The organism is Rhodococcus sp. 06-470-2 (assembly GCF_002258235.1).
Lineage (GTDB): Bacteria > Actinomycetota > Actinomycetes > Mycobacteriales > Mycobacteriaceae > Rhodococcoides.
On the sequence record NZ_NOYB01000032.1, the window covers coordinates 57,672 to 173,014 of the forward strand.

Below are 115,343 nucleotides of genomic sequence, written 5' to 3' on the forward strand. Positions count from 1 at the left end.
GGCAGGCAGCTTGGCCGGATCGAGTGCCGAGATGTTCGCGTGCTCGTCGAGCAATTGCTCGAGCCGTGAGATGTCACCGTAGCTCTCCGCACGCGCCATCGGCGGAATCAGGTGATCGACGAGAGTGGCGTGCGCGCGACGCTTGGCCTGCGTGCCCTCCCCCGGATCGTTGACGAGGAACGGGTAGATCAACGGCAGGTCGCCCAACGCCGCATCGGTTCCGCAGGAGGCGGACATACCGAGTGTCTTACCCGGCAGCCATTCCAGGTTGCCGTGCTTGCCCAGGTGGACCATGGCGTCCGCACCGAAGCCGCCGTCGGCCTCGGTGGCCGAGATCCACCGGTAGGCCGCCAGATAGTGATGGCTCGGCGGCAGGTCCGGGTCGTGATAGATCGCAACCGGCTTCTCGCCGAATCCCCGAGGTGGCTGCACCATGATCACCACGTTGCCGAATTGCATTGCTGCAATGACGATTTCACCGTTCGGATCGGCAGACCGATCGACGTAGAGATCGCCCGGCGCCGGGCCCCAGTGCTCGATCACGCCGTCGCGCAGATCTGCGGGAAGCTGCTCGAACCACCGGCCGTACTGCGCGGCCGAGATGCGAATGGGATTGCCCTCGAGCTGGGCGTCGGTGAGCCAGTTGGGATCCTGGCCGCCGCGGGCGATCAACGCGTGAATGAGTGCGTCACCGTCGCGAGCAGCCAGACCGGGCACCGAATCCGGGCCGTCGAGCGGTCCGAGGTCGTAGCCGGCGGCGCGCATGTCCGACATCAGCGCGATCGCGCTCGCCGGAGTGTCGAGACCGACGGCGTTGCCGATCCGCGCATGTTTGGTGGGATAGGCCGAGAACATCAGCGCGATGCGGCGGTCGGCAGCGGGAATATGCCGCAGCCGGGCGTGCCGGACCGCGATGCCCGCCACCCGAGCAGCACGCTCGTGGTCCGGAACGTACGTGGTCAACCCGTCGTCGTCGATCTCCTTGAACGAGAACGGAACCGTGATGAGCCGGCCGTCGAACTCCGGGACGGCGACCTGCGTGGCCACGTCCAGCGGGGAGAGTCCGTCGTCGTTCTCGGACCACGTCGCGCGAGAACTCGTCAGACACAGTCCCTGGAGGATCGGGACGTCGAGGGCAGCGAGTTCGGCGACGTCCCAGGCCTCGTCGTCCCCGCCTGCCGACGCTCCGGCCGGTTTGGTGCCTCCCGCGGCGAGAACGGTGACGATCAGGGCATCCGCCGACTTCAGCGTGTCGAGCAGGTCGGCTTCCGCGGTGCGCAGCGACGCGCAGTAGATCGGGAGCGCGGTGGCACCGGCGTTCTCGACCGCGGTGGCGAGAGCGTCGATGTAGGTGGTGTTACCGGCCAGATGTTGGGCGCGGTAGTAGAGGATGGCCACCGTCGGACCGTCGGAGCTCGCGGCGGAGTGTCGCTCGAGGTGACCCCACGTCGGGAGGTGTCGTGGGGCGTCGAAACCGTGCCCGGTCAGCAACACGGTGTCGGAGAGAAAGTTGTACAGCTGACGCAGGTTGTCGGACCCACCTTCGGCCAGATAGTTGTGCGCCTGCGCGGCGACGTTCGCGGGGACCGTCGAGATCTCCATCAGGTCGGCGTCGGGTGCCTGCTCGCCGCCGAGTACGACGACGGGCAGTCCGGTGGCGAGGACGGCGTCGATCCCCGACTCCCAGGATCGACGAGACCCCAGGATGCGCACGATGATCAGCTCTGCCGTCGCAGCCATCGCCGGTATGTCCTCGGCGAGAAGGCGAGAAGGGTTTCCCCAGGTGAAGTCGGCTCCACTGGCACGGGCACTGAGCAGATCGGTGTCCGATGTGGACAGCAGCAAGAACACGGGTAACGCCCTCCTCGGGGGTTTCGCGCCCCTGGAAATCGGTGTGTCGGTCTTCGACTCGTCGGCGAGAGGGTCTGACTCCTGCCCCGTCCCGAGGGACTGGATGGGGCGTCACAGTGGCGCGACCGTACCGGATTCTCGCCGGTTTCCTCTCGGCCTGAGCCGTGGACATCGAATGCTACCGGGGCGAGCATGGAATCGAGCCACCCGCTGCGCTTGTAGCCTGGTGACCATGAGTTCGCCAGAGAGGTCGGTGCCCGACGGCTGCCCCGGAGCGCTGACGACCCATCTGGCCGCGGACGGGCCGCTGGCACGAGTTCGGCTGCCGGGCGGAGTCGTGTCGCCGGGGCAGATGCAGGTGCTGGCGCAGGCCGCTGCAGAGCTGGGTGACGGCACATTGGAACTGACCTCGCGGGGCAACATCCAGGTGCGCGCGGTGTCGGATCCGGACGGCTTCGCGAGCAGGCTGGCCGACGCAGGATTGCTTCCGTCCTCGACGCACGAGAGGGTCCGCAACATACTCGCCTCTCCACTGTCGGGCCGGGTGGGCGGCCTCACCGATGTGCGTGCGCTGATCGGCGCGCTGGACGAAGGCCTGTGCGCACGAGCCGACCTGGCCGAACTGCCGGGGCGAACGCTCTTCGCGCTCGACGACGGCCGCGGCGACCTGTGCGGACTGGAACCGGACTTCGGTGCCTACGCCCAGCCCGACGGTTCGTTCGCTGTGCTGCTGGCGGGCCGGGACAGCGGCGTTCGCGTGGACCGCGACAAGGTCGTCTCGACGCTGCTGGACTGCGCCGGTGCCTTCGTGGAACTGCGGCAGTCCCAGTGGCGGGTGGCCGAACTGGATGACGGCCCGGCGCAGATCATCGACCGTCTCGGGCTCTCGGCCGGCCCCGCCCTGACGTTGCCCGCACCCGTGGAGGTGCCACCGATCGGATGGCTCGACCAGGACGACGGTCCGGTGGCGCTGGCCGCGGGCTTGGCCAACGGTGTTCTCGGGGCGCGGCTCGCCGAGTTCCTCGCCGCCATCGACCGTCCGTTGATCATGACGCCGTGGCGATCGCTGATCGTGTGCGACCTGGACGAGGAACCGGCCGAACAGGTCGTCCGCGTGCTCGCCCCGATGGGACTGATCTTCGACGCAGCATCTCCGTGGATTCGGGTGAGTGCGTGCACCGGATCGCCGGGGTGCGAGAAGTCGCTGGCCGACGTGCGAGCCGACCTCTCCGCGGCAGTCGATGCCCGGATGACGCCGCGCGACGAGCGGCAACACTGGTCCGGGTGCGAACGGCGTTGCGGACGGCCCAAGGGCGAGGTGACCGACGTCATCGCGACGGGAATCGGCTACCGCGTGTCCTGAGTGGGTGCCTTCACCCCAGGTGCAACCGGTTTTCTGCTGAGGGGTCCCTCTCCCCTATCGTGAAACGCATGCACGACTACGTCCGCGACGGCGCGGAGATCTATCGGCAATCGTTCGCGACGATCCGAGCCGAAGCAGATCTGTCTCGGTTCGCACCGGACGTGGCACAGGTCGTCGTGCGCATGATTCACGCGGTCGGAGAGATCGATCTGACCGAGACCATCGGCTACACCCCCGCGGTCGTGACCTCCGCTCGCGCGGCACTGAACTCCGGCGCGCCGATTCTGTGCGACGCCAACATGGTTGCCGCCGGTATCACCCGTCGTCGTCTTCCGTCCGACAACGAGGTGCTGTGCACCCTGTCCGATCCGCGGGTGCCGGAGTTGGCGAAGCGGATGGGCACCACGAGAACTGCTGCGGCGCTGGAGTTGTGGGGCGACAAGCTCGACGGTGCCGTCGTCGCGATCGGCAATGCACCGACTGCGCTCTTCCACCTGATGGAGATGCTCGCGGCCGGAGCGCCGAAGCCGGCGGCCATCGTCGGCGGCCCGGTCGGATTCATCGGGGCGGCCGAGTCGAAGGAGGACCTGATCGCTGCGGACCTCGGCGTCGAGTATCTGGTCGTTCGAGGCAGACGGGGTGGCAGTCCGATCACCGTCGCGGCCGTCAATGCCATCGCGAGCGAGCAGGAATGACCACTACCGGAAAACTGTGGGGTGTCGGCGTCGGTCCCGGCGATCCGGAGTTGTTGACGGTCAAGGCCGCTCGTGTGATCGCCGAGGCCGATGTGGTCGCTTTCCACAGTGCGCAGCACGGTCGCAGCATCTCCCGCGGACTGGCGGCCGGGTACATGCGGGACGGGCAGCTCGAGGAACATCTGGTCTATCCGGTGACCACCGAGACCACGGCGCACCCCGGCGGATATCAGGGTGCGATCGACGAGTTCTACGAATCCGCTGCCGCACGGCTGGCGTCCCATCTGGATGCGGGACGCTCCGTAGTGCTTCTCGCCGAGGGCGATCCGCTGTTCTACAGCTCCTACATGCACATGCACAAACGGTTGGCCGACCGCTTCGAGGTCGAGGTCGTGCCCGGCGTGACGTCGGTCAGTGCGGCCTCGGCCGCGCTGGCAACTCCGCTCGTGGAGCGAGACGAAGTGTTCACCGTGCTTCCCGGCACACTGCCCGCAGACGAACTCACGCGCCGACTACGCGGCACCGACGCGGCCGTGATCATGAAGCTGGGCCGGACCTACCCCACGGTGCTCGAGGCACTGGAGCGTTCCGGCCGGTTGGGTGAGGCGCGCTACGTCGAACGCGCCAGCACGCCCCAGCAGCGAGTACTCGACGCCACAGACGCCGACAACGTGCCCTACTTCTCGATGATCGTCGTGCCGAGCCCGTCCAACCGAGCCGAAACGCGCACCGGCACCGGAGAAGTGGTCGTCGTCGGCCTCGGTCCAGGCGACGACGCATGGACGACCGACGAGGTGCGCGCCGAACTGGCCGCCGCCAGCGATCTCGTGGGCTACGTCACCTACATCGATCGGGTACCTCCGAGACCCGGACAGGTTCGACACGCCAGTGACAACAAGGTCGAATCCGAACGCGCCGCCTTCGCACTCGATCTCGCCAAACAGGGTCGCCGAGTGGCCGTGGTCTCCTCCGGCGATCCGGGGGTGTTCGCGATGGCCACCGCCGTGATCGAAGTGGCAGCCGAGCAGCAGTGGAACTCGGTACCGGTACGGGTGGTGCCCGGAATGACGGCCGCCAACGCCGTCGCCAGTCGAGTGGGCGCACCGCTCGGCCACGACTATGCCGTCGTCTCCCTCTCCGACCGCCTCAAGCCCTGGGACGTCGTCGCAGCACGGCTCTCGGCGGTAGCCGGCGCCGACATGGCGATCGCAATCTACAACCCGGCCTCGAAATCACGAACGTGGCAGGTTGCGGCGATGAAAGACATTCTGCTCGAGCACCGTTCGTCGCAGACCCCCGTGGTCATCGGACGCGCAGTGGGCAGCGCGCAGGAATCCGTTCGCACCGTCACGCTCGGCGAACTCGACCCGGAGTCGATCGACATGCGGTGCCTGCTCATCATCGGATCGTCGATGACGACGGTGGTCGAGACGGGAAGCGGACCGAAAGTGTTCACCTCCCGCCGGTACCCGTCAGAGGGTGGAGCGTAGTCGATTCGTCAGCCAGTCCACGGCGGCCGCGATGTCGAACACCGTCGGTGCCGAGCCGGTGCGCGCAGGACGATCGACCACGATCACCGGAATCGATGCCGCTCGGGCAGCATCGAGCTTGGCTCGCGTCATGTCGCCGCCGCTGTTCTTGGTGATCAACAGGTCGATTCGGTTGTCCGCGAGCATCATCGCCTCGTGGTCGACGTCGAAGGGACCACGGTTCAGGTGCAGCGTCATGTGCGGCGGGACCGGGCCGGTCGGAGGGTCGATCGCTCGGACCAGAAACCACGAGTGATCGACACTCGCGAAATGATGAACACCCTGCCTGCCGGTCGTGAGGAACACCCTGCTTCCGGGGGTTATCGCCGACGCCGCGTCGGGCAGTGAGGCGACCGAGGTCCATCGATCACCCTCTCCCGCGGTCCACGGTGGCCGCGTCAGTACCAGCAGCGCGACCGACGCTTCCCGCGTGGCCTGCTCGGCGTGTGCACCGATGGTGGAGGCGAACGGATGTGTCGCGTCCACCACCACGTCGATTGCGTTGTCTCGCAGCCACACTGCAAGGGCGTCCGGACCACCGAAGCCACCGATTCGCATCCGTCCGACGGGCAGAATCGGCTCGGCAACCCGTCCGGCCAACGAGGTGATCGTCTCGATCCCCTGCACCGCGCCCAGAGCGACCACGAGTGCCCGCGACTCCGTCGTACCACCGAGAATCAGGACTCTCACCGTTCGGTCGCAGTCCATTGTTTTGTCGCACACCATTGCGTGACCGGCAGCTGCGGTCTCCACGTCGTGAACGCGCCCAACGGTTCACCGCGATAGATCTGGAACCTGCGGAGCTCTCCGCCGTACTTCGCCGCCGCGGTCAGCAACAACGAATCCGATTCTGCGGTCACCGAATTGGCGACCAGTCGTCCGCCGGCGCGCACCGCGTTCCAGCACGTCTGGAGCATGTCGGCCCCGGTCAACCCGCCACCGATGAACACCGCATCCGGCACCGAATCCGAGTCGGAGACCGCAGCGAAGCTCCCCGGGGCATCGCCGTGCACCACGAGCCCCGGAACTCCCAGGCGCAGTGCATTGGTCTCGATCTGCTCACGGCGTGCCTGCGAGCTCTCGAACGTCACCGCGCGACAGGATCGGTCGGTCCGCATCCATTCGATGGCAATGGTTCCCGAGCCGCCTCCGATGTCCCACAGCAACTCTCCGGGTGCCGGTGCCAACGCGCTGAGAGTGAGTGCTCGAACCTCCCGCTTGGTCATCTGGCCGTCTCCGGTGTACGCAGAGTCGGCGAGGCCGGGAATGCGGGTGTGGCGGGGCGCGTCGGGATCTCGGACACACAGCAGTGCAACGACATTGAGTGGGTCGACGCCCTCGAACGTCGACTCTCGGGCGATTCCGCCGACGACCCGCTCGGCCGGTCCGCCGAGCTGCTCGAGGACGGTCAGGTCACTCGATCCGAAGCCGTTGGCGCACAACACAGCCGCGATCTCGCCCGGCGTACTGCTGCCCCGGCTCAACACCAGTATCCGACGACCGTCGGCCAGCTCGGGCAACACCGTCTCGGCCGGGGTGTTCACCAGGGACACCGTCGAGGTGTCCTGTAGTGCCCAGCCCAGTCGCGCGCATGCCAGTGACACCGAGGACGGCGCCGGATGGACCCGTACGCGATCGGCACCGAACTCCCGCACCAGCGTGACCCCGATGCCATGGAACATCGGATCCCCGCTGGCCAGCACGCAGACGCGAGCACCTGCGCAGGCGTCGAGCATCGGCCGTAGATTCGGCACCAAAGGACTGGGCCACGTCCTGGTCTCGGTGCAGTGCTCTCGCACCTCCGCGATCTGGCGGGCCGAGCCGAACACCACATCGGCGTGCTCGATCGCCGTGCGGGAACCGACAGACAGTCCGTCCCAGCCATCGGCACCGATTCCGACGACCACGATCGGGTTGGGCACCGGTGCCACCATCAGCGCGGCATCCTGCGCCAGAGCCATTGCGGCAGTAGACGCATGCCGAAGAACACCGGTCGCAGAGTGCCGGGGATCCACACGGTGGCCCGACGCTTGCCCAGCGCGGTGACCACGCCGTCGGCGACCTGATCCGGTGTACTGGACATGGGCGCGGGTGTCATCCCCTCGGTCATGGAACCGATGACGAATCCCGGACGAACGAGTAGGAGATGCACCCCGCTGCCGTGCAGGGAATCGCTCAGTCCGCCGGCGAACCCGTCGAGACCGGCCTTGGCCGACCCGTACACGTAGTTGGCGCGCCGCACTCGAACTCCCGCCACCGACGAGAACACGACCAGGTCGCCGCTCCCCTGCGCTCGGAGCAACTTCGCCGCATGCGTCAGCACCGAAACCTGAGCCAGGAAGTCAGTGGTGATGACCTCGAGAGCGTGCTGAGCGTCGTTCTCGGCGCGCGATTGATCCCCGAGGATGCCGAACGCCAACACCACGATCCCGATCGGACCGTATCGCTCGGCAATCCGGCTCACGAGCTCGGCGTGGGTGTCCATCGCGTTCGCGTCGAACTCGACGGTGTGAACGGCGTCCGCACCTGCCTGCTGCACTCGTCGTTGCTGGGCATCGAGGTCACTGCTGCGCCGAGCTGCCAGTACGACGGTTCGGCCGGAGGCGAGTCGGGTAGCGACCTCGAGTCCGATCTCGCTGCGCCCACCCAACAGCAACAGCGTTCCGGCCGCGGGTTCTGCTCGTCTGCTCACGCCGACCAGTCTTGCCGATGAAATCGCATTCACTACAGTCGGGGCATGGCCGCCATTCCCGCAGACGCGACTGCCCTCGCCGACGACGCATTCGAGTTCCTTGCCGAGCGGCATCTGGCCACTCTGACGACACTGCGACCCGACGGAACCCCGCACGTGGTCGCCGTCGGGTTCACCTACGATGCCGAATCCCGCTGCGCTCGGGTCATCACCAACGACGTATCGCAGAAGGCGATCAACGCCGGCCGTGGCGCCTACGCCGCCGTCACCCAGATCGACGGCGCCCGCTGGCTGACGTTGGAGGGCCCCGCGTCGGTCCGAAACGATCGTGAATCGGTCGTCGATGCGGAGAACCGCTATGCGCAGCGCTACCGCGTACCCAGGGAGAACCCCACCCGAGTCGTCATCGAGATACAGGTCCAGCGGGTACTGGGTAGCCGTTCGCTGCTCGACCGGTAGCGGGCCGTCCCGTCGGCTTTCACCGCCAGGGAAGCACGGTCAGGTTCGGCCATTCGGTCGTCCACCGGGCAGCCTTGGCCTCGTACACGTGCCGCATCGGCAACCGCGGGTTCGGCCGCACGATTCCCGCGAAGAGATCCTCGAATCCGTGCGGTGCGTACACGACGTCCGTACCGCCCTGGTCGGTGGTGATGCCGAAGCAGCACGTCGTGGAGACGAAGTGATCGATCGCATCCTCGGTGCTTCGGTACGGTGCGATCGCAGTGCCGAAATGCTGCTCGTACCACAGGTGTACCCGCGCCTCGTTGCGTACTTCGACGTCCACACCGAGGTCGGCGAACACCGATGCCGCGCGCTCGATCACCTCGTTCTCCGATTCGTAGGACAGATCGGAGTCGTCGAAGTAGAAGAAGTCGTAGTCCCGGATACCCGCACGAAGGTCCCTACCGGCCAGGTGGTTCCAGACCGTCTGGAACAGGCCACCCGCCGTCAGGTACCACCCGGGAAGCTTCAGTTCTGGTGCACGTCGAAGTATCTCGGCGACAGCAGGATTGGATCGAACGATCGAGACGAACTCGGGCTCGCCTCGATTCGTCACGCCGGCAGGACGGCCAGGCCGTGCGGCCGCAGGTTGACCGACTCGCACCCGTCCGCGGTGACGACGACGATGTCCTCGATGCGCGCACCCCACTGTCCGCGGAAGTAGATTCCCGGCTCGATGCTGAACGCCATTCCTTCGGTCAGCGTGATGTCGTTGCCGGCAACGATGTACGGCTCCTCGTGCACCGACAGGCCGATCCCGTGCCCGGTCCGGTGCAGGAACGCCTCGCCCAGACCGGCGTCGACCAGCACGTCGCGGGCTGCCGCATCGATGGACTGCGCCGTGACGCCGGGCACCACCGCATCGACAGCTGCCTGCTGGGCCCGCTCGAGTACCGCGTACTGCTCGGCGATCTCTGCCGAGGGCTCGCCGAGACTGTAGGTGCGGGTCGAGTCGGAGTTGTATCCCGGTGCAACGGGTCCCCCGATGTCGATCACCACGATGTCGCCTGCCTCGACGACTCGATCGGAGACCTCGTGGTGCGGGTCGGCACCGTGAGGCCCGGACCCGACGATGATGAATTCCGGTGCTGTGTGGCCTTCTTCGACGATCGCGGCCGCGATGTCCGAGGCGATCTCCGCTTCCGTGCGGCCTACTCGAAGCCACTCGCCCATCCGGGCGTGCACGCGGTCGATGGCGTACCCGGCGCGGCGCAACGCGTCGATCTCGGCCGCATCCTTGACCATTCGAAGTTCGCGAAGCACGTCGGTGGCCAGCACCGGGACCGTGCCGAAGACACCCGCCAACGGCACGAAATGCAGGGCAGGCATGGCGTCGGCGACGGCTGTTCTCGTTCCGCCGGGAACTGCCGCTGCCACCAGTGCGTACGGATCCACACCGTCGACCCAGTCGACGAGCGTCAGAGACAGCTCCTGCGCCGCGGAATCACCCAGTGCGGCGAGCTCGAGCCGCGGAACCACGACCGTCGGGGTGCTGCCGTCTGCCGGAACGACCAGAGCGATGAGACGCTCGAACGAGCTGGCCTTCGATCCGATCAGGTACTGCAGATCGGGACCCGGGGTGATCAACAGGGCATCCAAGCCTGCTTCCGACGTCAGGCGAGCCGCGCGGGCGAGTCTGGACGCGTAGACATCGCTGGAGAAACGTGAGGAACTGACCGAAGAATCGACACTCATACCTTCAGGCTAATGCCGTACGGCAAGATGAGCCCCATGACCGCCCCCGGAAAGTCTCCGTTGCTGCTCCTCGACGGTGCGAGCCTGTGGTTCAGGGCCTACTACGCACTGCCCGAGTCGATTACGGCCCCCGACGGGCGACCCGTCAATGCCGTTCGCGGCTTCCTCGACATGATCTCGGCGTTGATTGCGCGCACCGAACCCAGCCGACTCGCTGTGTGCCTCGATCTCGACTGGCGCCCACAGTTCCGCGTCGACCTCGTGCCGTCCTACAAGGCGCATCGTGTTGCCGACGCTGCCCCGGAGGTCGCCGAGAGCGAAGAAGTTCCGGAGACACTGACACCACAGGTGAACATGATCATGGATGTGCTCGCCGCATTGGGGATCGCGACCGCAGGCGCAGACGGTCTCGAAGCCGACGACGTGCTGGGAACCCTGGCAGCACGCGAGCGTCAGGACCCGGTGGTCGTGGTCAGCGGGGACAGGGATCTACTTCAGGTCGCCGCGGACGAACCGAACGAGGTGCGCGTTCTGTACGTGGGACGCGGTTTGGCCAAGGCCGAATTGTTCGATCCCGCACTGGTTTCCGAGCGCTACGGTGTTCCGCTTCATCGAGCGGGTGCGGCGTACGCGGAACTCGCCCTGCTGCGCGGCGATGCCTCGGACGGCCTGCCCGGTGTCAAAGGGATCGGTGAGAAGACGGCATCGACGTTGATGCTGAACTACGAATCCGTCGCTGCGTTGCGCGCTGCGGCCCTCGACCCGGCATCGGACATGGCCAAGGGCATTCGGGCGAAGCTGGCCAATGCGAGTGAGTACCTGGACGCCGCACTTCCCGTCGTCCGAGTTGTCACCGACGCCGATGTCGTCCTGTCGAAGTCCGACGAGATTCCGGCCGAGCCCGCCGATCTCGACGCGCTGAACACACTCGCCGAAACCCTCGGTATCGAGAACGCCGTGGCCCGCCTCGTCGCTGCCATGGCGGCCACGGCCTCGACAGCCTGAACGGCCGACCGACGCGGGACTACTTGGGTAGGGAGACCTCGTAGTTGGCGTCGTCGTCGAGGAAGGTCAACGTCACCGTCTTGAACGCACCGTCGACCGTCAGGGTGCAATCGACACTGGTCTTTGCCTTGACCTCGATGTTCTGGGGGCAGGACACACCGGAGACGTCGGACGCCCCGTAGGACTCGGTGACGACCGTGCGAATGCCCTCCTCGGCGGCCGCGGTATCGAGGGTGGTCGTGCGGCCGAAGGCGAAGAACAACACCACAGCGATCACTGCGACCACGGCGACGACGACACCCGCGATGATCAGAGGCTTCTTGGACTGTGATCCGGCCTGCCCTGGCCCCTGCTGATTCGGGTATTGCTGATTCGGATACGGCTGGTTGGGATTCCAGGGCTGCTGCGGCGGCTGTCCGTACTGCCCTTGTCCGTACTGCCCACCACCGAATTGCTGTGGTGCGTAGGGGTTCTGGTAGGCCGCATCGCCCGAAGCAGGCACGCCGGCACCGGGATAGGGCGCGCCGTACTGCTGACCGGCCGGATACTGACCGGTGGGGTTCTGGCCCTGGGGGTAGCCGCCCTGCGGATTCGTGCCCTGGGGGTAGCCGCCCTGCGGATTCGTGCCCTGGGGGTAGCCGCCCTGCGCGTTCGGGGCCTGGGGGTATTGACCCTGCGGGTAGCCGGCAGATGGGTACTGGCCCTGGGGATACTGGCCCTGGGGATACTGCCCCTGCGGGTACTGGCCGCCGGGCTGCTGCGGGCTCTGCCCGTACGGCGTGGCCGGCGGCTGTCCGTACTGACCCCACGCCGACGGCGTCGGTTGATCGGCCGAGGGGCCGCCGGGTTGCGTCTCCGGCGTGTCGTTCGCGGCACCGTCCTGCTGATCGGGCTTGCGCGACCAGCTGTTGTCCGGATCGGTCGGACCGTATGGGCCGCTCATCTCGCCTCCACTGAAAATTCGGATTCGTCGGGGGTACAGTATCCCGCCCGTACGACTCTCCGCTGTACCGACCCGGCAGTCCGATTCGCTCCTGTCATGCGGCATCGACGGCGACCACACCGCGGCGCAGAGCCGCGATCGCCCGCGCCGCAGTGCGCGAGAGTTCCGGCTCCGGGGCCGCGAGCCGAACCTGATCCAATAGGTCGATCACCTGCCGACACCAGCGCACGAAGTCTCCGCCCGACAGTGCTTTGCCGTTGTCGCCCGCGGTGACGAGAGCATCGACCAACGAATGGTTCGACGCCCACTTGTAGATCGCCTTCACGAATCCCATGTCGGGCTCTCTCGTCGGCGGAAGCTTGTGCCGAACTTCGTCGGACCTCAACTCGTGCCACACCCGCACCGTCTCGGTCAGCGCGTGTCGAATCGGACCCGTCGGACCGTGCGGAGTGATATCGCCCTCCGACCTGGACTCGTAGACCACCGCCGAGACCACCGCCGCCAACTCTGCCGGAGAAAGGCCTTGCCACAGGCCGCCGCGCAGGCATTCGGCGACCAGGAGGTCGGACTCCGAATAGATCCGACTCAGCCGTGCGCCATCGTCGGTGACCTTCGGATCCTTGCCTGCCGTCACGTACCCGCGGTCGGCGAGCAACGCCAGGATACGGTCGAACGTTCGGGCGAGGGAGTTCGTCGTCGCCGATACCTTCTGGCGCATCGTTTCGGTCTCCCGAGCCAGCCGGTTGTAGCGCTCACCGGTGCGGCCGAGCTCGTCGCGATCGGGGCGCGCGTGCACCGGATGCGATCGAATGGCTCTCCGAAGCGTGGCCAGTTCCTTGTCGTCCGCTGCGGTCGATTTGCGGCGGACTCGGTCCGACGGCTGCGAGATTCCGCGTGTGACCAGGGCGGCCGCGAGATCGCGCCGGGTCTTGGCGGTGCGATGATCGACGAAGCGCGGAAGGCGCATGGTGCCCAAAGACGTTGCAGGCGAGGGGAAGTCCGCGGCCGAAAGCCGCCCGGCCCATTTGTCCTCGGTCAGTACGAGCGGCCGCGGATCGGCCCGGTCGTCATCCGCCTCCAGGACCACCGCGAGACCGCTGCGGCGACCGGTCGGCACCGAGATCACGTCGCCGCGCCGCAATGCACGGAGTGAATCGACTGCCTTGTCCCGTCGATCGGACCTGTTCTGGCGTTCGAGGGTCTTCTCACGATCCTTGAGCCGCTCACGCAGCCGCGCATACTCGAAATACTCGCCGTCGGGGCCGCCGAGGCGTGCCCCGAGCGCCTCCAACGTCTGCATGTTCTTCTCGATGCCGCGCACCATCCCGACGACGGACCGGTCGGCCTGGAACTGGGCGAAGGACCGTTCGAGCAACAGACGCGAATCGGCCGCACCGAACTGTTCGATCAGGTTGATCGACATGTTGTATGCCGGCGCGAACGAACTGCGCAGCGGGAAAGTGCGGGTCGACGCCAGACCGGCGACCTCGGTCGGCTCCGTACCGGGCTGCCACAGCACGACGGCATGCCCCTCGACATCGATACCGCGCCGCCCGGCCCGGCCGGTCAGCTGGGTGTACTCCCCCGGCGTCAACTCGGCGTGTGTCTCACCGTTGAACTTGACCAGCTTCTCGAGCACGACGGTTCGAGCAGGCATGTTGATCCCGAGAGCCAACGTCTCGGTGGCGAAGACCGCCCGGACCAGGCCCTTGACGAACAACTCCTCGACGGTATGCCGAAAGACCGGCAACATCCCGGCGTGGTGAGCGGCGAATCCACGCTCGAGCGCGTCGCGCCACTCCCAGAAGCCCAGGACCTCCAGGTCCTCGCGTGGCAGCTCCGAGGTGTGCTTCTCGACGATGTACCGAATCTCCTCGGCCTGCTCGGGCGTGGTCAGCACCAGCCGCGAACGCATGCACTGGGTCAGCGCGCCGTCACAGCCTGCGCGGCTGAAGATGAATGTGATCGCCGGGAGCAGACCTTCTTCGTCGAGTTTGGCGATCACATCGGGTCGGGCCAGTGGGCGGTTGTTCGCTCCGCTGCCGTGACCGCCACCGCGACCTCCGCCGCCTGCCCGACCGCCTCGGCCTCTGCTGTGTGGTGCATGCCAGCGGTCCAACGAGTCGAGGGACTGACGTTGTTTGACGTGTCGTACGAGTTCCCGATCGACGACGATCTTCTGACTGCCGTCCGCCGACTGGGCTCGCGTGTCGAACAGATCGAACAATCGGCGACCCACCATGATGTGCTGCGACAGGGGTACCGGGCGGTTCTCGTCGACCACGACCGAGGTGTCTCCGCGGACCGTGCTCATCCAGGCACCGAACTCCTCGGCGTTGCTCACCGTGGCCGAGAGGCTGACCAGTCGAACGTCGTCGGACAGGTGCAGGATGACCTCTTCCCACACCGCGCCTCGGAAACGGTCGGCGAGGTAGTGCACCTCGTCCATGACGACGTGCGAGAGACCTCGCAATGCGTCCGAGGATGCGTAGAGCATGTTGCGCAGCACTTCGGTCGTCATGATGACGATGGGGGCATCGGGGTTGATCGACGAGTCTCCGGTCAGCAGCCCGACCGTGTCACGCCCGTACCGCGCGGTCAGCTCGGCGAACTTCTGGTTGCTGAGCGCCTTGATCGGGGTGGTGTAGAAGCACTTGCGCCCGGCGGCGAGCGCCAGGTGCACCGCGAATTCGCCGATGACGGTCTTGCCTGCACCGGTGGGGGCGCAGACCAGAACGCCGTGACCGTTCTCGAGTGCCGTACACGCGTCCACCTGGAACCGATCGAGCGGGAAACCGAGTTCGGACGAAAAGCGTTGCAGCTGGGTGGGTCGGGGGCTCGTCCCCGTATCGACGATCGGCTCGGTCATGCGATCGACCCGACGGTTCGGCCGCGGTCAGATCGTGTCGTCGTACTGTGCCTGCACTCGGGTCGCGGTACCGAAGCCGCTGGACGGCGGTGTCGGAGCGACGGCATCCGGTGACTCGATCGAACTTGCGCCGTCGATGCGCGTTGCTTCGTCATCTGACACATCACCCCATTCGTCTCTTCTCTTGCGCAACTTACGCTTGTCGTGAATCCGCGCAATCTGCACTGCCATCTCGAAGAGCACCGTCAACGCCAAGGCCAAGGCCAGCATCGAGAAAGGGTCCTGCCCCGGAGTCGCGATGGCCGCGAAGACGAACAGCCCGAAGATGAGACCTCGACGCCACGCCTTGAGTCGCTCGTAGGTGAGTACGCCGACGAAATTCAGGGCGACGACCAGCAACGGAATCTCGAAGCTGACGCCGAAGATGATGAGGAGGTTGATCAGGAATCCGAAGTACTGGTCACCGCTGAGCGCGGTGATCTGGACGTTGTCACCGATCGAGAGCAGGAAGTGCAGGCCCTTGGCCACCACGAAGTAGGCCAGGACGGCTCCGGTGACGAACAGCGCCGCGGCTCCGGTCACGAACGAGACCGCGTATCGACGTTCGTTCGCGTACAGACCCGGGGTGATGAACGCCCAGATCTGATACAGCCAGATGGGACAGGCCAGGACGACACCGGCGGTGAACGCGACCTTGAATCGCAACAGGAACTGATCGAACGGCCCGGTCGCGAGCAGACGACACTGGTCGTCGTTGCTCAGATTCGCGCGGAGGCTCGGATCGAGCGTGCAGTAGGGACCTCGTAGGAGGTCGCCGAGGCTCTCGACGCCGAAGATGGTGTGCGAGTACCAGAAGAACCCGAAAGCAGTCGTCAGCGCGACGGCGACCAACGACCACAGGAGCCGGGTTCGCAGCTCGTACAGGTGATCGACCAACGACATCGTGCCGTCGGGATTGACTCGGCGCTTGCTACGCCGCGGATCGAACGGAATGCGCATGGTGTTCTACGGTCAGCCTTCTTCGGTCGGACGACGGCGCGGAGCCGTCACCGACAGCAGTGAACCTTCGGTGCCACCTGGCACCGAAGGTGTGCTGAGCGGCCGTGCGCTCAGGCAGACTTCGCGTCGTGCTGGGTCTCGGTGTTCGGCTGCACGACAGGCGCAGGCGAAGGCAGCTGAGCGGGAGCGGTCGGCTGCTGCGCCGTCGCGGTGTCGGCGTCGGACTTGCCGTCGTTCTGCATCTCCTTCACCTCGCTCTTGAAGATGCGCAACGACCGGCCGAGTCCGCGAGCAGCCTCGGGCAGCTTCTTGGAACCGAACAGAATGATGACGACCACCGCAACGATGGCCCAGTGCCAAGGACTGGTGAATCCCATGCGAACCTCCTACAGATCAGATGAATCGAGCGTACCCGACCGCGGGCATCGCCTCCGGCAGCAGCGGGTGTCGGTTGCCCCGTGTTCACGTCGGGACGGTGCCGTCCGCGCTGGTGGCATCGAGCTCGGCATACGCATCCAGGGCCGAGCGGGCACGATCGCGGACGGAGTTCACCAAGGATTCAGGTGCCAGTACCGTGACGCCGCCGCCGAAGCCCAAGGTCAATCGAGTCATCCACTGCAGCGTCGCGAACCTCATCGTGACCACGATGGAACCGTCGGCATCCGCGGCGACCTGCGTCATCGGGTAGTAGTCCAGAATCCAGGTGAAGGAGGGCGACACCTTCAGCCGGGCCTGCGAAAGCGAGGGATCGTCGTTGAAGATCTCGAAGGCGTCCTCGTCCTGCACCGATTCCGGAGGCGCGGCGGGTTCGTCGAGTTCGGTTGCCGAGTCGATGCGGTCGAATCGGAACAGCCGCACTCCCTCGGCGCTTCGGCACCACGCCTGGACGTAACTGTTGTCGTCGACGACGACCGTCCTGATCGGGTCCACGGTCCGTTCGGTGACGACATCCCGCGATGCGGAGTAGTAGGTCAGCTGCAGGGCATGCCGGTGACGCAGCGCAGAACGAACGGTACTCGAGACCGGTCCCTCCTCGGCACCTGCGCTGTCGTGATCCGACGAGAGCGGCACGTTGGCCGCAGCCGAGCCCGCTGCGGTCTCGATCTTCGCGATAGCGCGCTGAGCGGCGGACGGGTCGACCATGCCGGGCATGGACGTCAGGGATCGAAGCGCAACCAACAGGGCCGTCGCCTCGGTCGACGTCAGGCGCAGCGGTCGATCGATTCCGGCCGAGAACGTGACGTCGATGCTCTCCTCGGAGAACGACAGATCGATGAGATCACCCGGACCGTAACCGGGCAGACCACACATCCAGAGCTGATTGAGATCGGCCATCAACGTCGCCGTCGACACCCCCAGCTCACGCGCGGCCTCCTCGGCACTCAAGCCGGGATTGGCCATGAAGAACGGCACCATGTTGAGCAACCTGGCCAGCCGAACCGACAGTCGTGCGCTCATCGCTGGTTCTCCACGTCGGCCGCTGTCTGCAGGGTCGAGATCACGTCGGCGCGCAATTCCGCGGGTTCGAGAACCACCGCATCCGCGCCGTGACCGGCGATCAACCGCGAGACCCAATCCCAGGACCGCACGGGCACCTCGACGACCGTGCCGCTTCGGGTGCCGAGACTCTGCACGCCCACCACCGTTCCCATTCTCCGCAATTCCAGCGCCCTTCCGTCCTGCAGCCACACTCGGGCCGTGCCCGATACCGAGGACGTGCCCGCCACTCGGCGGACGATCTCCTGCAGATCGACACCGTCGGGCTTGCGGACGCTCTGCGGGGTGCCGAACGACTTGACCTCGTCGCCGATTCGGGACAGGCGAAACGTGCGGGTGTCGTCGCGGTCCACGTCGTGCCCCACCAGATACCAGCGGCCGCGAAACGTCACGACCCCCCACGGCTCGACGGTTCGGGTGGTGAACGGCTCGGTCAACGACGGGCGGTGTTGGAACCGTACCGACTTTCCGTCGTCGATCGCGGCCAGCAGGGCACCCAGGGCGGGTTCGGAGCCTCGGGTACGGGCGGGAACCGCGGTCACCGCTGCGGCGGACTCGTTCTGGTCCACCTGAATTCCGGCGGCGCGGAGTTTGAGCAACGCACTCTGTGCCGCCGAGGTCAGCTCAGGCGATTCCCACAGTTTGACCGCTACTGCGACGGCGGCCGATTCCTCGCTGGTGAGGTCGATGTCGGGAAGTTCGTAGGCATCGCGGTTGATGCGATAGCCCTCGACGCCGCCGAACCTGGTGGCGGTACCGGTTTCCAACGGGACACCGAGGTCACGCAGTTCGTTCTTGTCCCGCTCGAACATTCTGCTGAACGCTTCGTGGCTGGTGGAGTCGTCGTATCCGGCAACGCTCTCGCGGATCCACTCCGCGGTCAGGAACTGACGTGTCGACAGCAGACAGATGACCAGATTCATCAGGCGTTCGACTTTGGTGGTGGCCACGACAGTCGAGCCTAGTTGCTCACCGGTGGACGCAGCGGTAACGACCCGACTGCGTCCGGCACTACATCGACGCGATCAACCGTTCCACTCGCTCGTCGACCGATCGGAACGGGTCTTTGCAGAGCACGGTTCGCTGAGCCTGGTCGTTCAACTTCAGGTGTACCCAGTCGACGGTGAAGTCGCGACCCGCTTCCTGAGCGGCCGTGATGAATTCTCCGCGCAGCTTGGCCCTGGTGGTCTGCGGCGGCAGATCGACGGCCTCGTCGATCTGCTCGTCCTCGGTGACTCGCTTGGCCAGACCCTTGCGCTGCAGCAGATCGAACACTCCGCGGCCGCGCTTGATGTCGTGGTAGGCCAGGTCCAGCTGAGCGATCTTGGGATCGGACAGCTCCATCGAGTAACGGTCCTGGTAACGCTGGAACAGTTTGCGTTTGATGACCCAGTCGATCTCGGTGTCCACCTTCGCGAAATCCTGTGTCTCGATGGCGTCGAGCGTTCGTCCCCACAGGTCGACGACCTGCTCCACCTGAGTGTTCGGCTCGCGCGTCTTGAGATGCTCGACGGCTCGCGAGTAGTACTCGCGCTGGATATCGAGGGCGCTGGCCTGTCGTCCCCCGGCGAGTCGAACGGGGCGACGTCCGGTGAGATCGTGACTGACCTCGCGGATTGCGCGAATCGGATTGTCCAGTGCGAAATCTCGGAAGGACACGCCCGCCTCGATCATCTCGAGAACGAGGGCTGCTGTACCGACCTTGAGCATCGTCGAGGTCTCGGCCATGTTCGAGTCGCCCACGATGACGTGCAGTCGGCGGTACTTCTCGGCGTCGGCGTGCGGCTCGTCGCGCGTGTTGATGATCGGCCGCGAACGAGTGGTGGCCGAGGAGACGCCTTCCCAGATGTGCTCGGCGCGCTGCGACAGGCAGAACGTCGCAGCCTTCGGCGTCTGGAGCACCTTGCCCGCGCCACAGATCAACTGACGCGTGACCAGGAACGGCAGCAGAACGTCCGAGATTCGGGAGAACTCGCCGGCGCGTTGGACGAGGAAGTTCTCGTGGCAGCCGTAGGAGTTACCCGCCGAGTCGGTGTTGTTCTTGAACAGATAGATATCGCCGCCGATACCCTCTTCGGCCAGGCGCTGCTCGGCGTCGATCAGCAGGTCTTCCAGTACCCGCTCGCCTGCGCGGTCGTGGGTTACCAGCTGCAACAGACTGTCGCACTCGGCGGTGGCGTACTCGGGATGCGAGCCCACGTCGAGGTACAGGCGGGCTCCGTTGCGAAGAAACACATTCGAGCTGCGACCCCACGAAACGACTCGGCGGAACAGATAGCGAGCCACTTCGTCCGGACTCAGCCGTCGATGTCCGTGGAAAGTACATGTGACACCGAACTCTGTCTCGATGCCCATAATTCGTCGCTGCACACTTCGACACTACAACGCAACCCGCGGATCGATGTGTCGGAGCGCTCCGATGTCGTCCGTCCGTGAGGATGCCGTCGCACGTGCCTAGGCTGGGCGTCATGACATCCACGCGCACCCCGATCTCGACGGCCGTCCACGCGTGGGATCTGTCCCTGGTGGCACGAAGCGCCGCCCTGCGGCAGAGCAGAGCGGACGGTGGACTGCGTGCCCTGAGCAACGCCGCCGATCACGGTCGTCTGTGGCTCGGGGCGGCTGCGCTTCTCGTGGCCGCAGGTGGCCCGGCCCGACGCGGCGGCGTCCGGGGGCTGGTGGCGCTGGCCGGTGCGAGCTCCGTGGCGAACGGGCTGCTCAAACCGCTGTTCCCGCGGACTCGTCCCGATTCCGAGTCCGTTCCCGTCCTGCGTCAGGTTCTGGCTCCGCCGGTGTCGTCGTCGTTTCCCTCCGGCCACTCGGCGTCCGCGGCTGCGTTCGTCACAGCGGTGGCGATCGAATCCCCCGTCGCAGGCGTGCTGCTGGCACCCGTTGCGGCCGCGGTGTGTTACTCGAGGGTCCACGTGGGCGTGCACTGGCCGACGGACGTCATCGCCGGCGCCGCTCTCGGCTCGGCCATCGCGTTGTCCACTCGTCGGTGGTGGGCCGTGCGATCGGAAAAGCCTGCCGATCTCGGCTCCCCGGTCCAGGTCGAGCCACTGCCGGGCGGCCGGGGGCTACTGGTACTCGTCAATCCGGGGTCGGGCACCGATTCGGACGCGGTGCCCGATGCGATCCGTCGAGCACTTCCCGATGCCGATCTGTTCGTGCCGAATCCCGATCAGGACTTCAACGAGCAACTGGAGCAGCGCATTCGGAGCACGTCCCCACGTGCCCTCGGTGTCTGCGGTGGTGACGGAACCGTGGTCAGCGTCGCCGCATCCGCGGTGCGCAACGGATTACCGCTCGCAGCATTTCCGGGTGGCACCCTCAATCATTTCGCGCGCGACACCGGATTGACCGTCGTGCAGGACACCGCTGCCGCCGTGGAAGCGGGCACCGCCGAACTGGTCGACATCGCCGAGGTGTCCGTCGACGGCCGCAGTGTGTCGTTCGTCAACACCGCAACGTTCGGTGGCTACCCCGACTCGGTTCGGCTACGTCAGAAGTTGCAACGCCGAATCGGCAAATGGCCCGCGGCCGCCATCGCGATGACGCGGGTCCTGGCGGCTGCGGAACCACTGAACATCGGACTCGACGGCACCGAGCAGTCGGTCTGGATGCTCTTCGTCGGCAACGGCAATTATGTACCGGCCGACCAAGTACCCATGTCTCGCAGCAGTATTCACACCGGCACCCTCGATGTCCGGTTTCTTCCGTCCGAGCCGAAAGCGTCCAGAACCAGACTGCTGTGGGCAACGTTGACCGGCACCCTCGGGTCCTCGCCCGCCTACGTCCGTCGAGCGGTGAAGGAGTTGACCGTCGAGGTGGAGGGTGCCCCCGTTGCCCTCGCGGCCGACGGTGAAGTGGTGGGCGACGGACGAAGGTTCGAGTTCACCAGTGACAAGAACGGCCTCGCGCTCTACCGAAAGCGATAGCGCGCGAGGCCGAACGAGTGTCGGGACCATCGGTCAGGACGGCGGTGCACCTTCGGTGTCGGGTGCCGTCTCGACCGCTGCAGTCGGCGACGGCAACATGTCCTCCAGCGCAGCCCCGGCAATGCGTCTGAACGCTCGTCGCGGCCGCGCCTGGTCCAGCACCGCGACCTCGAGCGCCGACACCTCCAGAACCTTCTTCTCCGGCTCGCCGCCCGCCGCGGGCGGCGCAGTCGGGCCTGCCGTGAGTGCGTCGACGGCCACACGTACCGCGTCTGCCAGGTCCAGCCCGGCGCGGTAGGTGTCCTTCAGTGCGGCCACGATCGGCTCGGTCGTCCCGCCCATGACGACGAAATCCTGCTCGTCGACGATGGATCCGTCGTAGGTGATGCGGTAGAGCTGCGTGGCGATCGGCTCGTCCTGGTGCGACACCTCCGCGACACAGATCTCGACCTCGTACGGCTTGAGCTGCTCGGTGAAGATCGTGCCGAGTGCTTGCGCGTACGTCTTGGCGAGCGAACGGCCGGTCACGTCGCGCCGATCGTAGGTGTAGCCCTTGATATCGGCGTGCTGGATACCGGCCTTGCGCAGGTTCTCGAACTCGTTGTACTTGCCCACGGCCGCGAAGCCGATCCGGTCGTAGAGTTCGCTCACCTTGTGCAACGCGGTCGAACGGTTCTCGGCGACGAAGAGGACCCCGTCCGCATACGTCAGCACGATGACGCTGCGGCCGCGGCCGATTCCCTTGCGCGCCAACTCCGAACGATCGCGCATGATCTGTTCGGCAGATGCGTAGTACGGCATCGTCATGGTGCGCTACCCCCTTCGCTCACTTGCTGGCCGGCCCGAGTGTGGTGCTCGGCACCGCCGGAATGCGCTGCACTCTCCGTCCGCTCCGCGAGAACCGACCGAGCAGCAGCCGAAATCCTCTCGTGTGCAACGTCGTCCGCCCCGACACTGGTGATGGCAACTGCCGTCGGGTAGATCCCGCGGGTGACGTCAGGACCGCCTGTGGCCGAGTCGTCGTCGGCGGCGTCGTACAGCGATTCCACCGCTGCACGAATCGCCTCCTCCTCGGTCATTCCGGGGCGATAGAGCTTCTTGAGCGCGGACTTGGCGAACAACGATCCCGATCCCACGGCGTGGTAACCCGAACGCTCCTCGTATCGCCCGCCGACCACGTCGTAGGAGACGATGCGTCCGGCTCGATCCGGGTCCGAGATGTCGATGTCGAATCCGACCAGCAACGGGACGGCGGCGAGCCCTTGCATCGCGGCACCGAGGTTGCTTCGCACCATCGACGACAGCTTGTTGGCCTTGCCGTTGAACGTGAGCGGCACGCCTTCTATCTTCTCGTAGTGCTCGAGTTCGACGGCGAAGAGCCGAACCAGCTCGATCGCGATGCCCGCGGTTCCGGCGATACCCGCGGCGGAGTAGTCGTCGGTGACGTAGACCTTCTGCATGTCGCGGTTGGCGATCAGATTGCCCTGCGTGGCCCGCCGGTCACCCGCGATCAGAACGCCGCCTGCGTAGGTCAGTGCAACGATCGTCGTCCCGTGTGGAGCGATTCCGGACTTGTCCGAGCCGCCGTTAGCGGTGTTGGTCGCCAGATCCGCCGCGATACCGCTCTCGGGCAACAGATGAGGGGCGTGCCGACGAAGATAATCGGAGAACGACGAGCTGCTCGTCCCGAATGGGATCGCCGTTCCGTCGCCTGCCGACCGTGGGTCCGAACGATCCACCGTCACTGGCCGCCCTTCTGAACGTAGGCGCGGACGAAGTCCTCGGCGTTTTCCTCGAGCACGTCGTCGATCTCGTCGAGAAGGTCGTCGGTCTCCTCGGCCAGCTTCTCGCGTCGTTCCTGACCACCGGCTCCGGTGTCGCCGGGAACCTCATCGTCGTCGCCGCCGCCAGAGCGCCGTGTCTGCTCCTGTGCCATAGTCGCCGACCTCCTCCGTGTATCGAGAAAACAGATCTACTGCACTCTCACCGGTCGATCCGAGGTGCACCGTCGTGGATGTGCAAGTGCAACCGAACGTTCCGCCGAAAGTGCACGGACCTTTACCCTACCGACTGACCGACTCCGCCGGTCGACAAGACACCGCCTTTGGTCGGCGTCGGTCCCGGGGTGCGTCAGTTGGTGAGCTGATCGACGAGCTCCGCGGCGCTGTCGACCGACTCGAGCAGCGCACCGACGTGCGATTTGGTGCCCCGGAGCGGCTCGAGAGTCGGGATACGAACGAGGGAGTCACCGCCGAGATCGAAGATGACCGAGTCCCAGCTCGCCGCAGCGATGTCTGCCCCGAACTTGCGCAGGCACTCGCCGCGGAAGTACGCCCTCGTGTCCTCCGGCGGCGTGCCGACGGCATCGAGCACCTGCTGTTCGGTGACCAGTCGATCCATCGACCCACGAGCGACCAGCCGGTTGTACAGGCCTTTGTCCAGCCGAACATCGGAGTACTGCAGATCGACCAGATGCAGCCGCGGAGCCGACCACCCGAGCCCCTCGCGCTGGCGGAATCCCTCCAGCAGGCGCAGTTTCGCGGGCCAGTCCAGCAGATGGGCGCACTCCATCGGATCCCGCTCGAGAAGGTCGAGGACCATGGCCCACTTGTCGAGCACGTCGAGTGCGCGCGCATCGTCACTGCCCTCGGCAGCGACGAACTTGGCAACGCGCTGGTGGTAGATCCGCTGCAGCGCAAGCCCGGTCAGTTCGCGGCCGTCGGCGAGAGCGACGGCCTTGCGCAGCGTCGGATCGTGGCTGATCTGATGGACTGCGGTCACCGGCCTGGCCAGCTGCAGATCGGACAGGTCGACGCCGGCTTCGATGATGTCGAGCACGAGCGCTGTGGTGCCGACCTTGAGGTAGGTCGACATCTCGGCGAGATTGGCGTCGCCGATGATGCAGTGCAGGCGGCGATACTTGTCCGCGTCCGCGTGCGGTTCGTCGCGCGTGTTGATGATGCCGCGTTTGAGGGTGGTCTCGAGGCCCACCTCCACCTCGATGTAATCCGCCCGCTGCGAGAGCTGGAAGCCTGCTTCGTCGCCGGACTGGCCGATTCCGACGCGTCCGGACCCGGTGATGACCTGCCTCGAGGCGAAGAACGGCGACAGACCCGCGATGACCGCCGAGAACGGCGTCTCGCGCGACATCAGGTAGTTCTCGTGAGTGCCGTACGACGCGCCCTTACCGTCGACGTTGTTCTTGTACAGCTGAAGGCGCGGCGCTCCCGGGACGCTCGACGCATGGCGGGCTGCGGCTTCCATCACGCGCTCGCCTGCCTTGTCCCAGATGACTGCGTCCAGCGGGTCACGTACCTCCGGAGCCGAGTACTCGGGGTGGGCGTGATCGACGTACAGGCGAGCACCGTTGGTGAGAATCATGTTGGCTGCGCCGATCTCGTCGGCGTCGATCACCGGTGCGGGGCCACTGAAGCGTCCGAGGTCGAAGCCGCGAGCGTCACGCAGAGGCGATTCGACCTCGTAGTCCCAGCGCGTGCGCTTGGCCCGGGGAACTCCGGCGGCCGCCGCGTAGGCGAGCACTGCCTGGGTCGACGTCAGGATCGGGTTGGCGGTGGGTTCGGTGGGCGAAGAAATGCCGTACTCGACCTCGATACCGATGATGCGCTGCATGTGTCGAGCCTAGACGTCGACCGAAGAGCGCTTTCGGGGCGCGCCCTGTGCGGACGCGCCCCGAAAGTGGTGTTCGACGAAGCTACAGGTACTGGCCGGTGTTGGCCTCGGTGTCGATCGCCCGGCTCGCGCTGGCGTTCTTGCCGGTGACCAGCGTGCGAATGTAGACGATCCGCTCGCCCTTCTTGCCGGAGATTCGAGCCCAGTCGTCCGGGTTCGTGGTGTTCGGCAGGTCTTCGTTCTCGGCGAACTCGTCGACGATGGAGTCGAAGAGATGCTGAATCCGCAGACCGCTGTTTCCGGTTTCGAGTACCGACTTGATGGCGTATTTCTTCGCGCGGTCCACGATGTTCTGGATCATGGCCCCGGAGTTGAAGTCCTTGAAGTACAGAACCTCCTTGTCGCCGTTGGCATACGTCACCTCGAGGAAGCGGTTGTCGTCGCTTTCGGCGTACATGCGCTCGACGACGCGGTCGATCATCCCTCGGATGCAGGCTGCGCGGTCTCCAGCGAACTCCGCGACGTCGTCGGCGTTGACCGGTAGCGAATCGGTCAGGTACTTGGAGAAGATGTCCTGTGCCGATTCGGCGTCGGGCCGCTCGATCTTGATCTTGACGTCCAGGCGACCGGGCCGCAGGATCGCGGGGTCGATCATGTCCTCACGGTTGGAGGCACCGATCACGATGACGTTCTCCAGCCCCTCGACGCCGTCGATCTCGGCGAGCAGCTGCGGAACGACCGTCGTCTCGACGTCGGACGAGACGCCCGAACCGCGGGTTCGGAAGATCGAGTCCATCTCGTCGAAGAACACGATGACCGGGGTGCCCTCGGACGCCTTCTCCCGTGCACGCTGGAAGATCATGCGGATGTGCCGCTCGGTCTCGCCGACGAACTTGTTGAGCAGTTCGGGGCCCTTGATGTTGAGGAAGAACGACTTCGCTTCCTTGGCGTCCTGCCCGCGGGCCTCGGCGATCTTCTTGGCCAACGAATTGGCAACGGCCTTGGCGATCAACGTCTTTCCGCAACCGGGAGGGCCGTAGAGCAGCACGCCCTTGGGCGGACGCAGGGAGTACTCGCGGAACAGATCCTTGTGCAGGAACGGAAGTTCGACGGCGTCGCGAATCTGCTCGATCTGTCGCCCGAGACCACCGATGTCCTCGTATCCGACGTCCGGCACCTCTTCGAGGACCAGGTCCTCCACCTCGGCCTTGGGGACACGTTCGAAGGCGTAGCCGGCCTTGGTGTCGACGAGCAAGGAGTCGCCGGGGCGAAGTTTGCGGGACGGTTCGTCCGGGTCGATCGGACCCTCGTCGTTGACCATGTCGATCAACGGCTTGGCCAGCCACACGACTCGTTCCTCGTCGGCGTGACCGACGACGAGTGCCCTCGATCCATCGCCCAGAAGCTCACGCAGAGTGCTGATCTCGCCGACCTGGTCGAAGGTGCAGGCCTCGACGATGGTCAACGCTTCGTTCAGTCGCACCGTCTGTCCCGGTGCGAGTGAATCGGCCTCGATGTTCGGTGAACACGTCAGCCTCATCTTGCGTCCCGAGGTGAACACGTCGACCGTTCCGTCCTCGAACACGCTCAGCAGAACGCCGTAGCCGCTCGGTGGTTGGCCGAGGCGATCCACCTCCTCCCGGAGCGCGATGAGCTGCTGTCTCGCCTCTTTGAGGGTGTCCATCAGCTTCGCGTTGCGCAGAGACAGTGAATCGACGCGACCTTCGAGTTCGCGTACCTGCTCGGGGGACTCCCCCAGTTGACGGCGCAGCGAAGCAGCTTCGGCTCGCACGGCGTCCAGTTCGGCTCTGGCCGCGGCCACATCCGGATTGTCTGTTGAGCTCATGAGCGACTCCTCCCAGTGACGATCTATCAACGCTACCGGCACCGGCCCGAATGTGCGGACCGACACCACGATCGGGTCGTGTGAGCACTGCGTCTCGACCGCACCGAGCGTCGGTCGAATTCATGTTAGCCTCACCTGACCAAACAGCGGACCGACGACGGAATCAGGGGCTTCACCAGTGAAGATGCGTACTTTCTCGGTAGGTGTCGCGCTCGCGACGGCGGTGATGTCGGTAGCCGGGTGCAGCTCGGCCGATGAATCCGATCAGACCGATCACAATTCGACGTCGGCCGCCGAGAGCAGCGTTCCGGCAGCCGATGCGCCCGCCGTCGCGCCGCCGACATCCGGTGAACTCGAAGCATCTCTGCTGCAGTTGGTGGCCCCGAACGTCGACGCAGCGACGAAGGCGGCGTCGGTCGAGAACGGGCAGGCACGCCTGACCAACCTCGAAACGATGACCGCGGCCCTGGCGAACTACGGCGCGATCACGTTCGAGGTCGCCGAACCGACGGTCGAGGGCGAGACGTCGACCGCCGACGTCGCGATCGCCACCCCTCGGGGAACGGCAGCTCCGTCCCCTCAGACCTGGGTGCTGATCGATGGCGACTGGAAGCTCTCCGATGCCAGCACCTGCCGGATTCTCGCAATGGGACAGGCTCCCTGCGCCTAGACCGAGAGGTCGGAATCCTCGCCGACGCCGATCGTCAGCCCTTGCCGGATCGACGCTGCGGCTTCGGCGTGACAGTGCCCTCGGCGAGGCGTCGAACACTCACGAGGAATGCCGTGTGCCCCTGCATCCGATGCTCGGGCCGAACCGCCAGTCCCACGACGTGCCAACCGCGCACCATCGACTCCCACGAACGGGGTTCGGTCCAGCATTCCTGTGCGCGTAGGGCTTCGACGACCTTGGACAGCTGCGTCACCGTCGCGACGTAGACCAACAGCACTCCGCCCGGAACGAGAGCTTTCGATACGGCGGGCAGTGCGTCCCAGGGGGCCAGCATGTCCAGAACCACCCGATCCACCTGCTCCCCCGGTCGATCGACACCGAACCGATCCACGTCGGCCACCGTCAGGTGCCAGTTGGACGGCCGCTCGCCGAAGAACGTCTCGACGTTCTTGATCGCGTAGTCGGCATGGTCCTGGCGGATCTCGTAGGAGATGACCGTTCCTTCCGTACCCACCGCACGCAGCAGCGAGCACGTCAGAGCGCCCGATCCGGCACCGGCCTCGAGTACGCGGGCTCCGGGGAACATGTCGCCCTCGTGGACGATCTGGGCTGCATCCTTGGGGTAGATGACCTGCGCGCCACGCGGCATCGACAGCACGTAGTCGGTCAACAGCGGCCGAAGCGCGAGGTAGGGGGTGCCGTTGACGGACGTGACGACGCTGCCCTCGTCGGCCCCGAGCAGTTTGTCGTGGGTGATCCCGCCCCGGTGCGTGTGGAATTCCTTGCCCGCCTCGAGCACCACCGTGTAGTGACGGCCCTTGCCGTCGGTGAGCTGGACTCGGTCTCCGACGCGGAACGGACCGCTGCGGGCGGGTCCGGTCGGTACCGGCTCGACGGGTATCCCGTCGTCGATCGTCGTAGCGTCGTCGAGTTCGATCTCGTCGACGGTCGCGGTGACCACCTCGTCTGCACCTGGAGCCGGAACGTCGACGATCGCGTCGACCTCGGAACCGTCGCTCGCCGCGGACGCGGAATCACCGAAGGACACAGCATCACCGGACGGCACAGCGGAACCTGCTTTCGTTGCTCTGTTCGACGCCCGACCTGTTGGTCCGACACCTGGGACGACTCGACGTGCCAGACTACGGCCTTGACCGAAGATGTCGGACCAACGGCATAGTCTCGCAGTCGTGAGTATTTCCGTGTCGACGCCCATCGACTTGCCTCTACTCGACCTCGGCGACAGCGCGCGACCGCCGCTGGCGGTGCCGAGCCCCCGCAGCACGCCGGCGTTGTCGCCCTCCCGCGCAGGCGATTTCAAGCAGTGTCCTCTCCTCTACCGCTTTCGCGCGGTCGACCGCATTCCGGAGGTCTCCACCGAAGCTCAGGTCAAGGGAACTGTGGTGCATGCCGCACTGGAGGCTCTCTACGCGTTGCCTGCGCAGGACCGAGTGCCGGCGACTGCGCGCGACCTGGTGGATCCGGCGTGGGAGCGAGTGGTTGCCCAGTCGCCTGCCATCGAGTCGTTGGTTCCGGCCGACGAGCGGACGGCTTTTCTCGATCGCGCTCGGGCTCTGGTCGCCGGATACTACGAACTCGAGGACCCCACTCACTTCGAGCCCGAGTCCTGCGAACAACGGGTGGAGATCGATCTGGACGACGGCACGCCGCTTCGGGGATTCATCGATCGAATCGACGTCGCACCCAACGGCATGATTCGCGTCGTCGACTACAAAACCGGTCGGGCACCGCGGGAGTTCACCGAGTCCAAGGCGCTGTTCCAGATGAAGTTCTACGCCCTGATGATCATGCGCATGCGCGGCGTCGTTCCGGCGCAACTCAAATTGATGTATCTGGCCGACAAGCAGGAACTGACCTACGCTCCGGACGAAGACGAGCTTCGCAGGTTCGAGCGCATGCTGTCTGCGATCTGGAAAGCGATTCTGGCTGCAGGCGAGACCGGTGACTTCCGCGCCAAGAAGGGCGCACTGTGCAAGTGGTGCGACCACCAGGCCCTGTGCCCCGAGTTCGGCGGCACTCCCCCGCCGTATCCGGGTTGGCCGCAGACGGCCCAGGCTTCTGCGGTGGCCGAGCAGTGACGATTCCGAACGCCTTCTTCGTCCCCGCCGGTGTCGGCAGTGAAGGCCACGAGAGGGTCACCGCCACCGAGCACACCGTCAGCCTGTGGGCACCGACGATGCAGCACGGGGCACCGCCGTCCGCCCTGTTGGTCCGTGCACTCGAGCGCGTCGACGCGCGCGAGGACACCCGGATCAGTCGGGTGGCCGTGGACATCCTCGGACCGGTTCCGGTCGGCGACATCGAGATCCGAGCATGGACGGAGCGTCCCGGTACCAACATCGAGCTCGTCGTGGCGGAACTCTGGGCGGCCGGTGCCTCGGGAACTGCGCGCGCTGTCGCCCGGGGCAGCGCATGGCGTATGCGCACCACGCCGACGGACGACGTGGCTCACTCGGGCGATCCGGTGATGCGACCGGTGAGCGACGGTGTCGACTACACCTTCGGTGGCACCTGGTCGTCGGGTTATCTCGACGCCGTCGAGTTCAAGATCCTCACCGGACTCGGAGCCGACGGACCGGGTGAGATCTGGGCCAGGCCCACACCCGTTCTCGTGCAGGGTGAATCGATGACACCCCTGGAACGACTCTTCTCGATTGCGGACATCGCCAACGGCATCGGCGCGAAACTGCCGATCGACGAATGGACGTTCTTGAACACCGACCTGACCGTGCACGTGTTCCGAGTGCCGCAGGGTGAATGGGTAGGAGTCTCGGCGGAGACCTCCACCGGTCCCGACGGTATCGCCATGTGTGCAGGCACGCTCAGTGACGAACTGGGACCGGTCGGGCGCATCGCGCAGACGGTATTGGTTCGGCGTCGCACCTGACGAGCGACAACGATCGGGGCACCCGCGGCGCGCACGCAACGCGCGACACGACCCGTCGGCTACCCGGACTCAGAATGCTCGACAGGACCTGATGTCGGAAGCGAGGATCGCCTTGGCACCCAGCTCGGCGAGCTGATCCATGACGTTGTTGTGGACCTTGCGAGAAACCATGGCGCGCACGGCAACCCAGTTGTCGTCGACCATCGGGGCGAGGGTCGGCGATTCGATTCCCGGGGTGATCTTCACGGCCTCGTCGAGGATCGCCTTGGGGCAGTCGTAATCGAGCATCAGGTACTGCTGCGCGAAGACGACGCCCTGGACACGGGCGATGAGTTGCTTTCGTGCGGAGTCGGTGCCCGGAGCGCCTGCTCGTTCGATCAACACACCCTCCGAATCGCAGAGAGATTCGCCGAAGGCCACGAGATTGTTCTGACGCAACGAACGTCCCGACTCCACCACGTCGGCGATCGCGTCGGCCACACCGAGCTGGATGGAGATCTCGACCGCACCGTCGAGGCGGATGACCGTAGCCTCGAGTCCTCTGGCGGCCAGATCCTTACGCACCAGATTGGGATAGGACGTGGCGATGCGCAGTCCGCCCAGGTCCTCGGGTGCCCACTGCTTGCCCGCGGGTGCGGCGTAGCGGAAGGTCGATCGGCCGAACCCGAGTGCCAGCCGTTCCTCGACCGCGGCACCGGAATCGAGCGCCAGGTCGCGTCCGGTGATACCCAGATCCAATTGCCCGGATCCGACGTAGATCGCGATGTCCTTGGGGCGGAGAAAGAAGAACTCGACGCCGTTCGCCGGATCGAGAACCGTCAGGTCCTTCGAGTCGCTTCGGCGTCGGTAGCCGGCTTCACTGAGAATTTCGGCGGCGGACTCGGAGAGAGCGCCCTTGTTGGGTACGGCTACGCGCAGCATGGAGTGTCCTTGTTCGACGAGTTCGTGAGCGACAAGCGGATCGAACTCACAGATGTTTGTAGACGTCCTCGAGTTCGAGGCCTCTGCCCACCATCATCACCTGGACCCAGTAGAGAAGCTGCGAAATCTCCTCGGCGAGCGCCTCGTCGCTCTCGTGCTCGGCAGCGATCCACACTTCACCTGCTTCTTCGAGGACCTTCTTGCCCTGGAAATGAACTCCAGCGTCCAACGCTGCGACGGTGCCCGAACCCTCGGGACGGGTCTTCGAGCGATCGGTGAGCTCGGCGAACAGCGAATCGAAAGTCTTCACGACTGGATATTCTTTCACGTCGTCACTCGGGTACACGAATACGGTCGAGATTAGGGCGTTCGGCCCGACCAGGCCCGGCGAACGTCCTCGGCAGTGAGTCCGACGAGACCGTCGCGAATCGTGTATCCGGGTGCCGCCTGCACTGCGATCTCGGAGGGAACCACCAACACCGGACACCCCGCCGTGTGGGCAGAGAGCGATCCGGTGGGCGAATCCTCGACCGCAAGGCACGACGCGGCCTCGAGTCCGAGCAACGCAGCACCGCGCAGGTACGGTGCCGGGTGCGGTTTGCCTGCCTCGACCTCGTCGCCGGTGACGGTGATATCGAAGTACTCGCGGCCCAGGGTGTCCAGTGCCCGCTCGACCAAACCGCGTTCGGTGTTGGTGACCAGCCCAGTGGACAGGCCCATCTCGCGCACGAGCGCAAGGGCGTCCTTGGCACCTGGTCGCCACGGAATCCCCTCGGCGAACAGGTCTCCGACGCGGGCGGTCAGCCATTCGCGCCCCTCGGCCAGATGATCGTCGGTGACCTCCACCGAGGCGTTGGCCAGCACCTTGCTCAGCGCGTCCCGCATCGAGTTACCAAGGGTGCTCTCGCGTACTTCCGCGCTGAGTTCGGTTCCCAGGGAGCGGGAGTACTCACCGATAGCGACGTCCCAGATCTTCTCCGAGTCGAGCAGTGTGCCGTCCATGTCCCACAGGACACCGTGCAGGTGAGTTGGACTAGACATTGAAGTACTTGGCCTCCGGGTGATGAAGCACGAATGCATCGGTCGACTGTTCGGGGTGCAGCTGCAGTTCCTCGGAGAGCTTCACGCCGATCCGCTCGGGTTCGAGAAGCGCGGCGAGCTTGATGCGGTCCTCGAGATCCGGGCAGGCTCCGTAGCCGAACGAGTAACGCGCACCGCGATATTCGAGTTTGAAGAAGCCTTCGGCCTCGGTGGGATCCTCCGAGGCAACGGAATTGCCGTCGGACAGTTTCAGTTCCTCGCGTACCCGGCGATGCCAGTACTCGGCCAAGGCCTCGGTGAGCTGAACTCCGATTCCGTGGACCTCGAGGTAGTCGCGGTACGAGTCGGCAGCGAACAGCTCGTTGGCGAAGTCCGCGATGGGCTGACCCATCGTCACCAGGTTCATCGGCAGAACATCGACCTGGCCCGATTCCCGTGCAGCCGAACGCGATCGAACGAAGTCCGCGATGCACAGGAACCGGTCGCGGTGCTGACGCGGGAACGTGAACCGGAAGCGTTCGGGCGCGTCGGGTTCGGGTTCGGTGAGCACGACGACGTCGTCGCCCTCGGACACCGCCGGGAAGTATCCGTACACCAACGCCGCATGCGCGAGGATGCCGTCGGTGCTCAGGCGATCCAGCCAATAACGCAGGCGCGGTTTGCCTTCCGATTCCACCAGATCCTCGTACGTGGCGCCTTCGCCCTTACGTGCACCGCGCAGACCCCACTGCCCCAGGAACAGAGCCCGCTCGTCGAGCAGCCCCGAGTACTCCGACAGCGACACGCCCTTGACGATGCGCGTGCCCCAGAAGGGTGGCACCGGGATATCGATATCGGCAGCGACATCGGATCGCTCGGGCACGACCACCGGTGCCTCGGCGGCCTTGCGCTTCTCCGCGATTCGCTTGGAGCGCTCGTGACGTTCCTTGCGCTCGGCCGCCTTGGCCTTCGCGGCGAGTGCCTCGGGGCTGTCCGGAGCCGGACCGCCGCCACGCTTGGTGGTCATGATGGTGTCCATCAACCGAAGACCTTCGAACGCGTCTCGCGCATAGTGCACGTCGCCTTCGTAGACGTCCTGCAGATCGTTCTCGACATAGGACCGCGTCAGCGCGGCTCCGCCGAGGAGCACCGGGAATTGCTCGGCGACACCGCGCGAGTTGAGTTCGATCAGGTTGTCCTTCATGACCACCGTCGACTTCACCAGCAGCCCTGACATGCCGATCACGTCGGCGCGCTTGTCGATCGCGGCTTCCAGAATGGTCGAAATCGGTTGCTTGATACCAAGATTGACCACCTCGTAGCCGTTGTTGCTCAAGATGATGTCGACGAGGTTCTTGCCGATGTCGTGCACGTCGCCCTTGACGGTACCGAGCACGATGCGGCCCTTGCCGTCGTCGTCGGTCGCCTCCATGTGCGGCTCGAGGTACGCCACAGCAGCTTTCATCACCTCGGCGGAGGCGAGCACGAACGGCAGCTGCATCTGCCCGGAGCCGAACAGCTCACCCACGGTCTTCATCCCCGAGAGCAACGTCTCGTTGATGATCTCGAGCGGCGGCTTCTCGGTCATCGCGGTGTCGAGATCGGCGTCGAGGCCGTTGCGTTCACCGTCGACGATGCGCCGTTCGAGACGCTCGAACAGCGGCAGTCGCCCGAGTTCCTCGGCGCGGGATTCGCGAGCGGAGGCCGCGGAGACGCCCTCGAAGAGCTGCATGAGCTTCTGCAGCGGGTCGTAGCCCTCGCTGCGGCGGTCGTACACCAGATCGAGTGCCGTCTCGCGCTGCTCGTCGGGAATCTTGTTCATCGGCAAGATCTTCGACGCGTGCACGATGGCGGTATCGAGACCGGCCTGCGTGCATTCGTGCAGGAACACCGAGTTGAGCACCTGGCGTGCAGCGGGATTGAGGCCGAACGAGATGTTCGACAGCCCGAGGGTGGTGTGCACCTTCGGGTACTTCTCCTTGAGCTGCCGGATCGCCTCGATGGTCTCGATGCCGTCGCGTCGCACCTCTTCCTGGCCCGTCGAGATCGGGAAGGTGAGGGTGTCGACGATGATGTCCTCGTGGCGCAGGCCCCAGTTCTCGGTGATGTCGGTGATCAACCGGTCCGCGACACGCACCTTCCACTCGGCCGTACGTGCCTGTCCCTCTTCGTCGATGGTCAGAGCGACGACAGCGGCGCCGTGCTCCTTGACCAGACGCATGATCTTCTGGAACCGCGAGTCGGGCCCGTCGCCGTCCTCGTAGTTGACCGAGTTGACCGCGCTGCGGCCACCGAGGTGCTCCAACCCTGCTTCCAGGACGGCAGGTTCGGTGGAGTCGAGCATGATCGGCAGGGTCGACGCGGTCGCCAGGCGGCTGGCCAACGCGGCCATGTCTGCGGCACCGTCGCGACCGACGTAGTCGACGTTGAGATCGAGCATGTGGGCACCGTCGCGCGTCTGATCCTTGGCGATGTCGAGGCACTTCTCGTAGTCCTCGGCGAGCATCGCGTCGCGAAATGCCTTGGACCCGTTGGAGTTGGTGCGCTCACCGATCATCAGGATGCTCGCATCCTGTTCGAACGGAACGGCGGTGTACAGCGAGGACACGCCCGGCTCGGGTGCAGGCCGACGTTCCAGTTTCGTTGCCCCGTGGACCATGTCGGCAACCTGGCGGATGTGCTCGGGCGTGGTGCCACAGCAACCGCCGACCAGAGCCAACCCGTACTCGTTGACGAAACCGCTCAGAGCCTCGGCCAGTTCGGGGGCGGTCAGGGGGTACTCGGCACCTTTCGCGCCCAGCGTCGGCAGGCCGGCGTTGGGCATGACCGACACCGGAAGTCGTGAATGCTTGGACAGATGACGCAGGTGCTCGCTCATCTCGGCCGGACCGGTCGCACAGTTGAGCCCGATCATGTCGATACCGAGGGGTTCGAGTGCGGTCAGTGCGGCACCGATCTCGCTGCCGACGAGCATGGCGCCCGTTGTCTCGACGGTGACGTGGGTGATGATCGGGATGCGGACGCCGAGGCGGTCCATCGCATGCTGACTGCCGATGATCGCGGCTTTGACCTGCAGTAGATCCTGGCAGGTCTCGACCAGGATGGCGTCGGCACCGCCGTCGATCATGCCGAGGGCGGCCTCGGTGTAGGCGTCGCGCAGTCGGGCGAACGGAGCGTGTCCGAGGGTGGGGAGCTTGGTGCCCGGGCCCATCGAGCCCAGCACGTAGCGGCCCATTCCATCGCGGCCGGGGCCCATCTCGTCTGCGGTCTCGCGCGCGAGCCGGGTGCCCTTCTCCGCGAGTTCACGGATGCGGTCCTCGATGTCGTAGTCGGCGAGGTTCGGCAGGTTGCACCCGAAGGTGTTGGTCTCGACGGCGTCCGCGCCTGCCGCGAAGTACTCGCGGTGGATCTCCCGCAGGACGTCCGGCCGGGTGTCGTTGAGGATTTCGTTGCAGCCTTCGAGACCGATGAAGTCGTCGAGAGTCAGCTCGGCATCCTGGAGCATCGTGCCCATCGCGCCGTCGCCGATGACAACGCGACGTGAAATCGCATCGAGCAGACTGGGCTTGTGTTCAGCGGGCATCACTACAGAGTAGTGGGCACCGAAGTTACGTCGGGTCGTAGGCTGTCGTGGTGAGTCCCCGAAACCTCGATGGCCAGTCCCCGATCGACGACGGTACCGAAAATACGGACATTTCAGGTGCCGGATCGGATGTGCCTCTCGATGCTGCATTGATCGAGGCCGTCCACGACGCTGTGGCCAACGCCACAGACCCCGACGATCTCGATGATCTCGACGACGACATTCCCGAGTTGCGCTCCCCGATCCTGGTGGCTGCCTTCGAGGGGTGGAACGACGCAGGCGATGCGGCCAGCGGTGCGATCGAACATCTGGAGCTGATCTGGGACGCCAGCCCGTTGGCCGAGCTGGACTCCGAGGACTACTACGACTACCAGGTCAACCGCCCGACCGTCCGCCAGGTGGACGGCGTCACTCGCGAGATCGAGTGGCCGTCGACGCGGCTGTCGGTGTGTTCGCCTCCCGGCAGCTCACGCGATGTGGTGCTGCTGCGCGGAATCGAGCCGAACATGCGCTGGCGCAGCTTCTGCGACGACCTGCTCGAATTCGTCGAACAGCTCGGCGTCGAGACCGTGGTGATCCTGGGAGCCCTGCTGGCCGACACCCCACACACCAGGCCCGTTCCGGTGACCGGTACCGCCTACAGCACCGAGTCGGCCGAACAGTTCAACCTCGAACAGACCCGCTACGAGGGACCGACCGGAATCACCGGCGTACTGCAGGACGAGTGCGTCAAGGCCGGGGTGCCCGCGGTCTCCTTCTGGGCTGCTGTTCCCCACTACGTCTCTCAGCCGCCCAACCCCAAGGCGACCGTGGCGCTGCTGCAGCGGGTCGAGGACGTGCTCGACATCGAGGTACCTCTCGGCGAACTGCCGACCCAGGCCGAGGAATGGGAAGAGGCGGTGACCGAGATGACGAAGGAAGACGAGGAGATCAGCGAATACGTCCGCAGCCTCGAGGAGCGCGGCGACGCCGAGGTGGACATGTCCGATGCGATCGCCAAGATCGACGGCGACGCCATCGCGGCCGAGTTCGAGAAATACCTGAGGCGACGCGGTCCGGGCAACTTCGGACTCTGACCGACCGCACACGAGGGACCGGGAGCCGGTGAGGTCTTTCTGATCCCGACGTAACGTCACCGCAGCGGTGACGTCACCCCGACCCCGCAACCTCGTGGGTATGGCCAGCACACCGCGATTCCTGCACGGCATCTTCTCCTTCACCGGGAACGGTCTGGACAAGCCAGAGCTGATCGATCCCAGCCTGAGCTTCGTCGTCCCCGAGGGTGCGACTGCTCAGCCCCTGTACTTTCGCGGCGGAAACTCGAGCGACGAGCTGGTGGTCGTGACCCTGCTACGCGACGGCAGCCCGATGCGCATGTTCCCGATGGGCGCCAAGAGCGGAGTGAACATTCCGCTGCGCGTGGTCGAGGACGTGGATCCGGACACGGTGCTCGAACTGGTGATTGCCGCCCCTGCCGGAACCAGCGGAGAGGTCGTCGTCGATTTCGGTCTGGTGCTGATCTGATGACCGCAGGCAAGCAGCGACTGTTGGTGGTCGGTAACGGGATGGCCGGTGCCAGGGCCGTCGAAGAAATCATCAAACGCGACGGCAGTTCGCTGTTCGAGATCACCATGATCGGCGACGAGCCGTACGGCAACTACAACCGAATCATGCTCTCGCACGTGCTGTCCGGCGAGGCCACCGTCGACGACGAGGATCTGATCCTCAACCCGATGAGCTGGTACAGCGAGAACGGCGTCACGTTGCACGCCGGGGACCGCGCGGTCACGCTCGACCGGTTCTCCAAGACCGTCGTCTGCGAGAGCGGGCGGTCCGTCGACTACGACGTGCTGATCATCGCCACCGGCAGCAACACGTTCTTCCCGAACATGGACGGCCTGCGCGAGTCCGACGGCAGGCTGGCGCGCGGCGTGTTCGGCTTCCGCACCATCGCCGACACCAACGGCATGCTGCAGATGGCGCAGTCGCGTGACGACGTCTCGGCGGTCGTCATCGGCGGCGGACTCCTCGGACTCGAAGCCGCCTACGGCCTGCGCACGCAGGGTCTGGAGGTGAACGTGGTGCACTCCCCGGGTCACCTGATGAACCAACAGCTCGACGAGCGCGGCGGACGGGTGCTGCGCAACAAGATCGAGTCCCTCGGCGTGGGCGTGCACACCTCCAAGCGGACCACGTCGGTGTTGCGATCCGAGGACGGCGTCGTCACGGGCGTCGGGTTCAACGACGGCACCTCACTCGACGCGGACATGGTCGTGGTCACCGCGGGTATTCGTCCCAGTGTCGATTTCGCTCGCGCCGGAGGTCTGGTGATCGAACGAGGAATCGTCGTCGACGACCAATTGCGTTGCGAGGACGAGGGTTCCATCTATGCCGTGGGTGAATGCTGTCAGCATCGCGGCGAGGTCTACGGTCTCGTCGCGCCGCTGTGGGAGCAGGCCGTCGTGTTGGCCGACGTGCTCACCGGAGCCGATCCCACTGCGGCGTATCACGGTTCGCGGCTGACCACCAAGCTCAAGGTGGCCGGCGTGGACGTCGCCTCGATGGGGATCACCGCGCCCGAACGCGACGACGACGAGTTCGTCCAGTTCTACGAGCCGCGCAGTGGCACCTACAAATCGGTGATCGTCCGGAACAACAAGCTGGTCGGTGCCACCCTGCTCGGCGACATCTCCAAGGCCAACTTCCTGACGCAGGCGTTCGACGAGAAAGTGCCGTTGCCCGACGAGCGCATCAGCATGCTCTTCGACATGGGAACTCCCTCCGCGGCAACAGGAGCCGCCGAACTGGCCGACGACGTGCAGGTGTGCAACTGCAACGGTGTCACCAAGGGTGCCATCGTGGCCTGCGTGCACGCGGGCGCCAAGAACCTGAGCGACGTGACCGCGAAGACCCGTGCGGGCAAAGGGTGCGGATCCTGCAAGGGTCTGGTCCAGGACATCATCGCGTGCGCTGCGGGCGGTGCGGTCGAGGCCGATCCCACCGCCGACTGGTACGTGCCCTGCATCCCCATGACGAAGCCCGAGCTGATCGACGCCGTTCGGGCGCAGGATCTTCGGGCGGTATCCGCGGTGTTCGCGGCGCTGGCGACCGAGGGAACGGAGGACGCCGCCGCCAAGATGCCGTTGGCATCGTTGCTGCGGACGGTGTGGGGCCCGGACTGGGTCGACGAGCGCGGCGCACTGTTCATCAACGACCGCGTCCACGCCAACATCCAGCGCGACGGCACGTTCTCGGTGGTGCCGCAGATGAAGGGTGGCGTCACCACCCCGGATCAGTTGCGCAGAATCGCCGACGTCGCGGACAAGTACCACGTTCCGCTGGTCAAAGTCACCGGCGGACAGCGGATCGACCTTCTCGGCATCAAGAAGGAGGATCTACCGAAGGTGTGGGGCGATCTGGACATGCACTCCGGCTTCGCCTACGGCAAGAGCATGCGCACGGTGAAAACCTGCGTCGGCAGCGACTTCTGTCGCTTCGGCCTCGGCGACTCGACAGCCCTGGGCATCGCCCTCGAAGAGCGGTTCCAGGGCCTGGAGACCCCCGCGAAGTTGAAGCTTGCGGTCGCGGGCTGCCCGCGCAACTGCTCGGAGGCACTGTGCAAGGACTTCGGCGTCGTCTCGGTCGGCGAGGACAAATGGGAGATCTACGTCGGTGGCGCGGCAGGCGCACACATCCGCAAGGGTGATCTACTGGCCACCGTGACAGGGGCCGAGGAGGTTCTCACCGTGGCAGGCAGGTTCATCCAGCACTACCGCGAGAACGCCCAGTGGCTCGAGCGGACGTACGCATGGGTTCCCCGTCTCGGCCTGGAAGAACTGCAGGCCGTGCTGATCGACGACCGCGACGGCATCGTCGCCGGACTCGACGAGCGGGTGCAGGCATCGGTGGACGGGTACGTCGACCCCTGGCAGGACCGCGCGGCACCGAAGTCACCGGCCCAGTTCACCCCGTCGCTGCCCCTGCTTCCGCTCCCACAGGTACCGGTCCGATGAGTGTGCCGGTCGGGGCCGTGGAGGACATGACACCCGGCGAGGGACGCGCCTACGTGGTGGACGGCAAGCAGGTTGCCGTGTTCCTGCTCAGCGACGGCTCGGTGCGGGCGATGGATGCCGTGTGCCCGCACAAGGGTGGGCCACTGGCAGACGGTCAGATCGACGGATCCATAGTCGTCTGCCCACTGCATCAGTACACGTTCTCGCTCGACGACGGCACCTGCCCCAGCGGCATCGGCTCCGTGCGCACCTACCCCGCCGCAGTGGTGGACGGAAAAGTGACCGTGGAGCTGTAACCGGCACGGTTCAACGACCGAGACCCTGCGCCCCCTGGGCGTTTCACAGGCTCCACTCCTACCCCCTACCCTGTTCCAGTGAGCGATTCAGGTGAGGACGCGCGGCGGGGAGTCGCGAACGCGTTCGTGGAGGAAGATCGTCTCGGTCTGTTCTCCTTCGCCGTTGCCGAGAAGCGATCCGAGTACCTGGCCGTTCTCCGGGCATTCGACACCGCACGAGCCAACTACGTCGTCCTGCTGCACTCAGGAGACGTGGCCGACCTCATCGCACGCAGCCCGGGTCGGCACGACGCACTGACCACCCTCGACATCGCACCCCTGCTCGATCAGCTCCACGCCTGGGGTCTGCTCGAACGCAGCTACGACGGCACCCGCGCCGCGACACTCGCCGAGTACCGCAACCGTCACTTCGTCTACCAGTTCGGCCAAGCCGGCTACAAGGCCTACCGCGCGGTCGAGGACGTGCTCGGAGCCCGCTTGGACGACGCCGCGCTGTCGCGGCTGGTGCTGCCCGAGCTGCTGGCCGACATGCACGAGCTGGCCGAGGCGAACCGTCAGGCCGACGGCGATCGCATCTACCGCAAGCTCAGCCGACTCGATTCGACGCTGTCGGAGATGGCGACCCGCGCTGCCCACTTCTATCTCGTCCTCGGTGACCTCGTGCGCACCACCGAGATCACGCCGGAGTCGTTTCTGGTCCACAAGGACGCCCTGCTGACGCACATGCGTGAATTCAGCTCCGATCTGACCCGCTACGCACCGAAGCTCGCCGAGGCGATCGCACTCGTCGAGAACACTGGGATCGAGGAACTGGTCGAGCGAGCCGCGATCAGCGACGAACGAGTCTTCCTCACCGTCGCCGAACGCCGCGCCGACTGGACCGATCGCTGGGCGGGCCTGTCGCACTGGTTCGTCTCGGCCGAGTCCGAACTCAGCGAGTCCGAGCGACTCCGCGAGGGCACGATGAGCGCTATTGCCGCCGTGCTGTCGCTGCTGCGCCGCGTCACCGAAACCCGCAGGGGTGGTGTGAGCAGGGAAAGCCAACTGCGGCATCTGGCCGGCTGGTTCGCTGCCACGCCTACCGAGGACAGCGCGCACGCCCTGTTCCATGCCGTGTTCGGTCTCGGCAGACCCAGACACCTGTCGATGGTGCATCCCGACGCCGACATCATCTCCACGTCCCGATCGTGGTGGGAGGCACCGCCGGTCGAGATTTCGCGCACCCTGGCCGAGACCGGACGCACCCCCACCCCCGGCGTTCCGGGTCGGGTACAGCGCAACGACGGCGGCATCAGACGGCTCAGGGAACAGCAACTCGAATCGCAGCGATCACGAAGTGCCGCAGCGCAGTCGCTTGCGTCGACCGGAATCCACGACCGAATTCTGAACGAGCAGGAAACCGAGGTGCTGTTGAGCCTGCTCAACGCTGCGTTGACCGCGCGGGTGCGCGTGAGCGGTCGAACCTCCGACTCGTCCGGATCGGACAGCGGCGTGCGCCTGACGCTCAGCGACAGCGACCGTTCTACGATCGTGCGGACCAGCAGAGGCCGATTGCATCTGGACCGCCTCGCGCTCGAGGTCAGCGAGGTGGCACGCCGATGAGAGCTCGTGAAATCTCCACCCTCGCACTCGATTCCTACCAGCGGGCCGCCCGAGTCGCGCTGTCGAACCACCTGGTGACCACGACGTATCCCGACAGGATTGCGCTGCCTCTGCTGCGTCGATGGGCGACCGAACTGCGCGAGGACCTGCTCGAACTGTTCGGATATCGCCTCGAGGTCACCGAGACCACGGCACGTCTGTACCCGGTGATCGATCGGCTCGACGACAGCCAGCCCGCGCGAACGTCCACCGACCGAATCTTCGACCGCCGCAGATACGCGTACCTGGCACTGGCACTGGCGGCCCTCGGCCGGGCGGGCAACCAGATCACCCTCTCCGAGCTGGCCGATCATGTTGCGGCAGAAGCAAGTCAAGTAGACGGAGTAGAGCTGACGACCGACCGAGCAAGCGACCGAGACGCGTTCGTCGACGCGATCGGGTGGCTCGCCACGCGCGGAGCCATCGCGTTGGCCGACGGTGATGCGACCGGCTGGGCGAACAACCCGTCCGCAGGCGAGGCCCTCTACGACATCGACCGTCCCGTCGTCGTCGCCATGTTCCGGCCGCCCCGCGCCGTGCAGCACCTGCGATCGATTCGCGGTCTACTGGCCGGCTCGGACTCCCCGATCGATCCCGAGGATTCGGACCCGGGACAGACCGACTCCGGGCGTGAGGCAGACCCGAAGGAAACGCTGCGCGCGGTCCGCCGAGCGTTGGTCGAGCAACCGGTCGTCTATCACGACGATCTCGACCGAAACGGCCGAGCCGCCCTGGCCGCGTCGCGCACCGTTGCGGACGTCGAGTTGCTGACCGGCCTCATTGCCGAGCGTCGCGCCGAGGGAGTCGCCCTCATCGACACCTCGGGACGACTGTCGGACTACCGATTCCCCAGCACCGGAACCATCGCCCAGGTCGCACTGTTGATTGCGGGCGAGATCTCGGACCGAGTGATCGATCCGGATGCACCTGCGCTGGCAACCCATCCCCTTCCCGACGGCGACGCCCTGATCGAGCAGCTGGACGGCGCCATACCCGACGGCGGGATCTTCGGCGATCTCGCCGAATTCGGGTTCGGTTCCGATGCAACGGCATTGGAAGATGCGGACGAGAAGAAGCTGTATCCGTTGATCGAGGACAGTTGGCTGACAACGGTCGTCGACGATCTCGTCGAACGCTTCGGCCGCACCTTCGCAGCTCAGTGGCAGACCGATCGGGATGGACTGCGAGTGCGGGCGATCGCGCTGCTGCACCGACTTCGCCTGATACACAGCGTTTCCGGCGGCGTACTGGTGCTGCCGGTGATCGCGCGCTACCGCGACGTGATGGTCAGCGTGCGTGATCGAACTCCACAGGACTCACTGTTCGGCACCGAACGAACCACCGGCACCGCAGAAGCACCCAGAACCGCACAGTCCGTCAGTAACGAATCGTCCGAAGTAGAGGCCTGAGTAGATGACCGCACACTCGACACGCTTTCGGCCGACACGAGCAGGGATCGTCAACCTGTGGGACTACCGCGATCAGGAGTTCTCGTTCGCCGACGGTCGCCTGGTACTGCGCGGCCCCAACGGATCCGGCAAGACCAAGGCACTCGAAGTGCTGTTTCCCTTCGTCCTGGACGGCCGCATCGAACCACGCCGGCTCAATCCCTTTGCGGGAGAAGAACGGACGATGAAGTCCAACCTGCTCTACCGGGGGCAGGAAAGCGCGCATTCTTACGTGTGGATGGAGTTCGGCCGCGGATCTCGTGAGGATCCCGAATCGGTGACTGTCGGAATCGGAATGCGGGCGAGCCGCCACAACGACAAGGTGACCCGCTGGTACTTCGTGGCCGACGGCCGAGTGGGCGTGGACTTCTCGTTGCTGGGTTCCGACGACCGACCGTTGACGAAGAAGCAGCTCGGTGAGCAGCTGGGCACCGACGCCTTGACTGATCGCCCGGTGGACTATCGCGCCGCGATCGATGCCCGTATGTTCGGGTTGGGCGCGCAGCGATACGACCAGCTGATCAATCTCATTCTGACGCTTCGCCGCCCGCAATTGGCGAAGAACCTCGATCCCAAGGGACTCTCGCAGGCGTTGACCGACGGACTGCGTCCGTTGGACGAGCAGCTGGTACTCGAGGCTGCTCGCTCCTTCAGCGACATGGAGGAGGTGGGCCGGGCGCTCGAAGGATTGGCGCAGGCCGATCACGCCGCCAGGAACTTCGTTTCGGTGTACTCCAAATACCTTCGGGTACAGACTCGATCGGATGTCGAGCAGGTCTCGCGCCGGCTGGAGGCGGTGACTCACGCGACCACCGCACACTTCGCCGCTGCCGCCCTGAAGGACCGGCGCCTGCTGGAACGGGCGGCTGCGGAAACCCGATTCGACGAGGCCGAACGCGCACTGGATCAGGCCGTTGCGGACCGCGAGACTCTGCAGCGCTCGAGCGCCTACGAGGGCAAGCAGCAACTGGACGACCTGGCCGAATCCGCCGCGAAGCTGGAGATGTCGACCGCCCAGCAGGCCGACCGCGCCCGCAAGGCGCACGCCGAACTGGAACAGCGCACCACCGAGGCGGCGCGTGCCGATGCCGCACTCCGGGACTCCGTCGCCTCGGTTACCCGTGCCGAAGAGGAACTGCAGACCGCCGCCGAGGACGCGGGCATCGCCTGGACACCGCTGCCCGGAACAGCCCGCAGCGATCAGATCGGCACTGCTCTGCGCGGCCATGCCGAGGAACGCGACGGCGACGTGCGGGCGGTTCGCGAGGCGCTGGGAACCGTCGAGAAGGCGTCGACCGAGCGCGCCCGTGCGGAGAAGGCCGCATCGAAGGCTCGCGAGATGCTCGAGGCGGCGTCGGCTGCGGTCACCGAGGCCGAGGCGACCGTCGACCTGGAGAAGGCGCAGTTCGCGTCGGGTCTGCGGGCCTGGTGGTCGAACAATTCGGCGCTGTACTCCTCGGCGGGTATCACCTCCGCAGCGTTCGAGGCCCTCGATGCCGCGTTGGCGGGCATCGGCGACGACGATGCCCCGAGCCTGGAATCGGTGCTGGCCGACCAGACCGCAGACGCGGTCGACGCACTTCGTGCCCGCCAGGCCCAGGCGCACGTGGAAGTTTCGACCCGCACGGCCGAGCTGAACTCGCTGCGTGACGAACTGTCTCTGGTGCGGGCCGAACACGACGACGCGCCGCCGCCGTTCGCGGCACGAACCGACTCTCGCGCCGAACTCTCCGGTGCGCCTCTGTGGCAGCTGGTTCGGTTTGCCGACTCGGTCTCCCCCGCCGATGCGGCAGGGATCGAATCCGCACTGCAGGCTGCGAATCTGCTCGACGGCTGGATCCACCCGGTCGCGGACTTCCCCGTCGACTCGAGCTCGGAGCAGTATCTGTCGCCGCTGCCGGAGGCCTCGAGGCCGACCGGGACCACGCTGGCGTCCGTCCTCGAACCCGAGCCCGGCACCGCCGTATCCGAATCGCGGATCCTGGACGTCCTGAATTCGGTTGCACTGCAGCAGGATCGAGGTGCCGACTCGGGTGGTGTCGTCTCGATGAGCGTCGACGGTCGGTACCGGCAGGGGGTGCAGCAGGGCCGACACATCAAGACCGATGCCGAGTACATCGGCGCGACGGCCCGTGCACGACGCCGAGAGCAGCGGATCACCGAACTCGGTGCCGCGATCGATACCGCGACAGCCGCACTGGAGGCCGCGGCGGCCGACGAGCGAACTGCCCGCGAATCGGTACAGGCACTGGCTGCGGCGGCCAAGCAACTGCCTCGTGTCTCGGCCATCGTGAAAGCGCAACGCGCCGTCACCGCCGCCGCAGGGGCGCTGCGCACCTCGACGCAGAGTTCGGCAGCAGCGGACCGAGAGTTCGACCAGGCGATCGCAGACCTGTCCGCGAAGGAGAAGCAGCTGCGTACCGTCGCCGTGGCTCACCGCACCCCACACATCGGTCGAGACATCGATGCCCTCGCCGCGGCGATCAGGCATTTCGAGCACCAGGGCTCGGTGGTGATCCGCAAGCGCGGCGATCACACGCGCGAAGCAGAACGCGCCCGCGAAGCAACCAACCGACTCGAAGAAGCGAGTGGCCTGGCCGAGGAGCTCGCCGAGGAAGCCGCGATCGCCGACGAGAACTACCGACAGCAGGTGCAACGCCTCGAGCTACTCAGCGAGAAGCTCGGTGCCACCGCCGAACAGATCGACACCGATCTCGAGAACGCACGCGAACGCATCGAGAAGTGCCGCGCCGAGCAGCGGGCCGCACGCAAAGCGGACAAGGAAGCAGGCGAAGCGATCGGCAAGGCCGAGGGGGCCTGCAACACAGCACTGGAAAGCCTGCGCGGTGCCGTCACCGAAACCCTGGGTGACGCCGTGCGGCTCGCGCCCTACGCTCGCAAGGACCTTCTCGGCATTCTCGGCGTCCACGAGGCATACACCTGGCCGGCGAGCGACTCGGCGTGGTTGAGCGTGGAGCAGATTCTGTATCGAGTGCAGCAGGCCGAGGGTCCCGACGACGAGGTTCCGGTACTTCCGCCCGTCGTGCGCGCTCTGCATTCGGCGCTCGACGCAGCGACGGCGTCGGTGAAGGTCAGTGACTCGAGCCGAAAGTCGACCCGGACAGCCCTGACGAGTGCGCTGCAGGAGTTCGACTCGCAACTCGCTGCGTCGGGTCAGGACTATCGACTGCAGTGGGATGCGCCGGACGGTTTGACCGTCGTCCGTGTTCAGGACGAGCAGGGCTACTCGTCGGTCGGAGATTTCGCCGACCGAATAGGTGCGGCGAGAGCCGATCAGGAGTTGTTGCTGACCGAGCAGGAGCGCCGAATTCTCGAAGACGCGTTGCTGACCGGCCTGGCGCAGCAGATTCACGAGCGCACCGTCGACGCACGCGAGCTGATCGCGCAGATGTCCGCCGAGATGAAGCAGCGCCGCATGTCCTCGGGCAACACGATCGGTGTGCACTGGGTGCTCGCGGACAACCTCGACGACGGTGCCAGGGCGGTGTCCAAACTGCTCGACCGCGACGCCTCGGCGTTGAACCAGGACGATCTGGCCGCGATGCGCGCGCACTTCGCGTCGGAGATCAGGATCGCTCGCGCGGCGCATCCGGAACGGTCATACCCCGAGATCCTCTCCACGACACTGGACTATCGCCGCTGGCGCGTGTTCGCCTTCACCCTCATCAGCGGTGACGGCAACGAGGATCGTCTCACCGTCGCACGCCACAGTGCGCTCTCGGGCGGTGAGCAGTCGGTGTCGCTGCATCTGCCCCTGTTCGCCGCTGCGCACGTTATGCTCTCGTCCGCCGATCCACATTCACCTCGGCTGCTGGCGCTGGACGAGGCATTCGCCGGAGTCGACGACAACGGCCGCAGCGAATTGCTCGGCCTGAGTGTGCAATTCGATCTCGATCTGTTCATGACCGGATACGACCTGTGGATCACCTACGGTGACGTGCCCGGTTGCGCGCACTACGATCTGGCGCATTCGGCAGCCGAGAACACCGTCAGCGCAGCTCTTCTGGTGTGGGAGAACGGCGAACTGTTCGCCGAGCACGACGGCACCGACCTCGCGGCCGCACTCGGGTCACCGCTGACGCGCCGTGTGCCGACCCGAACCGAAGGTGGGCTGGAGTTTGACCGGTAACAGCGAATGGCGAGGCAGCGCCGAATTGGCTGCACTGCTCGATGCGGCACGAAAGAAGTTGGAGTCCAACTGGCTTCGCGTCGGTGGCAACATCACCGTCGACCTGAGCGAGGCCCCGGAACTGTGGCGTCTGTGCAGCGCGATCTCTCGGTCCAATTCCAGTCTGCATTCTCGGGCGCGTAGCGCCAGACTCGACCTCGAGCGGTTCGACGCGTGGCTGAGCCATCCGCTCAACGGTGGCCTCGGACTGATCGACACCCTCTCTCGGCAGGCTCCGTTGCAGGACAAGAAGCAGATCGCAGCCGACAAGGCTCGGGTTCGTGCCGAGGCACTCGATCGGGCCAGAGAGGTGCTCGGTGGCGGGACCGATCGGGAGTGGGTCGAGTACTGGATCGCCTCCTTACTCAATCAGGACGGCACTCTCGGGGGCCGCGTCGCCGTCGATGCGCTCGCGGTGGCGACACAGGTCCTGGCGCTGCTTCCGGTCGACGGGATGTCGCTGACCGAACTCGCGGAACTGGCCTGCGGTGATACGAAGGCGCTCTCGGGCGGCGGTGCCCCGAAGCTCGTCCTCGACGCTCTGTCGTTGCGCGAGAACGTGCCTCGGCCCGTCGATCCGGTGGGCATCAGGGCATTGTGGGAGACCGCGGGCGTGTCGGTCGACTCGGTGTCCAGCCGGGTGCTGGTGCTCGGCTACCGCGTCGATGAGGCCCACACGGTGGCTCGTTGGCTGAACGACGCGGCGGACGTGGGCATCCCCTTCCCCGTCACCGTGGACATGCTCTCGCGCGGCCCGCTCACCAACAGCTCGTCCACAGTGTTCGTCTGCGAGAACGTCGCCGTGCTCGCCGCCGCAGCCCGCACCCTCGGCTCGAACTGCGCGAGCCTGATCTGCACCGACGGTCAACCCTCCGCAGCGGTGCACCGGCTGCTGGCCTCCCGAGCGCCCGGCACCACGATTCGGTGGCGAGCCGACTTCGACTGGGCCGGAGTGCAGATGGTGACCCGAGCCATCTCCCGATACGACGCGGTGCCGTGGCGGATGGACGTCGATTCCTACCGACGCGCACTCGATGCACGCAATTCCGAACCGCTGAAGGGCCATCGAACGGACAGCCCGTGGGATCCGGAACTCGCTGCCGCACTGCGCGACTCGGGCCGAGCAGTCACGGAGGATCGATTGATCCCGGATCTGCTGACGGATCTGCGGCTGGGACCTGCGACCTAGTTCGGGACCAGATCAGCGCAGCGCAACCCCGAGCAGCGCATCGACCGCATCGGCGAAGGCACCGGGCGCGCCCGCATCCGATCCGCCGCGTTCGACTGCGAAACTCGCCCACGCGTCGAGCGCATCGAGAGCCTTGGGGGTGTCCAGATCGTCGGCCAGGTGCTGCCGCAACCGGTTGATCACGTCGTCGGCCGATGCAGCGCTGTCGAGCGCCGCGGCCCGACGCCACAGTGCGAGCCGAGTGTGAGCGCGTTCGAGAACCTCGTCGGACCACGGTCGATCCTGGCGGTAGTGCCCGGCGAGCAAACCGAGTCGGACAGCTGCGGGGTCGACGTTCTCGGCGCGGAGCTTGGAGACGAACACCAGATTGCCGCGGCTCTTGGACATCTTCTCGCCGTCGAGCCCGATCATCCCGGTGTGCACGTAGTGCCGGGCGAAGCGCGGATCACCGGTCGCCGCCTCGGCGTGCGCGGCCGAGAACTCGTGGTGCGGGAAGATCAGATCGCTTCCGCCGCCCTGAATGTCGAAGCCGGTACCGATGCGGTTGAGCGCGATGGCTGCGCATTCGATGTGCCACCCGGGCCGCCCCGGACCCCACGGCGACGGCCACGACGGCTCGCCCGGCCGTACTGCGCGCCAGAGCAACGCATCGAGTGGATCCCGCTTACCGACCCGATCGGGGTCGCCCCCGCGTTCGGCGAAGAACGTATCCATCGTGGCTCGGTCGTAACCGGACTCGTAGCCGAACTGCTCGGTGGCATCGGCACGGAAGTACACATCCGGGTATTGGGCGTCGTCGACGACATACGCCGCACCGGACGCGACCAGCTTCTCCACCAGTTCGACGACCTCGTCGACGGACTCGACGGCACCGATGTAGTCGCGCGGAGGGAGTACCCGGAGCGCTTCCATGTCGGCGCGGAAGAGTTCGATCTCACGGGTTCCCAGATCGCGCCAGTCCTCGCCGTCGCGGTCGGCGCGCTCGAACAGTGGATCGTCGACATCGGTGACGTTCTGCACGTAGTGCACGTCCGTGCCCGCATCCCGCCACAGCCGGTTGATCAGGTCGAACGTCAGGTACGTCGCCGCGTGCCCGAGGTGGGTGGCGTCGTACGGGGTTATTCCGCAGACGTACATCCGAGCCGTCGAACCGGGGGTGACGGGACGGACCTGGCGGTCGGCGGTGTCGAACAATCGAAGCGCTGGACCCTGTCCGGGAATTGTCGGGATCTCCGGGCTCGACCAAGAATGCATGCGGTCGAGCCTATCCGAGCCCGATCAGAAGGCGGGCCAGGGTATGGGTCTGCTCGAGCGAGGTTCCGGCATGATCGGGCGGGCGATCAACTCCTGCGCCCGGTCGAGAACCGCGACCGTTTCGGTCAGGGTGATCTTGTCGACCAATCGAGGAGCGGTGACCGTGTCGAACGTCTCGACGAACCGCACCACGTCGGTCATCAACGCATCGTCCACCGCCTGGCCCGCCCAGCCCCACAGCACCGTGCGCAACTTGTTCTCGGCGTGCAGGCAGATGCCGTGATCGACCCCGTACACGTAGCCGTCGAGACCTTCGAGCGCGTGCCCGCCCTTGCGATCGGCGTTGTTGAGGATCACGTCGAGCACCGCCATCCGCTGCAGCCGTGGATCGTCGGCGTGGATGAGCGAGATCTCCTCGCCCTCGCGGTCGTACGCCTGCAGTACCGGAATCCAGCCCGCAGGTACGAGATCGGGACGGCAGATATCGACCAGGTCGACGCGTCCCTCGGCGTGATCGTCGGGCGTGTCGATCCACTTCTGCACCATGCCGGGACCGAACGGGCCGTCGCGCAGCACCGTCGGCGGGATTACGCCCCAACCGAGGGCCTCGGAGATTTCGTACGACGCCACTTCCCGGCCCGCAAGAGTGCCGTCCGGAAAATCCCACAGCGGGACTTCCCCGCGAACCGGTTTGTACACGCACCGGACGGCCTTCTCGCCCTCGCCCGCCTCGCACACCAGCGTGGCGTTGCTGGCCGACACCACCCGACCGACGACGGTCAGGTCGCCGGTCTCCATGGTTTCGCGGCCCTCGAACGGCGGCAGTTCGACGGTCAAGACTCGTCGACCTCGGTCACCGGACCGAACGTCGCGCCGCGTCGGTAACCGTTGGTTCTGATGCAGACGTGTCCCTCGGGAGCCAACGGCTGTCCGCACAACGGGCACGGAGCACGGCCCGCCGCGATGACGCGTTCGGACCGCACCGCGAATTCGCGGGCCTGTACCGGGGTGAGGAACACCCGAACGGCATCGGGGCCCTCGTCGGTGTCGTCGAGAACGACCGATTCGTCCACCTCGACCTCGCTGACGGCCAACAGCTCCACCACGACGGCGTTGGCATCGGCGTCCCAGCCGAGCCCCATCGTGCCGACACGGAACTCGGTGTCGATCGGAGTCAGCAGCGGACTCGTGTCGACCGTATCGGCCTCCTCGGCCGGTACCTCTGCCCCGAAACGACGGTGCACCTCTTCGAGGAGAAGCCCCATCCGGTCGGCCAGTACCTGGACCTGCTGCTTCTCCAGCGCAACCGACACCACGCGGGCGTCGTGCACCGCTTGCAGGAAGAACGTTCGGTCGCCCGGTTCACCAACGGTCCCGGCAACGAAACGATCAGGGGTGCGAAAAACGTGTATGGCGCGCGGCATTGCACCTCCTAACGACTCGAACAGCTCCGCGATGCGATTCGCGGAACTTTCATTATCGGCCACGGATCGACCGTGGACGGTATTGCTTGCCCTCCAGCCTGCCACCGATCGGGGTGTCAGCGCCGAATCGGAGCTCTAGGTGCCTGCCCCACCACCGACTACCGCGTCCGAAGAGTCCGCGTTGCCCGCTTCCGGCGTGCTGGGCTCCTCGGCTTTGGGTACGAACACGCTCAGGTCGGACCCGGTGTCGTTGGTCCGCAGTACGAAGGGTCGCGTCGAGGTGTAGCGAACGACACTGATCGATGCCGGATCGGCGACGATGCGCTGGAACGAATCGAGGTGGGCACCCATCGCGTCCGACAGCACCGACTTGATGACGTCCCCGTGCGAGCACGCCACCCACAACACGTCACGGCCGTGATGGGCGGCCAGCCGGGCGTCGTGTTCGCGCACGGCCTGCACGGCCCGTTGCTGCACCGTGGCCAGTCCTTCACCCTCGGGAAACACCGCGGCCGACGGATGCTGCTGCACCACCTTCCACAGCGGCTCGGCCAGCAATTCCTTGATCGTTCGACCGGTCCACTGCCCGTAGTCGACCTCGACCAACCGGTCCTCGACCAGCGGCGTGAGCCCGAGCCTGGCAGCCAACGGCTCGACGGTCTGCTCGCACCGCAGCAGCGGCGAACGAACGATCTCCGCGACCGGCAGGTCGCCGAGACGGTCGGCGACCGCCTGCGCCTGTTCACGACCACGATCGTCGAGCTCGACTCCCGCGCTCCGACCCGCGAGCGTGCCTGCGGTGTTCGACGTCGAGCGGCCGTGCCGAAGCAAGATGACTGTCATTGCACCGAGCCTAACGACCGGGGTCTTCCGACTCCGCTCCGGAGGCCACTGTGCCGAACGACTAGGTGGCGGACACGACCCCGCCGGCCAACAGACCGAGCACCACGACACCCAGCACGATGCGGTACCCGACGAACCAGTACAGCGAGTGGTTCGCGACGAACTTGAGCAGCCAGGCGATCGAGGCGTAGCCGAGGGCAAAGGCGATGATCGTGGCCACCAGCAGCTGCGGACCCGACGCGGCCAGTCCCGAGCCGACCGGCTCGAAGGCGTCGGGCAGCGAGAAGAGACCGGAGGCCGTGACCGCCGGAATGGCGAGCAGGAACGAGAATCGCACCGCTGCCTCGCGTTCGAGTCCGAGAAACAGGCCGGCGCTGGTCGTCGCCCCGGAACGGGACACACCCGGGATCAGAGCGAGACACTGCGCCAGACCCATGACGATGCCGTCCCGGGTGGTCAACTTCTCGATCGGGCGTTCCTTCCGGCCGACCTTCTCGGCGACTGCGATGACGACGGCGAACGCGATCAACATGAACGCGATGAGGTACAGGTTTCGGGCACCGGTTCGGATCTGGTCCTTGAACAGCAGTCCGAGAACGCCGATGGGAATGGTGGCGATGATCACGTACCACCCCATGCGGTAGTCGAGCCCGCGTTCGTCCTTCTTCGTCAGACCGACGAACCACGCTTTCACGATCCTGACGATGTCTCGCCAGAAGAACAGCAGCACAGCGGCTTCGGTGCCCAGCTGGGTCACCGCGGTGAAGGAGGCACCTGCGTCCTCGTTCCAGAACACACTGGACACGATGCGCAGGTGCCCGGACGAGGAGATCGGCAGGAATTCGGTCAGGCCCTGCACCGCACCGAGGACGATCGCCTGCAGCCACGTCATGTCGATCATGCGGCGTCACCCTCCGAGATCGGTGTCGATGGACTGATCACTGTCGATGCGCGGCCGCCGGCCCGCCCCCTGAGTTCGCGATTCACGGGCACGACCGTACCCGGCGCGGCACGTACGCACCGGGCGGCGCGGCGCACTACTGTGCACTGGCGGCAGTGCAGTTCGACACCGACGATCACACGTAAAAGGACATTCGGCACATATGAAGCAGAGATCGGTCGGCACCAGCGGACTTCGAGTCTCCAGACTCGGCCTCGGCACCCTCGGATGGGGTAGCGGAACCGACGGTGACGACGCCGCGGCGCAGTTGTCGGCGTTCGCCGAGGCCGGTGGCACGCTCGTCGACACGTCTCCGGCATACGGGGACGGACGCGCGCAACGAGTGCTGGCCGAGTTGCTCGACGACGTGGTACCGCGGCACGAATTGGTGATCAGCAGCGCAGCGGGTCTCAGTTCGCGCTACGGCCGCTATCACGTGGACTGCTCGCGGCGCGGACTGCTCGGCCAACTCGACGCCACGCTGCGCGAACTGGGAACCGACTACCTCGATCTGTGGCAGGTGGCCACCTGGGACCCGATGACTCCAGTCGACGAGGTCGCCGCCACACTCGACTACGCCGTCACCAGTGGACGGGTCCGCTACACCGGAGCCCGTGGCTACCTCGGGTGGCAACTGGCGACGGCGGCAGGAGCAGCAGGCACCGGACGGATCGTGGCCACACAGGCGGAGTACTCGCTGCTGGCCCGCGGGATCGAGGACGAATTGATCCCCGCCGCAGACCACCACGGCATCGGTGTCCTCGCCGCGATTCCCCTCGCGGGCGGCGTGCTGACAGGCAAGTACCGCAGCGGAATACCGGCGGACTCACGCGGTGCCGACGAGGTGCACGCAGAGTCCGTGCTGACGTACCTGACCGACTCTGCCGTCAGCATCGTCGACGCCGCCGTCACCGCCGCCGACGGGCTGGCGACCTCTCCCCTGGTCGTCGCGCTCGCGTGGGCTCGGGACAGGCCGGGTGTGAGCAGCGCGATCGTGGGGGCTCGCGATCTGGCTCAGTTGATGGGCGCGTTGATGGCCGAGGAACTCGAGCTGCCGCCCGCGATCGCGTCGGCCTTGGACGACGTCAGCGCCTGATCGCCTGCGAACATCGGACAGGCTAACCTTCGGTGGTGACCGTCAACCGTCTCGCCGCCGTGCTCCTCGTCGCCGGACTCCTGGTCGGCTGCTCGGCGAACACCCCCGCCGCAGGACCCGCGGACTCGATCGGCCCCCGCACCGCCGTCGTCGACGATCCGAATCCGGAACCGATCGCCGACGATCCGGCCGAGGTACTGCCCGTCACCGTGACCGGATTCGACGGCGTCGCCGTCACGGTCACCGACAACAGCCGCATCGTCGCTGCCGACCAGTACGGCACGCTGGCCGAGACCGTCTTCGCGCTCGGGCTCGGTGAGAACCTCGTCGGGCGCGACACCTCGGCCGCATTTCCCGCGGCCGAGAACGTGCCCGATGTCACCCCGACCGGCCATTCTCTGAGTGCCGAGGGGATTCTGGCGCTGTCGCCGACCGTCGTCCTGACCGATACCAGCATCGGTCCACGCGCCGTGCAGGATCAGATCCGAGCCGCCGGCATTCCCGTCGTGTACTTCGATCCCACCCGCACTCTGGCAGGCGTCGCCACCCAGATCGAGGCCGTGGCGGCCGCCCTCGGTGTGCCCGACGCCGGGGCTGCCCTCGCCGAACGAACGAACGCCGAGATTTCGGCAGCGGCGAACGAGCCACCCGAGTCCACCGAACCGCCGAAGATCGCGTTTCTGTACATGCGCGGGCCTGCGATCACGATGCTCGCCGGGCCCGGCTCGGGAGCGGATGCACTGATCGAGGCTCTCGGAGCCAGGGACGCCGGTGTCGAATCGGGTCTGACCGAGCAATTCGTGCCGATCACCAGCGAAGCCCTGATCGCCGCAGCACCCGACGTGATTCTGATGATGACCAAGGGCCTGGAATCGATCGGTGGAATCGAGGGTCTGGAGCAGATCCCCGGAATCGCCCAGACCCCCGCAGGCCGAGAACGCCGGGTGGTGGACATGGACGACGGGACCATCCTCAGTTTCGGCCCGAACACCGGAAAGGTGTTGGTCGCACTGTCGAAGGCCGTGTACGACCCGGCGTCATGACGAACCGCACACTCGCCGAACGCCGCACGGGCCGAGGACGGGTTCTTGCCATTTTCGGAGCCCTGGTTGTGGCGCTGGTCGGCCTGGCGTTGATCTCGGCCGTTGTGGGGCAGGTGCCGACGACTCCGCTGGAAGTGTTGGGCAGCCTCGCGCATCGGGTGGGACTCGAGATCGGCCCGATGCCTGCACATCCCAGCGGCGAGGTGACGCTGTGGCAGGTCCGATTCCCACGGCTGACGCTGGCAATTCTCGTCGGCGCGTGTCTGGGCTGCGCGGGTGCGCTGCTCCAGGGGGTGTTCGCCAATCCACTGGCCGAGCCGGGTGTGGTCGGGGTCTCCTCGGGCGCTGCTGTCGGGGCCAGCTCGGTCATCGTGCTCGGCGGCAGCTTCGCGGGAGTGTGGAGCGTGGCGTTCGCCGCCTTCGTCGGCGGGCTCGTCACCACGGTCGCCGTGTACTTTCTCGCTCGCAACGCAGGCCGCACCGAAGTAGTGACGCTCATCCTCACCGGTGTTGCAGTCAACGCCTTCGCCGGCGGTGTCATCGCGTTCTTCACCTTCGTCGCCAGTCCCGCCGCCCGCGATCGGATCGTGTTCTGGCAACTGGGGTCGCTCGCGGGCGCAACCTGGGAGTCGGTGGCGGTGGTCGGCCCGCTCGCGCTGCTCGGAATCGGCACCTCCCTGGCGATCGCCCGCCGACTCGACCTGCTTGCGCTCGGTGAGAACGTGGCACGCCATCTGGGCGTGAACGTCGAACGACTCAGACAGTTCGCGATCGTCGTCGTCGCCCTGCTCGTTGCGTCCGGGGTGGCTTTCACCGGAATCATCCTGTTCGTGGGTCTGGTGGTTCCGCATGCCATGCGGATGGTGCTCGGCCCCGCGCATCGACTCCTCATTCCGGCCAGCGCCCTCGCCGGGGCGGTCGTGCTTCTTGCTGCAGACCTCGTGACGCGGACTCTCGTCGCGAACGTCGACCTGCCACTCGGCATGGTGACGTCGCTGGCGGGTGCCCCGTTCTTCTTCTGGCTGCTTCGCCGTACCCGGGCTCGCCAGGGGGGTTGGGCATGATGGGACGCACAGCACGCCGCGACATCCCGGTCATCCCTGAACCGGGTTCGAACGCCCTGGTCGCCCGCGGAGTCTCCGCACGACGTGGGGACGCGACGGTGTTGTCCGGGGTCCACCTCGACGTGGTGGCCGGCGAGATACTGGCGCTGGTGGGACCCAACGGCGCAGGCAAATCGACGCTGCTGTCGGTCCTGGCGGGAGACACCGAGCCCAGCGCCGGATCGGTGCTGCTGGGCGACGAACCGCTGTCCCGCATCCGCTCGGTGGACGTGGCGAGGCGACGCGCTGTGCTGCCTCAGAAGCACAGCGTCGGATTCGCGTTCACGGCCGGCCAGATCGTCCGGATGGGCCGAGCCCCCTGGGCCGGTACCTCGGCGGCACGCCACGACGACGACCGCATCGAAGCGGCCATGACTGCATGCGACGTGACGGCCTTCTCGCATCGACCGTTCGCATCGCTCTCCGGCGGCGAGCAGGCCCGGGTCGCACTGGCCCGCGTCATCGCCCAGGACACGGCGACGATCATGCTGGACGAGCCCACCGCAGCACTCGACCTGGGACATCAGGAGTCGGTGATGGCCGTGGTGCGTTCACTCGCCGCCGCAGGCCGCGCCGTGGTCGTCGTGCTGCACGATCTGGGCCTCGCGGCGGCCTACGCCGATCGCGTCGCGATCCTGGACTCGGGTGAACTGATCGCAACCGGTCCGCCGCGGGAGGTGCTCACCGCCGCAACGCTGGCCCGGGTCTATCGACACCCCGTCGACGTGTTCGATCATCCCGACACCGGCGAACAGCTGGTGGTTCCCCACCGTGTCAGAAACCTTCCAACACGGAATTGACCCGGTTGAAGAAGGACCGCACTGCCGTGGTGTCGCGCTGTGACGCATCGGACAGCTGCTGCGCGTGGGCGACCGCATCACGCACCACTCCGACGATGCTGCGCTCGTCCGTCAGATCGACTTCGGTGACCGAATGCTCGGCCACCGCTTCGACCTCGGACCGGTCCGGTACCGGGGATTGCACATCGGCGCGGTATATCTCCACGTACAGGGTGCTCCTGTGCACCCGAAACGCGAACGCCCGGCCGTCGTCGGTGCGCCCGAAGCCGTTCGGATGCGTTCCCGCGTTCACTTCCTCGACAACGAAGTGTGTTTCCTCGGTTCCCACGTCCACTCCCATGTCGTGCACTGACCTCGGACGATCACGCTACCGCGTCCTCCGCCGCGACCGGTCGGCAACCAAATCCGCCGTGGTGGATTTCGCCGAGATCGCCGCACGCTGGTACAGATGTGGCAGCGCCTCCACCGGCAGCATCTTCTCGAGGAAGTAGGTTCGGCCTCATGCGAACACCGTCGACCCGTTCGATTCGGGCGGCAGTCGCGTCCGCGCTCGCCGTCGTCACAGTCCTGTCGGTCGGCGGCTGCTCCAGCGACGACGAGAACGCCGACGACATCTCCGTCGAGCCCCTACCGCCGGCGGAGTCCCCCGAACCGACCGTGACCCCCGCCGGTACCGTCGGCGCGTTCGCGCCCGTGGACGCCCTCAGTTTCGACCCCGTCACGCGAACCCTGGTGGCGCTGACCGACGCATCGACGACGGTGACCCTCGTCCGCGACGGCACCGCAGCCGAGACCCGCGTGGTCGACCTGGGCTCGACGGCAGCAGAACTCGTCGCCGGACGGGACTCGACAGTGCTCGTCCCGATGGACGGCGCCGTCGCGAGGATCGCCGTCGCGGACGGACAGCGCACCGACCTGACGGTCGACGCCGACGCGCTGTCCGCAGCAGACCTGCCCGACGGCACGACGGCCGTCGGCGACGACACCGGCACGGTGCGCGTGCTCGATCCGAACGGTCAGGTCACCACCACGATCTCCGGCGGCAGCGTGACCTCAGCCGATGCTCTGGCCAGTACACCGAACGGTGTCTCGGTCCTCGATCGTCGCCAGACGTCGGTGACCGACCTGAATCTGGACGACGGCACCCTCGGAGTGGCCTTGCGCGCAGGCGAAGGTGCCGCGGAGATGACGAGCGACGAGTTCGGCCGCCTTCTGGTCACCGATTCGACCGGTACCGAGTTGCTCGTCTTCACCTCACACGACCTGCTGATGCGGCAACGGTTTCCGGTCGGGTCGCAGCCGTGGGCGATCGCCTACGATGAGCAGTCCGGTGTCGCATGGGTGACGCTTCCCGCTTCCAACGAGGTGGTCGGGTACACACTCGACACCGGAATTCCGGTCGAGGTCACGAGGTTGGCCACTGTGCGGCAGCCGAATTCGGTTGCCGTCGACGCCGACACGGGCGACTTGTACGTGGGGTCGGCAACCGGTGACGGGCTGCAGCGTATCCCCGCTGCGGGTCGCTGAGCTCGAAGCAGGAGTGGAGCCTGCAGGAACGACCGATAAGGACGGAGGAGGCATGTGAACGCACACGAGAGTTCGGCACCTGGCCGCGCGAAGATGCCCGTCGGATGGGAAGTGTCGCCGTCCGACGACTGGGAGTACGTGCCGTTGCGGTTGCCACCGGACGTGACCCGTGTGACGGCCTCGATGCGTCTGGCGATTCAGGCGGAGTTCGGCGGCTGGGAACTGTCGCGGGTTCGCCTCTACACCGACGGCAGCAGGCGTGTGCTGCTCAAACGCAAGAAGACCGCGCATCACATCCCCGAGCCCGGAATCTGAGCGCCTCGCAGTACTGTTCGACCGCACGATCGCTGAATCACAGCACGAGTTCTACCCTGCCAGATCGACCGGAGAGAAGACCGTGGGAGACCGCCTGTACCGCGTCCTGTTGCGCCTGATGTTCCTCGTGCCACCGGAGAGGATTCACCATCTGGCGTTCGGTGTGCTTCGCGCTGTCGCCGCGGTGCCTCCGCTCCGCTTTCTGGCCGAGAAGATGTTCGTGGTCGACGATCCACGACTGCGCTCGACGGTGTTCGGCGTCGACTTCCCGGCTCCGCTCGGTCTCGCGGCCGGTTTCGACAAGAATGCCGACGGAATCGATGCGTGGGGGCCGATCGGATTCGGTTTCGCCGAGATCGGCACCGTGACTGCGCAGAGCCAGCCGGGCAATCCGACTCCGAGACTGTTCCGGTTGCCTCTCGACCGGGCCATCGTCAACCGCATGGGCTTCAACAACCACGGTGCCGAGCACGCGGCCCAGCGCGTCCGTGCCAGGCGCACCGGTATCCCGATCGGCGCCAACATCGGCAAGACCAAGCTCGTCGAGCCGGACGGTGCCGCCGCGGACTACACGGCCAGCGCCCAACTTCTGGGCCCGTTGGCGGACTTCGTCGTCGTCAACGTCAGCTCCCCCAACACCCCTGGACTGCGTGACCTGCAGGCCGTGGAATCGCTGCGACCGATCCTGGTGGCGGTGCAGTCGGTGGTGACGGTCCCGGTACTGGTCAAGATCGCCCCCGACCTGTCCGACGAGGACATCGACGCCGTGGCCGATCTGGCCGTCGAACTCGGTCTCGACGGGATCGTGGCCACCAACACGACGATCTCCCGCGCCGGTCTGCGCACCGACGCAGAACTGGTTGCAGGAATGGGTGCCGGCGGCCTGTCCGGTGCTCCGTTGGCCGACCGCTCGCTCGAGGTATTGCGACGCCTGTACCGCCGAGTGGGTACGCATCTGGCGTTGATCTCCGTCGGCGGAATCGAGACCGAGGCGCAGGCATGGGAACGCATCACCGCGGGCGCGTCGCTGGTGCAGGGCTACACCGGGTTCGTCTACGGCGGCCCGCTGTGGATCGAGAACATTCACCGCGGACTGGCCGCTCGGCTCGAGCAACACGGATTCGCCACGATCGCCGATGCGGTGGGCTCGGCGAACAAGCCCTGAACCGCCGGGTGCCGGAACATAAATCCGGCACCCGACGACCGAGCTCAGGCCTCGTAGATGCCGGTGAGGACCGCACGACCGATGGCGTGCGAGAACAGATTGAAACCGAGGTAGGCCGGGGTGGCCGTCTCGTCCACTTCGAGCCGTTCCACGTCCACCGCGTGAACCACGATGAAGTAGCGGTGCGGGCCGTGGCCTGCCGGCGGTGCAGCACCGATGTAGCGGAACAGGCCCGCATCGTTCTTGAGCGTCACCGCGGTGCTGGGCACCCCGGTCCCGCCGTCGTCGCCCGCGCCGGACACCAGCGATGTCGTCTCGACGGGGATGTTCGCCACTGCCCAGTGCCAGAAGCCGGATGCCGTCGGCGCGTCGGGATCGTAGACGGTGACAGCGAAGCTCTTGGTGCCCTCGGGGAATCCGGACCAGGACAGCTGCGGGGAGTTGTCGTGCCCACCGGCTCCCATGATTCCACTGACCTGCTGAGCGGCCAGTGTCTTGCCGTCTTCGACGTCCTCGGACGTCAACTCGAAGGACGGTAGGTCCGGAAGCGAGTCGTATGGGTTGTACGCCACGATGGTTCCTTTCGTATCAGCTGTGCAGCAAGAAGTGTTCGAGTACCTGTGTACCGAACTCCAACGATTCCACGGGTACTCGTTCGTCGATGCCGTGAAACAACGCCGCGAAATCCAATTCCGGCGGCAACTTCAGCGGAGCGAAGCCGAAACAGCGAATACCGATGCGCGCGAATGCTTTTGCGTCGGTTCCACCGGAGAGCATGTAGGGAACGGTTCGACCGTTCGGGTCGTGTGCCAACACTGCGTCGTTCATCGCATCGACGAGATCACCGTCGAAGGTGGTCTCGTACGGTTCCAGTTTCGTGATCCACTCGCGTTCGACGTTCGGGCCGATCAACTCGTCGACCTCCTTCTCGAAGGCCGCCTGCCGCCCCGGCAGCACTCGGCAGTCCACCACTGCCGTCGCCGTCTGCGGAATCACGTTGGCCTTGTAGCCGGCCGAGAGCATCGTCGGGTTCGCTGTGTCGCGCAGGGTCGCTCCGACGATGCGGGCGATGCTGCCGAGCTTGAGCAGGGTGCCGTCGATGTCCGGTGACGTCGGATCGAAATCGAGCCCGGATTCCTCCGAGACCGCCTGCAGAAACTGCGAGACCGACTCGGTGAGCACCAGCGGGAACGTGTGATTGCCCAGTTTCGCCACTGCTTCGGCCAGGTACGTCACGGCGTTGTCGTCGTGCAGAAACGATCCGTGCCCGGCTCGCGCCTTCGCCGTCAGCCGCATCCACGCCAGACTCTTCTCCGCCGTCTCGACCATGTAGAGCCGCTTCTCGGTGCCGTCCGGGCGGGGGACGGTCAGGGAGAAACCACCGACCTCGCCGACTGCCTCGGTGACGCCCTCGAACAGGTCCGGTCGGTTGTCGACCAACCAGTGCGATCCGTACTTGCCACCTGCCTCCTCGTCCGCCAAGAACGCGAACAGGATGTCGCGGGGTGGGACGGTTCCGTTGGACTTGAACTGTCGGGCCAGCGCCAGGGCCATGCCGACCATGTCCTTCATGTCCACCGCGCCCCGGCCCCACACGTACCCGTCCTCGACGGCCCCGGAGAACGGATGCACGCTCCAGTCGGCGGGCTCGGCCGGCACGACGTCCAGGTGTCCGTGGAGCAGCAGCGCGCCGCGAGAGGAGTCCGATCCGCGCAGCCAGGCGAACACGTTTCCTCGACCGGGGGCCCCGGACTCGACGTACTCCGTCTCGTAGCCCACTTCCTCGAGTTTGCTCGCCACCCACTCGGCACATTCCTTCTCGCCGACCGTGGTGTCGAGCTCCCCCGTGTTCGAGGTGTCGAACCGGATGAGGGAACTGACGAGATCCACGACTTCGTCGAGGGCAACGGTGGCGTCGATATCGGTTGGGTTTCCGGGATTGCTCACATCGTTGGGCACACGTCGTTCCTACCACCAGAATCCGCTTCGGGCACCATGAGAAACGGCCTCGAGGACGAACTGACGTGGGGATTTGGGTTATCGGGAACCCGTCGGATAATCTTACGCAGCACACAGCGGCCGGCTGTGAAAGCAACAAAAGAATATGCGGCAGCGGTCGCACTTGTCCGAGTGGCGGAATGGCAGACGCGCTAGCTTGAGGTGCTAGTGTCCTATTAACGGACGTGGGGGTTCAAGTCCCCCCTCGGACACCGTCTGAAAGATGTAGCCAGACAGATATTTTCACAGATCTGAGTTGAGACAGACGAAACGGACCCTGATTCTTCGGAATCAGGGTCTTTTTCGTTCTGCACTCGCTCCCTTCGGCTCGAAGGGGCCGATGCTAGGAGACCGACGATGAACGCGATCGACCCGACCGATCTCGAGACGTGCCTGCGCGTGCTGAAGCAGGCCGCCGAGCTGGACAAGAACCATCCCGATTCGATCGCTGTCCAGCGCGCCTCCGGTGCCATGTTCAAGGACCTCAAGCGTGCTCGACGCGTCGCGGCACGCAACGCCGTCAACGCGGCCGACCGCGCCGTCGTCGCCGCCACCGCGACAGGATCCCCGGACCGAATCGACGACGAAACAGCAGGCCTCTCCCTGACCTCCCGCGCCGAAGGAGATATCGCAGGCACGCTGATCAAGGCCCGCCCCTGCTACATCTGCAAGCAGCGCTACACCCACGTCGACTCGTTCTATCACCAGCTGTGCCCGGAGTGCGCGACGCTCAATCGCGGCAAGCGCAACGCTCGAACCGACCTGTCCGGACGTCGGGCGTTGCTGACCGGCGGGCGAGCGAAGATCGGCATGTACATCGCTCTTCGACTGCTCCGCGACGGTGCTCACACCACGATCACCACTCGCTTCCCCAACGATGCCGTACGTCGCTTCGCAGCGATGGACGACAGCGATCAGTGGCTGCACCGTCTGCGCGTCGTCGGTATCGATCTTCGCGATCCGGCTCAGGTGGTGGCACTTGCCGACTCCGTCGCCGCCGAGGGGCCTCTGGACATCCTGATCAACAACGCCGCACAGACCGTCAAACGCTCCCCCGGTTCCTACAGTGCACTGGCCGATGCGGAAGCCGAACCATTGCCCGCCGCCCTGACCGAGGGGGCAGGACCGCAGCGCATCACGTTCGGCAAGACCAGCGATGCGCACCCCGCGTCACTGGCGAGTTCGTTACCCGCCACGGCGATCGGCGGCCGATCGACTGCTGCCCTGAGCGCGGACGACGTGGCCTCCCTCGCCATGGTCGCCGGCTCGGTCACGGCCGAGAGGATCGAGAGCGGGCTCGCCATCGACGCCGGGGGTCTGGTACCCGATCTCGCCGAGACCAACAGCTGGATCCACACCGTCGAGCAGGTCGACCCGGTGGAACTGCTCGAGGTGCAGCTCTGCAATTCCGTCGCACCCTTCATCCTGGTCTCGCGGCTCCGCACCGCGATGGAGGCCTCCGACGCTCGACGAAAGTACGTCGTCAACGTCTCTGCCATGGAGGGCCAGTTCGGCCGCGCATACAAGGGGCCGGGCCATCCCCACACCAACATGGCCAAGGCCGCGTTGAACATGCTGACGCGCACCAGCGCGAAGGAGATGCTCGACAGCAGAATCTTGATGACCGCCGTCGACACCGGCTGGATCACCGACGAACGGCCGCACCCCACCAAGATGCGGCTCGCCGACGAGGGTTTCCATGCTCCACTCGACCTGGTGGACGGGGCCGCGCGGGTGTACGACCCGATCGTGCAGGGAGAGCTCGGAAACGATCTGTACGGCTCGTTCCTCAAGGATTATCAGCCCTCACCCTGGTGATTTTCGCGTGCGTCCCCCTCGGCGAACGCGTACTGCGATACTCGTAACTCGAAGTCGTTGCGCGTGAGCGAACGGCCCATCTTCACGCACCGATAGGCGGTCACCATGGGCGAGGACGTCGAGCGCCGTAAGTTCACCAGGCAGGATCGGCACGAGTTCCGCCAGAAGGTCCAGGACTGTCTCGATGCCCTGGCGGTCATGTTGGCCGACGAGACCTTCCACGTCGGTGAACCGCAGATCGGCATGGAGATCGAGCTCAATCTCGTCGACGACGACATGGAGCCGTCGATGGCCAACGCCGCCGTGCTCGACGCCATCGCCGACCCCGACTATCAAACCGAGCTCGGACAGTTCAACATCGAGATCAACGTCGACCCTCGGCCACTGCGCGGTGCCTCCATCGCCGAGTTGGAGACGGACCTGCGCAGATCGCTGAATGCGGCGGACGAACGCGCCCGCACCTCCGGTAGCCGTCTGGCCATGATCGGCATGCTCCCGACTCTGGACGAGGAACACTTCGAGCACCGGTGGCTCTCGGCGAATCCGCGCTACGACCTGCTCAATCAACAGATCTTCGCCGCGCGCGGTGAAGACATCGAACTGAAGATCGGTGGAGTGCGGCTGCCCGGTGCCGCTGCCGCCGAGGACCTCGACATCGTGACCGACACGATCCTGCCCGAGGCAGCCTGCACGTCGGTTCAGCTCCACCTGCAGGTGGCTCCGGACGAGTTCGCATCGTATTGGAATGCAGCGCAAGCTCTTTCGGGCGTACAGGTGGCGCTCGCCGCCAACTCGCCGTTCTTCGCCGGTCGCGCGCTGTGGCACGAGACTCGTATCCCGTTGTTCGAGCAGGCCACCGACACCAGGCCGCAGGAGCTCAAGAATCAGGGAGTCCGACCACGGGTGTGGTTCGGCGAACGGTGGATCACCTCGATCTTCGATCTGTTCGAGGAGAATTCGCGCTACTTCCCTGCGTTGCTTCCCGTCTGCAGCGAAGAGGACCCCAAAGCTGCGCTGGCCGAGGGCAAGACACCGTCACTGTCCGAACTACGCATGCACAACGGTACCGTCTACCGGTGGAACCGACCGATCTACGACCGGTCCGGCGACGGCCACCACATTCGGCTCGAGAATCGAGTCCTGCCGGCCGGACCGTCGGTGGTGGACACCCTCGCCGACGCGGCGTTCTACTACGGAACCGTCCGCGCACTGGCCGATGCAGACCGCCCGCTGTGGTCCCAGATGTCGTTCGACGCGGCCGAGGAGAACGTGCACTCCGCCGCCCGCGGCGGGTTCGATTCGATGCTCTACTGGCCCGAGGTGGGCTGGGTGAGTCCGCAGGAACTGGTGTTGCGCCGGCTGCTGCCACTGGCCGACGCCGGACTGGCCGCGTACGGCGTCGACGCGCCGGTCCGCGACCGCTATCTCGGGGTGATCGAAGCGCGGTGCCTGGCCAAGCAGTCCGGCTCGGTGTGGCAGCGCAACGCCGTCGTCGCCCGTGAACGCGCCGGTGAGAAGCGCGATCGCGCCCTCGCCGGAATGCTCGGCGATTACGTCACCCTCATGAACGCCGGAGAACCCGTGCACACCTGGACGAACTGACGGCGCGTCGACTCGCAGGGGTGACCCGCGTTAGTGTCGCTGGTATGAACTCGCCAGCATCCGACTCGACCGTCGGCCCCGATCGCACTCACGACATCGTCGTCTACGGCGTCACCGGCTTCGTCGGGAAACTGACGGCGAAGTACCTCGCCGAGCATGCACCGGCCGACACCCGGATCGCCCTCGCCGGGCGCTCGACGGCGCGGGTGGAGGCCGCCAGGAAGGAACTGGGCTCCAGGGCTCAGCAGTGGTCCGTTCTCGAGGCCGACGCCACCGACGTCGCATCGCTCGAGGCCATGGCCCGATCGACCCGAGTCGTCATCACCACGGTCGGCCCCTACGCCAAGTACGGCCTGGAATTGGCGACGGCGTGCGCCGAGGCCGGGACGGATTACGTCGACCTCACCGGCGAGGTGCTGTTCGCTCGCGAGAGCATCGACACCAATCACGAGATCGCTCAGCGCACCGGGGCCCGCATCGTCCACTCGTGCGGCTTCGATTCCATCCCGTCCGACATCGGCGTACACGCCCTGTACGAGGCCGTCACCGCGGACAACGCCGGGGAGCTGACCGACACGACCCTGGTGGTCACGTCGATGTCCGGTGGGGTCAGCGGTGGCACCATCGACTCGCTGCGAGGGCAGATCGAGGCGATGAAGAAGGACAAGCGGGCCCGACGCATCGCCGCGCGGCCGTACTCGCTCAGTCCCGATCGCGGCCTCGAGCCGCAACTCGGTCGCCAACTCGACACCGTACTGATCGACGGCAAGAAGATCGACCCGAGCCTGCGCGGTTGGAAAGCACCGTTCGTGATGGCCTCGTACAACACGCGAGTCGTCCGGCGGACCAACGCACTTCGCGACTGGGCCTACGGAAAGCAGTTCCGCTACAGCGAGGTGATGAGTGTCGGCTCGTCGTTCGCCAGCCCCGTCCTCGCCGGTGCTCTGTCGGCTGGGCTTTTCGTCGGCGTGTCCGCGATGACTGTGCTTCCGAGCAAGGTGCTCGATCGCATTCTGCCCAAGCCGGGCACCGGCCCCAGTGAAAAAGCCCGCGAGAAGGGACATTTCACGGTCGACCTGTACACCCTCACCACATCGGGGGCTCGCTACCGGGCCCGGGTCAAGGCCTCGGGAGATCCCGGCTACAAGGCCACCGCAGTCATGCTGGCCGAGTCGGCACTCGCACTCGTGCACGGCGGTGACGCCCTGCCGAAGGCCAGCGGAGTCCTCACTCCGGCCACTGCGATCGGCGACGTCCTCGTGGACCGTCTCAATGCTGCCGGTATGGAGATCTGGGCCAAGCGCAGTTGATGTCGGGAACGGCAGTCCCCTCGGCGCGGTGCCCGCACCCGTGAGTGCTTGGCTCGCGGCGACACTGCCGGTGGCGACCATCGCTGCCGAATCGGTCGGTGCCCTGGGTACCGCAGTCGGCAGGCTGAGGGGTGTTCTCGAACCGTCTTCGACCGGCGCGGTCCCGACGGCATCGGCGGAGCGGATAGCAGCATCGTTCATGGGGGAACTCGATGGTGCGCCTCGACGGTGCACCGGTGCAGCCGTTCGCAGATCTGTCCGGCTTCTTCCGCGTGTCCGACGGCTGGGTGAGAACTCACGCGAACTATCCGCACCACCGGACTGCGCTGCTCGAGACGGTCGGTCTCGACGAAGATTGCGGCACTGAAGAATTCGCGGAGCGGGTGGCGGGGATCACCGCTGTCGAGCTCGAATGGTCGTGCGCACAGAACGGCGCTCTCGCAGTGCGGGTCCGCACCGAAGACCAGTGGCCCGCCGAGCCCGCAGGTGGTGCAGCCGAGTCCGGTCCGGTGATTGCACGCTCGAACGACACGGGCTCCGACACATGTCGAGTTCCCCGATTCCGAGGGACTACCGCTGCTCCGCTGGCCGGGGTCCGGGTGTTGGACCTGACCCGCGTCATCGCCGGACCGGTGGCCACCCGCGCGCTCGCCCTGTTCGGTGCCGAGGTGCTCCGCGTGGATCCGCCCCACCGCCCCGAGATCAGCTGGCAGCACATGGAAAACGGTCAGGGGAAGCGTTCGGCGACGGTGGACCTGAACACGCGTGAAGGGCGTGCAGTGATGAACCGACTGCTCGAGTCCGCCGATGTCTTGGTCACCGGGTACCGCCCGGGCGCTCTCGCACGGTTCGGACTAGAACACCGAGCGGACGTCCTGCATGGACGGGTCAGTGCGTGGAGTACCCACGGACCATGGTCGGATCGGCGGGGCTTCGACAGTCTCGTCCAGGCTGCCACCGGCATCTCGGTACTCGAAGGCAGTGGTGGAGAACCCGGGCACCTGCCGGCCCAGGCGCTGGACCACGCCAGCGGGTATCTACTGGCCGCAGGGATCGTCGGCGAGCTGGCCGATCGCGCGAACAGAACGGGTTCGACCGCCTCCGTCGAGGTGTCGTTGGCCCGGACGGCCGCATGGCTACTGCAACTACCAGGGCGGGGTCAGCATCACGGCCCTCGGGCGACGCCGCCGCCCGACTGTGTCGTGACCCACGGGCGTGTCACGACAGCACGGCCGGTTTTCGACGATCATGCCGACTACCCGTTTCCCGCACGCCCGTGGGGCACCGATGAGGCAACCTGGGGGTGAAGGCGAGCCGAGGCCGGATCAGTGGCGTCCGGCGGTCGCCGCTGCCTCGGAATAGAGCTCCTTGGCTTCCTCGGTCGAGTCGACCTGAGGCGGTGAGCCTTCCAGAGGTTGGGTGGCGGACTCGCGCAGGAATCCGACGGCGACGAGGCCGACGAGACCGCTCACGACGAGGTAATACGCAGGGATCATCGGGCTACCGGTCGAGCTGACCAACGCCGAGGTCACCAACGGCGTCGTACCCCCGAAGATCGACACGGACAGGTTGAAGCCGATCGACAGCGCCGCGTAACGAATCCGGGTGGGAAACAGGGCCGGTAGCGTCGATGCGCTCGGCGCCGCGAAACAGGCCAGAACGAGGCCGAGGAGCAAGCACGCGATCAGCGGACCCAACCACCCGCTACTGCGCAGCAGCAAGAAGCAGGGCACGGCGAGAACGATCTGCCCGACGGCACCGAAGACGAACACCGGTTTGCGGCCGATTCGGTCGGTGAGCCTGCCGACACCCACGATGACGCTCACCACGACGACCATCGCCGACAGGACGAGCAAGTCCGCACTGAGCTGACTTCGACCGACGACCTCGGTGAAGTACGTGGGTAGATATGACGTCACCATGTAGTTGGTCACGTTGTACAACAACACGATTCCCATGCAGATCAACAGCGCCCGCCAATGATCGGTGAAGATCTTCCCGATCGACCTCCGGCCGCTCTCCTGCGCCTTGACCTTGTTGTCGTGTTCGTCGAGTTGCTTGCGGAACGCGGGCGTATCTTCCAGCTTGAGCCGCAGGTACAGCCCGATCAGCCCCATCGGACCCGCGACGAAGAACGGTATGCGCCAACCCCATTCGATCATGGTGGCGTCGCCCAACACCGCGTTGAGGATCGTCACCAGGCCCGAGCCCATCGCGTAACCGACGAAGGTGCCGAAGTCGAGCCAACTTCCGAGGAACCCGCGCCGCTTGTCGGGTGAATATTCTGCGATGAACGTCGTTGCACCGCCGTATTCACCACCGGTGGAGAAGCCTTGGACCAAGCGGGCGACGAGCAGCAGAATCGGTGCCCAGATGCCGATGGTCGCGTAACTGGGGATGAGGCCGACAGCCAGAGTGCCGATCGCCATCATGATCATGGTGGCGGCCAATACCTTCTGCCGACCGATCCGGTCACCGAGCGGCCCGAAGAACAGGCCGCCGAGCGGACGAACGACGAACGCTGCAGCGAACGTGGCGAACGTCGAGATGAGTTGCACCGCAGGCGTGGCATCGGGATAGAACACCTTGCCCAACGTTGCCGCCAGATAGCCGTACACACCGAAGTCGAACCACTCCATCGTGTTGCCGAGAGCAGCTGCCGAGACGGCGCGCTTGAGCATCGGCTGATCGACCACAGTGATGCCCTCCTCCGAGAGCGCCGGCTTCGTGCGCATCCGTTTCGAGAACGCAACGCGGCGAAGATGCTGGACGTGGCGGCGTCCCCATGTGGCCTGCTCTCGGCCGGGTTCGAGACTGGGCACTGATGTCATTCGTTCAACGTTAGCCAGACAAACGATTCGTTTTCAAACGACCGCTGTGCAGATCGACGCACACACTCGGGCGAATGCCCAGGTGAACGCGCGCAACGACGAATGTGCCACACCGCTTTGGCAATCGAGGCATTACGGTCAATGCGGACAACGGTTTCCGCGGCGGATTGTCACCGAACGGGCGGGTACTGGCACGATGGACCAGTGCCGAACCACGATTACGGACTCACGCTGAACTGGACGGGCAACCGCGGTACCGGGACCACCGGTGCCGCAGCCTACGACCGCGATCACATCGTGTCGGCACCCGGGAAACCCGACCTTCACGCGAGCTCCGATCCGAGCTTCCGCGGCAATCCCGAACGCTGGAATCCCGAGGAGATGCTCGTCGCCTCGCTGTCCAGTTGCCACATGCTCTGGTACCTCGGGCTCGCGGCCGCATCCGGAGTGGTCGTCACCGAATACACCGACTCCCCCACCGGAGTGATGACCGAGCAATCCGATGGTTCGGGTCAGTTCGTCGAGGTCACCCTGGCTCCGGTCGTGACCGTCGTCGACCCGTCGATGGTGCCGCGCGCCGAGAAACTGCACGCGTCCGCGTCGTCGAAGTGCGTCATCGCGCGATCGGTCAACTTTCCGGTGCGGCACACCCCGACGACGGAGGTCGCATCGTGACCGTCCCCATGATCGTCGACGTCGACACCGGAATCGACGATTCTCTCGCCTTGCTGTACCTGCTGGCCAGCGAGGATGCTGAGATCCTCGGTATCGCATCCACCGCGGGCAATGTGCCGGTGAACCAGGTTGCGGCGAACAATCTCGCCTGGCTCGACCTGTGCCGCGCGGGTGATGTCGAGGTCTCGCTCGGCGCACAGGTACCCCTCGTGGCGCCGCTGATGACCACCGAGGACACCCACGGCCCGCAAGGCATTGGGTACGCGGAGCTTCCGGTGTCCACGCGGTCGCTGTCCGGCCGGGACGCCACCACGATGTGGGTGGAGCTGGTTCGTTCGCGACCGGGTGAGATCACCGGACTGGTCACCGGTCCGCTGACCAATCTCGCGCTGGCGATCCGTCGGGATCCCGAGCTACCTCGACTGCTGAAGCGACTGGTGTTGATGGGCGGCGCATTTCAGCACCAGGGCAACACGACACCGACTACCGAATGGAACATCGCCGTCGACCCCGAGGCCGCAGCGGAAGTGTTCGCAGCCTTCTCCGGACTACCGCCGGAACGACATCCCATCGTCTGCGCGCTCGACATCACCGAGACCATCGAAATGACCCCCGATCACATCCGACGGCTGACAGCGCGAGCGCGGAGCCTTCCGCCCGAGGTGATCTCGCCCGACGACGCACCGGGTGTTCGATCGACGGCGTCGAACCCGATCGTGCGGCACTTCTCCGATGCGGTGCGGTTCTACATGGAATTCCATCGCGATCACGATCAGGGATTCTTGGCGCACATGCACGACCCCTTCGCGGCGGCCGTCGCACTGGATGCCGATATCGCCACCTACCGTCATGCGACCGTCGACGTCGAACTCGTCGGAACCCTCACGCGCGGAACGACGGTCGCGGACTGGCGCGGTATGTGGGGCAAGGCCCCCAATGCGGCGATCGCAACACACACCGATCCCGAGGCATTCTTCGATCGACTCATCGAACGCGTCGGAGCTCTTGCCGACCGGCTCTATCCCGCGCTCCCGGCCGCCGGGGCAGATTCAGGAGTCGAACGCGTCGAGTAGCTCCTGGGCGGCCAGCGCGGCCGTCAGAGAACCGTCGCGTACCCGGGCTTCGACGTCGCCGCGGATGGCCTTGACGGACGGGTTCTGCGCCAGCCGGCGCAGCAGTTGGTCGTTGACCATCGTCCACGTCCAATCGACCTGCTGCTTGCGACGCTTCTCCGCGAATTCGCCTGCGTCACTGAGCACTTGCTGATGGCGCAGCACGGTGTCCCAGTACTCGTCGAGTCCGGTGCCCTCGATGGCGCTCATGGTCAACACCGGGGGCTTCCAGATCGCATCGTGCGGATAGATCAGCCGCAGCGCGCCCGCCAATTCCCGCGCCGCGTTCTTCGCGTCGGTCGCGTGCTTGCCGTCGGCCTTGTTGACGGCAACCAGATCGGCGAGTTCGAGAACGCCCTTCTTGATGCCCTGCAACTGATCTCCGGTACGCGCGAGCGTCAGGAACGTGAAGCAGTCGACCATGTTCGCGACCGTCACCTCGGACTGCCCGACGCCCACCGTCTCCACCAGAATGACGTCGAAGCCTGCCGCTTCGAGGAGCACGATCGTCTCCCTCGTCGCACGTGCGACACCACCCAGGGTTCCCGAGGTCGGAGACGGCCGAATGTATGCGTTCTCCTGCACCGCGAGACGCGACATCCGGGTCTTGTCACCCAGGATCGAACCACCGGTACGCGTCGACGACGGATCGACGGCGAGCACCGCGACCCGGTGCCCCTTCTCGATCAAGCGCATCCCCAGCGCGTCGATGAAGGTCGACTTGCCGACCCCCGGCACGCCGGTGATACCGACGCGATGGGAACCACCCGCATCGGGCAGAACCCGAAGAAGCAACTGCTGAGCCAGATCACGATGATCCGAGCGAGTGGACTCGACCAGCGTGATGGCACGCGCCAGCCCGGATCGCTCGTTCGCACGGACCGAATCGGCCACCGCGTCGATATCGATGGTTCGGCCTCTCGGCGACGGTGCACCGGTCGGAGAACCCGTCTTGTCGTTCGGAGAACCCATACTCAGGCGTTGGCCTCGCGTGGTGCGTGCCCCAGCGCAACGGACAGCTTCTCCACCAGCCCGATCGCCGCGTCGGCGATGACGGTGCCCGGAGGGAAGATCGCCGCAGCGCCCGCCGCGTAGAGCTCGTCGAAATCACCGGGCGGGATGACGCCACCGACGACGATCATGATGTCCTCACGGCCGACTTCGGCCAAGGCCTGTCGCAAGGCGGGCACCAGCGTCAGATGGCCTGCGGCCAGCGACGACACCCCGACGACGTGCACGTCGTTGTCGGCGGCCTGCCGGGCCACCTCCTCGGGGGTCTGGAACAGCGGGCCGACGTCGACGTCGAAGCCGATGTCCGCGAACGCCGTGGCAATCACCTTCTGACCTCGATCGTGTCCGTCCTGACCCATCTTGCACACCAGGACGCGAGGCCGACGGCCCTCGTCCTCGGCGAACTGCTCGACCAGCGCGGTGGCGCGGGTGATGTTCTCGGATTTGCCTGCCTCGTCGCGGTACACACCACTGATTGTCCGGATTTCGGCCTGATGGCGCCCGTAGACCTTCTCCAGTGCATCGGAGATCTCGCCGACGGTGGCCATCTTGCGTGCCGCGTCGATGGCGAGAGCCAGCAGGTTGTTCTCCATCCCCGGCTGGTCCGAGGCCGCCGCTCTGGTCAGGTTCGCCAGGGCTGCCTCGACCTCGGCGGTGTCCCGTTCGGCCCGCAGCCGCTCGAGCTTCTCTATCTGCTCGCGCCGAACCTTGGAGTTCTCGACCTTGAGCACCTCGATGGTGTCGGGCTCGTCGGGAACGTACTTGTTGACGCCAACCAGGGGTTGACGGCCGGAGTCGATCCGCGCCTGGGTGCGGGCCGCAGCCTCCTCGATGCGCAACTTGGGGATGCCCTCGCCGATGGCCTGAGCCATGCCGCCTGCTTCCTCGACCTCGGCGATGTGTGCCCGAGCCCGATTCGCGAGCTGGTGGGTGAGCCATTCGACGTAATGCGAGCCGCCCCACGGATCGATCGGGCGCACGGTGTTGGACTCCTGCGCGATGAGCAGCTGGGTGTTGCGGGCGATGCGCGCCGAGAAGTCCGTCGGCAGGGCGAGTGCCTCGTCGAGGGCGTTGGTGTGCAGCGACTGGGTGTGCCCCTGGGTGGCCGCCATCGCCTCCACACAGGTGCGGGCAACGTTGTTGAACACGTCCTGTGCCGTCAACGACCAGCCCGACGTCTGCGAATGAGTGCGCAGCGAACGGGATTTGGCGCTCTTGGGCTCGAACTGCTGCACGAGCTCGGCCCACAGCAGACGCCCGGCACGCAGCTTGGCGACCTCCATGAAGAAGTTCATTCCGATGGCCCAGAAGAACGACAGTCGCGGTGCGAAGGTATCTATGTCCATGCCTGCATCCAGACCGGCCCGGATGTACTCAACACCGTCCGCGAGGGTGTAGGCGAGTTCGAGATCGGCTGTGGCTCCGGCTTCTTGGATGTGGTAGCCGGAGATGGAGATCGAGTTGTACTTGGGCATCTTCTCGCTGGTGTACGCGAAGATGTCCGAGATGATGCGCATCGACGGTTTCGGCGGATAGATGTAGGTGTTGCGCACCATGAACTCTTTGAGAATGTCGTTCTGGATGGTGCCGGCGAGTTTCTCCGGCCCGACGCCCTGCTCCTCGGCGGCCGCGACGTACAGCGCCAGGATCGGCAGCACAGCGCCGTTCATGGTCATCGAGACCGACACGCTACCGAGGTCGATGCCGTCGAACAGTTGCCGCATGTCGTAGATGGAATCGATGGCGACGCCTGCCATTCCGACGTCACCTTGCACTCGGGGGTGATCGGAGTCGTAGCCGCGGTGGGTGGCCAGGTCGAACGCGACCGACAGACCCTTCTGGCCGGCCGCCAGGTTACGGCGGTAGAACGCGTTGGACTCCGCCGCCGTGGAGAAACCTGCGTACTGGCGGATGGTCCACGGCTGGTTGACGTACATCGTCGGGTACGGCCCGCGGAGAAACGGCGGAGCACCCGGGTAGCTGTGCAGCGGGTAGCCCTCGGCCTCGGCGGCTGCACGGTCTGCCTCGGTGAACACCGGCTTGACGTCGATGCCCTCGGGGGTGGACCACACCACCTGCTCGGGCGTGTAGAAGTTGGCCTTCGCGCCCTGCCGTACATGGGCGTCGACGTCCTGGGCCGACGGCGGCGTCGGCGTCGGCTCGTCGGGGTCGACCAGTGGCACGTCGGCGAAACTGCCGATGGTGTGCGAGATTCGGTTCTCGTCGGTCGTCACTTCGAGGCTCCCAGGGTGTCGAGAAGTTCGGTCAGCACTGCCACGGCGTCGATCTTCGCGGTCAGAAATCCGTCGGGACGCGAGGTGCCCTCGGTGCCGGTGAAGATCTTCTCGGGGCCGGCAAGCAGCACCTGGGTGACGCCTGCGGCCCGCAATGCATCCACGGCAGTGGCGGCCTCGTCGGCGTACCGCTTGTCGGTTCCGCACACCACCGCTATCCGAGCTCCGGACGTCTCTACCGATCCGGCGATTCCGTCGACGGTCAGGGGGCCGGGATCGACGGCCTCGATTCCGCCCGACGCCAGCAGGTTCGACGCGAACGTCGTTCGGACATTGTGTTCGGCGACGCTGCCCAGCGGCACCAGGAGCACCGTCGGGCGCGAATCGTGCTCGGCCAGATAGGCATCCGACCGGTCTCGCAGCGACTCGAATGCCCGGCCGTACCGATACACCGTTGTCGAGCCCTGCGGCGCGGTTCGTTGGGGATCGAGCGGAGCCTCGGCCAGGTTGGGAAATTCGTTGACGCCCGTCAGCGGGGTGACTCGGTGAGCGATGTCGGAATCGCGTTCGGCGCGGGTCTTCTCGATCGCAGTCATCAGCGAACCGTCGTCGACGGCGGCGCGGAAACCTCCGGACGTTTCGATGGTCTGGAAGAACTCCCAGGCCTTCGCCGCGACCGCTGCCGTCAGCTCCTCGATGTACCAGGACCCGGCACCGGGATCCAGGACCCGTCCGAGATGCGCTTCTTCGAGCAGCAGCAGCTGGGTGTTTCGGGCGATACGGGCCGCGAACGTCTTCGACACCCCGGCTGCGCCGCCGGCGAGTGCCGCATCGAACGGGAGCACGGTCACCGAATCGGCACCGCCCACTCCCGCTCCGAACGACGCCAGCGTGGTCCGCAGCATGTTCACCCACGGATCCCGCTGCGACATCATCGCTTCCGAGGTCACCGCATGCTGAGGAGCGTCACCGGCGTCGGGGGCTCCGCACACCTGCGCGATGCGCGCCCACAGCGTGCGAGCGGCCCGGAACTTGGCGATGGTCTGGAACTGGTCGTCGGTGGCGGAGAACCGGAACTCGATCTGTCGCAGGGCATCGGCGATGCCGATACCGGCATCGGTCATGGACCGGAGGTACTCGAGTCCTGCGGCGATCGCCGCACCGAGCTCCTGTGCGTCGCTGCCACCGAGATTGTGGAACACGGTGCCGTCGACCGTGATCGCACGAATCGTCTCGGCACGACCGATCGACTTGCGAGCCAGCTCGAGCGCCTCGGTCATCTCGATCGACTCGGTTCCGCTCAACCCGGCAGTGAGAGTGGACACGCCCAGCCGGATGTCGACTGCGGCGCGCTCGTCGATATCGGCGGAGTCGAGCACCTCGAACACCGCCGCTGCCGCTGCGGACACGTCCCCGCGCGCATCGATCGTCAGCGGTGCGAGCTCGAGAAACACCCCACGCAGAACCTCCGGCAGAGCGGTCGGGTCGACGCCACCGTTGCCGACCGTCAACCACAGGGCGCTGGTGCCGTTGGAGAGCGAATCGAGAATCTGGGTGTTCGCAGTCGCCGCGTCGTCGGCACCGTCGCCCCGGACCGAGCCGTGGCGGGTGCACACCTTCCAGCCCGCGTTGACGTCGCGGTGGGGGTCGCGTCCCCGCAGGTAGGGGAACTGCCCGGGCAGCGGACCTTCCGGTCGTTCGTCGAAGGCGGTGTACAACGGGGACACGGTGATCCCGTCGTACGTCGTGGAATCGAGTAGGTGTTCGGCATCGGCCGGCAGATCGGACACCTCGACCCGACGCGATTTGGCCAGGACACCTGCCACTGCCTTCTGCCAGGCCGCATGAGCGCTGCGTGCGGCATCTTCGTGCGACGCGATGGACACGTGTGCTGCTCCCTCGGTTCGGCCGGGTAGTCCTTCGCCCGACGTGAAGTGATGCTAACCCCACCGAGTTGCACATTATCGTGAGGATCACCTCACGTTCGATCGTGCAGCGCGGCTCTCGGACTCGGGAGGCGACGAGGTGTCGTCTCACGCCGGTACGCTGGCCTCTCGTGACCCGGCACCTGCGTGACGTTCGACTGATCGCGCTGCTGGCGGTGATTGCCGTTTTCGCTCTGGTAGCGGTGTTCGCACCCCATCCGAGTGTCGAACAGATTCGTGATTGGGGTGCGTCCGTCGGTCCGGCATTCCCGCTCGTGTTCTTCGGTGTGCACGCGATCGTGACCGTTGCGCCTGTCCCGAGAACGCTGTTCACGCTCAGTGCAGGAGTGTTGTTCGGGCCCCTGACCGGTCTGGCGGTCACCATCGGCGCGTCGACCGTCAGTGCGATGCTGGCGCTGCTGTTGGTCCGTGCCATCGGTCGCGACGCCGTGGCAGCGCGGATGTCGCACTCGGCTCTCGATTCGGTGGACGAGAGTCTGCGTCGACGAGGATGGCTGGCCGTCGGCTCCCTGCGCCTGATCGCGCCGGTGCCGTTCTCGTTGGTGAACTACGCGTGTGGGGTGTCGGCGGTTCGGCTCGTCCCGTTCGCCCTGGCGACGGCCGTCGGGATGCTGCCGGGCACGCTCGGAATCGTCGTGATCGGCGGAGCGATCGGAGGCGAGACACATCCGGCGCTGCTGGTGTTGTCTGCGGTCTGTATCGCGATCGGTCTGAGTGGGCTGGTGGTGGATTGGCGGCTCTCGCGAGGTTCGCGATCCGTGCCGGCGCCTGCGGGCGGTCGACAGGCCGGGAACCTTGATTCCGACGAATCAAGCCTTGAAGCTTGACTGGACCACATCAACGATCTAGCCTTGTCCGATGTTCGTGCTGACCGTGGACCAACGCCGCAGTAGATGCGATATCGATCGCGTGCCCGAACTGCTCGAACGCTATCGCGACCACGAACTGATCCGGCCCTTCGAGCGCACCGCAGGAGACGAAGTGCAAGCCGTCTGCGAGGACGCCGCTACCGTCGTCTCGATCGCTCTCGAACTGGTCGCCACCCCGCACTGGAGCGTCGGCATCGGCATCGGATCCGTCGAACTCCCGCTACCCGAGACGACACGCGCCGGACGCGGACCGGCATTCGAAGCAGCCAGAGACGCCGTGACCCGAGCCAAGAACGCCCCGGCTGCGCTCGCCGTCAGCGGTCCCGACGACGCTGCCGCCGAGGACGCGGAGACGGCATCGACCCTGGTTGCGCTGCTCGTGATCAGACGATCGGACCAGGGGCGAGAAGCGGTGGAACTCATGGCCCGCGGGTTCTCGCAAACCGAGGCGGCCGAACGGTTGAAGATCAGCAAACAAGCCATGTCGCAACGACTCTCGGTAGCCGGCTGGCACGTCGAGAACGCAGGTCGCACCCTGGCGACTCGACTGCTCGACACCGCGAACACGACGGGAAACCACAGGCCATGATCGTTGCCACCCTGGTGCTACTGGCACTGACCGCAATTGCCGCCATCGTCCCCACCGGCACCGGGATTCGCCGATGGCTGCCCACCGTCGCCGCGTCGAGTCTTCTCGTGGCAGCGGCAGTCCTGGCCACGGTGGCCGGACCGGCCTACGGTCTCGGCCATGCCGTCGGAGTCGTCCTGAGCGTCGTCGCAGCAGCCCTGGGTGGAACGGCGGCGGTACCCACCGTGTTTCGCATCGCACGACGACGCAGCGACTCGACCGGAGACGATCCGGTCGAGCCGCTGCGTGGTGGACTGACCATAGGCGTCCTCGAACGCGTGGCCGTCGCCGTGTCGATTCTCGCCGGATGGCCGGAGGGCATCGCGATCGTGCTGGCAGTCAAGGGACTCGCGCGCTATCCAGAACTGCGCGAATCCCATGCCTCCGAACAGTTCATCATCGGCACCTTCGCCAGCGTCCTGTGGGCTCTGGCCGCTGCCGGGGTCGGCACGGCCCTGATCAGCTGATCGGGGCCGTCCCTCAACGCTGTTCCGGCTCCGCCTCCGGGGACGCCGCCAGGGCACCGACGTCGAACCCCTTCGACAGCTCGGGCGCGGACGCCAGCGACGTGTCGACCGGCTTGCGCGCCACCGCTTCTGCAGCCTTGACCGCCTCGGCGACCGCCGGATCGGTCTTGGTCTCGAACCATTCGGCAACCTCGTCCGAATCGTCCTCCGGCTTGGGCTCGTTGCCGGCCGACTCGTTGGGCTCGTACCGGAACACACCGTCTTCGCCGGGCGCACCGAGTGTCTTGGCGAACCCCTTGAGAGCGTCACCGAAATCGCTCGGGATCATCCACACCTTGTTCGCATCGCCCTGAGCCATCTGCGGCAGCGTCTGCATGTACTGGTACGCGAGCAACTCGGGCGTCGGCTTGCCTGCCTTGATGGCGCCGAACACCTTCTCGATCGCCTTGGCCTGACCCTGAGCTTCGAGGTACTTCGCGGCGCGGTCACCCTGCGCCCGCAGGATGCGGGACTGGCGCTCGCCCTCGGCGGTGAGGATGGCTGCCTGCTTGCCGCCCTCGGCCGCGAGAATCCGGCTCTGCTTGTCTCCCTCGGCCGTCTTGATCGCCGATTCGCGATGGCCTTCGGCGGTGAGGATGGTCGCTCGCTTCTCGCGATCGGCCTTCATCTGCTTCTCCATCGACTCCTGGATCGAGGGCGGCGGGTCGATGCTCTTGAGCTCGACTCGGGCCACGCGCAGGCCCCAACGGCCGGTGGCCTCGTCCAGTACGACCCGCAGCTGCCCGTTGATCGAATCACGCGAGGTGAGAGTTTCCTCCAGCGTCATTCCACCGACGACGTTGCGCAGAGTGGTGGTGGTCAACTGCTCGACACCGACGATGTAGTTGTTGATCTCGTACACGGCCGATTGCGGGTTGGTGACCTGGAAGTAGACGACGGTGTCGATGGACACGGTCAGGTTGTCCTTGGTGATCACCGGCTGCGGCGGAAACGACACGACTCGCTCACGCAGGTCGACCTTGGCACGAATACGGTCGACGAACGGCACGAGAAACGTGAGCTGACCGGACACGGTGCGCGTGTAGCGGCCGAGCCGCTCGATCACGGCGGCCTCGGCCTGCGGGACGATCGAGATGGACTTGGCCATCAACACCGCGACGAATGCGACGATGACAGCCAGTGCGATGAGTGCTTCCACGTGGCTACGGTCCCTTCCATACGACGGCGGTTGCGCCGTCTATCTCCATCACGGTCACGGTGGTACCCGGGGCATAGACCTCGGTCTCGTCGAGTGGACGAGCGGTCCACACCTCCCCACCGAGCTTGATCTGGCCTTCGTGGGCAGTGACCTGCTCGAGAACGATCGCACTCTTGCCGGTGAGCGCAGCCATCCCCATCGGGGTTTCGGGCGGAGTCGCGAAGCGACGCAACAGTATCGGTCTCAGACCGAGCACCAATGCCAGCGACAGGACGCCGAAGACGATCGCATCGGCCCACACCGGGAAGTCGGTCAGAGCCGATACGCCTGCGGTGCCGAGCGCGCCGCCGGCGATCATGAGAAGAAAGAAGTCGCCCGTCAGTGCCTCGGCACCGGCGAGAACCACTGCCGCTATGAGCCAAATGATCGCTGCCACAGCCTCCATCCAAGCACGAATCGGACAATTGCCGGTGCGTTGCTGGACACAGCCCTACTCGGTGACGAAGTCGACCAATTGCTCGACGGCTCCGATCAACGGTGCTTCGAGATCACGGAAGCTCGACACCGACGAATACACCCGACGCCACCCCTCCCGCGGACTGCCCCACCCCAACTCTCGACAGATTCCGGTTTTCCAATCCTCACCCCGCGGGATCTTCGGCCAAGCGTCGATGCCGACAGCAGCGGGCTTGACCGCCTCCCAGACGTCGATGAACGGATGACCGGTGACGAGAACGTGTTCGCCCAGCGACCTCGTCAACTTCGACTCCTTGGAACCGGTCACCAAGTGGTCCACCAGAACTCCCACACGGCGGCCCGGTCCGGGACCGAATTCCGCCAACCGCTCCCCCAGATTGTCCAGACCTTCCAGATGCTCGACGACCACGCCCTCCACCCGAAGATCGTGTCCCCACACACTTTCCACCAGGGCCGCGTCGTGCACGCCCTCGACCCAGATGCGACTGGCGCGGGCGGTGCGCGCGCGCAGGCCCTCGACCTTGGTCGAACCGGATGCGGAGCGCGTCGGTGCCGCCGCAGCCGCCGCAGGCTTGGGCCGAACCAGGGTGACCCGACGTCCGTCGATCAGGAACGCCGCCTCGCGCAGGGCGAACAGCCGCGTCGTGCGGGCACCGTCCTCGAGCCGGACGAAATCTCCGTCGTAGGTGCGCTCGAAGCCGACCACGGCACCGCAGTACCCGGTGCCTGCATCTTCGACGACCAATCCGCGCTCGGCCGACACCTCCGGTGCCGGAACCTTGCGCATGCGACTGTGCCCTCTGAGAATGTCTCCGCCGTACATGTCGTTCACGGCGACCAACGCTAGCGACACCGGCGTCCCGAGCACGGTTCGCCACGCCGACCTATGCTCGTGAGTCGTGTGTTCCTCAAGCGCAAGTCTCGCCCTGTGGGCCGGTTCCTGGCTGGCCGGTGCCAGCTCGCCCGACGACGTCATCGACGCCATGTACGAGTGGGCACCGATGCATCTGGTGGGTGCAGGCGATGCCGACGCGGCAGTGAATTTCGGGCTCGAGCATCCCGGCTACGCCGATGGAATCGCGGGCCTGCTGCACGCGATCAGGGCGGCTGCAACAGCGTCGACTCCCGAGGCCGGCGACGATCGAGTCAAACTCGTTCTGCCTGCCCCCGGCGCAGTGACTGGACTGCCCGCGAACACGGATTTCTCGCGTGCCGCCCTGAACGCGGGGCAGGCCGTGATCGTCGGGACCTCGGGCAACGCCGGCATCGGTGTGGTGCCCGTCGTGGAGGGACCGGATGTGTTGCGCTGGACCGTGTACTCGATCGTCGTCCCCGAGCACCGTCATCGAGATCAGGGGTTGGGTGAGGCCGAGTACGAAATGCGTGAGGCCGTGCGCGGCGCAGCGGACGCTCTCGCGCAGATGCAGTCGCTACCCACCCGCACCCTCGACACCGATCCGCGCACCCGTATCGCCGCACTGATCGCCGACGCGGCACGGCATCGCTACCCGGCAGAGATGTCCGACAGAGCGTTCCGCGTCCTCGAATCGGCAGATCGGGTCGCCGCCATTCTGACGGTCGCGGCGGGATCGGCTCCGTCGGAGGCACCGACCGCGTCGGCAGCCGCGGCCCGTGAAGAACTCGTTCGACCGCTGTGGGCTGCGGTGCGCACCGCGCGCACCATTGCGGTCGCGACGAGCATCGAAGCGGCGATGCACTCCGCCTGACACCCCGTCGGACGCAGGTGCCGGGCGGACGCGTTCACGACGTGGCTGCGGGCCTGGCGGGCCGGGTGGGCTGCTCACAACAGCCGACGGCGCAGCGACTGCCGTCCAGCGTCGAACCGTAGCCGGGCACACTGCCGAGGCCGCGGCACCGTCCACCGACTCGGTATTCGTCCACGAGCTCGCGAATCATCTGCGGAAAACGCGCATCGGATCCGGGAGTACCTGCACGGGCGAAGGCCATTCCCAGTTCACGGGCTTTCTCCTCCGCTTCGGTGTCCAGATCCCACACGACCTCGAGGTGGTCGGACACGAATCCGATCGGACACACGATGACGGCGTCGACGGACTTCTCCGACAGCGCTTCGAGGTGATCACAGATGTCGGGGTCGAGCCACGGCACCTGCGGAGGGCCGGAGCGGGATTGCCACACCAGGTCGTAATCGTCGACGCCCGACGCGGCTGCGACGAGCCTCGATGCCTCGGCCACCTGACGGCTGTAGAGGTGACCGCCGTCCTGGGGCGGGCCCGCATTGGCGTCGGCGGCCGAGGGGATGGAGTGTGCGGTGAACACCAGACGTGCACCGGCGCGGTGCTGCTCGGGCAGTGAGGCTCGCGCCGATGCGACGGCGTCGCCGAACGCGTCGACCATCAGCGGGTGGTCGTAGTACTGCCGGATCTTGAGCAGATGCGGTGCATCGTCACCGACGGCGGCGCGGGCCCGGGCGATGTCCTCGTGGTACTGCCTGCATCCGGAGTATCCGCCCCACGCGGAGGTCGGGAAAACGAGCGCGTTCCTGATTCCGTCCGACTTCATGGTCGCGACGGTGTCCTCGATCATCGGATGCCAGTTGCGGTTTCCGAAATAGATCGGCAGATCGACTCCGGCGGAATCGAATTCGCTGCGGAGCGCCTCGATGATGTCTCTGTTGAGTCGGTTGATCGGCGAGACTCCGCCGAAGTGCATGTAGTGCTCGACGACGGCGTCGAGCCGCTCGGGCGGCACTCCACGACCGCGAGTGACGTTCTCCAGGAACGGGCGTACGTCGGCGGGCTGTTCCGGCCCGCCGAACGAGAGCACCAACAATGCGTCGAAGTCTCCAGGGGTGGTCATGTTTTCCATTGTGCCCCCGTCGCCGACCGGCCCCTGCGGGGGTCCGATCGGCGAACCAAACCTCTCGGCGGGCGCACGTGCGGGTGCGCCCACCGCGGCATCACATGTTCTCGGGCAGGTACGTGTTGTGGCTGGCTCCGCCGTCGACGTACACGATGGATCCAGTGGTGCCGGGCAGCCAATCCGAGAGCAACGCGACAATGGACTTGGCGACGACGGTGGGGTCGTTGACATCCCAACCGATCGGGGCAGCACCGTCCCAGTAGACGTTGAGCTGGTTCATCTTTGCCGCGTCGTCCGTGGCCGTACCCGCGATGGCCTTGGCGGCGAGGGTCTTGATGGGGCCGGCAGCGACGAGGTTGGAGCGAATGCGCTTGGCGGCGCCCACTTCCCGGGCCACGTAGCGGTTGACCGATTCGAGAGCAGCCTTGGCCACGCCCATCCAGTTGTAGTACGGCATCGACGTACGAGGATCGAAGTCCATTCCGACGATGGAGCCACCCTCGTTCATGACCGGCAGAACTGCACGCGCAAGCGATGCGTAGCTCCACGCCGAGATCTCGAATGCCTTCGCGGCGTCGGGGCCGGGGCCGTCGAGGAACGGCTTGGCGTCGGGGCCCATCAGGGTGCGGGGCGCGAATGCGATCGAGTGCAGAACCCCGTCGATACCTTCGGGCGCGACCTCGCGAACGCGGTCGGCCAACGCCGCCAGGTGCTCCTCGTTGGTGGCGTCGAGCTCGATCGCCGGCGGCACCTCCTTGGGTAGACGCTGTGCGATGCGGTCGATGAGCCGGAGCCGATCGAACCCGGTGATGATCACCTTGGCACCCTGCTCCTGCGCCATGGCCGCGGCGTGGAACGCGATCGAGGCATCGGTGATGATGCCGGTGACGAGAATGGTCTTGCCTTCGAGCAATCCGCCCATAGTGCTGTGTTCCTTAGCTTTCGAAGATGAAATCGATGACGTCGAACTGAAAAATACTGTGCAAGAACGGCTCTCAGTGACCCATGCCCATGCCGCCGTCGACGGGGATGACGGCACCGGACACGTAGGAGGAGTCGGGGCCGGCCAGGAAGCTCACGACCGCCGCGACGTCCTCGGGCTGCCCCAGACGCTGAAGCGGGATGAATTCCTTGGCCTTGCCGCGTAATTCGTCGGAGAGTTCTGCGGTCATGTCGGTTTCGATGAATCCCGGGGACACCACGTTCGCGGTGATCGAGCGTGATCCGAGCTCACGAGTGATCGACCTCGCCATGCCGATGACACCGGCTTTCGAGGCGGCATAGTTGATCTGCCCCGGTCCGCCGGCCATGGCCACGACCGAACTCAGGAAGATCATCCGGCCCCAACGCGCGCGCAGCATGGCACGGTTGGCGCGCTTGGCGACCCGAAAGGCCCCGGTCAGGTTCGCGTCGATCACGCGCTGGAACTGCTCCTCGGTCATGCGCATCAGCAACGTGTCGTCGGTGATTCCGGCGTTGGCCACGAGCACCTCGACCGGACCCTGCTTCTCCTCGACCTCCTTGAAGGCCGCGTCCACCGAGGCGGAGTCGGTGACGTCGCAGACGACTCCCAACAGCCCGTCGGGGGCGCCGGAGCCGCGGTGGGTGACGGCCACCTTGTGTCCGTCGGCTAGGAGCCGCTGGGCAATGGCGAGACCGATACCTCGGTTACCTCCGGTGACGAGTACCGATCGCGCGATGAAGTCAGGTGTGGACATGCCTAGCAACCTATCTGTTCGTCCTGGAATGACAAAGCGAAACTTACTGGTGAGTAAGAACAAAGATCACGGCAGACGTTGCCGCATCACCAACGCCGAACCGAGGCCGACCGATATGCAGAGAACACCGAGTATCAGCCACGGACGCGACGCGTCGCCGCGGGTGATCTCGAACCCGATCTGTTCTTCGAGGGTGTCGTAGACGTCTCGGAGACCCTCGAGCGACGACGCGGAGAAGAAGCTGCCGCCGGACAGGTTCGCGATCTCTCGCAACGACGGATCGTCGACCGGTACGGGGACGCGTTCGACGCCGTTCTCGTCCTCGATCTCGACCGAGCCGTAGCTGGTGCCGAACGAGATCGTGGAAATGGGCACGTTCTTGTCCTTGGCGGCACGCGCCGCGGTGTACCCGCCGCGTGGGTCGTCGAGGTTCTGCGGGACGGTCTGCTTACCGTCCGAGAGCAGCACGATGCGCGCAGGCGGTGCCGCGTCGCCGCCGCCGAGGATGGCACCGAGAGTGTCGATGGACTGGAGCGAGGTGAAGATCGCCTCGCCTGTGGCCGTTCGCTCGCTGAGCTGCAACTTGTCGATGGCGGACTTGGTGGCCTCGCGGTTGGCCGTTGGCGAGACCAGAACCGAGGCCGTACCGGCGAACGCGACCAGTCCGAGATTGATGCCGGGTGTCAGACCGTCGGCGAAGGATTTCGCTGCTTCCTGCGCGGCGGCCAACCGAGTCGGCTCGACGTCCGTGGCCTCCATGGACAGTGACACGTCGATCACCAGCATGACCGTTGCCCGGTTCCGGGGCACGCGTTGATCGGCGGTGGGGCCGGCCAACGCGACGGTGAGGAACATCAGGCCGACCAGAACGAGAGCCGTCGGCAGGTGCCGCAGCCGATTGGGCCGATCGGGTGCGACGGACTCGAGCAGTTCCATGTTGGAGAACCGCAGTACGTGCTTCTGCTTGCGCCGCTGGACGCAGACGTAGCCGACCGTCAGTGCGACGACGACGACGAGAAAGCCCAGCCACCACGGCGAGGCGAAATCGGTCAGGCTCATCGCGGCGCCCGCGCGGTGTTGGTGAACCCGGCCCCGATGGTGTGCCTGCGTGCGGTCACGAACCGTACGACGTCGGCGATCCAGTCACCGTCGGTACGGAGCGTCAATCGAGGTGCGCCGCACCGCCGCAGCGCCTTCTCCACGTCGTCGCGGTGTGCCGCGGCTGCGCGCGCGAAATCTGCCCGCAACCGCGGTGTCGTACTGAATTCGCGAGTACGACCGGATTCCGGATCGTGGAGAACGACGTCACCGACGTCGGGCAGTTCGAGATCACGTGGGTCGAGGACCTCGACGGCCAAGACGTCGTGCCGCGCGGAGATGGCCCGGAGCGAGCGCTCCCAGTCGATCGGCCCGAGAAAGTCGCTGATCACCACTGCCATTCCACGGCGTCGTTCGGGGCGTCGCAACGCTTCGATGGCCGCGCGCAGGTCGCCGCGCACACCGTCGGCTGCAGCAGGAGTGGTGGCAATGGCGCGAAGCATCGACTGCGTGTGCACGCGGCCGCCCCGTGCCGGAATGCGGTTGGTGTCCGAACCTGTTGCCACCACCGCGCCGATTCGATTTCCGCCACCGCCGGACAGGTGCGTGATGGCAGCCGAGGCCGCGACCGCGAGGTCGCGCTTCTCGCACCCGGTGGTGCCGAAGTCCAGGCTGGCCGACAGATCGACCACGAGCCAGGTCTCCAGCTCGCGGTCGGCGACGGACTGCCGCACGTGCGGATGCGTCGTACGCGCGGTGACCGACCAGTCCATCTGGCGAACGTCGTCACCCGGCTGGTACTCCCTGGCATCGCCCGGCTCGGACCCCGGACCGGGTATCAATCCGAGATGGTCACCGTGCAACACCCCGTCCAGCCGTCGACGCACGGTCAGTTCCAGGGTCCGCAGCGCTGCGGCCAGCTTCGGATCGCGCAGCTCACCCGAGCGGAACGACGGTGGCCGGGAAACGACGGCTCGGCCCGCGGAGGCGGTGTCGGGTCCGCTCACTGCCCCGGCGTACCGATCGATGATCCGTCACCGGACGGCTTCTGCAGAGACGGTGCGGGCTGGCCGTACTGCCCGGCTTGCGGATGGCTCTGGGGCCCTGGCTGCTGGGGACCCGGCTGCTGGGGCGCAGGCGGTTGGCCCTGGCCGGGAAACTGACCGGGTGCCGAGTACTGCCCCTGCGGCGGGTAGGGCCCCTGCGGCTGACGTCCGTCGAAGTGCTGCCCGGCCGGACCCCCTCCGTTGCTCTGCGGCACCGGTACCGCCTGCGGCGACACCTGCGGTAGACCGACGGTCTGCAGCACCCGGGAGATGACCGTCTCGGGGGTCACCTCGTCGGCCAGAGCGTCGTAGGAGAGCACGAGACGGTGCCGGAGCACGTCGGGAATGACTTCGAGAACGTCCTGAGGAACGACGTAGTCGCGACCACGGAGCAGAGCCAGTGCGCGGGAGGCCGCGATGATGCCGAGTGTCGCACGTGGCGATGCACCGTAGGCGATCCAGCTCGCCACGTCGTCCATCCCGAACTGCTCGGGCGTTCGGGTAGCGGCGATGACCCGCACCACGTAGTCGACGAGCGCGTGGTGCACGAACACCGAGCTGGCCAGATTCTGCAGCCGAACCAACTCGGCCGGGTCGAGGATCTGCTTGGGCTCGGGGGCCTTGATGCCCATGCGGTAGACGATCTCGCGTTCCTCTTCGACCGTCGGGTAGTCGACGACGATCTTGAACAGGAACCTGTCTCGCTGAGCTTCGGGAAGGGGGTACACACCCTCGTTCTCGATGGGGTTCTGCGTGGCCATCACCAGGAACGGGTCGGGCATCGGGAACGTCTTGCCGCCGATGGTCACGTGCCGCTCCGCCATGACCTCGAGCAGTGCGGACTGAACCTTGGCCGGTGCACGGTTGATCTCGTCGGCCAGCACGAAGTTGGCCACGACGGGTCCCAGTTCGGTGTCGAACTCCTCACGGCCCTGACGGTAGATCCGGGTGCCGACGAGGTCGGTGGGCACCAGGTCGGGAGTGAACTGAACTCGTGAGAACGAACCACCCACCACCCGTGCGAAGGTCTCGACGGCGAGGGTCTTGGCGACACCGGGGACGCCCTCGAGCAACACGTGTCCGCGTGCGAGCAACCCCACCAGAATGCGCTCCACCAGTCGGTCCTGACCGACGATCACGCGCTTGACCTCGTACACGGCCTTCTCGAGAAGTTGGACGTCCTCGGCCAGGGCCGGACTGTCCACCCGCTTCGGCTCCGCACTCGGTGGATTCGGAGTCGCAGACTCGACTCGCGTCGACCCCTCGTCGTTCGAAATCCGGCCGTCACGTGATGTCACCAAGAATTCACCGCTTTCAGTCGATCGTCGTCGGGCTCGTTTCGTACCGCCGCAATCAACTATTCCAGGTGATCGGTGTGTGCGCCGAAAGGCACCCCCGACGGGAAGCCGGAGTGGAGCCTGCGGAACGACTCGGGAAGCCGGAGTGGAGCCTGCGGAACGACTCGAGAAGCCGGAGTGGAGCCTGCGGAACGACTCGAGAAGCCGGAGTGGAGTCTGCGGATCGCGGTCAGGACACCATGCGCACTGCGTACGGCGTCATTCCGCTGTAGCGAACGTCGGACACCTTCACCACCGAACCCGATTGCGGGGCTTCGAGCATCTTGCCGTCGCCGAGGTAGAGCGCGACGTGTTGGCTGGCGTTGGGTCCGTAGAAGATCATGTCGCCGCGCTTCATCTCCGAGGACGGTACCTGCTTACCGGCGGTGTATTGGTAGCCGGTGTAGTGCGGTAGCGAGATACCCAGTCCTGCGAAGGCGTAGATCATCAGCCCCGAGCAATCGAAGCCGACCTTGTTGTAGTCGCCGTAGCTGTCGGCGACTCCGCCGTCCCTGATGCCCTTGGTCGGTCCGTTCTCGTCGCCGCCGCCCCAGGAGTACGGCACACCGAGCTGGCTCATTCCGCGGTCGATCGCCAACTCGACAGCTGCGCTGCCGGTGACGGACGGGGTCGTGGAGGTCTTCGGTTTGGTGGGCGTCTTGGGCTTGGTGGGGGTGGTGGGCGTGGTCGTGGTCGAGCTGTCCGAGTCGGTCGACGCGCTCGAATCGTCGTCCACGTCCACGTGCGAACGCTGGCCCTCGGCGATGGCGGCCGCGCGTTGCTGCGCCGCCAGGTTGGCCGACACTCGGGCAGCTGCCTGCACAGCAGCTTCCTTCGCTGCGGCCGTGGCGGCGGCAATGGCCGCGTCCTCGGCCGCCTTCTGCGCCTCCCAGTCGCCGTATGCGGCTCGCTGGTCCTGCAGACCGGCGACGTTGCTGCGGGCGGCATCGAGTTCGGTCTGCGCCGAGTCGCGCTCCGATTCGATCGTGGCCTTCCGGTCGGCCTCTGCCTGCAGCGCGGCCTGCGCCTCGGCGATGGCCTGCTCGGCCTCCGCCTTCTTCGCCTCGGCTTCCGAGGCAGCGGCGTCGGCTTGCTGCTTGGACTCACGCGCTGCCGAGTCGCGGTTCGCCTGCTCGGTACGGGCTCGCTGTAGGCCGTCGAGTACTGCGTTCTGACTGTTGGAGAGAATCTTCAGGACCTGGGCGCGGTCCAGGACGTCGTCCGGTCCGCTGGATCCCAGGAACGACGCCATCGAGGCGACGCCCGAGCCCTGGGTGTAGCTCGATTTGGCGAACTCGTCGAACTTGGCCTGGGCCGCCTGGATCTGGGTGCCTGCGTCGGCGAGAGCCTGCTGTGCGGCACCGACGACCGCGGCGGCCACGTCGGCCGCGTCGCGCGCATTCTGCAGATCGACCAGGGCCTTGTTGACGCCTTCGCGCTTCGACGCGACCTCGTCGTCGAGTTGGGCGAGCTGCTGGTTGGCCGAGGCGATCGCGTCGATCAGTTGGCCGACTCGGCCGAGGCTCGAATCGACGGCGCTGCCCGCGGCGGCGATGTCGGTGTCCGAGGGGTTGGGCGGTGGCGGTGGTACCGCGGCGGCAACCCCGGGAAGGGTCGCCGTCAACGCGAGAACGAGGCCTGCGCCTACCAGCACGAATCGGGTACGGACGAGTGCACGGCGGTGAGTTCCGCGGACTTGACGTCGGCTCACAAATGTCTCCCTCGGGTCCGGCATTCACTCGGGTTCGCGTCGAACCGTCGTGCCGTCGGGAAGCTCTCCGTCCTCCACCCCGATCGCAGGTGACGGTGAGCGCTCTCGCCGGGCAGGAAAGAAACACGCAGCGATACGACAGGTGCGAACCACGTCAGTCACACCCGAAGCAGTGGCCTCCCGAGTTCCCCACGGATGACAACCGCCTTCTGCGACACTCCTTCCCCAGCAGTGCCAATGGCACCGTACGACACTTCGCACCCTAAAGAAACTCCAGTCACAAATGACACATTGGTAATTTCACCAGGCACAACGCCGTGAACTCGGGGTTTACCGAAAACAATTTTTCCGACTTTTTCGGACGACCCGACGGTCACCATCGGGACGGGGTCGAACGGGGCGAGCGTCGGTCGGTCGAACGACACTCCGACGCGCGTGTTCAGTCGGCGACGGACTCGCTGTGCGCGCGGTCGTTCGACTCCGAACGCGAGCGATATCTGCGGACCTTCACGACAGCGGTCAGAGCCGCGACCGCGGCGACCACGACGACCAGGCCGCCCGTGAGCAGACCCCACGGTGTCTGATCCTCGACGAGGGTGTCGACGAAGTTGTCGGCTGCCACGACGTGGTTCCCGGTGTACGTACGGTCCTGGCCTGCTTCGAGGGTCACCCGGCTGATCGAGTCGCTGAACGTACCCACCTGCCCTGGGCTGAGCACGAGAACAGTCCCGCCCTCGCGTGCTCCGACAGCGGTTGCGAGGTCTCGAAGTTGCGAGTCGTGGCGAGGTTCGGTCGGCACGATGACGATGCTCAGATCGATGCCGTGGTCCTCGGCGCGCGCGACGACCGCGGACAAACCGGCCTCCTCGTCGGCGGGGGCACTGACGCCGGACTCGCGGACCGTGGCGACGATGCTGTCGACGTCCAGACCTGCCGGTATATCGGTGGCAAGTGGGGAAACGGCGTGAATCGGCTCAGGCATCTCTCGTCCAGTCGGTAGGAACCAGTCGGCTCGAACCCTACGTCACCGCCACGTGCGAACCTGGTTGCCCCGCAGGTCCGGCTTCACTACTGAGGTCGCCCTTCATTGCGCAGCCGGGAGCACTGCGTGAGGATCGTCGTGTGGTTCGGTCCCTCCAGACCCACCGAGGACCCGACCGCAGGTTTTCACAGGACAAGCGTACTGTTAGACTTCCATCGAGACACCGACCGTGCGTCCGCCCCGAACTCTCGCTACCGAGATTCGAGGCCGAGGCCCGCAGTCGGCGCCTCGCTTCAACCGTCGACACAGCCCCGTCGGCGGTGTGCCTCATAGACGAGTGGAGCTGAAGTGACCGCAAGTAAAGATTCATTCGGTGCAAAGGGCACCCTCGAAGTCGGAGAGAACTCGTACGAGATCTTCCGACTGTCGGCCTTGCCCGGTGCCGAGAAGTTGCCCTACGCACTGAAGGTCCTCGCGGAGAACCTCCTTCGCACCGAGGACGGTGCAAACATCACCGCCGACCACATTCGTTCGATCGCCTCGTGGGATCCGTCCGCGGAACCGAGCTTCGAGATCCAGTTCACCCCTGCACGCGTCATCATGCAGGACTTCACCGGCGTTCCCTGCATCGTCGACCTCGCCACGATGCGTGAAGCCGTCACCACCCTGGGTGGCGACCCCAACAAGGTCAACCCCCTCTCCCCCGCCGACATGGTCATCGACCACTCGGTCATCCTCGACGTCTTCGGCCGCGCCGATGCTCTCGAGCGCAACGTCGACCTCGAGTACGAGCGCAACGGTGAGCGCTACCAGTTCCTGCGTTGGGGACAGGGCGCGTTCGACGACTTCAAGGTCGTCCCTCCGGGCATGGGCATCGTGCACCAGGTCAACATCGAATACCTCGCACCGACGATCATGACCCGCAAGGGCCAGGCCTACCCCGACACCTGCGTCGGCACCGACTCGCACACCACGATGGTCAACGGCCTCGGTGTGTTGGGCTGGGGCGTCGGCGGTATCGAAGCCGAGGCGGCCATGCTCGGCCAGCCCGTCTCGATGCTGATCCCCCGCGTCGTCGGTTTCAAGCTCTCCGGTGAGATCCAGCCCGGCGTCACCGCGACCGACGTGGTGCTGACCGCGACCGAGATGCTGCGCAAGCACGGCGTCGTCGGCAAATTCGTCGAGTTCTACGGCGAGGGCGTGGCCGAGGTTCCGCTCGCGAACCGCGCCACCCTGGGCAACATGAGCCCCGAGTTCGGTTCCACCGCAGCCATTTTCCCGATCGACGAAGAGACGATCAACTACCTGCGCCTCACCGGCCGCAGCGACGAGCAGCTCGCTCTCGTCGAGGCGTACGCCAAGGAACAGGGCATGTGGCACGACCCGAAGAACGAGGCCGTGTACTCCGAGTACATCGAACTCGACCTCAACACGGTCGTTCCGTCCATCGCAGGACCGAAGCGCCCGCAGGACCGAATCCTGTTGTCCGAGTCCAAGGTTGCCTTCCGCAAGGACATCCACAACTACGTCGAGGAGAACCACCCGGCGCACGAGGGTGACAGCAAGCTCGACGAGGCGCTCGACGAGTCGTTCCCGGCCAGTGATTCCGCTTCGCTGAGCTTCGCCGAAGAGGACTCCGTCGACGTTCGTTCTGCCGCATACGGTTCCGAGGGCCGCCCGAGCAAGCCGATTCGGGTCACCACCGACGAGGCCGGCGAATTCGTCCTCGACCACGGTGCCGTCGTCGTCGCAGGCATCACCTCGTGCACCAACACCTCGAACCCGTCGGTCATGCTCGGCGCAGCACTGCTCGCCCGCAATGCCGTCGAGAAGGGGCTGTCCACCAAGCCGTGGGTCAAGACCAACATGGCACCCGGCTCGCAGGTCGTCACCGACTACTACGAGAAGGCCGGCCTGTGGCCGTACCTCGAGAAGCTCGGCTACTACCTCGGTGGTTACGGCTGCACCACGTGCATCGGTAACACCGGTCCGCTGCTCGAGCCGATCTCGAAGGCGATCAACGACAACGACCTCTCGGTCACCGCAGTCCTGTCGGGCAACCGCAACTTCGAAGGCCGCATCTCCCCCGACGTGAAGATGAACTACCTGGCTTCGCCGCCGCTGGTCATCGCCTACGGCCTGGCGGGCACGATGGACTTCGACTTCGAGACCGACGCTCTCGGCGAGGATCACGAGGGCAATCCGGTGTTCCTCAAGGACATCTGGCCGTCCTCGCAGGAGATCGAGGAGACCATCCAGTCCTCGATCAGCCGGGACATGTTCAGCAAGTCCTACGAGACCATCTTCGCCGGTGACAGCCGCTGGCAGAACCTGTCGACCCCCGAGGGCGACACGTTCGAGTGGGATCCCAAGTCGACGTACGTGCGCAAGCCTCCGTACTTCGACGGCATGACGATGGACCCGGCTCCCGTCGAGGACATCAAGGGTGCACGCGTGCTGGCGCTGCTCGGCGATTCGGTCACCACCGACCACATCAGCCCGGCCGGTCCCATCAAGGCGGGTACACCTGCCGCGCAGTACCTGGATTCGCACGGCGTCGAGCGCAAGGACTACAACTCGCTCGGTTCGCGCCGCGGAAACCACGAGGTCATGATTCGCGGAACGTTCGCGAACATCCGCCTGAAGAACCAGCTCCTCGACGACGTCTCGGGTGGCTACACCCGCGACTTCACGCAGGACGGCGGACCGCAGTCCTTCATCTACGACGCGTCGCAGAACTACCAGAAAGCCGGCATCCCGCTGGTCGTGCTGGGCGGCAAGGAGTACGGCAGCGGCTCCTCACGTGACTGGGCCGCCAAGGGCACCTCGCTCCTGGGCGTCAAGGCCGTCATCACCGAGTCGTTCGAGCGCATCCACCGCTCCAACCTCATCGGCATGGGCGTCGTTCCCCTGCAGTTCCCGGCCGGTGAGAGCGCATCGTCGCTCAAGCTGGACGGCACCGAGACCTTCGACATCGTCGGAGTCGCGAAGCTGAACGAGGGCACCACCCCGAAGACGATGACCGTCATCGCCACCAAGGAAGACGGCTCGAAGGTCGAATTCGAGGCAGTGGTTCGCATCGACACCCCGGGTGAAGCGGACTACTACCGCAACGGCGGCATCCTGCAGTACGTGCTGCGCAACATGATCAGAGGCTGAGTGCGCGTCGTCTGACGTACGCCTCGAACGGCGATGGGCCCGGAACCGACAACGTGTTTCCGGGCCCATCGCCGTCTCGGTCGAGGCCCTCATCGAAAGTAGGAAACCCACACGTGCCCAAGGTCAGCGAAGACCACCTGGCTGCCCGTCGAAGCGAGATTCTCGACGGCGCGCGTAAGTGCTTCGGCGAGTTCGGTTACGAGGGCGCGACAGTACGGCGTCTCGAAGAAGCCACCGGCCTGTCGCGCGGAGCCATATTCCACCACTTCAAGGACAAGGACGGGCTCTTCCTCGCGCTGGCTCAGGAAGATGCCCGACGCATGGCCGAGGTCGCGGCCACTCAGGGTCTGGTGCAGGTGATGCGAGACATGCTGGCGCAACCCGAACAATTCGAGTGGCTCGGCACGCGGCTCGAGATCACCCGACGATTGCGCACGGACGCGGACTTCCGGTCCAGCTGGGCCGAGAGGTCGGCCGAGCTGACCGACGCCACACTCGGACGACTCGAGCGTCAGAAGACCGCAGGACGACTGCGCGACGACGTACCCAACGACGTCCTCGCCGACTACCTCGATCTCGTGCTCGACGGCCTGGTGGCTCGCATTGCGTCCGGCCACGGCGGCTCGAACCTCGCCGCGATCCTGGACCTGGTCGAGGAGTCGGTCCGCAGGCAGGACTGAGCACCGTTACGCGAGCTGGATCAGTTCCAGGTATTCCTGCGACCAGTGGTCCTCGGTGCCGTCGGGAAGCAGAATCACTCGTTCGGGTGACAGCGCTTCGGCGGCACCGGGATCGTGGGTCACCAGTACGACCGCGCCCTTGTAGCTGCGGAGCGCGTCGAGCACCTGCTCACGGGAGATCGGGTCGAGGTTGTTGGTCGGTTCGTCGAGCAGGAGAACGTTCGCCGCGGAGGACACCAACCCGGCGAGAGCCAAACGGGTCTTCTCGCCACCGGACAGTGTTCCTGCCGGCTGGTCGAGCTGGGGCCCGGTGAACATGAAGGCTCCGAGCAGCGATCGCAGTTCCTGCTCGCCGGTGTCGGGTGCCGCGTGCCGGATGTTCTCCCAGACCGACGCGTGGTCGTCGAGAGTGTCGTGTTCCTGTGCGAAGTATCCGACGCGCATGCCGTGGCCGGGTTCGATCTCACCGGTATCCGCCTTCTCGGTTCCGGCGAGGATCCGCAGCAGCGTCGTCTTGCCTGCACCGTTGAGCCCGAGCACCACGACACGGCTGCCCCGGTCGATGGCGAGGTCGACGCCGGCGAAGATCTCCAGCGATCCGTACATCTTGGTCAGGTTCTTCGCCATCAGCGGCGTCTTGCCGCACGGTGCCGGCTCGGGGAAACGAATGTGCGCCACCTTGTCGGACACCCGTTCTGCATCGAGGTTGGCGAGCAGCTTGTCGGCGCGCTTCGCCATGTTCTGTGCTGCAACGGCTTTCGTCGCCTTGGCCCCCATCTTGGCGGCCTGCACGCGCAGTGCCCCGGCTTTCTTCTCCGCGTTGGCGCGCTCACGACGGCGACGCTGCTCGTCCGTGGCGCGGGCGTCGAGGTACTTCTTCCAGTTCATGTTGTAGATGTCGGCTTCGCCGCGGACGGCGTCGAGGAACCACACCCTGTTCACCACGTCTCCGAGCAGTTCGACGTCGTGGCTGATCACGATGAGTCCGCCCTCGTGGTTCTGCAGGAATCCGCGCAGCCAGGTGATGGAATCGGCGTCGAGGTGGTTGGTCGGCTCGTCGAGCAGCAAGGTGGTGTTCGAACGTCCACCACTGCCGTCGGACGCGGCGAACAGAATGCGAGCCAGCTCGACGCGTCGACGCTGTCCACCGGACAGGGTCCGTAGCGGTTGGCCGAGGATGCGGTCGGCCAGGCCGAGGCTGTTGCAGATGCGGGCCGCTTCGCTCTCGGCTTCGTAACCGCCGAGGGACGCGAAACGCTCTTCGAGTTCGCCGTATTTACGGACTGCTTTGTCGAGCAGCGCCTCGTCGGCAACCTCGGCCATCAGCGCTTGCTGCTTCTCCATCTTGTGCAGGAGGGTGTCCAGGCCACGGGCCGAGAGCACGCGATCCTTGGCCAGCACGTCGAGGTCGCCTTCTTTGGGATCCTGCGGCAGGTAACCGAGTTCGCCGGTGCGCACGACCTCGCCCGCGTAGGGCTCGCCTTCGCCCGCCAGGATGCGCAACGTGGTGGTCTTTCCTGCACCGTTGCGACCTACCAACCCGATGCGGTCGCCCGCCTGTACCCGGAGCGCGGGCCCCTCGGTGGACAGAAGGGTCCGCACACCGGCACGAACTTCCAGGTCGGTGGCGGTGATCACGCGTGAGCTCCTAGCGATTGCCGAACAAGATCGTCGCCCGTCGACCGACGGGCGAACCATGCCGCCGAACAGCACAGCAAACTCCCATTTTAGCTCAGCATTCACGTGCCCTCACCCAGGAACGACGGTGACACCGGTAACGTCTGATCGATGACCGACGCCTCCGAAACAGTCAGCTCTTCCAGCGCGCCGACCCCCGATCTCGCCGGGCGCACCGCACTCGTCACCGGCGGCAGCCGAGGCATAGGCAAGGCCATCGCCGCGGAACTGCTCGCCCGCGGCGCGAACGTCGCCATCACCGCTCGCAAGCGCGAACCTCTCGTTGCGGCGGCAGCGGAACTCGGCGATTCCGTGCTCGCGATCGACGGTAATGCGGGCGACCCGGAGCACCGACGCAACGCGGTCGCGAGCACCGTGGAGACCTTCGGTTCACTGGACATCCTGGTCAACAACACCGGCATCAACCCCGTCTACGGCTCACTGATGGACGCCGACCTGGCCGGCGTGAGCAAGATCTTCGACACGAACGTCGTGGGTACCCTCGGATTCGTCCAACAGGCGTTCCATGCCTGGATGGGCGAGCACGGCGGCGTGATCGTCAACGTCGCCAGCGTGGCCGGCATCCGCTCCACCGGCGTGATCGCCGCGTACGGCGCATCCAAAGCCGCTCTGATCCGCCTCACCGAGGAGCTCGCCTGGCAGCTCGGTCCGAAGATTCGCGTCAATGCGGTGGCTCCGGGCGTGGTGAAGACGAAATTCGCCGAGGCTCTCGTCGCCAACGGCGAAGACGCGGCAGCGGCCAGCTATCCGATGAAGCGTCTCGGCAATCCTGAGGACGTAGCGGCCCTGGTGGCCTTCCTGGTGTCGGACGCGTCCTCCTGGATCACGGGCGAGACCGTGCGCGTGGACGGTGGTTTGCTCGCCACCGGCGGAATGTGAACGATTTCTCGGCCGACGTCGCGGTGGTCGGACTCGGTCCCGCGGGGCGGGCCGTCGCCCATCGGTGCGCCGAGGCCGGACTCGATGTGCTCGCACTCGATCCACACCCGTCGCGCACCTGGACACCGACGTATTCCGCTTGGGCCGACGAGTTGCCGTCGTGGTTGCCTCCGACCGCCGTCGCCTCGACTGCGCAGAAGCCGGCGGTATGGACCGACCGTCATCGGATCATCGACCGGACGTACTGCGTGCTGGACACACCTGCCCTGCAAGCGACCCTGTCCCTCGACCGGGTCCGAGTGCTGGCGGGGACAGCCGTCGACGTCACCGGTTCCCGGGTGACGACCGCCGACGGCACCATCGTCGACGCTCGTCACGTCGTCGACGCCCGCGGCACGCTCGATTCTCGGGACCTCGCACAGCAGACGGCGTACGGCATCGTCGTCGACCGGGACCGCGCCGAGCCGATCCTCGAAGGGTCGGACGCCTGGTTCATGGACTGGCGCACCGACAACGGAGCTCGGCCCGGTGAGGCCCCGAGTTTTCTCTACGCCGTGGCGCTCGACGAGGATCGGATCCTGCTCGAGGAGACGTGTCTGGTCGGCCGGCCACCGCTGGAACTCGCACTGCTTCGATCGCGGCTGCACCACCGGCTCACCCGTCGGAACCTGGAACCGACCGGCGACGAGGACGTCGAGCGAGTGCGGTTCTCGGTCGAACCGCCGCCTCGGTCGCGGCTGCACACCGGGCGAGGCGGACCGGTGCTCTTCGGTTCCCGCTCCAATCTGATGCATCCGGCCACGGGGTACAGCGTTGCGGCGTCGCTGGCGACGACGGATCACCTCGTCGAGAGATTCCGAGGCGGTGGACGTTCGCGCCCGATGCGCCCGGTGCACGTCTGGACGGTTCAGAAGCTTCGCAACCTCGGGCTGCGCACGGCACTGGCTCTCGAACCCGAGATGGTCCCCCAGTTCTTCTCCAGCTTCTTCTCGCTCCCGGTCGAACTGCAGCGCTCGTACCTGTCCGGGTACGACGACGCCCTCGGAACGATGACCGCGATGCTGAAGATGTTTCCGACGCTCCCGGGATCGGCCAGGCTCGCGATCGCGCGCACGATAGTGCGCACTCCGGGCCGCGGCTGAGTTTCCCGCCAACGGTCGACACGCGGGCGCCCGGTCGGCGATCATGGACAGATGCGCAGCATTTGGAAGGGCTCGATCGCCTTCGGACTGGTCAATGTTCCGGTGAAGGTCTACTCGGCCACCGAGCAGCACGACATTCGGTTTCATCAAGTGCACGCGAAGGACGGCGGGCGCATCAAGTACGACCGCATCTGTCAGGAATGCGGCAAGTCGGTGCAGTTCGCCGATATCGACAAGGCGTACGACTCCCCCGACGGGGAACGCGTCATTCTTACCGACGACGACTTCGACAAGCTGCCTGCGGCGGAGAAGCACGAAATTCCGGTTCTCGAATTCGTGCCGACCGAGCAGATCGATCCGATCCTCTACGACAAGAGTTACTTCCTCGAGCCGGACTCCGCGTCACCCAAGGCCTACGTGCTGCTTCGGGAGACGCTGGAGGAAACCGAACGCACCGCGCTGGTGCATTTCACTCTGCGACAGAAGACCCGCCTGGCCGCACTACGCGTGCGCGACGACGTACTGGTGATCCAGACACTGCTGTGGCCGGACGAAGTCAGGGCCGCAGAGTTTCCTTCGCTCGAAGACGCGCCGTCCGCGCGCCCGCAGGAAGTGAAGATGGCGACGTCCCTGGTCGAAAGCATGTCCTCAGAATTCGATCCCACCGAGTACACCGACGACTACCAGATCGAACTGCGCAAGCTGATCGACGAGACGCTCGCCAACGGCGGTGAGAAGGTCATCCACACCGAGACGGAGAAGGACGACGACGGAGAGGATGCCGAGGTCGTCGATCTCGTGGCGGCTTTGCAACGCAGCGTCGAGGCGGCAGGCAAGAACACGAAGTCGGGGTCCTCCACATCCGCTTCGGCGAAGAAGACACCCGCGAAGAAAGCCCCGGCGAAGAAGGCGGCCGCCAAGAAGACGGCAGCGAAGAAGTCGACCCCCGCCAAGACCGCCGACTCCAAAGCCGACGAAGCCAAGGGTGCGTGAGGGGGCCGACTCGGCCGTACGTCAGACGGTGAAGCCGAGGGCCCTGAGCTGCTCGCGACCGTCGTCGGTGATCTTGTCCGGACCCCACGGCGGCATCCAGACCCAGTTGATCTTGAGGTCGGCGGCCAGACCGCTGCGCACGAGCGCGCCGCGAGCCTGATCCTCGATGACATCGGTCAACGGGCATGCCGCCGACGTCAGCGTCATGTCGACCGTGACGATGTCGTCGGCGTCGATCTTGATGTCGTACACCAGTCCCAGGTCGACGACGTTGATCCCGAGTTCGGGGTCGACGACGTCGCGCATCGCTTCTTCGAGGTCCTCGAGCACCTTGATCTCGTCGGCGGTCAGAGCCACAGGAGTGGTCTCCGATGTCTCCGACGCTGACTGGGTCGTATCTGTTGTATCCGTCATGATCACTGTCCTCCGGAAAATGCCGACTGGGCGGTCTCGCCCGTCGTGACTGTCGAATCTGCGTCCACTACCTGAACAACCGCGTCCTTGAAAGCCATCCATCCCAGCAGGGCGCACTTGACACGGGCCGGGTATTTGGCCACACCGACGAACGCGATTCCGTCACCGATGACGTCTTCGTCGCCTTCGACGGTACCTCTGCTGCCGACCATGTCGCTGAACGCGTCGACCGTCTTCAACGCATCGGCGACGCTCAGGCCGACAACCTGGTCGGTGAGCACCGATGTCGCCGCCTGGCTGATCGAGCAGCCCTGGCCGTCGTACGAGACGTCGGCGACGGTGCCGTTCTCGATCTGCACGCGCAGTGTCACCTCGTCGCCGCAGGTGGGGTTGACGTGGTGTACCTCGGCACCGAAGGGCTCGCGCAGTCCACGGCCGTGCGGGTGCTTGTAGTGATCGAGGATCACTTCCTGGTACATCTGTTCCATGCGCATCTACCGCTGACCTCCCCCGCCGTTGTCGGTGGTGCCGAAGAACGACTGTGCGCGGCGAATCGCCTGTGCCAGAACCTGCACTTCCTCGACCGTGTTGTAGAGCGCGAACGAGGCGCGCGCTGTCGCAGCCACACCGAACCTACGATGCAGGGGCCACGCGCAGTGATGTCCGACGCGGATGGCGACCCCCTCGTCGTCCAGGATCTGTCCGAGGTCGTGGGCATGAATGCCGTCGACCACGAACGACACCGCCGAACCGCGGTCGACGTTCTCCGTCGGTCCGATCACGCGAACACCGTCGATCTTCGCGAACTCGGCGAGAGTTGCTGCGACCAAGGCCTTTTCGTGCGCGGCGATGACATCGATGCCGATGTTCTCCAGGTATTGCACAGCTGCGCCGAGTCCGACGACCTGCGAGGTCATCGGAACGCCGGCCTCGAACCGTTGCGGCGGCGCGGCGAACGTCGTCTTCTCCATGGTGACGGTCTCGATCATCGAACCGCCGGTGATGAACGGAGGCATCGCTTCGAGGAGTGCAGCCTTGCCGTACAACACGCCGACCCCCGATGGACCGAGCATCTTGTGACCGGAGAACGCGGCGTAGTCGACGTCGAGCGCGTGGAAATCGACCTTCATGTGCGGCACCGACTGGCATGCGTCGAGGACGACGAGTGCGCCCACCGCCCTGGCCCGACGCACCAATTCCTCGACCGGAGCGACCGCGCCGGTCACGTTGGACTGATGCGTGAACGCGAGAACCTTGACGGCCGAGGACAATTCGAGCGAGTCGAGGTCGATTCGACCGTCGTCGGTGACGCCGTACCAGCGCAGCGTGGCACCGGTTCGAGCTGCCAGCTCCTGCCACGGAACGAGGTTGGCGTGGTGTTCGAGTTCGGTGACGACGATCTCGTCGCCGGGACCGAGGTGGCGATCGAATCGCTGATCGGCAAGCACGTACGTCACCAGGTTGAGCGACTCGGTCGCGTTCTTGGTGAACACGATCTCGTCGACGTCGGCACCGACGAACGACGCGATGGCGGCGCGCGCACCCTCGTAGGCATCGGTGGCCTCTTCGGCCAACTGATGCGCCCCGCGGTGTACGGCGGCGTTGCATGTGGTCAGAAATTCACGCTCGGCGTCGAGTACCTGCACGGGCCGCTGAGAGGTGGCACCGGAGTCCAGATACACCAACGGCTTACCGTCTCGCACGGTACGCGAGAGGATGGGGAAGTCGCGGCGAACCGTGGCGACATCGAACGATGCCGCCACCGCCGCAGCTGCGGGTGCAGCCATACTCATGCTCCGGTGGTCGCGGCCTGCGTGTAGCCGGCGTATCCGTTGGCCTCGAGCTCGTCGGCCAGCTCTGCACCGCCGGACTTCACGATTTCACCGTTGACGAAGACGTGGACGAAGTCGGGCTTGATGTAGCGCAGGATGCGGGTGTAGTGCGTGATCAGCAGCACTCCACCGTCTTCGCGCTCCTTGTACTTGTTGACGCCCTCGGACACCACGCGCAGAGCGTCGACGTCGAGGCCGGAGTCGGTCTCGTCGAGGATGGCGATCTTGGGCTTGAGCAGTCCCAGCTGAAGAATTTCGTGACGCTTCTTCTCGCCGCCGGAGAATCCCTCGTTGACGTTGCGCTCGAGGAAGTTCGCCTCGATCTCGAGCTCGCTCATCGCGGTCTTGGCTTCCTTGACCCAGTGCCGCAGCTTCGGAGCCTCACCGCGCACGGCGGTGGCGGCGGTGCGGAGGAAGTTCGACATCGACACGCCCGGCACCTCGACCGGGTACTGCATCGCCAGGAAGAGGCCGGCGCGCGCACGCTCGTCGACGCTCATCTCGAGCACGTCTTCACCGTCGAGGGTGATGGTGCCCGAGGTCACTGTGTACTTCGGGTGGCCGGCGATGGCGTAGGACAGGGTCGACTTGCCGGAACCGTTGGGACCCATGATCGCGTGCGTCTCACCCGACTTCACGGTGAGGTCGACACCCTTGAGGATGTTGATGGGCTCCGCTGTGGCGTCGGAGTTGGCGACGCTGACGTGCAGATCGCGGATTTCGAGTGTGGACATCAAAAAGTTCCTTTGTGCAGTCGAGAAAGGTTCGGGTGTGACCTACGCGCCGACGACGGCGAGTTCGGTCTCGATGGCAGCGTCCAGGCGCTCGCGCACGGCGGGGACCGGAATCTTGTCGATGACCTCGTGGAAGAAGCCGCGGACGACGAGTCGGCGAGCGACCTCCTCGGAGATGCCACGAGCGCGCAGGTAGAACAGCTGCTCGTCGTCGAAACGGCCGGTGGCACTGGCGTGGCCTGCTCCGACGATCTCCCCGGTCTCGATCTCGAGGTTCGGTACCGAATCGGCGCGCGCGCCGTCGGTGAGAACCAGGTTCCGGTTGAGCTCGTAGGTCTCGGTTCCCTCGGCCTCGGCGCGGATGAGAACGTCGCCGATCCAGACGGTGTGCGCGTCGTGCTTGCCCGGGCCCACTTCGCCCTGCAATGCGCCCTTGTACATGACGTTGGACTTGCAGTGCGGAGCCGAGTGGTCGACGAGCAGACGCTGCTCGAGGTGCTGGCCCGCGTCGGCGAAGTACAGACCCAGCATGTCGGCGTCACCACCGGGCGCGCTGTAGCGCACGGTCGGGCTGATGCGCACCAGGTCGCCGCCGAGACTGACGTTGTAGTGCCGCAGCACGGCGTCGCGTCCCAGGAGTGCGTGGTGTGCCGCCACGTGCACGGCGTCGGACTGCCAGTCCTGGATCAGCACGACGTGCAACTGCGAGCTGTCACCGAGAACGAACTCGATGTTCTCGGCGTACGTGCCACTACCTCGCTGGTCGATCACGACGGTGGCGCGAGCGAACGTGCCGAGTCGGATCTGGAGGTGACCGTAGGCGACGTGGTCGACACCGGGACCGTCGACGGTGATCTCGATCGGATCGGCCACCTCGACTTCGTTCGGCACGGAGACGATCGTGGCCTCGGTGAACGCCGAGAATGCCTGAGCGGCAATACGATCGGCAGGAACGCCGGCCTTGCCCAGTCGCTCGTCCTCGCGCCCGACGGTCTCCACGGTCACCGATTCCGGGGCGCCGACGGTGACCTGAGCGGCCCCGTCGGCGACGGCGGAACCGTCGTGCAGGCCGCGCAGCCGACGCAGCGGCGTGAAACGCCACAGCTCGTCACGACCCGACGGGATCTCGAACGCATTCACGTCGTAGGACGTGAACTGAGCGCCCTTGTTCACGACGAGCTTCGACTTGTCTTCCTTGGCCGACTCGGGGTTTTCGGATGCCACGGCACCCATCACTCCGGTGAGGGGGTTGTTCACTTATCCGACCGACCCTTCCATCTGCAGCTCGATGAGCCGGTTGAGCTCGAGCGCGTATTCCATCGGCAGTTCGCGAGCGATCGGCTCGACGAAGCCGCGCACGACCATCGCCATCGCCTCGTCCTCGGTCATGCCGCGGCTCATCAGGTAGAACAACTGATCGTCGCTGACCTTCGAGACGGTGGCCTCGTGGCCCATCGAGACGTCGTCCTCGCGGATGTCGACGTACGGGTAGGTGTCGGAACGACTGATCGTGTCGACGAGCAACGCGTCGCACTTGACCGTCGAACGCGAACCGTGCGCACCCTTGTTGATCTGGATCAGACCGCGGTACGACGTCCGGCCGCCGCCGCGAGCGACGGACTTGCTGACGATGTTCGACGACGTGTGCGGTGCCAGGTGCAACATCTTCGAGCCGGTGTCCTGGTGCTGGTCCGGGCCTGCGAACGCGACCGAGAGAACCTCGCCCTTGGCGTACTCACCGGTCATCCAGACGGCCGGGTACTTCATGGTGACCTTGGAGCCGATGTTGCCGTCGACCCACTCCATCGTTGCGCCTGCCTCGGCCTTGGCGCGCTTGGTGACGAGGTTGTAGACGTTGTTCGACCAGTTCTGGATGGTCGTGTAGCGGCAACGACCACCCTTCTTGACGATGATCTCCACCACGGCGGAGTGCAGCGAGTCCGACTTGTAGATCGGCGCGGTGCAACCTTCGACGTAGTGCACGTAGGCACCCTCGTCGACGATGATCAGCGTGCGCTCGAACTGACCCATGTTCTCGGTGTTGATCCGGAAGTAGGCCTGCAGCGGGATGTCCACGTGGACGCCCGGCGGGATGTAGATGAACGATCCACCGGACCACACCGCGGTGTTCAGTGCGGAGAACTTGTTGTCGCCTGCGGGGATGACGGTTCCGAAGTACTCGCGGAACAGCTCCGGCTGCTCCTTGAGGGCGGTGTCGGTGTCGAGGAACAACACTCCCTGAGCCTCGAGGTCCTCACGGATCGAGTGGTAGACGACCTCGGACTCGTACTGGGCGGCGACACCGGAGACGAGGCGCTGCTTCTCCGCCTCGGGGATGCCGAGCTTGTCGTACGTGTTCTTGATGTCCTCGGGCAGGTCTTCCCACGTTGCAGCCTGCTTCTCGCTGGACCGCACGAAGTACTTGATGTTGTCGAAATCGATGCCGTCGAGGTCGGAACCCCAGTTCGGCATCGGCTTGCGCTCGAACGTCTTGAGCGCCTTGAGGCGCGCCTCGAGCATCCACTCGGGCTCGCTCTTCTTCTGCGAGATGTCGCGGACGACGGCCTCGGAGAGACCGCGCTTGGCGCTTTCACCTGCTACGTCCGAGTCGGCCCAGCCGTATCCGTAGGTGCCGAGCGAGGCGATGGTCTCGTCCTGGGTCAGCGGCGCGGTGGGTGTCACCTGGTCTGGTGTGACGGTCATGCGGGCTCCTTCCGGAGGCGTGGGCGTTCTCCGACACGGGGCTGCGCGTCGGGAGTCTTCTTGTCGGAACTATCGGTGTTCGAGTACCGCGTCGATGACAGCGGTACGTGCGTCGTACACGCGCAATTACCGTTGGCGATGGTCGCCAAACGCTGCACGTGCGTGCCGAGGATCTCGGCGAACGCGGTCTGCTCGGCCTCGCACAGCTCCGGAAACTCGGAGGCGACGTGCGACACCGGGCAGTGGTGCTGGCAGATCTGCACACCGTTGCCCACCTGACGGGTGGTGGCCGAGAATCCGGCCGCGCTGAACGCGTCGGCGATTCGGTCGGCGGCGTCCTCCACGGCATGCGCATCGGATCCCGCCGCAGGCTCCACGTCGGCCACGATGGTGTTGACGCGTTGCCGAGCGAATGTCTCGATTGCCGCGTCTCCCCCGATCTTGCGCAGCTGCCGCATGGCGGCACCGGCAAGATCGTCGTAGGTGTGGCCGAGACGGTTGCGCCCGGCTGCGGTGAGCTGGAAGTGCTTGGCCGGTCGGCCCCGGCCACGTTGCCGAGCACCTGCGGGGGTGGTGATGCGGGCCTCGCCCGCGTCGATGAGTGCGTCCAGGTGACGTCGGACACCCGCAGCGCTCAACCCCAGCCGAGTACCGATGTCGGAGGCGGTGATGGGGCCCTCTTCCAGCAGTAGAGTGACCACAGCGCTCCGCGTCTGCCCCTCGGGGGCCGACGTGGGTCGCACCGACGAAACGCCTGCGCCGGACGCCGAAGACTCGACACTTCCCGGACGCACGAGCGAGCTCTCGGTTGTTTTCACAACACCAGTGTGACGGAATTGCGGTACCCGGTCCAGCAAGGGTGCCCTATGCAGGGCGCTCGTCCGACGACGTGGCCGATGCCGTGCCTGCGGATGGAGCACGGTGCAGGCCGTGCGCGAGTGCACAGCTACGCTCCCACTGTGCCATCGACCGACAGTGAGCCCAGTTCCGAGAGCTCACCTTCCGCGAGCGGTTCCGAGTCCTCCTCGGCGTCCGGCACATCGAAGTCCACCCCGGGCGCGCTCGTCCAGCGGTTCGTCGTGGTCCCCGCCCGTCGAGTCATCGGCCTGGAACCGACGCCTCCCGGCGGGGCGGTCGCCACCCTGCACGGAGACGAGCAGGAGGCACCGGGGCTGAACCCCTCGGAGACGAACCAACTCAGGAACATCCGTCGTTTCGGTGCCGCGGGTGCGCTGCTGATGGCGATCGGTGCCCTCGGCGCGGGCGCGCAGCCGGTGCTGCAGAACCCGATCGCGGGTGTCCGACTGCTGAGCTTGCCGTCCCGAATGGCGACCACCGCACTGACCGTCACGATGACCGGAACCGTCATCGTGGTGCTCGCGTGGTTGCTGTTGGGAAGATTTGCGTTGGGACGAACGCGATCGGGAACCACTCCGCGTCGACTCACTCGTTCCCAGATGGACCGCACGCTGCTGCTGTGGATCCTGCCGTTGTCCGTGGCACCGCCCATGTTCTCGCGTGACGTCTACTCCTACCTGGCACAGAGCGAGATCACCGCGCGCGGACTCGACCCGTACGAGGTCGGTCCGGTCGACGCGCTCGGGGCCGACAACGTACTGACCCGAACGGTTCCGAACATCTGGCGGGAGACCCCGGCACCCTACGGTCCGCTGTTCCTGTGGATGGGCCGTGGAATCACGTACCTGACCGGCGAGAACATCGTCGCCGGCATTTTCCTCCATCGCCTGCTCGCTCTGGCGGGAGTAGCGCTGATCGTCTGGTCGCTGCCACGTCTGGCTCGGCGCTGCGGGGTCGCGTCGGTCACGGCACTGTGGCTCGGCGCCGCGAACCCGTTGGTGCTGTTCCACCTGGTGGCCGGTATCCACAACGAAGCCCTGATGATCGGGCTCATGCTGGCGGGTACCGAACTGGCACTTCGCGCGATCGAGCACTCCGGAGCGCTACGCGGTACCGACATCGCGTTCCTCGTCGGCGGAGCAGGCCTGATCGCACTGTCGTCCGCGATCAAGATTCCCTCGCTCATCGCGCTCGGCTTCGTGGGAATGGCGCTGTCGAGGCGGTGGGGCGGGACCCTGCGATCCGTGATCCACGCGGCGCTCCTGCTCGGCTCGATCGCCATCGCGGTCCAGGTGGCGGTGAGCCTGGGCAGCGGTCTCGGCTTCGGCTGGATCAACACTCTGGGAACTGCCGGAGTGGTGCGCAGCTGGATGTCGATCCCCACGATCCTCGGTCTCGGCACCGGATTCGTCGGTGTGCTCCTGGGCCTCGGCGACCACACCACCGCTGTGTTGGGTCTCACTCGCCCGATCGCAGCCGTCGTCGCGGGCATCATCGTCGTCCGCATGCTCATCGCCGTCCTGCGTGGCCGCCTGCATCCGGTCGGCGCACTCGGCGTCGCACTCGGAGCCGTCGTCCTGCTGTTCCCCGTGGTGCAACCCTGGTACCTGCTGTGGGCGGTCATTCCGCTGGCGGCGTGGGCCACGACTCCCTCGTTCAGGCGTCCGGCCATCGCCTTCTCGTCGTTGGTGAGCGTGATCCTCATGCCGAACGGCAGTGAGTACCAACCGTTCCAGATCGTGCAGGCCGCCGTCGTGACCATCCTGACGATCGCGGTGCTCTATCTGCTCACGCGAAACCGGATGCCGTGGCCCATCCGCACCGGACCACCGGAACGCGACCGCAGCACCGACGAATACGCTGAGTCCTCGTGATCTCCGGGACGTCCGACGCGGCGCAACCTGTCGTACAGCTGACCGACGTACGCAAGTCGTACGACGGTGTCAGTGCCGTCGACGGACTGAGCCTGAACATCGGCCCCGGCGAGGTTCTCGCGCTGCTGGGCCCCAACGGAGCAGGAAAGACCACCACCGTCGAGATGTGCGAGGGGTTCGTCGTGCCGGACAGCGGCTCGGTCCGGGTCCTCGGACTGGACCCCGTGGCGCAGTCGGCGCAGCTGAGGCCACGCATCGGCGTCATGCTCCAGGGCGGAGGTGCGTACCCCGGTTCCAAGGCAGGCGAGATGCTCCAACTCGTCGCCTCGTACTCGGCCGACCCCCTCGACCCGGCGTGGCTGCTCGACTGCCTCGGCCTGACCTCTGCAGTCCGCACCCCGTACCGGCGGCTCTCCGGTGGGCAACAGCAGCGGCTGGCTCTGGCCTGCGCCATCGTAGGGCGGCCCGAACTGGTGTTCCTCGACGAACCGACCGCCGGGCTCGACGCCCAGGCCCGGCTGCTGGTGTGGGAATTGATCGACGCCCTGCGCCGCGACGGTGTCGGCGTATTGCTCACGACACATCTGATGGACGAGGCCGAGCAGCTCGCGGATCGGCTGACGATCATCGACAACGGCCGCGTAGTCGCCTCGGGCACACCCTCCGAGCTGACCAAGCAGGGTGCCGAGGGCCAACTGCGCTTCACCGCACCCCCGGGACTCGAACTGTCCATGCTCGACGCGGCACTCCCCCCGGGTTACGTACCGTCGGAACCGACGCCCGGCTCCTATGTGGTCTCCGGTGTGATCGAGCCGCAGATTCTGGTGATCGTCACGTCCTGGTGCGCACAGCAGGACGTGTTGGCCACCGAATTGCAGGTCGACCAGCGCCGCCTCGAGGACGTGTTCCTCGAACTGACCGGCAGAGAATTGAGGAAGTGACCGTGCGCAGAGAAGCCCGGCTCGCCGACAACCGATTCGAGACAGGCCTGTTCGCGCCTCGCCCGCAGCCCGCCTCGGCTGCGCGGATGCTGCTCGCACAGACCCGTCTCGAACTGAAGTTGTTGCTGCGCAACGGTGAACAGTTGCTGCTGACGATGTTCATTCCGATCACCCTGCTGATCGGATTGACCCTGCTGCCCTTCGGCGAACTCGGTGCCGACCGAGTGGCCCGCGTCGTCCCGGCCGTGATGATGGTGGCCATCATGTCGACGGCGTTCACCGGCCAGGCGATCGCTGTCGGCTTCGATCGCCGCTACGGCGCGCTCAAGAGGCTCGGGGCGACACCCCTTCCGCGGTGGGGCATCATCGGCGGCAAATCCGCCGCCGTGGTGATCGTGGTCATTCTGCAATCGATTCTGCTCGGCTCGATCGGCGTCGCTCTCGGATGGCGCCCGAGCGCGACGGGTCTGTTGCTCGGGGCCGTCATCATCGCTCTGGGAACCGTCACCTTCGCGTCGATGGGACTGCTGCTCGGCGGCACCCTGCGCGCCGAGATCGTGTTGGCGCTGGCGAACATCGCCTGGTTCGTGATGCTCGGCATCGGCAGCGCGGTGTTCGTGGACGACCAGATCCCCCAGGGACTGCAGAACGTCGCACGCATCGTGCCGTCCGGCGCGCTCGGTGAGGCACTGAGCAGAGGTGTGTCCTCGTCCTTCGACATCTTCGGTGTGGTCGTACTGCTGGTGTGGGCTGCGGTGTGCGGCACCCTCGCGGTACGCACGTTCAAGTTCACCTGAGCGGGGCTCGCCACCCAACGACGCTCGCCACCCAACGACGCTGTGTAGTTGATCGGCGTTTACCATCGAGGGGTGCTGTACAGAGCGTTCTTGCGCGTCGTCGATATCCTGCCCGTGCCCTCGCTTCGAGTGCAGCGGGTGCTGGCATTCATCGCGATCCTCACGCAGGGTGGCATCGCTGTCACCGGTGCCGTCGTTCGTGTCACCGGTTCCGGACTCGGGTGCCCCACGTGGCCGCAGTGCTTTCCCGGTAGCTTCACTCCCGTCGGGGTGTCCGAGGTCCCCGTTCTGCACCAGGCCGTGGAGTTCGGCAACCGTCTGCTCACGTTCGTTGTCGTTCTCGCGGCCGCAGCGGTCGTCATCGCCGTCACCAGGGCACGGCGGCGTCGGGAAGTGCTGTTCTTCGCGTGGCTGATGCCGCTCGGTACCGTCGTACAGGCCGTGATCGGCGGATTCACGGTGCTGACCGGACTGCTGTGGTGGACGGTAGCCGTTCACCTCGTCGTCTCGATGGCCATGGTGTGGCTGGCCACGTTGCTGTACGCCAAGGTCGGCGAGAGCGATGCGCCGGCCGAGTCCACGCCGACGGTGCCTGGTGCTCTGCGAGCGCTGACGGGGCTGTCCGGGATCGCTCTGACGGGCGTGCTGATCGCGGGCACCATGGTGACCGGAGCCGGCCCGCACGCGGGCGACAAGAGCATCGAGGAACCGGTACCGCGTCTCGGTATCGAGATCGTGACGCTGGTGCACGCACACTCTCAGTTCCTGGTCGGCTACCTGGCCCTGCTCGTCGGATTGGCATTCGCGCTGTATGCGGTTCGTGCGCCGAAGGCGGTCACGTTCCGACTCAACGTCCTGATCGGCCTGGTGCTGGCGCAGTCTCTTATCGGACTGGTGCAGTACTTCACCGGGGTTCCGGCCGTGCTCGTCGCCTTCCACGTGGCCGGTGCGGGCGCATGTACCGCCGCCACCGCTGCAGTCTGGGCGGCCTGCCGCACTCGCGGCCCGGTGGCGACCGAGACGGTCGAGACCACCGAGGACGTCGCAGTTCGCTCGTGACGATCGGTCGAGCTTCGAACAGGGTGGAGGGGCAGCGGGCCTCCCCCTCAGATGGCCGACTGCCCCTCCACTGACTTCGACGCATCGGGTACCGAGATGGTTCCCGCCGGATCGAAGGAATTTCCGCAGTTTTCTCCGCTCAGACGATCGCCTGGTTGCGCGCCTTCGGGAACTTCTTCTGACCGGCCACCCACCCGGCCATCTTCTCGTAGTGTCCGGGGGCCGGATTGACCGAACTGACCAGCTCGCGGTCCCATTCGGCCTCGGTCAACTGGTCGAGACCGTCGACGATCGCGCGGGCGATGGCGGTCGTCGCCACCACCTGGTCGCCCAGTACGCCGTCGGCACCGACCATGGTGAGCCGAGTTCCTGCTCGACCGATCGGCTGGATCACCACGTTGGCGGAGTTGCCGTGGTCGGCGAGAAAGCTCTTCACGGCCGCGAGTGTTCCCTTCGGAACCTCGTTCGACTCGTTCTTCTCGATGCCCGCGCTGTCGATTTCGGTAGCCATGCCGACACGATACCGAGGCCGTCCGCGTCGCCAGCATCCACCCGTCGAGTCGTTACTGATCGGTAACTTCGGCCGCGTGCGTGTGTTACCCGGATCCGTGTACCCGAGTGTGACGCGCCCGTGTAGAACGGTCTCATGCGTGCCATTCGAATAGACAACACCGGCGGACCCGAGGTCATGAACGTCGTCGACATTCCGATACCGACGCCGGGACCGGCTCAACTACTGGTCCGGATCGAGGCCGTCGGCATCAACTACATCGACACGTACTTTCGACGCGGTCTGTATCCACGCGCGCTGCCGTACGTTCCCGGCGACGAGGGATCCGGGGTGATCGAACAGGTCGGAACGGACGTCACCGACTTCGCACCGGGACAGCGCGTCGCCTGGGCCGCAGCGCCGGGCAGCTACGCGGAATACGTACTGGTCGACGCCTCGTCGGCCATCGCGGTTCCCGAGGGCGTTCCTGCCGATCAGGCCGCCTCGGCGCTGCTGCAGGGTATGACGGCGCACTACCTGATCGAATCCACCTACCCGGCCCAGCAGGGTGACACCGTCCTCGTGCACGCCGGCGCAGGTGGCGTCGGACTGTTGCTGACGCAGATGGCGGTGGCGAAGGGAGTGAACGTCATCACCACGGTCTCCACGGATGCGAAGGCCGAGCGGTCCGCGCAGGCCGGTGCCGCCCACGTGTTGCGCTACGAAGAGGACATCGCTGCTCGCGTGCGCGAGATCACCGACGGCGAGGGTGTCCATGCGGTGTACGACGGCGTCGGTGCCGACACGTTCGAGGCAAGTCTGGCGTCGTTACGGATCAGAGGGACGTTGGCCCTGTTCGGAGCGGCGAGCGGTCCGGTCCCGCCCCTGGACCCGCAGAGGTTGAACGGCGCAGGATCGCTGTTCCTCACCAGGCCGACACTCGCCCACCACATACGGGACCGGGCCGAGCTCGAGTGGCGGGCCGGAGATGTGTTCGGGGCGATATCGCGTGGCGCGCTCACGGTCGAGGTCGGCGCTCGATACGCGCTGGAGGACGCCGCGCAGGCCCACATCGATCTGGAGTCACGCCGAACGACGGGATCGATCGTGCTCGTTCCCTGACCGATCCGTCGGGTGACGCTCGCTCAGGAGAGAAGCTGGGCGAGCGTCTGCCAGCCGAGGACCGAGTCGACGGCCAGGCCGCAGAACACCAGTGCCAGGTATTCGTTGGAGAGGATGAACAGCTTCAGTGGCTTGACCGGAGTTCCCGCTCGCACGCCTGCGTACAGGCGGTGTGCGACGACGAGAAACCACACTCCCGACGCCACGGCGACGGCCGCGTAGACGATGCCCGAGCCCGGTGCCAACGCAAGTGTTGCGGCAACGGTGGCCCACGCATACAGCACGATGTGCTTGGTGACCTTCGTCTCCGACGCGACCGCAGGCAGCATCGGTACGTTGGCCGCCTGGTAGTCCTCCTTGTAGCGGAGCATGAGCGCCCAGGTGTGCGGCGGCGTCCACAGGAAGATGACCAGGAACATCACCAGCGCTTGCCACCCGATCGTGCCGGTCACAGCGGACCAGCCGATCATCACCGGCATGCAACCGGCCGCGCCACCCCACACCACGTTCTGCGAGGTGCGCCGCTTGAGCACCAGCGTGTAGACGAAAATGTAGAAGCAGATGGTGACGACGGCGAGCACACCGCTGAGCAGATTCGTGGTGGCCCACAGCCAGAAGAACGAGAACACACCGAGTACGAGCCCGAAGATCAGCGCGTGCGAGACGGGCATGGCACCGCGGGCGAGCGGGCGCTTCTCGGTGCGCTTCATCACCTTGTCGATGTCTGCGTCGACCACCATGTTCAGCGTGTTGGCACTGGCCGCGGCCAGCATTCCGCCGAAGAGGGTGGTGAGGATCAGCCACGGATCGACGTTTCCCCGGTCGGCCAGCAACATCGCCGGAATGGTCGTGACGAGGAGGAGTTCGATGACCCGGGGCTTCGTGAGCGCGACATACGCAAGAAAGAGTGCGAATGCTCTACGTGGGGCGGACGTCGCCGGCGCGGCCTGCGTCGGCTCACCTGTCTCGTCTGCTCCGAATCCGGGGCCGCCGGCGAAACCGTGTCCGCCCGGCTGCTGCCCAATTCGCACTGCGTCTCCTCGCACGACTGTCGTTCTCTGGCGCTCGGCCACTTGCTCACGCGCCACCGGCACGCGGGTTGTCTCTCGACGGCGACACTTCGGCGCCTGCGCGCACGGGCAACTCCGCGACCACAACCGCGGGAGCCGACGACCGTGCGCCTACTACGACCGATGGTAGACGGCGGGGTTTGCACCTCCAATTCGCAGGGCACCCAAAGTGAGGAATACGTCGCCAACGAGTAACCCGCGCGCAATCGCCCGGGGGAAGGCACGACAGTAGGGTCGGACAGAACTAGGCTGGTGGAGGACGTCCTTCGGCACCGACCACATGCGTGCTCCACCCAGGCGCATTGCAGTCGCCGCCGGGCGACGATTCCCCGGAGCCACAACTCGAACGAATGTCAGGAGATTTCTGCTCGTGTCGATCACAGACGATATTGACGTCCTCACCACGGCGCACCACCCGAGCGACTGGACGGACCTGGACACCCGAGCGGTCGACACCGTTCGTGTTCTGGCAGCGGACGCAGTGCAGAAGGTCGGCAACGGCCACCCCGGAACCGCGATGAGCCTGGCTCCCCTCGCCTACACCCTCTTTCAGCGCACCATGCGTCACGACCCCACCGACACGCACTGGATCGGCCGCGACCGGTTCGTGCTCTCGTGCGGGCACTCGAGCCTGACTCTCTACCTGCAGCTGTACTTGGGCGGCTTCGGTCTCGAGCTCGCCGACATCGAGGCACTGCGCACCTACAAGTCGAAGACTCCCGGGCACCCCGAGTTCCGCCACACCGACGGCGTCGAGATCACCACCGGCCCGCTCGGTCAGGGACTCGCCTCCGCCGTGGGCATGGCCATGGCGGCGCGGCGCGAGCGCGGTCTGTTCGATCCCGAGCCCGCACTCGGTGAGAGCCCGTTCGATCACTACATCTACGTGATCGCCTCGGACGGAGACATCGAAGAAGGCGTGACGTCCGAGGCGTCGTCGTTGGCCGGTACTCAGCAGCTCGGCAACCTGATCCTGTTCTACGACGACAACAAGATCTCCATCGAGCACTCCACCGACATCGCTCTCTCCGAGAACACGGCCGCGCGCTACGAGGCCTACGGCTGGCACGTACAGGTGGTCGAAGGCGGCGAGAACGTCACCGCGATCGAAGAAGCCGTCGAGGCTGCCAAGGCCGTCACCGACAAGCCGTCGATCATCGTGCTGCGTACCATCATCGGCTTCCCGGCCCCCACCATGATGAACACCGGCGCAGTCCACGGTGCCGCACTGGGCGACGAGGAGATCGCGAAGGTCAAGCAGGCCCTCGATTTCGACCCGGCCAAGACGTTCGAGGTCACCGACGAGGTCATCGGCCACACCCGCAAGCTGCAGGAGCGCGGCCGCAAGGCCCACGCCGAGTGGACCGTCCAGTTCGACGCCTGGGCCGCCCGCGAGCCCGAGCGCAAGAAGCTGCTCGATCGCCTCACCCAGGGCACGTTGCCCGAGAACTGGACCGACGTTCTACCCACCTGGGAGCCCGGTAGCAAGGCCGTCGCCACGCGTGCCGCCTCGGGTGAGGTCCTCAATGCCGTCGGACCGGTTCTGCCGGAACTGTGGGGCGGCTCGGCCGACCTCGCAGGCAGCAACAACACGACGATCAAGGGTGC

At 66.0% G+C, this 115,343-nt stretch carries 101 protein-coding genes and 1 tRNA gene (2 of these 102 cut by a window edge); 46 read left to right on the forward strand and 56 right to left on the reverse strand.

Annotated elements, in window-relative coordinates; translation table 11 throughout:
* A protein-coding gene (gene cobN / locus CH276_RS15900) for a cobaltochelatase subunit CobN (RefSeq protein ID WP_094629976.1) crosses the window boundary here: on the reverse strand, nucleotides 1-1,851 show its 5' portion. It extends 1,755 nt beyond the left edge of the window; only the first 1,851 of its 3,606 coding nucleotides appear in the window; its start codon is at nucleotides 1,849-1,851; the stop codon falls past the left edge of the window.
* A 232-nt stretch (nucleotides 1,852-2,083) separates the two neighbouring features.
* Between cobN and cobG the strand changes: the two genes are divergently transcribed.
* From cobG to cobJ, 3 genes are all read left to right on the forward strand, one after another.
* Nucleotides 2,084-3,214, forward strand: coding sequence for a precorrin-3B synthase (gene cobG, locus CH276_RS15905; protein ID WP_094630088.1), 1,131 nt, complete (start codon nucleotides 2,084-2,086; stop codon nucleotides 3,212-3,214).
* A gap of 68 nt (nucleotides 3,215-3,282) precedes the next feature.
* Nucleotides 3,283-3,909: a precorrin-8X methylmutase gene (locus CH276_RS15910; RefSeq protein WP_032398476.1), complete on the forward strand. Its 627-nt coding sequence runs from the start codon at nucleotides 3,283-3,285 to the stop codon at nucleotides 3,907-3,909.
* Complete coding sequence (gene cobJ, locus CH276_RS15915) at nucleotides 3,906-5,399, forward strand: precorrin-3B C(17)-methyltransferase (protein ID WP_094629977.1); 1,494 nt, start codon at nucleotides 3,906-3,908, stop codon at nucleotides 5,397-5,399. Before CH276_RS15910 ends, cobJ begins: the two co-directional genes overlap by 4 nt.
* Here cobJ and CH276_RS15920 read toward each other — a convergent pair.
* The 3 genes from CH276_RS15920 to CH276_RS15930 are packed head-to-tail and all read right to left on the reverse strand — an operon-like array spanning nucleotide 5,382 to nucleotide 8,130.
* Nucleotides 5,382-6,146: a cobalt-precorrin-6A reductase gene (locus tag CH276_RS15920; protein ID WP_094629978.1), complete on the reverse strand. Its 765-nt coding sequence runs from the start codon at nucleotides 6,144-6,146 to the stop codon at nucleotides 5,382-5,384. The genes cobJ and CH276_RS15920 overlap by 18 nt on opposite strands.
* Nucleotides 6,125-7,399, reverse strand: coding sequence for a precorrin-6y C5,15-methyltransferase (decarboxylating) subunit CbiE (gene cbiE / locus CH276_RS15925; RefSeq protein ID WP_254924092.1), 1,275 nt, complete (start codon nucleotides 7,397-7,399; stop codon nucleotides 6,125-6,127). Before cbiE ends, CH276_RS15920 begins: the two co-directional genes overlap by 22 nt.
* The gene (locus tag CH276_RS15930) at nucleotides 7,372-8,130 is read right to left on the reverse strand and encodes an SDR family NAD(P)-dependent oxidoreductase (protein ID WP_254924093.1); all 759 of its coding nucleotides are present in this window, start codon (nucleotides 8,128-8,130) and stop codon (nucleotides 7,372-7,374) included. Before CH276_RS15930 ends, cbiE begins: the two co-directional genes overlap by 28 nt.
* A 45-nt stretch (nucleotides 8,131-8,175) precedes the next feature.
* Here CH276_RS15930 and CH276_RS15935 point away from each other — a divergent pair, with 45 nt between their 5' ends.
* Nucleotides 8,176-8,589, forward strand: a complete 414-nt coding sequence (locus CH276_RS15935; RefSeq protein WP_045195190.1) for a TIGR03618 family F420-dependent PPOX class oxidoreductase — start codon at nucleotides 8,176-8,178, stop codon at nucleotides 8,587-8,589.
* Nucleotides 8,590-8,608: 19 nt separating this feature from the next.
* On the opposite strand, the gene CH276_RS15940 is transcribed toward CH276_RS15935, so the two are convergent.
* Nucleotides 8,609-9,187, reverse strand: a complete 579-nt coding sequence (locus tag CH276_RS15940; RefSeq protein WP_032398474.1) for a nucleotidyltransferase family protein — start codon at nucleotides 9,185-9,187, stop codon at nucleotides 8,609-8,611.
* A complete protein-coding gene (locus CH276_RS15945; protein ID WP_045195192.1) occupies nucleotides 9,184-10,326 on the reverse strand; it encodes a M24 family metallopeptidase in 1,143 nt (380 codons plus the stop codon). Before CH276_RS15945 ends, CH276_RS15940 begins: the two co-directional genes overlap by 4 nt.
* Before the next feature lie 27 nt (nucleotides 10,327-10,353).
* On the opposite strand from CH276_RS15945, the gene CH276_RS15950 reads away from it, so the two are divergent.
* Complete coding sequence (locus CH276_RS15950) at nucleotides 10,354-11,331, forward strand: 5'-3' exonuclease (protein WP_094630090.1); 978 nt, start codon at nucleotides 10,354-10,356, stop codon at nucleotides 11,329-11,331.
* 19 nt (nucleotides 11,332-11,350) lie between these two features.
* Here the strand turns inward: CH276_RS15950 and CH276_RS15955 are convergent, their stop codons facing one another.
* The 7 genes from CH276_RS15955 to pafA all read right to left on the reverse strand — a co-directional run bounded on the left by CH276_RS15955 (nucleotide 11,351) and on the right by pafA (nucleotide 20,009).
* Nucleotides 11,351-12,274, reverse strand: a complete 924-nt coding sequence (locus tag CH276_RS15955) for a DUF4333 domain-containing protein (RefSeq protein WP_094629980.1) — start codon at nucleotides 12,272-12,274, stop codon at nucleotides 11,351-11,353.
* Between the two features lie 94 nt (nucleotides 12,275-12,368).
* The gene (locus CH276_RS15960) at nucleotides 12,369-15,143 is read right to left on the reverse strand and encodes a DEAD/DEAH box helicase (RefSeq protein WP_094629981.1); all 2,775 of its coding nucleotides are present in this window, start codon (nucleotides 15,141-15,143) and stop codon (nucleotides 12,369-12,371) included.
* Nucleotides 15,144-15,170: 27 nt separating this feature from the next.
* Nucleotides 15,171-16,142 carry a twin-arginine translocase subunit TatC gene (gene tatC, locus CH276_RS15965; RefSeq protein ID WP_032398078.1) on the reverse strand — a complete coding sequence of 324 codons (972 nt, stop codon included), beginning with the start codon at nucleotides 16,140-16,142 and terminating at the stop codon, nucleotides 15,171-15,173.
* Between the two features lie 110 nt (nucleotides 16,143-16,252).
* The gene (gene tatA / locus CH276_RS15970) at nucleotides 16,253-16,519 is read right to left on the reverse strand and encodes a Sec-independent protein translocase subunit TatA (protein ID WP_032398077.1); all 267 of its coding nucleotides are present in this window, start codon (nucleotides 16,517-16,519) and stop codon (nucleotides 16,253-16,255) included.
* A gap of 85 nt (nucleotides 16,520-16,604) precedes the next feature.
* Nucleotides 16,605-17,600 (reverse strand): helix-turn-helix transcriptional regulator, encoded by a 996-nt coding sequence (locus tag CH276_RS15975; protein ID WP_094629982.1) that lies wholly within the window; start codon nucleotides 17,598-17,600, stop codon nucleotides 16,605-16,607.
* Nucleotides 17,597-18,589 (reverse strand): helix-turn-helix transcriptional regulator, encoded by a 993-nt coding sequence (locus CH276_RS15980; RefSeq protein ID WP_032398075.1) that lies wholly within the window; start codon nucleotides 18,587-18,589, stop codon nucleotides 17,597-17,599. The genes CH276_RS15975 and CH276_RS15980 overlap by 4 nt, the downstream gene beginning before the upstream one ends.
* Before the next feature lie 61 nt (nucleotides 18,590-18,650).
* A complete protein-coding gene (gene pafA / locus CH276_RS15985; protein ID WP_176459280.1) occupies nucleotides 18,651-20,009 on the reverse strand; it encodes a Pup--protein ligase in 1,359 nt (452 codons plus the stop codon).
* Between the two features lie 98 nt (nucleotides 20,010-20,107).
* Between pafA and CH276_RS15990 the strand changes: the two genes are divergently transcribed.
* Nucleotides 20,108-21,577 carry a bifunctional phosphatase PAP2/diacylglycerol kinase family protein gene (locus CH276_RS15990; protein WP_094629984.1) on the forward strand — a complete coding sequence of 490 codons (1,470 nt, stop codon included), beginning with the start codon at nucleotides 20,108-20,110 and terminating at the stop codon, nucleotides 21,575-21,577.
* Nucleotides 21,578-21,610: 33 nt separating this feature from the next.
* Here the strand turns inward: CH276_RS15990 and prcA are convergent, their stop codons facing one another.
* The 5 genes from prcA to arc form a co-directional block, all read right to left on the reverse strand.
* Nucleotides 21,611-22,384 carry a proteasome subunit alpha gene (gene prcA, locus CH276_RS15995; protein WP_094629985.1) on the reverse strand — a complete coding sequence of 258 codons (774 nt, stop codon included), beginning with the start codon at nucleotides 22,382-22,384 and terminating at the stop codon, nucleotides 21,611-21,613.
* Complete coding sequence (gene prcB, locus CH276_RS16000) at nucleotides 22,381-23,322, reverse strand: proteasome subunit beta (protein ID WP_032398071.1); 942 nt, start codon at nucleotides 23,320-23,322, stop codon at nucleotides 22,381-22,383. Before prcB ends, prcA begins: the two co-directional genes overlap by 4 nt.
* Nucleotides 23,319-23,513: a ubiquitin-like protein Pup gene (locus CH276_RS16005; protein ID WP_008716348.1), complete on the reverse strand. Its 195-nt coding sequence runs from the start codon at nucleotides 23,511-23,513 to the stop codon at nucleotides 23,319-23,321. The genes prcB and CH276_RS16005 overlap by 4 nt, the downstream gene beginning before the upstream one ends.
* Before the next feature lie 194 nt (nucleotides 23,514-23,707).
* Nucleotides 23,708-25,207, reverse strand: a complete 1,500-nt coding sequence (gene dop, locus CH276_RS16010; RefSeq protein ID WP_032398070.1) for a depupylase/deamidase Dop — start codon at nucleotides 25,205-25,207, stop codon at nucleotides 23,708-23,710.
* An 82-nt stretch (nucleotides 25,208-25,289) separates the two neighbouring features.
* On the reverse strand, nucleotides 25,290-27,053 hold the full coding sequence (gene arc, locus CH276_RS16015; RefSeq protein WP_045199741.1) for a proteasome ATPase: 1,764 nt from the start codon (nucleotides 27,051-27,053) through the stop codon (nucleotides 25,290-25,292).
* Between the two features lie 184 nt (nucleotides 27,054-27,237).
* Between arc and CH276_RS16020 the strand changes: the two genes are divergently transcribed.
* Nucleotides 27,238-27,723, forward strand: a complete 486-nt coding sequence (locus CH276_RS16020; RefSeq protein ID WP_094630091.1) for a hypothetical protein — start codon at nucleotides 27,238-27,240, stop codon at nucleotides 27,721-27,723.
* Between the two features lie 34 nt (nucleotides 27,724-27,757).
* Here the strand turns inward: CH276_RS16020 and CH276_RS16025 are convergent, their stop codons facing one another.
* On the reverse strand, nucleotides 27,758-28,636 hold the full coding sequence (locus CH276_RS16025; RefSeq protein ID WP_441344220.1) for a tRNA (adenine-N1)-methyltransferase: 879 nt from the start codon (nucleotides 28,634-28,636) through the stop codon (nucleotides 27,758-27,760).
* Between the two features lie 346 nt (nucleotides 28,637-28,982).
* Here CH276_RS16025 and CH276_RS16030 point away from each other — a divergent pair, with 346 nt between their 5' ends.
* Both CH276_RS16030 and CH276_RS16035 read left to right on the forward strand, forming a co-directional pair.
* Nucleotides 28,983-29,822: a RecB family exonuclease gene (locus CH276_RS16030; protein WP_094630092.1), complete on the forward strand. Its 840-nt coding sequence runs from the start codon at nucleotides 28,983-28,985 to the stop codon at nucleotides 29,820-29,822.
* Nucleotides 29,819-30,631: a thioesterase family protein gene (locus tag CH276_RS16035; RefSeq protein ID WP_094629986.1), complete on the forward strand. Its 813-nt coding sequence runs from the start codon at nucleotides 29,819-29,821 to the stop codon at nucleotides 30,629-30,631. The genes CH276_RS16030 and CH276_RS16035 overlap by 4 nt, the downstream gene beginning before the upstream one ends.
* 69 nt (nucleotides 30,632-30,700) lie before the next feature.
* On the opposite strand, the gene hisG is transcribed toward CH276_RS16035, so the two are convergent.
* Genes hisG through metH form a run of 4 tightly spaced genes read right to left on the reverse strand, consistent with a single transcriptional unit; the run spans nucleotide 30,701 to nucleotide 36,155 of the window.
* A complete protein-coding gene (gene hisG, locus CH276_RS16040; protein ID WP_032398069.1) occupies nucleotides 30,701-31,552 on the reverse strand; it encodes an ATP phosphoribosyltransferase in 852 nt (283 codons plus the stop codon).
* Between the two features lie 46 nt (nucleotides 31,553-31,598).
* Entirely contained in the window at nucleotides 31,599-31,862 is a 264-nt protein-coding gene (locus tag CH276_RS16045) for a phosphoribosyl-ATP diphosphatase (RefSeq protein WP_032398466.1), read from the reverse strand.
* Between the two features lie 50 nt (nucleotides 31,863-31,912).
* The gene (locus CH276_RS16050; protein ID WP_032398068.1) at nucleotides 31,913-32,593 is read right to left on the reverse strand and encodes an HAD family hydrolase; all 681 of its coding nucleotides are present in this window, start codon (nucleotides 32,591-32,593) and stop codon (nucleotides 31,913-31,915) included.
* Nucleotides 32,586-36,155, reverse strand: a complete 3,570-nt coding sequence (gene metH / locus CH276_RS16055) for a methionine synthase (protein WP_032398067.1) — start codon at nucleotides 36,153-36,155, stop codon at nucleotides 32,586-32,588. Before metH ends, CH276_RS16050 begins: the two co-directional genes overlap by 8 nt.
* A 173-nt stretch (nucleotides 36,156-36,328) precedes the next feature.
* Between metH and CH276_RS16060 the strand changes: the two genes are divergently transcribed.
* The 8 genes from CH276_RS16060 to CH276_RS16095 all read left to right on the forward strand — a co-directional run bounded on the left by CH276_RS16060 (nucleotide 36,329) and on the right by CH276_RS16095 (nucleotide 48,931).
* Entirely contained in the window at nucleotides 36,329-37,231 is a 903-nt protein-coding gene (locus CH276_RS16060) for a PAC2 family protein (protein ID WP_032398465.1), read from the forward strand.
* Nucleotides 37,232-37,331: 100 nt separating this feature from the next.
* On the forward strand, nucleotides 37,332-37,679 hold the full coding sequence (locus CH276_RS16065) for a molybdopterin oxidoreductase (protein ID WP_094629987.1): 348 nt from the start codon (nucleotides 37,332-37,334) through the stop codon (nucleotides 37,677-37,679).
* Nucleotides 37,679-40,168: a nitrite reductase large subunit NirB gene (gene nirB, locus CH276_RS16070; RefSeq protein WP_094629988.1), complete on the forward strand. Its 2,490-nt coding sequence runs from the start codon at nucleotides 37,679-37,681 to the stop codon at nucleotides 40,166-40,168. The genes CH276_RS16065 and nirB overlap by 1 nt, the downstream gene beginning before the upstream one ends.
* Complete coding sequence (locus tag CH276_RS16075) at nucleotides 40,165-40,464, forward strand: Rieske (2Fe-2S) protein (protein ID WP_032398064.1); 300 nt, start codon at nucleotides 40,165-40,167, stop codon at nucleotides 40,462-40,464. The genes nirB and CH276_RS16075 overlap by 4 nt, the downstream gene beginning before the upstream one ends.
* Nucleotides 40,465-40,590: 126 nt before the next feature.
* Entirely contained in the window at nucleotides 40,591-42,066 is a 1,476-nt protein-coding gene (locus tag CH276_RS16080; protein WP_369597435.1) for a TIGR02677 family protein, read from the forward strand.
* A complete protein-coding gene (locus CH276_RS16085; protein WP_254924098.1) occupies nucleotides 42,063-43,514 on the forward strand; it encodes a TIGR02678 family protein in 1,452 nt (483 codons plus the stop codon). The genes CH276_RS16080 and CH276_RS16085 overlap by 4 nt, the downstream gene beginning before the upstream one ends.
* A 4-nt stretch (nucleotides 43,515-43,518) precedes the next feature.
* Nucleotides 43,519-47,703: a TIGR02680 family protein gene (locus CH276_RS16090; protein ID WP_094629990.1), complete on the forward strand. Its 4,185-nt coding sequence runs from the start codon at nucleotides 43,519-43,521 to the stop codon at nucleotides 47,701-47,703.
* Complete coding sequence (locus CH276_RS16095; protein WP_254924099.1) at nucleotides 47,693-48,931, forward strand: DUF2399 domain-containing protein; 1,239 nt, start codon at nucleotides 47,693-47,695, stop codon at nucleotides 48,929-48,931. The genes CH276_RS16090 and CH276_RS16095 overlap by 11 nt, the downstream gene beginning before the upstream one ends.
* A 12-nt stretch (nucleotides 48,932-48,943) precedes the next feature.
* Here the strand turns inward: CH276_RS16095 and mshC are convergent, their stop codons facing one another.
* From mshC to CH276_RS16120, 5 genes are all read right to left on the reverse strand, one after another.
* Nucleotides 48,944-50,185, reverse strand: a complete 1,242-nt coding sequence (gene mshC / locus CH276_RS16100; RefSeq protein ID WP_094629991.1) for a cysteine--1-D-myo-inosityl 2-amino-2-deoxy-alpha-D-glucopyranoside ligase — start codon at nucleotides 50,183-50,185, stop codon at nucleotides 48,944-48,946.
* A gap of 24 nt (nucleotides 50,186-50,209) precedes the next feature.
* On the reverse strand, nucleotides 50,210-50,983 hold the full coding sequence (locus CH276_RS16105; protein WP_176459316.1) for an SCO1664 family protein: 774 nt from the start codon (nucleotides 50,981-50,983) through the stop codon (nucleotides 50,210-50,212).
* Nucleotides 50,984-51,018: 35 nt separating this feature from the next.
* Nucleotides 51,019-51,609 (reverse strand): DUF3090 domain-containing protein, encoded by a 591-nt coding sequence (locus tag CH276_RS16110; RefSeq protein ID WP_032398057.1) that lies wholly within the window; start codon nucleotides 51,607-51,609, stop codon nucleotides 51,019-51,021.
* 135 nt (nucleotides 51,610-51,744) lie between these two features.
* The gene (locus CH276_RS16115) at nucleotides 51,745-52,452 is read right to left on the reverse strand and encodes a histidine phosphatase family protein (RefSeq protein ID WP_032398056.1); all 708 of its coding nucleotides are present in this window, start codon (nucleotides 52,450-52,452) and stop codon (nucleotides 51,745-51,747) included.
* 61 nt (nucleotides 52,453-52,513) lie between these two features.
* The gene (locus CH276_RS16120; RefSeq protein WP_371828408.1) at nucleotides 52,514-53,344 is read right to left on the reverse strand and encodes an undecaprenyl-diphosphate phosphatase; all 831 of its coding nucleotides are present in this window, start codon (nucleotides 53,342-53,344) and stop codon (nucleotides 52,514-52,516) included.
* 211 nt (nucleotides 53,345-53,555) lie between these two features.
* Between CH276_RS16120 and CH276_RS16130 the strand changes: the two genes are divergently transcribed.
* The 4 genes from CH276_RS16130 to CH276_RS16145 are packed head-to-tail and all read left to right on the forward strand — an operon-like array spanning nucleotide 53,556 to nucleotide 57,434.
* On the forward strand, nucleotides 53,556-54,488 hold the full coding sequence (locus CH276_RS16130) for an aldo/keto reductase (RefSeq protein ID WP_032398054.1): 933 nt from the start codon (nucleotides 53,556-53,558) through the stop codon (nucleotides 54,486-54,488).
* Between the two features lie 35 nt (nucleotides 54,489-54,523).
* Nucleotides 54,524-55,531, forward strand: coding sequence for a heme/hemin ABC transporter substrate-binding protein (locus CH276_RS16135; RefSeq protein ID WP_094630094.1), 1,008 nt, complete (start codon nucleotides 54,524-54,526; stop codon nucleotides 55,529-55,531).
* Entirely contained in the window at nucleotides 55,528-56,595 is a 1,068-nt protein-coding gene (locus tag CH276_RS16140; protein WP_094629994.1) for a FecCD family ABC transporter permease, read from the forward strand. Before CH276_RS16135 ends, CH276_RS16140 begins: the two co-directional genes overlap by 4 nt.
* Nucleotides 56,592-57,434 carry a heme ABC transporter ATP-binding protein gene (locus tag CH276_RS16145; protein WP_094629995.1) on the forward strand — a complete coding sequence of 281 codons (843 nt, stop codon included), beginning with the start codon at nucleotides 56,592-56,594 and terminating at the stop codon, nucleotides 57,432-57,434. Before CH276_RS16140 ends, CH276_RS16145 begins: the two co-directional genes overlap by 4 nt.
* Here CH276_RS16145 and CH276_RS16150 read toward each other — a convergent pair.
* Nucleotides 57,409-57,774 carry a hypothetical protein gene (locus CH276_RS16150; protein ID WP_052050357.1) on the reverse strand — a complete coding sequence of 122 codons (366 nt, stop codon included), beginning with the start codon at nucleotides 57,772-57,774 and terminating at the stop codon, nucleotides 57,409-57,411. The genes CH276_RS16145 and CH276_RS16150 overlap by 26 nt on opposite strands.
* A gap of 161 nt (nucleotides 57,775-57,935) precedes the next feature.
* Here CH276_RS16150 and CH276_RS16155 point away from each other — a divergent pair, with 161 nt between their 5' ends.
* The 3 genes from CH276_RS16155 (at nucleotide 57,936) to CH276_RS16165 (ending at nucleotide 60,441) form a co-directional block, all read left to right on the forward strand.
* On the forward strand, nucleotides 57,936-58,961 hold the full coding sequence (locus CH276_RS16155) for a YncE family protein (RefSeq protein WP_094629996.1): 1,026 nt from the start codon (nucleotides 57,936-57,938) through the stop codon (nucleotides 58,959-58,961).
* A gap of 93 nt (nucleotides 58,962-59,054) precedes the next feature.
* A complete protein-coding gene (locus tag CH276_RS16160; RefSeq protein ID WP_032377864.1) occupies nucleotides 59,055-59,276 on the forward strand; it encodes a DUF5703 family protein in 222 nt (73 codons plus the stop codon).
* Between the two features lie 94 nt (nucleotides 59,277-59,370).
* Complete coding sequence (locus CH276_RS16165) at nucleotides 59,371-60,441, forward strand: quinone-dependent dihydroorotate dehydrogenase (RefSeq protein WP_094630095.1); 1,071 nt, start codon at nucleotides 59,371-59,373, stop codon at nucleotides 60,439-60,441.
* A 44-nt stretch (nucleotides 60,442-60,485) separates the two neighbouring features.
* Here the strand turns inward: CH276_RS16165 and CH276_RS16170 are convergent, their stop codons facing one another.
* Both CH276_RS16170 and CH276_RS16175 read right to left on the reverse strand, forming a co-directional pair.
* Nucleotides 60,486-61,013, reverse strand: a complete 528-nt coding sequence (locus CH276_RS16170) for a YbhB/YbcL family Raf kinase inhibitor-like protein (protein ID WP_032398050.1) — start codon at nucleotides 61,011-61,013, stop codon at nucleotides 60,486-60,488.
* Between the two features lie 16 nt (nucleotides 61,014-61,029).
* Nucleotides 61,030-62,361 (reverse strand): M20/M25/M40 family metallo-hydrolase, encoded by a 1,332-nt coding sequence (locus CH276_RS16175; RefSeq protein WP_094630096.1) that lies wholly within the window; start codon nucleotides 62,359-62,361, stop codon nucleotides 61,030-61,032.
* 204 nt (nucleotides 62,362-62,565) lie between these two features.
* On the opposite strand from CH276_RS16175, the gene CH276_RS16180 reads away from it, so the two are divergent.
* From CH276_RS16180 to CH276_RS16200, 5 genes are all read left to right on the forward strand, one after another.
* Nucleotides 62,566-62,651, forward strand: a tRNA-Leu gene (locus tag CH276_RS16180).
* 145 nt (nucleotides 62,652-62,796) lie between these two features.
* Nucleotides 62,797-64,257 carry an SDR family NAD(P)-dependent oxidoreductase gene (locus CH276_RS16185; RefSeq protein WP_094629997.1) on the forward strand — a complete coding sequence of 487 codons (1,461 nt, stop codon included), beginning with the start codon at nucleotides 62,797-62,799 and terminating at the stop codon, nucleotides 64,255-64,257.
* 105 nt (nucleotides 64,258-64,362) lie between these two features.
* Nucleotides 64,363-65,859, forward strand: a complete 1,497-nt coding sequence (locus tag CH276_RS16190) for a glutamate-cysteine ligase family protein (RefSeq protein ID WP_045195231.1) — start codon at nucleotides 64,363-64,365, stop codon at nucleotides 65,857-65,859.
* 44 nt (nucleotides 65,860-65,903) lie between these two features.
* Nucleotides 65,904-67,169 (forward strand): saccharopine dehydrogenase family protein, encoded by a 1,266-nt coding sequence (locus tag CH276_RS16195; RefSeq protein WP_094682787.1) that lies wholly within the window; start codon nucleotides 65,904-65,906, stop codon nucleotides 67,167-67,169.
* 212 nt (nucleotides 67,170-67,381) lie between these two features.
* Entirely contained in the window at nucleotides 67,382-68,476 is a 1,095-nt protein-coding gene (locus tag CH276_RS16200; protein WP_141214740.1) for a CoA transferase, read from the forward strand.
* An 18-nt stretch (nucleotides 68,477-68,494) separates the two neighbouring features.
* Here CH276_RS16200 and proP read toward each other — a convergent pair whose 3' ends face one another.
* Entirely contained in the window at nucleotides 68,495-69,904 is a 1,410-nt protein-coding gene (gene proP, locus CH276_RS16205; protein ID WP_373453532.1) for a glycine betaine/L-proline transporter ProP, read from the reverse strand.
* Nucleotides 69,905-70,204: 300 nt separating this feature from the next.
* Between proP and CH276_RS16210 the strand changes: the two genes are divergently transcribed.
* Together CH276_RS16210 and CH276_RS16215 are read left to right on the forward strand one after the other, a co-directional pair.
* Nucleotides 70,205-70,675, forward strand: a complete 471-nt coding sequence (locus CH276_RS16210) for an OsmC family protein (protein WP_094629999.1) — start codon at nucleotides 70,205-70,207, stop codon at nucleotides 70,673-70,675.
* Nucleotides 70,676-70,683: 8 nt separating this feature from the next.
* A complete protein-coding gene (locus CH276_RS16215; RefSeq protein ID WP_254924122.1) occupies nucleotides 70,684-71,748 on the forward strand; it encodes a nucleoside hydrolase in 1,065 nt (354 codons plus the stop codon).
* Here CH276_RS16215 and meaB read toward each other — a convergent pair.
* The 3 genes from meaB to mutA are packed head-to-tail and all read right to left on the reverse strand — an operon-like array spanning nucleotide 71,725 to nucleotide 76,918.
* Entirely contained in the window at nucleotides 71,725-72,759 is a 1,035-nt protein-coding gene (gene meaB / locus CH276_RS16220; protein WP_094630001.1) for a methylmalonyl Co-A mutase-associated GTPase MeaB, read from the reverse strand. The two genes, CH276_RS16215 and meaB, sit on opposite strands and share 24 nt — an antisense overlap.
* A gap of 2 nt (nucleotides 72,760-72,761) precedes the next feature.
* On the reverse strand, nucleotides 72,762-75,032 hold the full coding sequence (gene scpA, locus CH276_RS16225; RefSeq protein ID WP_094630002.1) for a methylmalonyl-CoA mutase: 2,271 nt from the start codon (nucleotides 75,030-75,032) through the stop codon (nucleotides 72,762-72,764).
* Nucleotides 75,029-76,918: a methylmalonyl-CoA mutase small subunit gene (gene mutA, locus CH276_RS16230; protein WP_094630003.1), complete on the reverse strand. Its 1,890-nt coding sequence runs from the start codon at nucleotides 76,916-76,918 to the stop codon at nucleotides 75,029-75,031. The genes scpA and mutA overlap by 4 nt, the downstream gene beginning before the upstream one ends.
* 170 nt (nucleotides 76,919-77,088) lie before the next feature.
* On the opposite strand from mutA, the gene CH276_RS16235 reads away from it, so the two are divergent.
* The 3 genes from CH276_RS16235 to CH276_RS16245 are packed head-to-tail and all read left to right on the forward strand — an operon-like array spanning nucleotide 77,089 to nucleotide 78,942.
* Nucleotides 77,089-77,805 carry a TVP38/TMEM64 family protein gene (locus tag CH276_RS16235; protein WP_045195246.1) on the forward strand — a complete coding sequence of 239 codons (717 nt, stop codon included), beginning with the start codon at nucleotides 77,089-77,091 and terminating at the stop codon, nucleotides 77,803-77,805.
* 31 nt (nucleotides 77,806-77,836) lie between these two features.
* A complete protein-coding gene (locus tag CH276_RS16240; RefSeq protein ID WP_094630004.1) occupies nucleotides 77,837-78,436 on the forward strand; it encodes a hypothetical protein in 600 nt (199 codons plus the stop codon).
* Nucleotides 78,433-78,942 carry a hypothetical protein gene (locus CH276_RS16245; protein WP_032398041.1) on the forward strand — a complete coding sequence of 170 codons (510 nt, stop codon included), beginning with the start codon at nucleotides 78,433-78,435 and terminating at the stop codon, nucleotides 78,940-78,942. The genes CH276_RS16240 and CH276_RS16245 overlap by 4 nt, the downstream gene beginning before the upstream one ends.
* Before the next feature lie 13 nt (nucleotides 78,943-78,955).
* Here CH276_RS16245 and CH276_RS16250 read toward each other — a convergent pair whose 3' ends face one another.
* The 3 genes from CH276_RS16250 to CH276_RS16260 are packed head-to-tail and all read right to left on the reverse strand — an operon-like array spanning nucleotide 78,956 to nucleotide 81,440.
* Nucleotides 78,956-80,140, reverse strand: a complete 1,185-nt coding sequence (locus CH276_RS16250; protein WP_032398040.1) for an SPFH domain-containing protein — start codon at nucleotides 80,138-80,140, stop codon at nucleotides 78,956-78,958.
* 4 nt (nucleotides 80,141-80,144) lie between these two features.
* A complete protein-coding gene (locus CH276_RS16255; protein WP_032398457.1) occupies nucleotides 80,145-80,576 on the reverse strand; it encodes an NfeD family protein in 432 nt (143 codons plus the stop codon).
* Between the two features lie 54 nt (nucleotides 80,577-80,630).
* A complete protein-coding gene (locus CH276_RS16260) occupies nucleotides 80,631-81,440 on the reverse strand; it encodes a DUF3097 domain-containing protein (protein ID WP_032398456.1) in 810 nt (269 codons plus the stop codon).
* Nucleotides 81,441-81,516: 76 nt separating this feature from the next.
* On the opposite strand from CH276_RS16260, the gene CH276_RS16265 reads away from it, so the two are divergent.
* Nucleotides 81,517-82,344 carry a hypothetical protein gene (locus CH276_RS16265; RefSeq protein ID WP_176459281.1) on the forward strand — a complete coding sequence of 276 codons (828 nt, stop codon included), beginning with the start codon at nucleotides 81,517-81,519 and terminating at the stop codon, nucleotides 82,342-82,344.
* A 34-nt stretch (nucleotides 82,345-82,378) separates the two neighbouring features.
* Here CH276_RS16265 and CH276_RS16270 read toward each other — a convergent pair whose 3' ends face one another.
* The 8 genes from CH276_RS16270 to CH276_RS16305 form a co-directional block, all read right to left on the reverse strand.
* Nucleotides 82,379-83,455, reverse strand: coding sequence for a ferrochelatase (locus CH276_RS16270; RefSeq protein ID WP_094630097.1), 1,077 nt, complete (start codon nucleotides 83,453-83,455; stop codon nucleotides 82,379-82,381).
* A gap of 100 nt (nucleotides 83,456-83,555) precedes the next feature.
* Nucleotides 83,556-84,380: an NADH-dependent enoyl-ACP reductase InhA gene (gene inhA / locus CH276_RS16275; protein WP_032398037.1), complete on the reverse strand. Its 825-nt coding sequence runs from the start codon at nucleotides 84,378-84,380 to the stop codon at nucleotides 83,556-83,558.
* Between the two features lie 73 nt (nucleotides 84,381-84,453).
* The gene (fabG1, locus tag CH276_RS16280) at nucleotides 84,454-85,176 is read right to left on the reverse strand and encodes a 3-oxoacyl-ACP reductase FabG1 (protein WP_094630006.1); all 723 of its coding nucleotides are present in this window, start codon (nucleotides 85,174-85,176) and stop codon (nucleotides 84,454-84,456) included.
* A 66-nt stretch (nucleotides 85,177-85,242) separates the two neighbouring features.
* Nucleotides 85,243-86,235: a VWA domain-containing protein gene (locus CH276_RS16285; protein ID WP_094630007.1), complete on the reverse strand. Its 993-nt coding sequence runs from the start codon at nucleotides 86,233-86,235 to the stop codon at nucleotides 85,243-85,245.
* Nucleotides 86,232-87,221 (reverse strand): DUF58 domain-containing protein, encoded by a 990-nt coding sequence (locus tag CH276_RS16290; protein WP_032398034.1) that lies wholly within the window; start codon nucleotides 87,219-87,221, stop codon nucleotides 86,232-86,234. Before CH276_RS16290 ends, CH276_RS16285 begins: the two co-directional genes overlap by 4 nt.
* Nucleotides 87,218-88,465 (reverse strand): AAA family ATPase, encoded by a 1,248-nt coding sequence (locus tag CH276_RS16295; protein WP_094630098.1) that lies wholly within the window; start codon nucleotides 88,463-88,465, stop codon nucleotides 87,218-87,220. Before CH276_RS16295 ends, CH276_RS16290 begins: the two co-directional genes overlap by 4 nt.
* Before the next feature lie 322 nt (nucleotides 88,466-88,787).
* Nucleotides 88,788-90,308, reverse strand: coding sequence for an NlpC/P60 family protein (locus tag CH276_RS16300; RefSeq protein WP_094648012.1), 1,521 nt, complete (start codon nucleotides 90,306-90,308; stop codon nucleotides 88,788-88,790).
* 439 nt (nucleotides 90,309-90,747) lie between these two features.
* Complete coding sequence (locus tag CH276_RS16305) at nucleotides 90,748-91,290, reverse strand: Rv1476 family membrane protein (RefSeq protein ID WP_094630008.1); 543 nt, start codon at nucleotides 91,288-91,290, stop codon at nucleotides 90,748-90,750.
* 348 nt (nucleotides 91,291-91,638) lie between these two features.
* Here CH276_RS16305 and CH276_RS16310 point away from each other — a divergent pair, with 348 nt between their 5' ends.
* Together CH276_RS16310 and CH276_RS16315 are read left to right on the forward strand one after the other, a co-directional pair.
* Nucleotides 91,639-94,449 carry an aconitate hydratase gene (locus tag CH276_RS16310; protein WP_032398032.1) on the forward strand — a complete coding sequence of 937 codons (2,811 nt, stop codon included), beginning with the start codon at nucleotides 91,639-91,641 and terminating at the stop codon, nucleotides 94,447-94,449.
* Nucleotides 94,450-94,562: 113 nt separating this feature from the next.
* Nucleotides 94,563-95,129: a TetR/AcrR family transcriptional regulator gene (locus CH276_RS16315; RefSeq protein ID WP_032398031.1), complete on the forward strand. Its 567-nt coding sequence runs from the start codon at nucleotides 94,563-94,565 to the stop codon at nucleotides 95,127-95,129.
* A 6-nt stretch (nucleotides 95,130-95,135) separates the two neighbouring features.
* Here CH276_RS16315 and CH276_RS16320 read toward each other — a convergent pair whose 3' ends face one another.
* Nucleotides 95,136-96,767, reverse strand: coding sequence for an ABC-F family ATP-binding cassette domain-containing protein (locus CH276_RS16320; RefSeq protein ID WP_032398030.1), 1,632 nt, complete (start codon nucleotides 96,765-96,767; stop codon nucleotides 95,136-95,138).
* A 150-nt stretch (nucleotides 96,768-96,917) separates the two neighbouring features.
* On the opposite strand from CH276_RS16320, the gene CH276_RS16325 reads away from it, so the two are divergent.
* The 3 genes from CH276_RS16325 to ku are packed head-to-tail and all read left to right on the forward strand — an operon-like array spanning nucleotide 96,918 to nucleotide 99,841.
* Nucleotides 96,918-97,706 carry an SDR family oxidoreductase gene (locus CH276_RS16325; RefSeq protein ID WP_094630009.1) on the forward strand — a complete coding sequence of 263 codons (789 nt, stop codon included), beginning with the start codon at nucleotides 96,918-96,920 and terminating at the stop codon, nucleotides 97,704-97,706.
* Nucleotides 97,703-98,848, forward strand: a complete 1,146-nt coding sequence (locus CH276_RS16330) for a lycopene cyclase family protein (protein ID WP_094630010.1) — start codon at nucleotides 97,703-97,705, stop codon at nucleotides 98,846-98,848. Before CH276_RS16325 ends, CH276_RS16330 begins: the two co-directional genes overlap by 4 nt.
* Before the next feature lie 51 nt (nucleotides 98,849-98,899).
* The gene (ku, locus tag CH276_RS16335) at nucleotides 98,900-99,841 is read left to right on the forward strand and encodes a non-homologous end joining protein Ku (RefSeq protein WP_094630011.1); all 942 of its coding nucleotides are present in this window, start codon (nucleotides 98,900-98,902) and stop codon (nucleotides 99,839-99,841) included.
* A 21-nt stretch (nucleotides 99,842-99,862) separates the two neighbouring features.
* Here the strand turns inward: ku and CH276_RS16340 are convergent, their stop codons facing one another.
* The 7 genes from CH276_RS16340 to CH276_RS16370 are packed head-to-tail and all read right to left on the reverse strand — an operon-like array spanning nucleotide 99,863 to nucleotide 106,267.
* A complete protein-coding gene (locus CH276_RS16340; RefSeq protein WP_032398026.1) occupies nucleotides 99,863-100,255 on the reverse strand; it encodes a metal-sulfur cluster assembly factor in 393 nt (130 codons plus the stop codon).
* 2 nt (nucleotides 100,256-100,257) lie between these two features.
* Complete coding sequence (sufU, locus tag CH276_RS16345; RefSeq protein ID WP_094630012.1) at nucleotides 100,258-100,749, reverse strand: Fe-S cluster assembly sulfur transfer protein SufU; 492 nt, start codon at nucleotides 100,747-100,749, stop codon at nucleotides 100,258-100,260.
* A complete protein-coding gene (locus tag CH276_RS16350; RefSeq protein ID WP_094630013.1) occupies nucleotides 100,750-102,042 on the reverse strand; it encodes a cysteine desulfurase in 1,293 nt (430 codons plus the stop codon).
* Between the two features lie 2 nt (nucleotides 102,043-102,044).
* Nucleotides 102,045-102,821 (reverse strand): Fe-S cluster assembly ATPase SufC, encoded by a 777-nt coding sequence (gene sufC, locus CH276_RS16355; protein WP_032398023.1) that lies wholly within the window; start codon nucleotides 102,819-102,821, stop codon nucleotides 102,045-102,047.
* 42 nt (nucleotides 102,822-102,863) lie between these two features.
* On the reverse strand, nucleotides 102,864-104,054 hold the full coding sequence (gene sufD / locus CH276_RS16360) for a Fe-S cluster assembly protein SufD (protein ID WP_094630100.1): 1,191 nt from the start codon (nucleotides 104,052-104,054) through the stop codon (nucleotides 102,864-102,866).
* A 24-nt stretch (nucleotides 104,055-104,078) separates the two neighbouring features.
* Nucleotides 104,079-105,524, reverse strand: coding sequence for a Fe-S cluster assembly protein SufB (gene sufB, locus CH276_RS16365; RefSeq protein ID WP_032398021.1), 1,446 nt, complete (start codon nucleotides 105,522-105,524; stop codon nucleotides 104,079-104,081).
* Nucleotides 105,521-106,267, reverse strand: coding sequence for a helix-turn-helix transcriptional regulator (locus CH276_RS16370; protein WP_373557304.1), 747 nt, complete (start codon nucleotides 106,265-106,267; stop codon nucleotides 105,521-105,523). The genes sufB and CH276_RS16370 overlap by 4 nt, the downstream gene beginning before the upstream one ends.
* 336 nt (nucleotides 106,268-106,603) lie before the next feature.
* Between CH276_RS16370 and mptB the strand changes: the two genes are divergently transcribed.
* The 4 genes from mptB (at nucleotide 106,604) to CH276_RS16390 (ending at nucleotide 111,053) form a co-directional block, all read left to right on the forward strand.
* Nucleotides 106,604-108,256 (forward strand): polyprenol phosphomannose-dependent alpha 1,6 mannosyltransferase MptB, encoded by a 1,653-nt coding sequence (gene mptB / locus CH276_RS16375; protein WP_094630014.1) that lies wholly within the window; start codon nucleotides 106,604-106,606, stop codon nucleotides 108,254-108,256.
* Nucleotides 108,253-109,197, forward strand: coding sequence for an ABC transporter ATP-binding protein (locus CH276_RS16380; RefSeq protein ID WP_032398020.1), 945 nt, complete (start codon nucleotides 108,253-108,255; stop codon nucleotides 109,195-109,197). Before mptB ends, CH276_RS16380 begins: the two co-directional genes overlap by 4 nt.
* 2 nt (nucleotides 109,198-109,199) lie before the next feature.
* Nucleotides 109,200-109,994, forward strand: a complete 795-nt coding sequence (locus CH276_RS16385; RefSeq protein WP_371828407.1) for an ABC transporter permease — start codon at nucleotides 109,200-109,202, stop codon at nucleotides 109,992-109,994.
* Between the two features lie 72 nt (nucleotides 109,995-110,066).
* Complete coding sequence (locus tag CH276_RS16390) at nucleotides 110,067-111,053, forward strand: COX15/CtaA family protein (protein ID WP_032398018.1); 987 nt, start codon at nucleotides 110,067-110,069, stop codon at nucleotides 111,051-111,053.
* Between the two features lie 139 nt (nucleotides 111,054-111,192).
* Here the strand turns inward: CH276_RS16390 and CH276_RS16395 are convergent, their stop codons facing one another.
* A complete protein-coding gene (locus CH276_RS16395; RefSeq protein WP_045195275.1) occupies nucleotides 111,193-111,564 on the reverse strand; it encodes a hypothetical protein in 372 nt (123 codons plus the stop codon).
* Between the two features lie 135 nt (nucleotides 111,565-111,699).
* Here CH276_RS16395 and CH276_RS16400 point away from each other — a divergent pair, with 135 nt between their 5' ends.
* Nucleotides 111,700-112,665, forward strand: coding sequence for a quinone oxidoreductase family protein (locus CH276_RS16400; protein ID WP_032398016.1), 966 nt, complete (start codon nucleotides 111,700-111,702; stop codon nucleotides 112,663-112,665).
* A gap of 23 nt (nucleotides 112,666-112,688) precedes the next feature.
* On the opposite strand, the gene CH276_RS16405 is transcribed toward CH276_RS16400, so the two are convergent.
* Nucleotides 112,689-113,696, reverse strand: a complete 1,008-nt coding sequence (locus CH276_RS16405; RefSeq protein WP_045199760.1) for a heme o synthase — start codon at nucleotides 113,694-113,696, stop codon at nucleotides 112,689-112,691.
* Nucleotides 113,697-114,105: 409 nt separating this feature from the next.
* Between CH276_RS16405 and tkt the strand changes: the two genes are divergently transcribed.
* On the forward strand, nucleotides 114,106-115,343 hold the 5' portion of the coding sequence (gene tkt, locus CH276_RS16410) for a transketolase (RefSeq protein WP_094630015.1). The gene runs 862 nt beyond the window's last position; the window shows 1,238 of its 2,100 coding nt (coding positions 1-1,238); the start codon lies at nucleotides 114,106-114,108; the stop codon falls past the right edge of the window.

Bases quoted from the DNA above. Each gene is read 5' to 3' on its own strand.
- CH276_RS15960 (WP_094629981.1), bottom strand. From the start codon at position 15,143: ATGACCGAGCCGATCGTCGATACGGGGACGAGCCCCCGACCCACCCAG.
- CH276_RS16090 (WP_094629990.1), top strand. From the start codon at position 43,519: ATGACCGCACACTCGACACGCTTTCGGCCGACACGAGCAGGGATCGTC.
- CH276_RS16120 (WP_371828408.1), bottom strand. From the start codon at position 53,344: ATGACGTGGCTGCAGGCGATCGTCCTCGGTGCGGTGCAGGGCCTGACC.
- metH (WP_032398067.1), bottom strand. From the start codon at position 36,155: ATGCCCGCTGAACACAAGCCCAGTCTGCTCGATGCGATTTCACGTCGC.
- sufU (WP_094630012.1), bottom strand. From the start codon at position 100,749: ATGCGCATGGAACAGATGTACCAGGAAGTGATCCTCGATCACTACAAG.
- CH276_RS16305 (WP_094630008.1), bottom strand. From the start codon at position 91,290: ATGCCTGAGCCGATTCACGCCGTTTCCCCACTTGCCACCGATATACCG.
- CH276_RS16195 (WP_094682787.1), top strand. From the start codon at position 65,904: ATGAACTCGCCAGCATCCGACTCGACCGTCGGCCCCGATCGCACTCAC.
- nirB (WP_094629988.1), top strand. From the start codon at position 37,679: ATGACCGCAGGCAAGCAGCGACTGTTGGTGGTCGGTAACGGGATGGCC.
- fabG1 (WP_094630006.1), bottom strand. From the start codon at position 85,176: ATGTCCACACCTGACTTCATCGCGCGATCGGTACTCGTCACCGGAGGT.
- CH276_RS16200 (WP_141214740.1), top strand. From the start codon at position 67,382: ATGGTGCGCCTCGACGGTGCACCGGTGCAGCCGTTCGCAGATCTGTCC.
- dop (WP_032398070.1), bottom strand. From the start codon at position 25,207: ATGCAGCGCATCATCGGTATCGAGGTCGAGTACGGCATTTCTTCGCCC.
- CH276_RS16075 (WP_032398064.1), top strand. From the start codon at position 40,165: ATGAGTGTGCCGGTCGGGGCCGTGGAGGACATGACACCCGGCGAGGGA.
- cobJ (WP_094629977.1), top strand. From the start codon at position 3,906: ATGACCACTACCGGAAAACTGTGGGGTGTCGGCGTCGGTCCCGGCGAT.
- CH276_RS15945 (WP_045195192.1), bottom strand. From the start codon at position 10,326: ATGAGTGTCGATTCTTCGGTCAGTTCCTCACGTTTCTCCAGCGATGTC.
- CH276_RS16065 (WP_094629987.1), top strand. From the start codon at position 37,332: ATGGCCAGCACACCGCGATTCCTGCACGGCATCTTCTCCTTCACCGGG.
- cobG (WP_094630088.1), top strand. From the start codon at position 2,084: ATGAGTTCGCCAGAGAGGTCGGTGCCCGACGGCTGCCCCGGAGCGCTG.
- sufD (WP_094630100.1), bottom strand. From the start codon at position 104,054: ATGGGTGCCGTGGCATCCGAAAACCCCGAGTCGGCCAAGGAAGACAAG.
- CH276_RS15935 (WP_045195190.1), top strand. From the start codon at position 8,176: ATGGCCGCCATTCCCGCAGACGCGACTGCCCTCGCCGACGACGCATTC.
- CH276_RS16020 (WP_094630091.1), top strand. From the start codon at position 27,238: ATGCGTACTTTCTCGGTAGGTGTCGCGCTCGCGACGGCGGTGATGTCG.
- CH276_RS16240 (WP_094630004.1), top strand. From the start codon at position 77,837: ATGTTCGTGCTGACCGTGGACCAACGCCGCAGTAGATGCGATATCGAT.
- CH276_RS16085 (WP_254924098.1), top strand. From the start codon at position 42,063: ATGAGAGCTCGTGAAATCTCCACCCTCGCACTCGATTCCTACCAGCGG.
- CH276_RS16215 (WP_254924122.1), top strand. From the start codon at position 70,684: ATGATCGTCGACGTCGACACCGGAATCGACGATTCTCTCGCCTTGCTG.
- meaB (WP_094630001.1), bottom strand. From the start codon at position 72,759: ATGGGTTCTCCGAACGACAAGACGGGTTCTCCGACCGGTGCACCGTCG.
- CH276_RS16285 (WP_094630007.1), bottom strand. From the start codon at position 86,235: ATGAGCCTGACCGATTTCGCCTCGCCGTGGTGGCTGGGCTTTCTCGTC.
- CH276_RS16140 (WP_094629994.1), top strand. From the start codon at position 55,528: ATGACGAACCGCACACTCGCCGAACGCCGCACGGGCCGAGGACGGGTT.
- CH276_RS15955 (WP_094629980.1), bottom strand. From the start codon at position 12,274: ATGAGCGGCCCATACGGTCCGACCGATCCGGACAACAGCTGGTCGCGC.
- proP (WP_373453532.1), bottom strand. From the start codon at position 69,904: ATGCGCACGAAGCCGGCGCTCTCGGAGGAGGGCATCACTGTGGTCGAT.
- CH276_RS16350 (WP_094630013.1), bottom strand. From the start codon at position 102,042: ATGGCTGCACCCGCAGCTGCGGCGGTGGCGGCATCGTTCGATGTCGCC.
- CH276_RS16050 (WP_032398068.1), bottom strand. From the start codon at position 32,593: ATGTCTAGTCCAACTCACCTGCACGGTGTCCTGTGGGACATGGACGGC.
- tatA (WP_032398077.1), bottom strand. From the start codon at position 16,519: ATGGGATTCACCAGTCCTTGGCACTGGGCCATCGTTGCGGTGGTCGTC.
- CH276_RS16270 (WP_094630097.1), bottom strand. From the start codon at position 83,455: ATGACCACCCCTGGAGACTTCGACGCATTGTTGGTGCTCTCGTTCGGC.
- sufB (WP_032398021.1), bottom strand. From the start codon at position 105,524: ATGACCGTCACACCAGACCAGGTGACACCCACCGCGCCGCTGACCCAG.
- CH276_RS16155 (WP_094629996.1), top strand. From the start codon at position 57,936: ATGCGAACACCGTCGACCCGTTCGATTCGGGCGGCAGTCGCGTCCGCG.
- CH276_RS16115 (WP_032398056.1), bottom strand. From the start codon at position 52,452: ATGACAGTCATCTTGCTTCGGCACGGCCGCTCGACGTCGAACACCGCA.
- CH276_RS15910 (WP_032398476.1), top strand. From the start codon at position 3,283: ATGCACGACTACGTCCGCGACGGCGCGGAGATCTATCGGCAATCGTTC.
- CH276_RS16160 (WP_032377864.1), top strand. From the start codon at position 59,055: ATGCCCGTCGGATGGGAAGTGTCGCCGTCCGACGACTGGGAGTACGTG.
- CH276_RS16400 (WP_032398016.1), top strand. From the start codon at position 111,700: ATGCGTGCCATTCGAATAGACAACACCGGCGGACCCGAGGTCATGAAC.
- CH276_RS15950 (WP_094630090.1), top strand. From the start codon at position 10,354: ATGAGCCCCATGACCGCCCCCGGAAAGTCTCCGTTGCTGCTCCTCGAC.
- CH276_RS16105 (WP_176459316.1), bottom strand. From the start codon at position 50,983: ATGGAGACCGGCGACCTGACCGTCGTCGGTCGGGTGGTGTCGGCCAGC.
- CH276_RS15920 (WP_094629978.1), bottom strand. From the start codon at position 6,146: ATGGACTGCGACCGAACGGTGAGAGTCCTGATTCTCGGTGGTACGACG.
- hisG (WP_032398069.1), bottom strand. From the start codon at position 31,552: ATGCTGCGCGTAGCCGTACCCAACAAGGGCGCTCTCTCCGAGTCCGCC.
- ku (WP_094630011.1), top strand. From the start codon at position 98,900: ATGCGCAGCATTTGGAAGGGCTCGATCGCCTTCGGACTGGTCAATGTT.
- CH276_RS16325 (WP_094630009.1), top strand. From the start codon at position 96,918: ATGACCGACGCCTCCGAAACAGTCAGCTCTTCCAGCGCGCCGACCCCC.
- CH276_RS16260 (WP_032398456.1), bottom strand. From the start codon at position 81,440: ATGTACGGCGGAGACATTCTCAGAGGGCACAGTCGCATGCGCAAGGTT.
- prcA (WP_094629985.1), bottom strand. From the start codon at position 22,384: ATGACGATGCCGTACTACGCATCTGCCGAACAGATCATGCGCGATCGT.
- CH276_RS16340 (WP_032398026.1), bottom strand. From the start codon at position 100,255: ATGACGGATACAACAGATACGACCCAGTCAGCGTCGGAGACATCGGAG.
- CH276_RS16395 (WP_045195275.1), bottom strand. From the start codon at position 111,564: ATGGCTACCGAAATCGACAGCGCGGGCATCGAGAAGAACGAGTCGAAC.
- CH276_RS16150 (WP_052050357.1), bottom strand. From the start codon at position 57,774: ATGGGAGTGGACGTGGGAACCGAGGAAACACACTTCGTTGTCGAGGAA.
- CH276_RS16145 (WP_094629995.1), top strand. From the start codon at position 56,592: ATGATGGGACGCACAGCACGCCGCGACATCCCGGTCATCCCTGAACCG.
- arc (WP_045199741.1), bottom strand. From the start codon at position 27,053: ATGAGCTCAACAGACAATCCGGATGTGGCCGCGGCCAGAGCCGAACTG.
- sufC (WP_032398023.1), bottom strand. From the start codon at position 102,821: ATGTCCACACTCGAAATCCGCGATCTGCACGTCAGCGTCGCCAACTCC.
- inhA (WP_032398037.1), bottom strand. From the start codon at position 84,380: ATGGGCGGATTGCTCGAAGGCAAGACCATTCTCGTCACCGGCATCATC.
- CH276_RS16245 (WP_032398041.1), top strand. From the start codon at position 78,433: ATGATCGTTGCCACCCTGGTGCTACTGGCACTGACCGCAATTGCCGCC.
- mshC (WP_094629991.1), bottom strand. From the start codon at position 50,185: ATGCATTCTTGGTCGAGCCCGGAGATCCCGACAATTCCCGGACAGGGT.
- CH276_RS15990 (WP_094629984.1), top strand. From the start codon at position 20,108: ATGACATCCACGCGCACCCCGATCTCGACGGCCGTCCACGCGTGGGAT.
- CH276_RS16005 (WP_008716348.1), bottom strand. From the start codon at position 23,513: ATGGCACAGGAGCAGACACGGCGCTCTGGCGGCGGCGACGACGATGAG.
- CH276_RS16110 (WP_032398057.1), bottom strand. From the start codon at position 51,609: ATGCCGCGCGCCATACACGTTTTTCGCACCCCTGATCGTTTCGTTGCC.
- cbiE (WP_254924092.1), bottom strand. From the start codon at position 7,399: ATGGCTCTGGCGCAGGATGCCGCGCTGATGGTGGCACCGGTGCCCAAC.
- CH276_RS16185 (WP_094629997.1), top strand. From the start codon at position 62,797: ATGAACGCGATCGACCCGACCGATCTCGAGACGTGCCTGCGCGTGCTG.
- CH276_RS16190 (WP_045195231.1), top strand. From the start codon at position 64,363: ATGGGCGAGGACGTCGAGCGCCGTAAGTTCACCAGGCAGGATCGGCAC.
- CH276_RS16130 (WP_032398054.1), top strand. From the start codon at position 53,556: ATGAAGCAGAGATCGGTCGGCACCAGCGGACTTCGAGTCTCCAGACTC.
- CH276_RS15975 (WP_094629982.1), bottom strand. From the start codon at position 17,600: ATGAGCGCACGACTGTCGGTTCGGCTGGCCAGGTTGCTCAACATGGTG.
- tatC (WP_032398078.1), bottom strand. From the start codon at position 16,142: ATGCGCATTCCGTTCGATCCGCGGCGTAGCAAGCGCCGAGTCAATCCC.